The organism is Bacteroides sp. 41_26, assembly GCF_949740115.1.
Taxonomy (GTDB): Bacteria; Bacteroidota; Bacteroidia; order Bacteroidales; family Bacteroidaceae; genus Bacteroides; species Bacteroides nordii.
In genome coordinates this window covers 1-115,343 of record NZ_CATJGZ010000087.1, presented here as the reverse complement: position 1 = coordinate 115,343, position 115,343 = coordinate 1, and the positions used below count along the sequence as shown (strand labels likewise).

72 protein-coding genes and 1 tRNA gene (1 of these 73 running past the window's edge) are annotated in these 115,343 nt (G+C 39.7%); 31 read left to right on the top strand and 42 right to left on the bottom strand.

Features of this window, described 5'->3' with window-relative positions; genetic code table 11:
• From QX565_RS13375 to QX565_RS13350, 6 genes are all read right to left on the bottom strand, one after another.
• Nucleotides 1–1,623 carry the 5' portion of a hypothetical protein gene (locus QX565_RS13375; RefSeq protein ID WP_289293011.1) on the bottom strand. Its footprint begins 303 nt before the window's first position, so the window shows 1,623 of its 1,926 coding nt (coding positions 1–1,623); its start codon is at nucleotides 1,621–1,623; its stop codon lies beyond the left edge, outside the window.
• Nucleotides 1,624–1,639: 16 nt separating this feature from the next.
• Nucleotides 1,640–3,793: an alpha-glucuronidase family glycosyl hydrolase gene (locus QX565_RS13370; protein ID WP_289293009.1), complete on the bottom strand. Its 2,154-nt coding sequence runs from the start codon at nucleotides 3,791–3,793 to the stop codon at nucleotides 1,640–1,642.
• Nucleotides 3,794–3,804: 11 nt separating this feature from the next.
• A complete protein-coding gene (locus QX565_RS13365) occupies nucleotides 3,805–5,751 on the bottom strand; it encodes a glycoside hydrolase family 97 protein (RefSeq protein WP_289293008.1) in 1,947 nt (648 codons plus the stop codon).
• Nucleotides 5,752–5,769: 18 nt separating this feature from the next.
• On the bottom strand, nucleotides 5,770–6,912 hold the full coding sequence (locus QX565_RS13360) for a glycoside hydrolase family 88/105 protein (protein ID WP_289293006.1): 1,143 nt from the start codon (nucleotides 6,910–6,912) through the stop codon (nucleotides 5,770–5,772).
• A gap of 14 nt (nucleotides 6,913–6,926) precedes the next feature.
• Nucleotides 6,927–8,120, bottom strand: a complete 1,194-nt coding sequence (locus QX565_RS13355; RefSeq protein WP_002558357.1) for a glycoside hydrolase family 76 protein — start codon at nucleotides 8,118–8,120, stop codon at nucleotides 6,927–6,929.
• Nucleotides 8,121–8,748: 628 nt separating this feature from the next.
• Nucleotides 8,749–9,702, bottom strand: a complete 954-nt coding sequence (locus QX565_RS13350) for a calcium/sodium antiporter (protein ID WP_025866864.1) — start codon at nucleotides 9,700–9,702, stop codon at nucleotides 8,749–8,751.
• A 178-nt stretch (nucleotides 9,703–9,880) separates the two neighbouring features.
• Between QX565_RS13350 and QX565_RS13345 the strand changes: the two genes are divergently transcribed.
• Complete coding sequence (locus QX565_RS13345) at nucleotides 9,881–11,695, top strand: mechanosensitive ion channel family protein (protein ID WP_002558355.1); 1,815 nt, start codon at nucleotides 9,881–9,883, stop codon at nucleotides 11,693–11,695.
• A gap of 385 nt (nucleotides 11,696–12,080) precedes the next feature.
• Here the strand turns inward: QX565_RS13345 and QX565_RS13340 are convergent, their stop codons facing one another.
• The 10 genes from QX565_RS13340 to bamJ (QX565_RS13295) form a co-directional block, all read right to left on the bottom strand.
• Nucleotides 12,081–13,262: a THUMP-like domain-containing protein gene (locus tag QX565_RS13340; RefSeq protein WP_122201421.1), complete on the bottom strand. Its 1,182-nt coding sequence runs from the start codon at nucleotides 13,260–13,262 to the stop codon at nucleotides 12,081–12,083.
• Nucleotides 13,263–13,265: 3 nt separating this feature from the next.
• The gene (locus QX565_RS13335; protein ID WP_002558353.1) at nucleotides 13,266–13,754 is read right to left on the bottom strand and encodes a Riean_0653 family protein; all 489 of its coding nucleotides are present in this window, start codon (nucleotides 13,752–13,754) and stop codon (nucleotides 13,266–13,268) included.
• 17 nt (nucleotides 13,755–13,771) lie between these two features.
• Nucleotides 13,772–14,416 (bottom strand): outer membrane beta-barrel protein, encoded by a 645-nt coding sequence (locus QX565_RS13330; protein WP_007482910.1) that lies wholly within the window; start codon nucleotides 14,414–14,416, stop codon nucleotides 13,772–13,774.
• 11 nt (nucleotides 14,417–14,427) lie between these two features.
• Nucleotides 14,428–15,186, bottom strand: a complete 759-nt coding sequence (locus QX565_RS13325; protein ID WP_007482907.1) for a M15 family metallopeptidase — start codon at nucleotides 15,184–15,186, stop codon at nucleotides 14,428–14,430.
• Nucleotides 15,183–16,313, bottom strand: a complete 1,131-nt coding sequence (locus tag QX565_RS13320) for a M50 family metallopeptidase (RefSeq protein ID WP_025866866.1) — start codon at nucleotides 16,311–16,313, stop codon at nucleotides 15,183–15,185. The genes QX565_RS13325 and QX565_RS13320 overlap by 4 nt, the downstream gene beginning before the upstream one ends.
• Nucleotides 16,314–16,395: 82 nt before the next feature.
• Nucleotides 16,396–16,469, bottom strand: a tRNA-Ile gene (locus tag QX565_RS13315).
• A 106-nt stretch (nucleotides 16,470–16,575) separates the two neighbouring features.
• Nucleotides 16,576–16,887, bottom strand: a complete 312-nt coding sequence (locus tag QX565_RS13310; RefSeq protein WP_002558349.1) for a DUF4491 family protein — start codon at nucleotides 16,885–16,887, stop codon at nucleotides 16,576–16,578.
• 4 nt (nucleotides 16,888–16,891) lie between these two features.
• Nucleotides 16,892–17,356, bottom strand: coding sequence for an Lrp/AsnC family transcriptional regulator (locus QX565_RS13305; RefSeq protein ID WP_002558348.1), 465 nt, complete (start codon nucleotides 17,354–17,356; stop codon nucleotides 16,892–16,894).
• Nucleotides 17,357–17,509: 153 nt separating this feature from the next.
• The gene (gene bamJ / locus QX565_RS13300) at nucleotides 17,510–18,376 is read right to left on the bottom strand and encodes a BamJ family beta-barrel-assembly machinery protein (RefSeq protein ID WP_002558347.1); all 867 of its coding nucleotides are present in this window, start codon (nucleotides 18,374–18,376) and stop codon (nucleotides 17,510–17,512) included.
• Between the two features lie 15 nt (nucleotides 18,377–18,391).
• Nucleotides 18,392–18,982, bottom strand: a complete 591-nt coding sequence (gene bamJ / locus QX565_RS13295) for a BamJ family beta-barrel-assembly machinery protein (protein ID WP_002558346.1) — start codon at nucleotides 18,980–18,982, stop codon at nucleotides 18,392–18,394.
• 219 nt (nucleotides 18,983–19,201) lie between these two features.
• Between bamJ (QX565_RS13295) and QX565_RS13290 the strand changes: the two genes are divergently transcribed.
• Nucleotides 19,202–19,900: an SIR2 family NAD-dependent protein deacylase gene (locus tag QX565_RS13290; protein WP_002558345.1), complete on the top strand. Its 699-nt coding sequence runs from the start codon at nucleotides 19,202–19,204 to the stop codon at nucleotides 19,898–19,900.
• Nucleotides 19,897–20,958 carry a winged helix DNA-binding domain-containing protein gene (locus tag QX565_RS13285; RefSeq protein ID WP_195349125.1) on the top strand — a complete coding sequence of 354 codons (1,062 nt, stop codon included), beginning with the start codon at nucleotides 19,897–19,899 and terminating at the stop codon, nucleotides 20,956–20,958. Before QX565_RS13290 ends, QX565_RS13285 begins: the two co-directional genes overlap by 4 nt.
• A 38-nt stretch (nucleotides 20,959–20,996) precedes the next feature.
• Here QX565_RS13285 and QX565_RS13280 read toward each other — a convergent pair whose 3' ends face one another.
• Both QX565_RS13280 and QX565_RS13275 read right to left on the bottom strand, forming a co-directional pair.
• On the bottom strand, nucleotides 20,997–21,743 hold the full coding sequence (locus QX565_RS13280) for a glycosyltransferase family 2 protein (protein WP_002558343.1): 747 nt from the start codon (nucleotides 21,741–21,743) through the stop codon (nucleotides 20,997–20,999).
• Complete coding sequence (locus tag QX565_RS13275; RefSeq protein ID WP_025866867.1) at nucleotides 21,736–23,001, bottom strand: glycosyltransferase family 4 protein; 1,266 nt, start codon at nucleotides 22,999–23,001, stop codon at nucleotides 21,736–21,738. Before QX565_RS13275 ends, QX565_RS13280 begins: the two co-directional genes overlap by 8 nt.
• Nucleotides 23,002–23,104: 103 nt before the next feature.
• Here QX565_RS13275 and wecC point away from each other — a divergent pair, with 103 nt between their 5' ends.
• Together wecC and wecB are read left to right on the top strand one after the other, a co-directional pair.
• A complete protein-coding gene (gene wecC, locus QX565_RS13270; protein ID WP_002558341.1) occupies nucleotides 23,105–24,307 on the top strand; it encodes a UDP-N-acetyl-D-mannosamine dehydrogenase in 1,203 nt (400 codons plus the stop codon).
• On the top strand, nucleotides 24,307–25,434 hold the full coding sequence (wecB, locus tag QX565_RS13265; RefSeq protein ID WP_025866868.1) for a non-hydrolyzing UDP-N-acetylglucosamine 2-epimerase: 1,128 nt from the start codon (nucleotides 24,307–24,309) through the stop codon (nucleotides 25,432–25,434). Before wecC ends, wecB begins: the two co-directional genes overlap by 1 nt.
• Before the next feature lie 18 nt (nucleotides 25,435–25,452).
• On the opposite strand, the gene QX565_RS13260 is transcribed toward wecB, so the two are convergent.
• The 6 genes from QX565_RS13260 to metG are packed head-to-tail and all read right to left on the bottom strand — an operon-like array spanning nucleotide 25,453 to nucleotide 33,002.
• Nucleotides 25,453–26,652: a glycosyltransferase family 4 protein gene (locus tag QX565_RS13260; RefSeq protein WP_122201416.1), complete on the bottom strand. Its 1,200-nt coding sequence runs from the start codon at nucleotides 26,650–26,652 to the stop codon at nucleotides 25,453–25,455.
• Entirely contained in the window at nucleotides 26,649–27,545 is an 897-nt protein-coding gene (locus QX565_RS13255) for a glycosyltransferase family 2 protein (protein ID WP_122201415.1), read from the bottom strand. Before QX565_RS13255 ends, QX565_RS13260 begins: the two co-directional genes overlap by 4 nt.
• Nucleotides 27,546–27,575: 30 nt before the next feature.
• Nucleotides 27,576–28,556 carry a glycosyltransferase gene (locus tag QX565_RS13250; RefSeq protein ID WP_122201414.1) on the bottom strand — a complete coding sequence of 327 codons (981 nt, stop codon included), beginning with the start codon at nucleotides 28,554–28,556 and terminating at the stop codon, nucleotides 27,576–27,578.
• A complete protein-coding gene (locus tag QX565_RS13245; protein WP_289292995.1) occupies nucleotides 28,553–29,491 on the bottom strand; it encodes a glycosyltransferase family 2 protein in 939 nt (312 codons plus the stop codon). The genes QX565_RS13250 and QX565_RS13245 overlap by 4 nt, the downstream gene beginning before the upstream one ends.
• Before the next feature lie 12 nt (nucleotides 29,492–29,503).
• Nucleotides 29,504–30,940, bottom strand: a complete 1,437-nt coding sequence (gene wzx, locus QX565_RS13240; RefSeq protein WP_279209240.1) for an O-glycosylation flippase — start codon at nucleotides 30,938–30,940, stop codon at nucleotides 29,504–29,506.
• A 22-nt stretch (nucleotides 30,941–30,962) separates the two neighbouring features.
• A complete protein-coding gene (gene metG / locus QX565_RS13235; protein ID WP_025866873.1) occupies nucleotides 30,963–33,002 on the bottom strand; it encodes a methionine--tRNA ligase in 2,040 nt (679 codons plus the stop codon).
• A gap of 495 nt (nucleotides 33,003–33,497) precedes the next feature.
• Here metG and QX565_RS13230 point away from each other — a divergent pair, with 495 nt between their 5' ends.
• On the top strand, nucleotides 33,498–35,564 hold the full coding sequence (locus tag QX565_RS13230; protein WP_195570130.1) for an acetate--CoA ligase family protein: 2,067 nt from the start codon (nucleotides 33,498–33,500) through the stop codon (nucleotides 35,562–35,564).
• Nucleotides 35,565–35,943: 379 nt separating this feature from the next.
• On the top strand, nucleotides 35,944–39,687 hold the full coding sequence (locus tag QX565_RS13225; RefSeq protein ID WP_007482877.1) for an nSTAND3 domain-containing NTPase: 3,744 nt from the start codon (nucleotides 35,944–35,946) through the stop codon (nucleotides 39,685–39,687).
• Nucleotides 39,688–39,795: 108 nt separating this feature from the next.
• On the opposite strand, the gene QX565_RS13220 is transcribed toward QX565_RS13225, so the two are convergent.
• Entirely contained in the window at nucleotides 39,796–41,334 is a 1,539-nt protein-coding gene (locus tag QX565_RS13220) for a YifB family Mg chelatase-like AAA ATPase (RefSeq protein ID WP_007482875.1), read from the bottom strand.
• Nucleotides 41,335–41,451: 117 nt separating this feature from the next.
• On the bottom strand, nucleotides 41,452–45,402 hold the full coding sequence (locus QX565_RS13215; protein ID WP_229091525.1) for a two-component regulator propeller domain-containing protein: 3,951 nt from the start codon (nucleotides 45,400–45,402) through the stop codon (nucleotides 41,452–41,454).
• A gap of 612 nt (nucleotides 45,403–46,014) precedes the next feature.
• On the opposite strand from QX565_RS13215, the gene QX565_RS13210 reads away from it, so the two are divergent.
• The 14 genes from QX565_RS13210 (at nucleotide 46,015) to QX565_RS13145 (ending at nucleotide 69,923) form a co-directional block, all read left to right on the top strand.
• Nucleotides 46,015–48,897: a cellulase family glycosylhydrolase gene (locus QX565_RS13210; RefSeq protein ID WP_122201410.1), complete on the top strand. Its 2,883-nt coding sequence runs from the start codon at nucleotides 46,015–46,017 to the stop codon at nucleotides 48,895–48,897.
• A gap of 3 nt (nucleotides 48,898–48,900) precedes the next feature.
• Complete coding sequence (locus QX565_RS13205) at nucleotides 48,901–49,911, top strand: glycoside hydrolase family 5 protein (protein WP_007482869.1); 1,011 nt, start codon at nucleotides 48,901–48,903, stop codon at nucleotides 49,909–49,911.
• Nucleotides 49,912–49,941: 30 nt separating this feature from the next.
• On the top strand, nucleotides 49,942–50,940 hold the full coding sequence (locus QX565_RS13200; protein WP_147351260.1) for a sugar-binding protein: 999 nt from the start codon (nucleotides 49,942–49,944) through the stop codon (nucleotides 50,938–50,940).
• A gap of 16 nt (nucleotides 50,941–50,956) precedes the next feature.
• A complete protein-coding gene (locus tag QX565_RS13195) occupies nucleotides 50,957–54,115 on the top strand; it encodes a SusC/RagA family TonB-linked outer membrane protein (protein WP_122201409.1) in 3,159 nt (1,052 codons plus the stop codon).
• Nucleotides 54,116–54,125: 10 nt separating this feature from the next.
• Nucleotides 54,126–55,997 carry a RagB/SusD family nutrient uptake outer membrane protein gene (locus tag QX565_RS13190; RefSeq protein ID WP_195349543.1) on the top strand — a complete coding sequence of 624 codons (1,872 nt, stop codon included), beginning with the start codon at nucleotides 54,126–54,128 and terminating at the stop codon, nucleotides 55,995–55,997.
• A 50-nt stretch (nucleotides 55,998–56,047) separates the two neighbouring features.
• The gene (locus tag QX565_RS13185; RefSeq protein ID WP_025867525.1) at nucleotides 56,048–56,440 is read left to right on the top strand and encodes an SGBP N-terminal domain-containing protein; all 393 of its coding nucleotides are present in this window, start codon (nucleotides 56,048–56,050) and stop codon (nucleotides 56,438–56,440) included.
• A 10-nt stretch (nucleotides 56,441–56,450) separates the two neighbouring features.
• Nucleotides 56,451–57,431 carry a DUF4466 family protein gene (locus QX565_RS13180; protein ID WP_007482859.1) on the top strand — a complete coding sequence of 327 codons (981 nt, stop codon included), beginning with the start codon at nucleotides 56,451–56,453 and terminating at the stop codon, nucleotides 57,429–57,431.
• Nucleotides 57,432–57,558: 127 nt separating this feature from the next.
• Entirely contained in the window at nucleotides 57,559–61,011 is a 3,453-nt protein-coding gene (locus QX565_RS13175; RefSeq protein WP_195349545.1) for a cellulase family glycosylhydrolase, read from the top strand.
• A gap of 13 nt (nucleotides 61,012–61,024) precedes the next feature.
• Complete coding sequence (locus tag QX565_RS13170) at nucleotides 61,025–62,842, top strand: heparinase II/III domain-containing protein (RefSeq protein ID WP_237977340.1); 1,818 nt, start codon at nucleotides 61,025–61,027, stop codon at nucleotides 62,840–62,842.
• A gap of 29 nt (nucleotides 62,843–62,871) precedes the next feature.
• Entirely contained in the window at nucleotides 62,872–64,308 is a 1,437-nt protein-coding gene (locus QX565_RS13165; RefSeq protein WP_007482853.1) for a sialate O-acetylesterase, read from the top strand.
• A 29-nt stretch (nucleotides 64,309–64,337) separates the two neighbouring features.
• A complete protein-coding gene (locus QX565_RS13160; RefSeq protein WP_007482850.1) occupies nucleotides 64,338–64,487 on the top strand; it encodes a hypothetical protein in 150 nt (49 codons plus the stop codon).
• Between the two features lie 54 nt (nucleotides 64,488–64,541).
• Nucleotides 64,542–66,398, top strand: a complete 1,857-nt coding sequence (locus QX565_RS13155; protein ID WP_007482848.1) for a sodium:solute symporter family protein — start codon at nucleotides 64,542–64,544, stop codon at nucleotides 66,396–66,398.
• A gap of 24 nt (nucleotides 66,399–66,422) precedes the next feature.
• A complete protein-coding gene (locus tag QX565_RS13150; protein WP_007482846.1) occupies nucleotides 66,423–68,858 on the top strand; it encodes a glycoside hydrolase family 94 protein in 2,436 nt (811 codons plus the stop codon).
• Between the two features lie 231 nt (nucleotides 68,859–69,089).
• Nucleotides 69,090–69,923 (top strand): DUF4886 domain-containing protein, encoded by an 834-nt coding sequence (locus QX565_RS13145; protein WP_007482844.1) that lies wholly within the window; start codon nucleotides 69,090–69,092, stop codon nucleotides 69,921–69,923.
• Nucleotides 69,924–70,005: 82 nt separating this feature from the next.
• Here the strand turns inward: QX565_RS13145 and QX565_RS13140 are convergent, their stop codons facing one another.
• The 3 genes from QX565_RS13140 to xerD form a co-directional block, all read right to left on the bottom strand.
• Nucleotides 70,006–71,037: a TlpA disulfide reductase family protein gene (locus QX565_RS13140; RefSeq protein ID WP_007482842.1), complete on the bottom strand. Its 1,032-nt coding sequence runs from the start codon at nucleotides 71,035–71,037 to the stop codon at nucleotides 70,006–70,008.
• A 109-nt stretch (nucleotides 71,038–71,146) separates the two neighbouring features.
• Nucleotides 71,147–72,835, bottom strand: a complete 1,689-nt coding sequence (locus tag QX565_RS13135; protein ID WP_007482840.1) for a tetratricopeptide repeat protein — start codon at nucleotides 72,833–72,835, stop codon at nucleotides 71,147–71,149.
• A gap of 143 nt (nucleotides 72,836–72,978) precedes the next feature.
• Entirely contained in the window at nucleotides 72,979–73,926 is a 948-nt protein-coding gene (gene xerD / locus QX565_RS13130; RefSeq protein WP_007482838.1) for a site-specific tyrosine recombinase XerD, read from the bottom strand.
• 145 nt (nucleotides 73,927–74,071) lie between these two features.
• Between xerD and aroQ the strand changes: the two genes are divergently transcribed.
• The 5 genes from aroQ (at nucleotide 74,072) to QX565_RS13105 (ending at nucleotide 78,513) form a co-directional block, all read left to right on the top strand.
• A complete protein-coding gene (aroQ, locus tag QX565_RS13125) occupies nucleotides 74,072–74,485 on the top strand; it encodes a type II 3-dehydroquinate dehydratase (protein WP_007482836.1) in 414 nt (137 codons plus the stop codon).
• A gap of 98 nt (nucleotides 74,486–74,583) precedes the next feature.
• Entirely contained in the window at nucleotides 74,584–76,041 is a 1,458-nt protein-coding gene (pyk, locus tag QX565_RS13120) for a pyruvate kinase (RefSeq protein ID WP_007482835.1), read from the top strand.
• A 109-nt stretch (nucleotides 76,042–76,150) separates the two neighbouring features.
• Complete coding sequence (locus QX565_RS13115) at nucleotides 76,151–76,783, top strand: O-methyltransferase (protein ID WP_007482832.1); 633 nt, start codon at nucleotides 76,151–76,153, stop codon at nucleotides 76,781–76,783.
• 162 nt (nucleotides 76,784–76,945) lie between these two features.
• Nucleotides 76,946–77,278 carry a 30S ribosome-binding factor RbfA gene (gene rbfA / locus QX565_RS13110; RefSeq protein ID WP_002558310.1) on the top strand — a complete coding sequence of 111 codons (333 nt, stop codon included), beginning with the start codon at nucleotides 76,946–76,948 and terminating at the stop codon, nucleotides 77,276–77,278.
• Nucleotides 77,275–78,513, top strand: coding sequence for an FtsX-like permease family protein (locus QX565_RS13105; protein WP_007482830.1), 1,239 nt, complete (start codon nucleotides 77,275–77,277; stop codon nucleotides 78,511–78,513). The genes rbfA and QX565_RS13105 overlap by 4 nt, the downstream gene beginning before the upstream one ends.
• A 103-nt stretch (nucleotides 78,514–78,616) precedes the next feature.
• On the opposite strand, the gene QX565_RS13100 is transcribed toward QX565_RS13105, so the two are convergent.
• The 10 genes from QX565_RS13100 to QX565_RS13055 all read right to left on the bottom strand — a co-directional run bounded on the left by QX565_RS13100 (nucleotide 78,617) and on the right by QX565_RS13055 (nucleotide 96,023).
• On the bottom strand, nucleotides 78,617–82,576 hold the full coding sequence (locus QX565_RS13100) for a leucine-rich repeat protein (RefSeq protein ID WP_289292983.1): 3,960 nt from the start codon (nucleotides 82,574–82,576) through the stop codon (nucleotides 78,617–78,619).
• 99 nt (nucleotides 82,577–82,675) lie between these two features.
• Nucleotides 82,676–84,529, bottom strand: a complete 1,854-nt coding sequence (locus QX565_RS13095) for a T9SS-dependent choice-of-anchor J family protein (protein WP_289292981.1) — start codon at nucleotides 84,527–84,529, stop codon at nucleotides 82,676–82,678.
• 19 nt (nucleotides 84,530–84,548) lie between these two features.
• A complete protein-coding gene (locus QX565_RS13090) occupies nucleotides 84,549–85,832 on the bottom strand; it encodes a DUF4302 domain-containing protein (protein WP_221650118.1) in 1,284 nt (427 codons plus the stop codon).
• The gene (locus QX565_RS13085) at nucleotides 85,825–86,724 is read right to left on the bottom strand and encodes a zinc-binding metallopeptidase (protein WP_221650117.1); all 900 of its coding nucleotides are present in this window, start codon (nucleotides 86,722–86,724) and stop codon (nucleotides 85,825–85,827) included. The genes QX565_RS13090 and QX565_RS13085 overlap by 8 nt, the downstream gene beginning before the upstream one ends.
• A gap of 24 nt (nucleotides 86,725–86,748) precedes the next feature.
• Nucleotides 86,749–88,278: a RagB/SusD family nutrient uptake outer membrane protein gene (locus QX565_RS13080; protein ID WP_255585828.1), complete on the bottom strand. Its 1,530-nt coding sequence runs from the start codon at nucleotides 88,276–88,278 to the stop codon at nucleotides 86,749–86,751.
• Between the two features lie 16 nt (nucleotides 88,279–88,294).
• Complete coding sequence (locus tag QX565_RS13075) at nucleotides 88,295–91,906, bottom strand: SusC/RagA family TonB-linked outer membrane protein (RefSeq protein WP_221650115.1); 3,612 nt, start codon at nucleotides 91,904–91,906, stop codon at nucleotides 88,295–88,297.
• 23 nt (nucleotides 91,907–91,929) lie between these two features.
• A complete protein-coding gene (locus QX565_RS13070; RefSeq protein ID WP_221650114.1) occupies nucleotides 91,930–93,036 on the bottom strand; it encodes a FecR family protein in 1,107 nt (368 codons plus the stop codon).
• Nucleotides 93,037–93,160: 124 nt separating this feature from the next.
• A complete protein-coding gene (locus QX565_RS13065; RefSeq protein WP_223381569.1) occupies nucleotides 93,161–93,772 on the bottom strand; it encodes an RNA polymerase sigma-70 factor in 612 nt (203 codons plus the stop codon).
• A 170-nt stretch (nucleotides 93,773–93,942) separates the two neighbouring features.
• Entirely contained in the window at nucleotides 93,943–94,668 is a 726-nt protein-coding gene (locus QX565_RS13060) for a response regulator transcription factor (RefSeq protein ID WP_221650113.1), read from the bottom strand.
• Complete coding sequence (locus QX565_RS13055; protein ID WP_289292978.1) at nucleotides 94,665–96,023, bottom strand: sensor histidine kinase; 1,359 nt, start codon at nucleotides 96,021–96,023, stop codon at nucleotides 94,665–94,667. The genes QX565_RS13060 and QX565_RS13055 overlap by 4 nt, the downstream gene beginning before the upstream one ends.
• A 245-nt stretch (nucleotides 96,024–96,268) precedes the next feature.
• Between QX565_RS13055 and QX565_RS13050 the strand changes: the two genes are divergently transcribed.
• Nucleotides 96,269–96,718 (top strand): DUF3267 domain-containing protein, encoded by a 450-nt coding sequence (locus QX565_RS13050; protein ID WP_289292977.1) that lies wholly within the window; start codon nucleotides 96,269–96,271, stop codon nucleotides 96,716–96,718.
• Here the strand turns inward: QX565_RS13050 and QX565_RS13045 are convergent.
• The 3 genes from QX565_RS13045 to QX565_RS13035 form a co-directional block, all read right to left on the bottom strand.
• Nucleotides 96,715–98,940, bottom strand: coding sequence for a sensor histidine kinase (locus QX565_RS13045; protein ID WP_289292976.1), 2,226 nt, complete (start codon nucleotides 98,938–98,940; stop codon nucleotides 96,715–96,717). The genes QX565_RS13050 and QX565_RS13045 overlap by 4 nt on opposite strands.
• Before the next feature lie 472 nt (nucleotides 98,941–99,412).
• Nucleotides 99,413–101,386: an FG-GAP repeat domain-containing protein gene (locus tag QX565_RS13040; RefSeq protein ID WP_289292975.1), complete on the bottom strand. Its 1,974-nt coding sequence runs from the start codon at nucleotides 101,384–101,386 to the stop codon at nucleotides 99,413–99,415.
• Between the two features lie 66 nt (nucleotides 101,387–101,452).
• Entirely contained in the window at nucleotides 101,453–103,720 is a 2,268-nt protein-coding gene (locus QX565_RS13035; RefSeq protein WP_289292973.1) for a glycoside hydrolase family 97 protein, read from the bottom strand.
• A 321-nt stretch (nucleotides 103,721–104,041) separates the two neighbouring features.
• Here QX565_RS13035 and QX565_RS13030 point away from each other — a divergent pair, with 321 nt between their 5' ends.
• The 4 genes from QX565_RS13030 (at nucleotide 104,042) to QX565_RS13015 (ending at nucleotide 115,176) form a co-directional block, all read left to right on the top strand.
• Nucleotides 104,042–106,981 carry a galactose-binding domain-containing protein gene (locus QX565_RS13030; RefSeq protein WP_289293024.1) on the top strand — a complete coding sequence of 980 codons (2,940 nt, stop codon included), beginning with the start codon at nucleotides 104,042–104,044 and terminating at the stop codon, nucleotides 106,979–106,981.
• A gap of 327 nt (nucleotides 106,982–107,308) precedes the next feature.
• Nucleotides 107,309–110,701 carry an RHS repeat domain-containing protein gene (locus QX565_RS13025; protein ID WP_289292972.1) on the top strand — a complete coding sequence of 1,131 codons (3,393 nt, stop codon included), beginning with the start codon at nucleotides 107,309–107,311 and terminating at the stop codon, nucleotides 110,699–110,701.
• A 19-nt stretch (nucleotides 110,702–110,720) separates the two neighbouring features.
• Nucleotides 110,721–111,905 carry a T9SS type A sorting domain-containing protein gene (locus QX565_RS13020; RefSeq protein ID WP_289292971.1) on the top strand — a complete coding sequence of 395 codons (1,185 nt, stop codon included), beginning with the start codon at nucleotides 110,721–110,723 and terminating at the stop codon, nucleotides 111,903–111,905.
• A 1-nt stretch (nucleotide 111,906) separates the two neighbouring features.
• Nucleotides 111,907–115,176, top strand: coding sequence for a DUF6443 domain-containing protein (locus QX565_RS13015; protein ID WP_289292970.1), 3,270 nt, complete (start codon nucleotides 111,907–111,909; stop codon nucleotides 115,174–115,176).
• Nucleotides 115,177–115,343 lie beyond the last annotated feature (167 nt).

Genomic DNA, 115,343 nt, shown 5'->3' with positions numbered 1-115,343 from the left:
GCCCGATGCAAGTAAATCACATATATCTCCTCTTTCACCCGCCTGATATGTAGTGGCATTTTGTGAATAGAGCGCTACGTAGCCGTCTTTTTTGCGTCCGAAAGTCCAGTTACCTTTTGTCAGCACTTCATCAAAATCATTTTTGGGGAAGTAGGCATGTGTATAATCATTTTTCTGGTTTTCGGGGATGTTGTAGATACATACTACTACATTTTTGTGTTGTGCTGCCCGTGGTAGGATTTCATTACCAGCCCAGTAGTTTGGCGAATATTTCAGGTTTTTGCCTCCGGGATGATTGGTGTAAACGATAGCACGGTTGCCCAGAGTGGCCTGCCAGATGTGTTGTTGATAACCCGGAGCTCCCGGACGGTAATCCTGTACACTACTGAGCATATATTCCGGGGTACGATAAGTTTCTACGTTGGCTTCGGATAAAGCAAAACGGTCGAGGTGTGAATTTACCAGTTTACCGTAGGTTTTAATCTGTTCTTCGTACTTACAGATGTATTGGTCGTAGTTACGATAGGGCCAGGTGTCGTACTTTTCTGAGATCTGTTTGGACATTTTGATTGCCAATGGGTGAATAAATTCCTGCATACCCCAAAAGAGGTGACAGTCCAGTTCATTGTCATAAGAGAGTCCGTAAGAGGGTGCATCTTCCACATTGATACTTATACGCTGACGGTTGAGCATGGGGCGCTGATAATCGATAGCGATCTCCTGTATGACTTTGGGACATTGATATTTACTGGTGGACAGGGCAATGGGAGCCATTACTTCATCACGGTCGAAAGTACCGACTCCGAACATCAGTTTTGTCAGCGGAGAGGTGTTGTGCGAACCATTGATAAGAGAATGAGCATACATACGTCCGCTGGTAGAACCCATCATGCCTTCGAAATTATTCAGAGCCATGTCGAACATCAACAGGTCCAGCACCATACCTGCTTTTTTGCGTATAGCTTCGTCTTCGGCATAATCATACAGATTGGCGAGTAGCATTGCTTCTACCTCGTAATAGGTAGACAGCCATTCGCTGAATCCGAATCGGAACCGGAAATCCAGCCAGCGTTCCAGGCGTTCTTTGGCATGTTGCATGTGCTGTACACCATTCATGCCATTGGTGAATATCCTGTCTTTGTAGAGCTGTCCGGCAAGTAGTTCGGCTGTGTGGTAGAGTGCCTGATGGTTTTCCGTATGATAACACCGGTAGGTCGTGTCACGTCGTCCGTCGTCCCACCAGTATTTAAAATCGAGTACACAAGCCTCTATCTCTTTTCTAAGATGGGCAGGTATCACTGTTTTCTCCCGGTCCATATAGAGAAGCCGTAGCATGCCGTTGATTGAGAAGTCATTGCAGTCGCGGTTAGAACGTACCACAGCAATAGCTTTGTAGGTTGGTTCATCTTCCATTGGCTGGCCAATGGCAACACGGGCTATCTGGTTGAAGATTCCCGTTAGGAAATCTTTTCGCCCGTGTTCGGCATAATATTTCAGGAAGCTTTCTTTCCGTTCTTCCGGACTTGCTTTAGGTGTATACCAGTATTCATCTTTTCCCTTGGCTTGTATGGTTTGTAAAAGGGAGAGTATAAAAAGGATACTTACTGTGATTATGTGTTTCATGATTCTGTCTGATTATTTATTCATACTTTCCTTCCCAGTTGTAGGGGAAAGGGATTCTTTTGTAATATTCAAGTGTGTGTTGTGGGTGTTCGTATTGTGACGGTATCGGTCTTTTAGAAAATGTCTGGAAATAAAGAACGCAGCCGTCTCTCCACCAGATAGCTTCGTCCTCCTGTACTTTTAGTAGTTGTTTGACGTGATTAAATCGTTCGACATCGATTTTACCTTCCATAGAGTCCCAGAGTTTACGCATCCCGCGTACCTCATCTACTCCTTTATAATAGTATGCTATCAATTCGTCCCATAAGATTTTTCCGGACGGCATCTTGTAATCCCAGGGCAGGTGATGGAACCATAACAGATCTTTTTGCGGGCAGGTATTCAGGTTTTCAAGTATCTCTGCCAAAGGTTTGGCATATTGATTGACAACATTGCTGCCTTTGGAAGTACGATCTACGCCAATACCGGTTTCGTCCGCTTTATGATAATCTTTAGCATCCCAGTGAGGGTCTTTGTACCAAGGGCCGGGACCATAGTGAGTCGCAAAATTCATGATATGATTCAATCCCAGCGGATTGCGATAGTTTACTACCGTTTCGCGTGATTGCTGCATCATTTCTTTGATCGGATTCACAAAGCTTGTATTGTTATTGAACGTCATACGCAGCCATTCATCTGCCACTTCTTCTGACGAAAGTTCCGGATTCCACGCCATGCGCCCGAAAGCATACCAGTTGGACTGTCCGAACAGATGTCCGCACCAGTTGATATCCGTACCGATATTGGCAACTCCCGCAATGCCGGAGATGCCGTGTGAACGGTTGTAATCTTCCAATACATTGGCAACGGTTGTCCCTTTTCCTTTGGTGTATGTATCGGCATCCAGACACTCTTCGAATAACGGACCCAGATAGGCGAGGTTGGTAGCATACCCAAGGTACTCTTGCGTTATTTGGAATTCGAGCATCAGTGGTGTCTGAGGCATTGCTCCGAAGAGCGGATGGAAAGGTTCGCGTGGCTGGAAGTCAATCGGACCGTTTTTGGGTTGTACGAATACGTTCTTATTGAATTTTCCGTCCAATGGCTTGAACTCTTCATAGCCATTGCCCGCACGGTCTACGTTCCGGGAGTTTTCGTATACGAAGGCACGCCACATCACGATACCGCCATAGGGTTCCAGTGCTTCTGCCATCATGTTTGCTCCGTCGGCATGCGTGCGTTTATAGTCCTGAGGACCCGGTTGCCCTTCGGAATTGGCTTTTACGAGGAATCCTCCGAAATCAGGGATATACTTATAGATCTCTTTCACTTTATCTTTCCACCATTGGCGTACTTCCGGGTCCAGCGGATCGGCTGTATTCAAAGCTCGCAGTTCTTTCGGGGCACTGAAACGGGCTGTCAGATATACCCGGATGCCGTAAGGACGAAAAACATCTGCAAGGGCGGCTGCCTTTATCAGATATTCGGTGGTCAGGCTGCGTGCGTTGGCATTTACATTGTTCAGAACGGTGCCATTGATACCGATAGAAGCGTTGGCACGGGCATAATCGCGATAACGCGGATCGATGTATCCCGGTAAGCGCTGCCAGTCCCAAAGTGTGTAGCCTGCATAACCGTGTTCGATCGTTCCATTCAGGTTGTCCCAGTGGTTCAGCATACGCCTTTGCAGTTTGGGCATCTGCGTGATGTTTAACTCTTTGATATCCGATTGGGTCTGCAAAAGCCGGAGGAAATGAAAAACACCATACATTACGCCCATGTCCTTCCGGGCTGCAATAACGGTACAGGGCGTTCCGTTTACCTTCAGGGTTTTGATGAGGAATCCTTCATCGCCCAAGCCGGATATTTCGTTGGTTATCGCATGGATACCGGATAGTACTTTTGAGGAAGCCGGAGTACCTACCAGCAGTGTACCTTTGGAGATACCGTCTGTTTCCGGCAAATTAGTATCCAACAGGCCATCCAGTCCTTGTTGCAGTTCCTTTTTTGCTTCTGTCAGTGTGGCGGAGTTTACAGGGAAGTTCAGTTTAGCTAACGTTTTTGAATAACTGTTCAATAGTTGGCTGTTGTCTACTTTCTGATAACGGAGCCACAAGTCGTAGCCATTCTCTGCATGCAACATTGGCATACAGAGAATCAGGGCGGCTATATAGACGAGTTTTAGTTTCATATTCCGGGATGTTATTTGATGACACCGGCCCATCCGCCGTTGCGTACCATTTTGATGGTAAGCTGTGTCGCATTGTTTACTTTACTCTCCCTTTGCTTATAGTCCATGGCCTGGCGGTCGGCATTGATACCATCTTCAAACGAGGTGAGGGTGAATGATTGACCGGCAGGCAGGAAACTCAAGTCGAGATTGATTGTACGCCCTTCGTTGTTGGTAATACCACCAATGAACCATTTGTCACCTTTTCGTCTGGCTACCACTACGGCTTCACCTACTTTGGCATAAAGTACTTTTGTTTCGTCCCAGGTGACGGGAACGCTGGATATGAACTCTGTACACGGGCGTTCACGGTAGTAGTAAACCGGATTGTCTGCCAACATCTGCAAACCGCTTTCGAAGACTACGAACAATGCCATCTGGTAGGCACGTGTACCCGAACCCATGGCGTTGGCACGTGTGGAACGATTGTCTTCCGGTTGAGCGGAAAGCATTGAACCGGGCGTAAAGTCCATCGGGCCTACTGCATTGCGCATGAATGGCAGATAGATACTGTTGGCCGGGCGGCAGTTGCCTCCTTGTTCCATGCCCAATACCCCTTCGTATGAAAGTACATTTGGATATTTACGTTCCAGTCCGGCAGGTTTGAACGAGCCGTGAAAGTCAACGAATAATTTATGCTTGGCTGCTTCTTTGGCTACGCGTTCGTAGTAATTTACCATCCACTGGTCACTACGATCCATGAAGTCAATCTTTACTCCGGCTACTCCCCAGTCGGCAAATGTCTTGAAGAGGTCGAAGTTGTTCTCTACGGCCAGCCATGTCAGCCAAAGCACGATTTTCACATTGCGTTCTTTGCCGTATTGAATGAGTTCGGCTAAGTTGATGGTCGGGTTGGGAGTATACGGATCACGGGTACTTTTGGCCCATCCTTCATCCATAATGATATAAGGTATGCCGAATTTAGAGGCGAAGTCAATGTAATATTTGTAAGAGTCCATGTTATACCCCGAACGGAAATCTACTCCATACAGGCGGGCATCGTGCCACCATTCCCAACTTACCTGTCCGGGCTTGATCCAGCTGTAATCTTCGAGTACACAAGGAGTAGACAAGTTGTAAACCATTTCGTTCTCCAACAGTTGTTTGTCTTCTTTGGTAATCACCATGAATCTCCAGGGGAAACTACGTTTACCGGCTGTTTTGGCTATATAATCCGCTTCTTTCAGAATCTTGAGACTGCGGTCACCATCTTCTCCGAATTCCAATGGTACTTTTGGGAAAAGAGATTGCATTCCATTCCGTCCGGTGCTCTTCAGAAACATACAAGGATAGTCGTGCAGGTCTGCTTCAGAAATCAGAATCTTGTAAGGCTTGTCCGTTTCTAACAATATCGGCAGGTAGCTCATACGGTCGGTAGCTTTGTATTCTTCCGAATTTACGTGCGTATAAGGATATTCGTAGGAAGTTTTGAATCCGTTGGGTTGTGACAAATGGGCCTTATAGTTAGCCGGAAAGTTTAGTACGAAATCTTCTCCCATGACAATGTTGTCACCTTTCTTATCGGTGATGAAACGGTAGGCCACTCCATTATCGAATACGCGGAACTCTACAGCGTAGTTGCCGGCAAAGTTCATTCGTAGTGTGTTGCAATGGTTCTTTACAACAGCGTTCTTGAGTGGAATTTCACGTTTTACACTTTCGTCAATGACTCCTTTTTTGGTACTGCGGAGCTTGGGATTATTACCGAGTGTTTCATTCTCCAGTTGGAGGTTGAGATAACAGTCTTTCAATAAAAGATCATTCCCGTAAGATACGGAATAGTAGATTTTGTCTTTTACATCGACAGAGAGGTTCAGTTCTCCATTGGGCGATTTTACGTCTATCACCTTGGCAGAGAGGTGGCTGCCCCACGCAGTGGCGAAGGTTAGCAGCAGTGCAAAGAGTTTGTATACTTTCATGGCTATTGAGTTTTTGTTTTATTTTTCAAGGAAGGCATTTACGCACCACAGTACAGGTGCTTGTCCGTGCATATTGCCCGGAAGGGTTTTCCGGTTCAGGTAGAACTGGCGGTCGTTGGTTTTATTGGTACCTTCACATATGCCGTCGATGTCTCCGTTTTCATCAATGTGCCCAACCAGAGCAATCCATGCTTTGCGTACCAGTGGAGCGTAGGTTACTTCATCCAGCCAACCCTTCTTTACGCCTTTTACCATGGCATATACGAACATGGCCGAACCGGAGGTTTCCGTCCAGGTAGTTTTGTCGTCCACCAATTGTCCCCATAAGCCATCCTCCTTCTGATAATCGCGCAAGCTGTTCATCATCTTCCGATAAGATTCCAGTATTCTTTCCCGGTTCGGATTGTCTTCCGGAAGCATGCCTAAAAGTTCCGTCATTCCGGCAGCCATCCAGCCATTGCCACGTCCCCAGAAGAAGGGGACATCTTCAGCGTGGTAGAATAGACCATTCGGACGTTGTATCTTATCGAGGTACTTCACCATCTCGGCAGCAGCACGGTCTATGTATTTACGGTCTTTGGTAACGAAATAGGCTTGCGACTGAATGGCCGAAATCATAAACATATCGTCAATCCAGTAGCGGGTTTGCCAGGACAACCCCTGATCCAGCAAAGCCTGGTATGCTTCGCGATGTTTGGTGTTACGCGGCATTTTCCATTGTTCGTCTGCATACCACATTCCCATGTGGTAGTAAATTTCCTTACCGGTTTGTGCATATAGCTGGAGCGGGATAGTACCGAATACGGTATGATCTACATGATCCGGTAGGGGTTGTAGTCTGCGTTCCGGACCAAAGATCGGCAGGAAACGTTCTTCCAGTTGGCGGAGGAGTTTCTTGTTTTTGGTGATATGCGCGTAACGCAAAGCACCAAACCATGCACATGTTTCCGGATAGGTGATTTCATTAGGAGGTGCCGGATTACCGTTGAAATTGGGATGTGGGACGGCTACAAACCGTTGGCTTACTAACTCACCTACTTCTTCGGGCGAACAACCCTTGGGCCATTTCCTAAATTCTTTTTGTGCCATCAGTAGTGAAGGCAGACAGGCAACCATCAGCGCGAGCATTCCTGCCTTAACGAATTTTTTACGTGTTTCCATGTTCTATATTTGTTTTATTTCAGATTCATGTTTCCCAGATTTGCGTACATTTCCACCATTGCCGCCTGATTAAGCAGCCATTGCTGTTTTTCTTTCTTTTCTCCGCTCCAGTCACTGTTGATGAGTCCATTGTCATAGCGGGCACTTTCCCATGCCAGTTCCAGATTGTCGGCAAAGATTTGCAGATATTCCGGATTGTTATCTTGCAGATAGAGTTCTATATATCCTCTCATCATGATAGCCACGAACCATGTTCCCCGGTTGCGGAAGAACCTGATATCTGTACCGTCCTGTGTCTTGAATGGTACTGTGAAGTAGTTTATTCCTGCACGGGCCACGTTTTGTGCTTCTGTCAGAAATTGACGGTTGCCGGTTAGTTTGTATAGCAGACTGGCTGCTTGCAGCATTTGTCCCGTATTATATGCATATTTCTCTGTGCCGGTGCGTCCGTCTGTTTTGAGGTTGTCGAAGTAAATGTAATCCGAATCCTGTAAGTTTACTTTTGTCCATGTATATAGCTCCAGTCCTTTCTGATAATAGGCACTGTCTCGGGTGGTCTCAAAAAGTTGAAGTGCCAGTACGGATGCGGGTGCATTGGAGCAGGTATTCTTTGATTCCTTTTTTTGCTCACACCAATAGATACCTCCGTTTAGTACATCGTCATTACCACTCAAGAGGAATTTCCATATTTCTTCCGATTGTTTCAGGTATTTCTTATTTCCTGTCAGGCGGTAAGTTTCGAGGAAGTCAATGCCTAACCAGATATTATCATCATAGAAACGGTCGGAATGCCCGGCCTCACTGATGTAGGATTGAAAACAGGCAGGAGTACGGGTTGTGTCATAATAACATTCTAATCCGGGAATGATTTTCTCCTGTAGAAGTGCCTGATATTTGTTGTCTCTGGTTGTTTTGAGTAGTGCATTTACTCCTGAAAACAACCCGGAGGTAGGCCATAAATAGGCTACTTTGTCTTTGGTAACCGTATCTGTAGAAGCCAGGTAGGTTACTTTATCATTGGAACTTTTAGGATAATTCTCATTAAATAAATTGCCCCCTTCTGCCTGATAGTATTTGAAGATACTGTCGAGCAACATTTCAGAGCGGGCAATGGAAGTGTTGTTCTCCTGGGTTACGGACGTTTGGCATGCCAGCAAAGAGATTGCCAGAAAAAGTGCACTGATTGCTTTGGGTAAGAATGATTTCATACGTCTGCTATTCTATTGAAATTTACCTAAAGGGAAATTTGGTTTTTAGAAAAGAAGAGAGTCTGTGGCTCCCTCCTTTTTTTCCTGAACTAAATCCTACCTTCTTTTTACTTTAAAAAAACTATATTCGTTCTCAAAAATCACTTCACAAATATAGGCAGTTGTTTCTCAGTAAATATTCACAGTTTTGACAATAGTGTATAGGGGACAACTTTAGCAGAAATGGAGACAAAGGCGATATGGGGGTAACTGTATGCATTTATGCCATATTTGTATTCATATAGGCACATATGAGGGTTTTCCGTACAGGGAAGTACGGTGGACGATGGATTATCGTTAAAATGCAGATGAATACAGGTTTGTGCAGACAAATAGATAGATGAGAAAGAGTGTCCGTCTTTTCATCTGTGCTGATTCGCGATTATCTGCGTTTCGCCAGGTAACGAAACTCTGTGAAACTCCTGTGGAATTTCAAATTTAGTTCATACTATGACAGCGTTTTATTGAAACGCAAATGATCGCAGATTTTCGCAGATTAAATAGCTGCGCTATACTTGAGCGATGATATTCTTTGCGTGAATCTGCGAGTTTCTGCGTTTCAATAATAATATCATATAATTTAGAACGATTACTTATAGATAAGAATTGTAGTATATGCTATGTAGCAAAGTATCAGGATGCTTCCTTCTATCCGCGTAATAGTACGTTTGGCGAAAAAGAGCCCGAATAACCATAGCAGTACTCCTGAGCCTACCAATACCAGCAAATCGAAATTCGTAATGCCGCTTAGGCTGAGCGGAGTGATGGATGCACTACATCCAAGTACAAAGAAAATGTTGAACAGGTTGCTGCCGATAGCATTTCCGATAGCTATTTCCGGATTCTTTTTCAATGCGGCAACCACCGAAGTTGCTAATTCGGGTAGCGAAGTACCTCCTGCTACCAACGTCAGTCCGATGACTGATTCACTGACTCCCAAGCTGCGGGCAATATTACCGGCTCCTTCTACAAACCATTGTCCACCGAAAATGAGCCCCGCAAGTCCACCTATGATATAGAGCACCGAGCGCCATATGGGTAACTGGCGTATCTCCTCATCTGCTCCTTCACTCTTACCGTTGGATGCGATGGCAAAGGTATATCCTAAAAAAATAGCGAAGAAACACAGAAGCAGTAGCCCGTCGGTGATGCTGAGCACGTTTTGGGCAGCATGGTCCAATAGAACATCATTGGCGCATATCAGTAATACGATGGAAGAGAGAATACAGAGAGGGATCTCTTTCTTTAGTGTGTTCTGAGTGATGACGATAGGAGCAAACAATGCAGTGCAACCCACTATCATCAGTGTATTGAAAATATTGCTTCCCACTACATTTCCGATAGCAATATCTGCACTTCCTTTTAATGCGGAAGATACACTGACTGTCAGTTCCGGGGCTGAAGTGCCGAATGCAACGATTGTTAATCCGATGACAATGGATGGGATACGAAATCGTTTGGCAACAGATGCGGCTCCGTCCGTCAGGCCATTAGCGCCTATTAGAATGAGGAGAAGTCCTCCGATGAGAAGTAATATATCCATTTGGGTCCTGATTTTTGCTACAAAGATAACGGAATTAATTAAAACTGGAACCGTGTTGAGAATTATCGGACGTATCTTTTTGAGCAAATAATATATTCATTCCCACTGAAATATCAAAAACATTCCGTATGTTTGGCACGTTTATTTGTCTATAGCAAGGTTAATAAGTGTTTTTTGTATGAGGAAGAATCGTTTATTTTGTCTTTTCATCTCTTTGGTATTTACTATTGGAGCGTCTGCTCAGCTGGTCGAGAAAGTTCGTGAATTTCTTGGTGACGATACGTTGAAAACTCATTCTGTCATAAGGAGTGATTCTGATTCGGCGAACATTGCCGACATGAAAAGGGAACTTGAAACTGCCAGGCTGAACGAAGCCAATATGCGGATGGAGATGGAACAACTGAAATTGCAGGCATATGCTGCTGATTCTGTAAAATTGGTTCAGCAAAAGTTGCGTATAGACTCATTGCGTAAGTTCACTCAAGGTGTTCCCGTGGTTGTGGAAGGGGATACGCTTTTTTATATATATGCCAAACGGGGCGGACATACCCCCCAACAACGGGCGGTGATGAATGCCACTGCTATCACAGAGTTGGGCAAGCGATTCAATCTCAAGCCGGATTCCCTGTATTTGGAGAGTAGCGACATTGTGACCGATTTAATGTATGGCGATAAAGTATTGGCTTCATTTACTGATCAGGACGGGTTGTGGGAAGGTCGCACACGTGACCAGCTTGCTGCCGATAAACGACACATAGTGGTAGACAAGCTGAAGGATATGAAAAAAGAACACAGCTTGTGGCAGTTGGGTAAGAGGATTATATTTTTTGTGTTGGTATTGCTCGGGCAGTATCTGCTGTTTTGGGCTACTACTTGGCTATTTAAGAAACTAAAGATACGTATTCAACGATTGAAGGACACAAAGCTAAAGCCTATTTCGATTCAGGATTATGAATTACTGGATACTCAGAAACAGGTTAATCTGCTTATATTCCTGGCCAATATATTGCGTTATGCCTTCATGTTGCTTCAGTTAGTTCTTACGGTCCCCTTGCTATTTTCCATTTTCCCGCAGACCGAAAAGCTGGCCTATCAGATATTCTCATATATCTGGAATCCGGTGAAAAGTATATTTGGTGGGGTGATAGATTATATTCCGAACCTGTTCACTATTTTTGTAATATGCCTTGCTGTGAAATACTTGGTGCGGTTGGTTCATTACCTGGCTACAGAAGTACAGTCTGACAGATTGAAACTGAATGGCTTTTACCCGGATTGGGCGATGCCTACTTTCCATATTATACGTTTCCTGTTATACGCTTTCATGATTGCGATGATCTACCCCTATCTGCCGGGTTCCGATTCGGGAGTCTTTCAGGGAATTTCAGTCTTTGTCGGACTGATTGTTTCATTGGGGTCAAGTACGGTGATTGGGAATATTATTGCCGGGCTGGTTATTACCTATATGCGTCCGTTTAAGTTGGGAGATCGTATCAAGCTGAATGATACCACCGGGAATGTCATAGAGAAAACCCCGCTTGTGACACGTATTCGTACGCCAAAGAATGAGCTGGTCACTATTCCCAACTCCTTCATCATGTCTTCTCATACAGTGAATTATAGTGCATCGGCACGAACCTACGGATTGATTATTCATGCAGAAGTGAGCATCGGATATGATGTACCCTGGCGTAAAGTGCATTCGTTGCTCCTGAAAGCAGCACAAGCAACGCAGGGAGTCGCGGCGGATCCCGAACCGTTTGTACTTGAAACGGAATTGCAGGATTGGTATCCGGTGTATCAGATTAATGCGTATATAACAGAGGCGGACCAGTTAGCACAGATTTATTCCAATCTGTATCAGAGTATTCAGGATGTATTTGCTGAGGCGGATGTTGAGATTATGTCTCCGCATTATATGGCAGTACGCGATGGAAATGAGACGACTATTCCTAAAAGCGGATTGAAACCGGAGGAGACTAAAGAAGGGTAAAACCGAGATCATATCGTTTCTCATTCAGAAAGTTGGCAGCCTACTGTATATGGGCTTTATTAGGTAATGCTTGGAGCTATGTAAAGTAATATTGTCATTCATGCATATCCCGAAACGATAAAATGTGCTTCTGTAACCTCTTGATTATCAATGCCTGTTTGGCCTCTTTTTCTCCCCGGAGCCGAGCAGCCTCCTCCTCGGAGCCGAAGCACCTCTTCCCCGGAGCCGAGGAACGTCCTCCCCGGAGCCGAGCGGGGCGTGCAGCTCCGGAGAAACATCCTATGTAAAATAATAGAACTTTGTTTGGCAAGAACTTATTATTTATGCGAATCAGTAGTTATTTATAAAGAGTCAGTAAAATCCTGTATCGGATCTCTTATTCATTCTATACTTTACTGCATTTTATAAATACCTTCTGCTCGTTGGATAGAGTGGTTGCAAAAAGATAAACCTCCCCTCCATCCGACAACTTGGTTCGCTTCCGTATTTCTGCTACCGTAGCCGGGAAATTACGAACGGTGATATTGGCTTTCTTTAGCTCCCCGATGGTTTCTTTTATTTCTTTCTTATTGAAGGAACATTGTCCGGTTATCAGGAAAGATCTTCCCGGAAAGTTCTCTATCCACAGATCCGAAGTGTAGAGATGGCTGTTCGGATGCAACTTTTTTACTTTATACCGGGAGGCAATATTGCGAAATGCACCCGCTTTAAGGATGGAAGCATTCGGTTCATACAGATACTTACCAAGTTCTTTGGTATAGAGACATTCGGAAGTAAGTTCCCCTTCCCGGGTGAAAGTGAAGGTTTGTTTCTCTTTGGAGGTGAGATTGATGCAATGGATAGGAATCAACCGGGAGGGTTCGTTTCCTATTATCAGCAATAGCTCTTTGCACTCATTGTTTACGGAGATAACATGTACCTCCCTGACGTGCTTCATACTTTTTAGTGCAAGGGTAAGGTCCAGCATGGGCGATAACTTGATCATGATCTGTTTGCCTTTGCTCAACAATAACTCTTCCAGCTCTGCTACATCAGGTTCACAATCTGATATGGCGATTGTCTTCCCTCCATGTTCATTCCGGCGTGCCGGATCAATAAAAATACAATCCACCGGTTCCATCTTTTGTAAATGAGCTACTCCGTCTTCATTATATACCGTAATATGTTTCAGCCCGAGTAGGGGGAAGTTATGTTTTGCGATTTCACAGAGCTCTTCTTGCCGTTCCACATAGGACACTTTACGAAACCTGCTTGCCATAAAAGCACAGTCTATCCCGAAACCTCCGGTCAGGTCGGTTAATGTCTCTCCGTCTGCCAGCGTCGATTTGTATTGTGCTGTTATTTCAGAGGAGCATTGTTCCATCGATAGATGACGCGGATACCATAGCTCCTCAATAGATTGCCACGAAGGTATTTTATTGGCAGCAGCCTGTCTTCCGGCTATTTGTACAATAGCGGCAGGCATATCCACGTCCGGATATCTGGGAGCCTGTAATGCTAGTAGCCGGACGTCATCCCGACTATGGGCACGAATAAACTCGATAGTAGGTTGTGATAGTTGTTCCATAAATTACATGAGATCTTCTTCCTGATCTTTATAATGAACATCGAAGCGGCCGTTAGTGATCCGGCCTCCACTGAATGTTCCGCTGATGATATTTCGTTCCGTATCAAAACGGGTGATGGTAACTGTTCCGTTTTTTAATTTCTCTTCTCCAAAGCGTGCGTTAGTAAACTCCGATTCTTGTCCTTCCTGAGGAGATACTATGGTAAACCGGATGTATCTGTCTTGCTTTACCATGACAGATACGTCTACTTCTGCCTGCTTCTCATTGTATAAGAATTTGATTGACGGACTGTCTACGGAAGGGCCGAACCAATAACCGTAATCCCGGTATCTGCCTCCGACATATAACCAGCCGTCTATCAGGCAGCCAAACGTCTCTGCACCAATAGTAGTAGCAGGTGGCATCACTGTAATGTCTACTGTTTCATCTTCTCTGTCACAACCGATACAGCAAAGAACGGAAAGAAGAATGAGGATATATTTCTTCATCATATTGTATATATTTCAGGTTAAAAATTGAAAGAGACTCCTGCTGAAAGATTAAGTCGGCTTACCGATAACGGGTCGTTGCGGAATTTAACGGTAGTCGTTTCATTATGATAACGTGGGTATATTTTGTGAATATTGGAGGCTACGTATTGTATATCGGCTTCTATATTCCATTGCCGGGTTATTTTCAAGGTAGCGTTGAGCCCTGCATTAGTGGCAAAGGAAGTTGCAGTTACGCGTCTGCTTTTATCGAATACTTTACTGTAGTTCCTATATGACAATATACCTATACCTGCATCCAAGCGAATGAAAAAGCATTTTGTCCGAAGGCAATAGATCCCTGCCTGGGGAGCAAAATAGTGTGTGTATAGATGATCGCTTCCTTCTTCGTGGCTTCCCTGGGAAGAGAATCCTGAATACAGGAATCCTATTCCGACTATATCTGCCGGACGGTAATAATATTGCGCATCCCAGCTAACCCCTTCCGAAAGGCTACGCTCGTAACTTTTTGAACTGTTGGTTAGTCCGGCAGTTCCTTTCAGCATATTCCCGTATCCGGTATGGAAGGAGAATGTGTGCTGTTGCTTTGTGGTTTCTTGTGCCGGTAAGGCGATACACCACATTGTTAGAAAAACCAACAACAGGTTTTGTTTTCTTTTAAGCATAATAGATGGTATTATTCGATTCGTTTATATCTTTGTTTAGCTACTTCTCTGCTGCACAGGTTAAAGTGCCACCACTCACTGTTGAGTGCACGAAAACCTGCTTCTCTCATAATGAGTCGGAGTAGTTGCCGGTTTCTTACAGCTTCCTCGCTGATTTTTCTGCTTTTTACTAATTCAGCTTCGTGGGTGATATGAGCTTCGACACCCAAATGGTCTACTTCCGTTCCCATAGGAAGAGGAACTCCATTATTATCGAGAATGCTGATGTCTACTGCCAGTCCGTAGTTATGGAGTCCTCCACCGCGGGAAGGATTGGATACATAGATGCTTTTTGAAGTACCTTTCACTACATTCCACATCTTTTTCTGTACGGACATGGGACGGGCAGCATCGTAAACAATCAGGCTGTATCCGGGGTGTTTTTCTTTCAATAACTGTTGGGCACGAAGCAGTGATTTTAAAGCATCCGGATGCAGATAGGCGTCCTTTAAATCTTCGTAGAGTAGTTCTCCTGTAAAGTTTTCCGGGGTTGCATACAGTAACTTTACAGCAATACTACTGTCTGCGCTTTGGATATTTATAAGTCCGAGCGAGTCAAGATAAAGTGCTATACGGCTCTTCTCTATAACGGGCGATTGGGTTTCTTCTGTTGTAGCAATAGTTTCTACAGGAGAAATGACTGTTGTCTTTTCTCCCGTCGGTTTTCTTCCGGTATGACATGCTGTGAGTAGCAGACAGAATGCCAGGAGTCCCCATTTTCTGTATTTCATCGTTGGAGCGTCCATTCCATGAGTTCAATATCCATTTCTGTTTCTGCTTTCATGAGGTAATGATTCCGTTTCCGGCATACACTATTATATATTTCTTCCGCAGCTTTCCGATCTTTCTTCCATAAGAGTGCGAGTGCACATTGCAACCTCTGTTTGCCGGTTGAGGTTTCTCCGAACCGGCTGATATATTGTTGCAAGGAAGTACTGTATAATTCCTCTATTACTTCTGAACGACATTGTCCAATCAATTCCAGAAAAAGTAATTCACACTCGGCTTCCAATACGAAGATAGGAATAATCTCTTCCCGATGTGCAAGTATCTCTTGCAATAGTTTTTCAGCCTGTGCAAACTCTTTCTGATCTATAAGCCGGGATACACAAAATCCCTTAACACCGGTCAGCAACGGATTACTGTACTCTGTGTCTTCTCCTGTAAACCATTCGGCAGGCATATCCCTCAACCGGGTACCTTCCTGAAACAAAGCATTTACCTTAAGCTGAAGTATTAAGGCATGGCGGCTTTCCAACGACTTTTGCATCAGCCTGAGGTTATAGCCGTCATTGACAATACCACTTCTTTTCATTGGAATTCCGTTGAGTAGTGCGAATAGAATTCCGATAAGGGCGGTAAATAGAAGGAATAGTTTGAAGGGAGTAAAAATAGAAGGAATTGTAGTCAATAATAAGATTGCTACTATTGCCGAGAACAGATTCATTAATACACCTCCCAGATTGTAGAGAATGAACGGGAGTTGTTGCGGACTTACATCCGGTGGGAGAAGCAGACATTGGCCAGCCGTTCCGGGTATCTTAAAGTACTTTATCTTGAATCTTCCTTTTTCTTTGATTAATGTTAGTTTCCCGATACGGAAAGAGATAAATTTGTAACCGGTGGCTAATCCAAAAAGCAAATGTCCTGCTTCATGTAGGATAATTTGCAGGTAACCGGCAATAAAAAGACTTATGAGCGATATAAACATACTACTTAGTAGTGTCTCGATTTTCAGATGTTCGAGAAATGCAGTCAGTGAGGTCCCGGTAAACCAGCTGATTCCCAGTATTACACCGGCAGCACCCATACACATACCAATAATCAGGCTACCTGCGAACTTGAGGACTTTTTTCATAACAGTTTGTTTCTGATTAGTTTTTGTACCTGTTCTTATAAAAAAAAGACTATAAATCATCGATCTATAGTCTTCTTTTAAGTGGGCCATCTTGGGCTTGAACCAAGGACCTCCAGATTATGAGTCTGTTGCTCTAACCAACTGAGCTAAAAGCCCGTGTATCCTTTTATCTTGGATGCGGGGACAAAATTAGTATTTTCTCCCGAAATATGCAAACTTTTTAGAGCAAAATCAAAACAGTTTCTTATATTCTTTCAATGTTTCAGAATTTATAAGTACGCTTGGGGTTTTTCGGGAACCATCCTTTTCTAACCCGGTCTTCTTGTTCAAAGACCTCTTTGATAGTCCAGAACGAAGAAAAAGCAAAAACGCCTAACAGGGAAGAAACGAGAATATTGTCTACACTTAATGAAGCTAATACGCCGGCTATTCCCAATACCAGAAAAATCCACCAACATTTAGTACCCCAGTAATATTCGGCTTTTACCACGACCGGGTGAAAGAGTCCGATGATTAAAAAAGTACAGATACCAATTAGAAGTCCTGCCAGATGATATTCGTTCAAGAACTCCATTGGTTTACTTATCTATGCGAATAGGAATTTCTTTCTTGATACTTTGTTCCAGGGAGATCAAGGTCTCAGTAGCTACAACGCCTGGTATCTCCTGCATCTTATTATTCAACAAGTCCATCAGGTGTTCGTTGTCGCATGCATAGAGTTTAGTCAGCATGGTGTATGGACCGGTAGTGAAGTGGCACTCTACAATCTCCGGTATTTTTTGTAACTCGGCTACCACCGATTTGTACATAGAACCCTTTTCAAGCTTAATACCAACGTATGTACAAGTTCTGTATCCAAGTGATTTGGGGTTTACGTGATAACCCGATCCTACAATAACTCCCAGATCTATAAGGCGTTGCACACGCTGATGGATGGCTGCACGTGAGACACCACATTCTGCTGCTACATCTTTAAAAGGTATGCGGGCATTCTGAGAAATGATCTCAAGAATCTGCCTGTCAAGGTTGTCTATTTTTTCCATAATTAATGAGTATATTTTCCAATTGTTATCAAATAGTAAGCAAATATAGAGATTTATTTTAATTTCTCTCTATAAAACAGATAAAAAATAGGAAATAGCAAAAAAGAGGCGCAAATTTCTTTGCACCTCTTTTTATTTATAGGGATAATTTGCTTACTTTTCGATGCTAAGCAATTCAACTTCGAATACCAAAGTTGAGAACGGTTTGATCTGGCCCTGATCTCTTGAACCATAAGCCAAGTCTTGTGGGATGTAAAGTTCCCATTTAGAACCAACAGGCATCATAGTTAATGCTTCTGTCCAACCTTTGATAACCTGGTTAGCACGGAAAGTAGTTGGCTCGTTACGTTTGTATGAACTATCAAATTCAGTACCGTCAATCAAAGTACCTTTATAGTTTACTTTCACTTTGCAAGTATCAGCAGGAATTTCACCCTTACCTTCAGTGATTACTTTATACTGCAATCCGCTCGGAGTTGTTTTTACACCTTCTTTAGTCTTATTTTCAGCAAGGAATTTTTCACCGGCAGCTTTGTTGTCAGCGTATTTTTCTTCCATAGCTTTTGCTTTGATAGCTTCCATAGCTGTCTGAGTATATGACTGAGCTTTTTCCATAGTCATCAAGCCACCTTTTTCCAGTGTACCTGCGATGAAACCTGCAAGGAAGTTTTCTTTGCTGATAGTTTTTACTGAATCTTCACCAAACAGTTCGTGGTTAATACCCTTCATCATCTGGTTACTGATCTGCTGACCAATCTGAAGACCTGCCATGTAAGCGGCTTCTTTCTTTCCGGTTTTGTTGGCACCTTCGGTTACACCTTTGATGAACTCAGCCATGTAAGCTGTGTCAACATCCATACGTCCTACTAGATAGCCTTTCAGACCTTGAGTCTGAGCCATACCGATTGAATAAGACAGTGAATCGAGTTCTGTTTTCAGATTTGCTTTAGGAGCCTGGGCTGTACATGATGCAAGACCAGTTACGGCAGCGATTGCTGCCAGGATTGTAATCTTTTTCATTTTGCTTTTAAAAAATTATTTGTTTAAAACTTCAAGTAATTCTACTTCGAATACCAGTGTGCTGTGCGGTGGAATCATCTCTCCGGCACCTTGTGCGCCGTAAGCCAGATCTGACGGAATATACAGTTTCCATTTAGAACCTTCCGGCATCAGCTGCAATGCTTCTACCCATCCCGGGATCACTTGGTTTACACCGAATACAGCAGGCTGTCCGCGCTTGATAGAGCTGTCAAATAGTGTTCCGTCAAGAAGTGTACCTTCATAGTGACATTTCACTTGATCGGTGGCTTTGGCCAGTTTGCCTTTTCCTTCGGTGATTATTTCGTACTGCAGTCCGCTTGGAAGGGTTACAACACCCGCTTTTTTCTTGTTTTCTTCCAGGAATGCTTTTCCTTGTTCAATGCTGGCAGCACTCATCTTCTGTTCCAGTTCTTCGAAATATTTATTTACTATTTCGCGGGCTTCTTGGTGGCTGATAGCTGTCTGATTACCTTCCAGTACATCTTTAATTGCCTGAGCAAAGTCTTCTACCGAGATGCCTTTGGCACCCATACCTAACAAGTTCTGGCCGATTCCAAGGCCGATTGCATAACTAAATTTATCCATATATATTTTTGTTGGAGATTGGAGGAAGAAACTTGAATCTTTCACTCTCAATCAATTGCAAATTAACAATTGGCAAAAATACATGTTTTATTTGAATGATCGGGCTTTTTGGATTTAAAATTTCTTATCACTGTATAAGTTATCTGTTTTTATTCGCTTTATTATTCAATTATTCTGTTTACTTTTGCTATATATCTGAATCAATGTAAAAAAGGAAGCATGAAGAATTTAGTCATTTTGTCAGGTGCGGGGATGAGCGCGGAGAGTGGGATCAGTACATTTCGTGATGCTGGTGGGTTATGGGATAAGTATCCGGTGGAGCAGGTAGCAACTCCGGAGGGGTATGCACGTGATCCGGAACTGGTGATTCATTTTTATAATGAGCGGCGTAAACAACTGTTGGATGTGAAGCCTAATCGCGGGCATGAATTGTTGGCAGAGTTGGAGAAACACTTTAATGTGACTGTAATTACCCAAAATGTTGATAACCTGCACGAACGGGCAGGGAGTACACATGTGATTCATCTACACGGTGAATTGACAAAAGTATGTTCCAGCCGTGATCCGAATAATCCTCATTATATAAAGGAATTGAAACCGGAGGAATATGAAGTACGTATGGGGGATTGTGCCCGAGACGGTTCTCAGCTGCGTCCTTTCATAGTCTGGTTTGGTGAGGCTGTACCAATGATAGAGGCAGCCATTGATATTGTGGAGAAGGCGGATGTATTTGTTATTATCGGAACTTCCATGAATGTCTATCCGGCTGCCGGGTTGTTGAATTATGTGCCACGTACAGCAGAGGTTTATCTGATCGATCCTAAACCGGTGGATACTCATACTTCCCGTTCCATACATATTATTCAAAAAGGAGCTTCGGAAGGCGTTGTCGAACTTAAACATCTTCTTGGCCTATGATTGCAAATATTCGTCAGATAAGTCAGCAATTGCTGAATCCGTGTTTTAATTCTCCCAAAGAGGTTGTGTCATGGATGGGAGCTATCCAGGGACAGGATTATGCTATGGCTAAGTGGGCTGTAGGTATCCGCTTAAAATCACCCACTCTTAGAGCTGTGGAGGACGCCCTTGCACGGGGAGAGATAATACGTACACATGTGATGCGCCCTACTTGGCATTTAGTGGCAGCAGAAGATATACGCTGGATGCTGAAACTGTCTGCACAGCGTATAAAGTCGGCCAATGACTCCTTCGCGAAGGGACATGGAGTAGATATTTCAGAAGCACTTTTTTCTCGTTGTAACCGCTTAATAGAAAAACTGCTGGAAGGAAATAAAAGTCTGACTAAGCAAGAGATAGAAGCCGGACTGGCAAATGAAGGGATGACTGTTGATAATCGATTGATGACACGGTTTATGGCACGTGCTGAGGTGGAAGGTATTGTTTGCAGCGGTGTTGATAAAGGGAAGAAAGCAACGTATGCTTTGCTTGAAGAACGTGTTCCTCCGGTAAAAGAACTGACAAAGGATGAAGCTTTGGCTACATTGGCATTGCGTTATTTTCGTAGTCATTCTCCGGCAAGTCTGACAGATTTTGTATGGTGGTCGGGCTTATCAGTTACCGAAGCAAGAACTGCTATGGGGCTGATTGATTCACAATTGGTGAAGGAACGTTTTGACTCTTATGAATTGTTCGTGCACGAATCTTATCAGGGAGAGATTAACTCTGCTGATATACTTCACTTTCTGCCATCTTATGATGAATATCTTATTAGTTATAAAGAACGTAAAGCTGTGCTTGCCGAGGAATATCATCCTAAAGCGTTCAATACGTACGGGATATTTTATCCGGTGATCTTGTATAATGGTAAGGTAGTGGGTAACTGGAAAAAAACTGTTGGCAAAAACAAGAAGATTGAAATAGTAACTTCTTTTTTCGAAGGTTGTCCCCGTATTCATAAAGAAATGATAGAACAGGCAGAAAGCAGATTACGGGTATTTTATTCAGAGTCCGACTGAACTGATAAGGAAAACGCTTCCTTCCTCCGGGTAGCTTTTTATTTTTTGGAGATAGCCCGTATGATAAACCAGGCGTGATGTGCTACGGTGCTCATCACTCCATAATGCTGGCACATAATACGAAAACGCTCTTTGAGAGATGCTTTCTGATTCCGGGTAGTCATTCCTTCGTCCAGATAATCAATGACGGTGAGATGGGTATTGTGTAGGGTACGTGCCTTTTTCATAATCCGGATACACCAGTCAAAATCGGCAGAAAAACGATAATTCAGATCATATGGTTCTATAAGGGTATGTTTGGCAAAAAAAGCCTGATGGCATACCAGCATTCCTTGTTTGAAGCTTTTCCAGGTTAATACGTTAGGAGCCGAAAGGCGGCGCATACGTAAAAAATGTCCGTTTTTATCTACAATTGCCGTCTCACCGTACAGTACATCGGGAAGTTCGTTTCCACTGATCGAGTGTACCATTTGTTGCAGTGTATCATCTTCATGAAAACTGTCGCCGGCATTGAGAAAGCAGAGATAATCACCTGTCGCCAATGATATTCCCTTATTCATAGCATCATACAAACCTTTATCCGGTTCACTGACCACTTTATGAATCCGTTCGCGGTATTTGTTTATAATCGTCTGCGTGTTATCTTTTGAGGCTCCATCCACAATAATGTACTCTACATGTCGGTAGGTTTGTGAAATGACGCTTTGTATCGTGTCTTCCAACACCTGTCCGGCATTGTAAGTTACGGTGATAATTGAGAATTTAGGGGTAGGATGGTTATGCATGCTTTCCCGTGATTTTGTTATAAACTTCGATGTATTTCTTGGCAATGATACTTTCCGAATAGTTAGCTATGGCCTTTCGTGAGGCCTGTTCCGCCAATATAGGGTTTTCCGATTCTGTCAATGCCCAGTAAATTCCGTTGGCAAAGTCCTCAGACGATTTGTATTGTGCCACATAGCCATTATGCAGGTGGTCTATCATCTCCGGAATACCTCCGACATTGAATCCTACACAAGGTACTCCGCATGCCATTGCTTCCATGATAGTATTGGGAAGATTCTCTTCCAGTGAGGGAGTTACAAACAGATTGACAGCATTGTATATATTCACTAATTCATGCTCATTGCTGACGTAATCGAGTGCGTAGACCGGGAAAGGTAACAAATTAGTCAGTTGTTGTGATTGGTTGCCAAATACCACAACTCCGAGTGAGGATTTCAACTCAGGATGTTTCTCTGCCAATAGCTTACATGATTCTATCAGATAGTCGATTCCTTTACGTTTGTCTGTGATTTTGACAGAGCCGAACAGTAACAATTTTCCTTCCTGGGGTAACCGGAAATGTGTACGGGCCTCCTGTTTATTACGGGGTCTGAACAGATTGGTATTGATAGGATTCGGAATGCTTGTTACGGTGTGTCCGGTGAGCAATGCACTGCTTTTGGCTTTCTCTTCAAGCCAATGGCTACAGGTTACAAATGTGATAGGAGCAGCTTTATAAAGTTCTTTTTTCTTTCTGAATATGCGGGCGGACAAGTCTTTTTTATTGCCTCCGCCATAAAGGAAGGGACAATGGTGACATTCATGCTGGTAATTGGTACATTCGCGTGCATGGTGACAAATACCGGTAGAAGGCCACATATCATGCATAGTCCATACAATAGGTTTCCCCGATTCCAGTATTTTGCTGAGATTTTTGAGTGAGAGCATTCCCTGATTGATCCAATGCAGGTGGATAATGTCTGCTTGCCGGAATTCCGGGAGGGAGGTAACATCTGTACCTGTATTGGCTATGTCCACTGCAAAAAGATTGTTTTTCTTGAAATGGTTTGCTTTCCAAATGACAATGCGTTCCCAAACGAATTTCCATAAAGTCAGCCAGCTACGGTCGAGTCCGACAACACTTATCTGGTCGGTTTGTTTGTCACGTACCAGCATTTTGGCTTTGATTCCATTGTTTTTCAGTGCTTCCATCAGACGGCTGGCAGCTACGGCCGCACCACCTATTCGTTCGGATGTATTTATGATCAGTACTCTCATGCGCCAGAATGTTTTGGCAAAAATAGCGGTTTTCTGTGAGAATCCGTACAAAGTCATGGATTATTTGTACTTTTGCAGCACTATATATAAATAGGTTTAACATATGAAAAAGGTTCTGTTTTTGGGCTTGGGATATATTGGTCTTCCTACGGCGGCAGTTGCTGCAACTCATGGTTATCAGGTGATTGGAGTAGATGTGAATCCAGTGGTAGTGGACACTATCAATCAAGGGAAAATACATATTGTAGAGCCGGATTTGGATAAGATAGTAAAGGAAGCTGTTCAAAAAGGAAATCTTCGGGCTGTGTCGAAACCCGAAACAGCGGATGCTTTCTTTGTAGTGGTACCTACTCCGTTCAAACAGAACCATAGGGCAGACATTATGTATGTGGAATCTGCTACACGTTCGGTAATTCCTTACCTGAAGGCGGGAGATTTATTTGTTATTGAATCTACATCTCCTGTTTTTACCACCGAGCGGATGTCAGAAATTATATATAAAGAACGACCGGAGCTGAAAGGTAAATTGTACATTGCATACTGTCCGGAACGTGTATTACCGGGAAATACACTTTATGAACTGGTTCATAATGACCGTGTGATTGGTGGTATCAATCCGGAATCTACGGAGAAAGCGATTGAGTTTTATTCTGCTTTTGTAAAAGGTACTTTGCACCGTACCAATGCCCGTACGGCTGAAATGTGTAAACTTACTGAAAATTCGTCACGTGATTCTCAAATTGCTTTTGCCAATGAACTTTCGATGATTTGTGATAAGGCAGGAGTAAATGTATGGGAGTTGATAGAGTTGGCCAATAAACATCCGCGTGTTAACATTCTCCAACCGGGATGTGGTGTAGGAGGGCATTGTATTGCTGTAGACCCTTGGTTTATTGTCTCTGATTATCCGGAACAGGCACAGCTTATCAAGCGTGCCCGTGAGACGAACGATTATAAAGCCGACTGGTGTGCTAACAAAGTGATGGAAACTTGCCAGCGGTTTGTAGAGAAGAATGACCGGGAGCCGGTTGTTGCCTGTATGGGATTGGCCTTCAAACCCAATATTGATGATTTGCGGGAGTCTCCTGCCAAATATATTGCTTCCCGTATTATTTCAGAGTCAAGAGCGGATGTACTGATTGTGGAACCGAATATATGTTCACATCCCAGTTTTCATTTGACGGATTATAAAGAGGCTTATGCGAAGGCAGATATCGTAGTCTGGCTGGTCCGTCATACCCCTTTTGTAGAGATGGTGCGTGAGGAAGGCAAACTGGAACTGGATTTTTGCGGAGTGAGAAAGTAATGAAGAAGATATTACTGGTATTCGGAACACGACCGGAAGCCATCAAGATGGCTCCTTTGGTAAAAGCTTTGCAACGAGATACAGAACACTTTGAAACGAAGGTTTGTGTCACGGCACAGCATCGTCAGATGCTGGATCAGGTATTGGAAGTATTTGGTATCGTACCTGAGTATGATCTGAATATCATGGCCCCCGGGCAGGATTTATATGATATAACCTCCAAGGTATTGTTAGGTTTACGTGATGTATTCAAAGAGTTTGCTCCCGATGTGGTACTTGTACACGGTGATACAACCACCTCAATGGCTGCCGGCCTGGCTGCTTTTTATCAGCAGATCAAGGTAGGGCATGTAGAAGCCGGTTTACGTACTTATGATATGCTTTCTCCCTGGCCCGAAGAGATGAATCGTCAGGTAACCGATCGTCTCTGTCATTACTATTTTGCTCCTACCCATCAGTCTGAAGAGAACCTGCTTCGTGAGAATATTGATGGTAATCGTATTTTTGTAACGGGAAATACCGTGATTGATGCCCTGTTGATGGCGGTGGATATTATATCTGCCAGTCCGGAGAAACAGCAGGAGCTACATGAGATTCTGAAAGCCAAAGGTTATATCTTGACAGACCGTGAATATATTCTTGTCACCGGACATCGCCGTGAAAACTTTGGCGAAGGCTTTTTGCATATTTGCAAAGCCATTAAAGAGATAGCAGCAGAACATCCTGATATAGATATTGTCTATCCGGTGCATTTGAATCCGAATGTGCAGAAGCCTGTTTACGAGTTGCTTTCGGGTTTGAGTAATGTCTATCTGATTGATCCGTTGGATTATCTGCCATTTATTTATGCCATGCAGCACAGTCTTTTGTTGCTGACGGATAGTGGCGGTGTGCAGGAAGAGGCTCCGTCATTAGGGAAACCTGTTCTTGTGATGCGCGATACAACGGAACGTCCGGAAGCTGTAGCTGCCGGGACGGTAAAGCTTGTTGGTACAGATTACAATGCGATTGTCAGCAATGTAAACACATTATTGCGTGATAAAGCACTTTATCAGAAGATGTCAGAGACACACAATCCTTATGGAGACGGACATGCCTGTGAACGTATCATAGCAGCTTTGCGATAGAGTATACATCTCGGAAGTCTACCTCATGAATGCTTTGAAAGCGTCCAGATATCGTTGACTGACTGTATCGATATTGATCTCTTCAAGAATAATTCTTTGCGACTCTTTTCGCATCTTCTCACAAAGTTCGGGAGATGAGAAAAGAGTTGTAATTTTTTCGGCCAGGCTGTTGGCATCCCCTGCTTTAAAGAAAAAACCGTTCTTCCCATCGGTTACCAGATCCCGTTCGGTACTGTCACATACAGAGCAGATGACCGGCATACCATAAGTCATAGCATCGTTGATAGAAAGCCCTCCCATACCAGCAAGTACATATACAGCAGATTCATTCATATAAGCTCCCAGCACTTCTGGTTTATAAACACTACCTGCAAAACGGATGTAGCTGCTCAGGTTCAGTTGCTCTGCCTGTTGCTTTAGGTTCTCCAGCTCCGGTCCGTCACCCACTATCACCAATTCTGTGTCCGGGAACTGTGCTATTACTTTGGGTAAAGCTTCTATCAGCAGGTCCACCCGTTTCCATTTCACCAGCCGTCCGATGTGGAGAATACGTCTTGGATTGGGAGGAAGGATAGAAGGGGCTGTCTGTACGTTTTCCTTTTCACGAAGCAACGCTTCTGTGTCGGTAGAATTATAAGTAACATGTATTTTTTCTTTTTCTACTCCATAGGAAGGGAGGATGTCGTATGCAGCCGTTGAATAATTAAGCGTTCCCGCCACTTTTGAATAACAATATTTGCGGATATGTGCTGTAAGCCATTGTTTGATGTAAAATGACATTCCGGTACTCTGCAACCGCATGTTTTCGTCATACATAGGCTGAGCCTTGAAAAACGCTCTTATCTTTCCATAGGGTGGAGTCTGGAATGGTATCTCACGGATGACGATTTTTGTTCCACAGCTCTTTACCGCTTTTCTTAGTTCCGGCTGAAAGAACAGTTGCAGGAAGTAAGGCCATCCCATTACAAGAATATCCGGTTGTTCCTTCCGGATAATTTCCGGCAGTTGGGGATAAGCTGTTTTCCCGTAAAACATCTTTTTTTCCGGGCTGGTGAGATGCTTATAAGAGCCACTTTCTACCATTTTTACTCCTTTGCCGATGTTGGCATTTCCTTTTTGTGGAGTAACAACTATGATATCAACACCTTTCGCCTGTAGCTTATTGAGCATGGCATTCAGATAATGGGGCATTCCGCCAAAGGTATAGAGTACTTTCATAAATGTAAATAATTAGCTTTTCTTTGACAACTTTGTTTTCGGAACCGGTTCACTTTGGAACTCTGTTTCAACAACCGGCAGGAGATAGCCAGGTAGGACAGTGCATCTTTGGGTTTTCCTTGTACGAGCATTTGCAATGCTTTTTGGATGCCTGCCAATATGCCGTATCCGAAGGCTTGTACAGACGAGTAGTTGATGTTGGCATATTCAGTAAGCAGGTATATTTGTTCCGAACGCATCCATACTTCGTGGCTGACTTTCCGGTTTTCCCGGTCATGACAACCGAATACTATGGGAGAGTATCCTACGAGATATCCGTGGTGTTTGAGGCGGTTGACGTAATCTTTGTCTTCTCCGTAGTGATAAAAAAGAGGTGAGAATCCTCCCACTGTATGGAGTACGGTAACGGGGATCATCCAAAAAGCGGCGTTGATGAAACTTGTTTGCACTATGGGAACTTCCTTGTTCAGATCACTCAGTTGCCGGATACCGGTGTAAGTACTGAATCCTTGTTCGGGCTTATCTCCGTTACCGGTCAGATGTACCGGAGAGAGGATACCATAAGCCGGATATTCCTGGCAAAGGTCTGCAAGTGTACCAATGGTTTGTGGGTCTATCCATGCATCCTGATTGAGTAGAAATACAGCATCATATCCTTCGCTGATGGCTATTTTCATTCCAATATTGTTGGCACGCCCAAAGCCGAGGTTCTCTTTGTTTTTGATGAGGCGTACTTCGGGATAACGCTGTTCAATGAGTTGGGTAGTAGAATCAGACGAGCAGTTATCTATCACTACTGTGTCAACCGGATGTACCGATTCACGCAGGCTGCCAAGACAGCGATCTATCCAGCGCTCAAAGTTGTAACTCACAATGATAACAAGTATTCTCATGGCTTTTTCTTTAATAGTTCACACGCAGAGTTAATCATGAAACGCTCTGTCATTAAAGCATTTATTCTTGTATGCATAGAAGCAGGGATAGAAGAATGCTCTCAGGTGATTGATCTTTTTTCTCGCTGCAATTTTGTCTTTATGTATCGTGCAGAACAGGCATAGTTTCAGGAAAGAAAAGAAACTCTTCCCCAACATAGCGTCCACAATGCGGTGTGCAGTATTTAGTTCTTTCTGCCCATTGCTCTCTCTATAGATATGGCGGTAGAATTTCTGCCAACTCTCTTTTTTTCTTAATGCCCGGTACGATTGATAACCTTTCAGATAGGGAAGGTAAGGTTTCGCTTTTTTATAGTTTTTCTGGTAAAAAAGGCTCATGGCTGATTCCTGATGTACCCGGTGGTTGGTCAGTATCTTATTACACCGGGCTACTCCTCCATAGAGTTGGGCATTGATAGCCAGCCACCAGTCATAGAGCACATTGTCGTCCCAGAAAGGAATCTGCTCTATCATACTGCGACGTAGCAGCATGCTATGTCCCGGTACGCAGTTGGAGAACAGCAGTCGTTCCAGGCTTTCGTTATTGTTGAGGCGGCGCTCTATATCATCTATAGAGTGATCTTGTGGTGTAGCGGAAAAAGAAAAACACATAGCTTTGTCTCCGATACAAGCCATCATCTCTTTAAGTTTGTCGGGATGCCAGACATCGTCCTGATCGGAGATAGAGATGAAATCACCTGTTGCGCTACAGAGTGCAGTATGGAAATTAGCATTGAATCCCAGGTTCTTCTCATTGATATGCAATCGGATAAAAGGATAGCGGGCTTGATACTCCTTTATGATTTTTGTTGTCCGGTCTGTGCTCTGGTCATCCTGAATCAGCAACTCGTGGATAGGATAGGACTGTTGTACAATAGAGTCCAGTTGTTCGCGCAGGAATTTCTCTCCGTTATAAGTACACATTACAACGGATACAAGAGAGAAAGAGGGACTGGTAGGAGAGGCTGTCATGTTCTTTTCTTTTTGTTTAAAATCCGGTTGATGGAGTATAAATCTTTTCCCGTACACCGGGAGAAGAAACTGAGTAGCAGAGAGGTGTACAATTTCCTTTGCAAAGGGTAAAGGCGAAAAGCGATGAAGAATTCTCTGCACATCAACAGGTAATTACCTGCATAGATAGCACCTACCATTCTTCGCTTGTGCCATGATGAAACGAAACGGCGTACACCTTTGCGGTGTGATGCCTCTTTAAACAGTCTGTCGAACGCTTCGTCCAACGGATTATTCATGAGTACTGGACGGATGTTTTTGCCTTCGTATATCAGATAGTAGATTGAAGTCGGTAGTTTGGAATAGGCAATGTCACAAACGGCATGGAGTCTGGCAAGCGTGATAACATCTTCGCCCGATGGAATGCCCACAGGGAATCCGCCTATTTTTTGTATTTCTCTTTTACGGACTGCATATGAACTCATATGGATAGGGAAGTCGGTTCCCGAAGCCATTTCGTAATAGTTGTCTATGATTCCTTCTTCTCCGCTGAAGGTGAATGGTACGGGTAGAATCGGAGTGGCGGGAGAGGTGTTTTCCCGGGTATAATAATAGGAAGTGCCGAATACACCGCATTCCGGAAATTTTCTTATCAGTCCTGCTATTACTTCCAGATGATTTTCTTTCCATTCGTCATCGGCATCCAGAAATGCAATATACTCAAAACGTGCTTCTTCAATCCCCCGGTTTCTTGCAGCAGATACACCTCCGTTCTTTTGGTGGATGAGGCGGATGAGTGGATTGTTTATTCGTTCGATGACAGAAACACTCCCGTCGGTAGAACCATCGTTGACAATAACTATCTCAAACTGCTGAAACGTTTGGGAGAGAACCGAATAGACTGCTCTTTCTATGTATCGTTCTTTATTATATAAAGGTATAACTACGCTTATCATCTTTCCTTCTCCCTACTTCTTCCTTTTCAAAAACTGTATGCTTTCTTTGAAAACAACAGAATTGCTTCCCCACATCAGCAAGGTATACAGTATAGCGGCTACCACTACCTTAGCGGTGAACAGCAGATATATGTTGCCGATACTGCGCGTTGCATAATAGGTGACAACCATTGTGATTCCTGCCAGGGCGGCAAAGGGGATAACGTCTTTCAGTGCATTCCAGAGACTGAGGCGGATTTGTTGCCATACAAAATAGTGCCATACCAGCATCCAGACAATATTGACAGTCACAAAGGCAACGATCATGGTATGTATACCGTAAGGATAAGCCAGTAAAATGACTATAATCTGAAGAATCCCCAAGGCAATTGTATTCCACATATAAATGTCGGACTTTCCTTTACTGATGATAAGATTGGAGTAGAGAGACAATATCGGCAGGAAGGCTCCCCAGATACACAATAATTGCAGGATAGGCACACTGTCCAGCCATTTATCAGTTACCGAAATGACAATAAGTTCATGAGCGATAAGTGCCAGTCCGAACATAGCCGGGAAAGAGATAAAGGCAGTGAAACGCAACATTTTCCGAAATACATTTCGTTGGCGTCCCGCGTCATTGGCTACCTCAGTAAGTACAGGCTGTGCTACGCCGCTAACCATACCTGTGATGAGCGAGTGCCCCATTGTGTTCCATTTGTTGGCTTGCGTGTAATAGCCCACTTCTGCTTCTGAGAAGAATTTACCTAACAGAACTGAGAATATATTATTATTGATTTGCGTGAAGATATTCGTAACCAGTATCTTGCTGCTGAATCCGAACATACTTTTCAATGGTCTGAAATCTATATTGAGTGTGGGACGCCAGGGAGAAAAGTGCCAGAAGCAGATGGTTACCACCAGAATATAAACCACACTTTGTGTAGCTATTCCCCAGTATGTCATTCCATTGAACGCCATAATTACGCCTATAATCCCGGAGAGGGTTAAAGCTATAATTTGTGACATTGCCTTTTGCTTTACCATCAGATTCTTGAATAAGACGGCATTGTGTGCGGTAGCAGAACTCGAGATCAGAAATCCGATGAACAGATAGCGTGCCAGTGGAACAAGTTCCGGCTTGTCGTAGAAATCGGCAATCAGCGGAGCACTTAAGAAAAGTAAAATGTACATGGTTATCCCTGTCAGGGTACTAAACCAAAATACTGCGTTGTAATCCTTATGGGTTACTTCCCGTTTGTTGGTCAGCGCATTGGTGAAACCACTTTCCTGCAAGGTACCGGCTACGGCTATAAAAATGGTAAGCATTCCTACCATACCATAGTCATCGGCATTGAGCAACCGGGCCAGAAATATCCCAAAGAACAGATTCAACAATTGCTGTATGCCATTGCTGAATCCGCCCCAGAATAATCCTTTAGCTGTCTTTTCTTTAAGTGATTCGCTCATGAATTATTTGGAATTATGAGAGCTATTTCACCTCACTGCCCGGCTTCACTTCGCGGCCCGGCATTACTACAGCCAGACTACCGTCATTATTTTCGGCAGAGAGAATCATACCTTCGCTAACGATACCTTTCAGCTTGCGTGGAGCAAGGTTGGCAATGAAGCAAACTTGTTTGCCAACAAGCTCTTCCGGTTTGTAGTGCTGGGCAATGCCACTGACAATGGTACGTGTTTCCAGTCCGTCGTCTATTTTGAATTGCAGTAACTTGTCTGCCTTGGGCACCTTCTGGCATTCAAGAACAGTACCTACGCGAATATCCAGTTTCATAAAATCGTCGAACTCGATGTTTTCGCGGATTGGTTTGGCTTTATAGTTGGCTTCTTCGTTGGCTTTCTTGGTGTCGAGCAGTCTCTGTACCTGAGCTTCAATCACGCTGTCTTCAATCTTCTCAAACAACAATTCCGGTTTGTTGAGCTGGTGTCCGGCGGCGAGGAGGTCGTCACGTCCCAGTTCTGACCAGTCGAAACTGTTCATGTTCAGCATCTGGCGAAGGCGTTCGGAACTGAAAGGCAGGAACGGTTCAAAAGCAATAGCCAGGTTGGCTACCAGTTGCAGAGATATATTGAGTATCGTTGCTACACGTTCCATGTCTGTTTTAGCCAGCTTCCACGGTTCGGTGTCTGCCAGATATTTGTTTCCGATACGTGCCAGGTTCATAGCCTCTTTCTGCGCATCACGGAATTTGAATACGTTGAGCAGCTTTTCTACTTCGGCCTTTACGTCGGCGAATTCTTTCAGCGTCTCTTTATCGTAATCGGTCAAATTGCCCTGTGCGGGAACGCATCCATCAAAGTATTTCTGAGTGAGCACCATTGCGCGGTTTACGAAATTACCATAAACAGCTACCAACTCATTGTTATTGCGTGCCTGAAAATCTTTCCAGGTGAAGTCATTATCTTTGGTTTCCGGTGCATTGGCGGTCAGCACATAGCGCAGTACGTCTTGCTTGCCCGGGAAGTCTTCCAGATATTCGTGCAACCATACTGCCCAGTTGCGTGAAGTTGAAATTTTATCACCTTCCAGGTTCAGGAACTCATTGCTCGGTACATTATCCGGTAGGATATAGCTACCTTCGGCTTTCAGCATGGCCGGGAATACGATACAATGGAATACGATATTATCTTTTCCGATAAAGTGGATCAGGCGTGTTTCCGGATCTTTCCACCAGGTTTCCCAAGAGTCCGGAAGCAGCTCTTTTGTATTGGAAATATAGCCGATGGGGGCATCGAACCACACGTAGAGCACCTTTCCTTCGGCTCCTTCTACCGGAACGGGAATTCCCCAGTCCAGGTCACGGCTCACTGCACGAGGCTGCAAGCCCATGTCGAGCCAGCTTTTACATTGGCCGTATACATTGGGGCGCCATTCTTTGTGATCTTCCAAAATCCATTGACGCAGCCATGCTTCGTGTTTGTCCAGTGGGAGATACCAGTGTTTGGTTTCTTTCATCACCGGTTTGCTGCCACTGATAGCACTCTTGGGGTTGATGAGATCTGTTGGAGAAAGAGAAGTACCACACTTCTCGCACTGGTCGCCATAAGCACCTTCGGAGTGACAGTGAGGACATTCGCCTGTGATATAACGGTCGGCAAGAAACTGATGTGCCTCCTCGTCGTAGTATTGTTCGGATGTTTTTTCAATGAACTCCCCTTTGTTATATAATTCTTTGAAGAAGTCTGAGGCCAACTCATGATGTGTTTTCGATGACGTGCGGCTATATACATCAAATGAGATACCGAACTCCTCGAAGGATTTCTTAATAAGGAAATGATAACGGTCTACCACATCCTGCGGAGTGATTCCTTCTTTCTTGGCACGAATCGTGATGGGCACACCGTGTTCGTCTGACCCGCCAATAAAAAGTACATCTTCTTTTTTCAGTCTCAGGTAGCGGACATAGATGTCTGCCGGTACGTATACGCCGGCCAGGTGCCCGATGTGAACGGGGCCGTTGGCATAAGGCAAAGCCGAGGTCACTGTGGTTCTTTTGAAGTTCTTTTCCATATTGTTATAGTGTCTTTTTGTTATAATCGGTTCAGTGAGTGTGCAAAGATAGTGACTTTTCTGCTCAATCTGCATAAAATCCTCTTTCAACTTTATTTCATAACACTGTAGGGGAGTGAAATAGATTTTCTGCCTGAACTTACATCTATTTAAGTATATGCTTTAAGCGTTACTTAATGTACCTTTTAAGTAAATAACCAGATACGTTTAAAGCAAACATTATCCATGTTTAAAGAATGGAAAACATCCGGGTGTTTTTTCTTAAAACATCCCCATGTTGTTATAGATAACATCCGGATGTTTTGATCAACAACATCCGGGTGTTGTTTGTCCTTACTCCGTGTTTGCTATCACTAATATATTGATATACTGTATTCCTATAAGTATATATCTTACCTGTCTTAAAAGGTATAATGAAAAGAATCTCTTTTATGTACTTTTTGTTCTGAAGAAACATTATATTTGTGCATTAATAACCGAATAATATACAGCCGTATGATTACAACTCAGTTGCTCCGCCCAGAGAGTATTGTCGTAGTGGGCGCATCAAACAATGTACATAAGCCCGGAGGCGCTATTCTGAAAAATCTTATCAGCGGAGGATACCGTGGTGAACTTCGTGCTATAAATCCCAAAGAAGCAGAAGTGCAGGGAATTCCTTCTTTTGCCGATGCAAAAGATGTACCCGATACCGATCTTGCCATTCTTGCCATTCCGGCCGCCCTGTGTCCGGATGTGGTTGAGACTTTGGCACGTGAAAAACAGACCCGTGCATTTGTTATTCTTTCTGCAGGTTTTGGCGAAGAAACGCATGAAGGTGCCTTGCTTGAGGAGCGAATTCTTGAAACGGTAAATAAATATGGCGCATCGCTTATCGGTCCCAACTGTATCGGAGTGATGAATACCTGGCATCACAGTGTGTTCAGTCAGCCTATACCACAACTCAGTCCGAAGGGAGTGGATTTGATTTCCAGTTCCGGTGCTACGGCGGTATTTATTCTCGAGAGTGCGGTGACGAAAGGGTTGCAGTTCAATTCCGTATGGTCTGTAGGAAATGCCAAACAGATTGGCGTGGAAGATGTACTGGGATATATGGATGAAACATTTGATCCGGAGAAAGATTCCGGAATTAAACTGCTCTATATAGAGAGTATCAGTGATCCCGACCGACTGTTGTTCCATGCTTCATCGCTGATAAAAAAGGGATGTAAAATTGCAGCGATCAAGGCTGGAAGCTCCGAAAGTGGCAGTCGTGCAGCTTCCTCACATACAGGGGCTATTGCAAGTCCCGATTCTGCCGTAGAGGCATTGTTCCGTAAGGCAGGTATCGTGCGTTGCTATTCACGCGAGGAGCTTACTACGGTAGGCTGTGTCTTTACTTTGCCGGAGCTGAGAGGTAAGAACTTTGCTATTATCACCCATGCCGGTGGTCCGGGAGTGATGCTGACCGATGCCCTAAGTAAAGGCGGATTGAATGTCCCTCGGCTGGAAGGTGAGGCGGCAGATGAACTGAAAGCCGGATTATTTCCCGGTGCTGCTGTAGGAAATCCGATTGATATCCTTGCTACCGGTACACCGGAGCACCTCCGTCTCTGTATTGATTATTGTGAAGAGAAGTTTGAAAATATAGATGCCATGATGGCCATTTTCGGTACACCGGGATTAGTGACTATGTTTGAAATGTACGATGTATTGCACGAAAAGATGCAGACTTGCCGTAAGCCTATTTTCCCTATTCTTCCGTCTATTAATACGGCAGGGGCAGAAGTGGCAGCTTTTCTTGCCAAAGGGCATGTGAACTTTGCAGATGAAGTGACACTTGGTACGGCTTTGTCGCGCATTGTAAATGCACCGCGGCCGGCAACGAATGAGATTGAACTTTTTGGTGTGGATGTTCCCCGTATTCGTCGCATCATTGACTCTATTCCGGCAAATGGATATATCGAGCCGCATTATGTGCAGGCATTGCTCCACTCGGCAGGTATTCCGATTGTTGACGAGTTTGTTTCGGGAAATAAAGAAGAGGTGATTGCTTTTGCCCGTCGTTGTGGATTTCCTGTGGTGGCGAAGGTCGTAGGACCTGTGCATAAATCGGACGTAGGTGGTGTAGTGCTGAATATAAAAGGAGAGCAGCATCTGGCGTTAGAGTTCGATAGGATGATGCAGATACCGGAAGCGCATGCTATCATGGTACAGCCTATGCTGAAAGGTACAGAGTTGTTCATTGGTGCCAAATACGAAGAGAAGTTCGGGCATGTGGTGTTGTGTGGATTGGGAGGAATTTTTGTGGAGGTATTGAAAGATGTTTCTTCCGGCCTTGCCCCGTTGTCTTATGAGGAAGCCTATTCTATGATTCACTCGCTCCGGGCTTATAAAATAATTCAGGGTACCCGTGGACAAAAAGGAGTGAATGAAGATAAATTTGCTGAAATAATAGTTCGTCTCTCTACTCTGTTACGGTTTGCGACTGAGATAAAGGAGATGGATATCAATCCACTATTGGCCACAGAAAAAGAGGTGATAGCAGTGGATGCACGTATAAGAATTGAGAAGGGAGAATGATATAGAAGGGAGAGGGGAGAATTGAGAAGGGAGAAGTAAGCTGCGCTATCACGCTGCATAGTACTTCTCCCTTCTCAATTCTTATTCCATCAGATTTTTCCTACTCGGGTTGTAATAGCTAACAACTTCTGCTCGCTTTCTTCAAAACCAGTTATTATTGCCACTTGTATCTAATTTCATTGTAAATTCGTTTCATGAGGTAACATAGTATCAGTTTTTAATTTTCCTTTGGTAAATTCAATAAATTCCTGGGAGTGTTCTGCCACAAAATATTCTACTAACTTCAAAAATGCTCAATCATTATAAATTCTACCTATAAATTTCAATCAAATAAAGTATAAATTGTTAACTTTATCGTCATATTTATTTTTATTTATGTATGGCTATAATTAGTAGGATTGAGAATGCTTTATTGCAGATTGATGGTGCACTATTTCAAGAATTGTGTAATCGATATTTGTATTATATTTATAACCCTAATTCCATTAATCCCGTTGGATCAGTAATTGGTAAAGAAAAGACCCGTAAAGGAACTCCTGATACTTTTTTTGTGAATCCGGAAGGAAAATTTACTTTTATTGAATATACAACAAAAGAACGATTAGGAAACTCTAAATCATTTTTCAAGAAGATAAAAGATGATGTCTTAAAATGTTTTGATGAAGAAAAGACTAGAATAAAACCAGATGATATTTCTAAAGTTATTATATGCCATACCGATAAATTAACGGCAGCGGAAGTTAAAGAACTTATTAATATTTGTTATTCTTATAATTGGCAATGTGTCTTTGAACAATATGGAATAAGTGACCTTGCTTATGGATTACTAAATTATCCTGGTTTGATTGAAACATATCTTGATATCAAGATTGGTACCGGCCAATTAATGACTCCTTCTGAATTCATCGATTATTATGAAAATAGAGAATTGAAATTAACTACTCCTATCAGTAACCAATTTCTGGGAAGAGAAGAGGAACTGAAACAAGGGCTAAAAAAGCTTTGTGAAAATAATATCTTAATCATATCAGGGAAATCTGGAGTGGGAAAATCCAGATATGCACTGGAAATCTGCAATTTATTTTCTAATTCCGATCCATCTTATAAATTCTTGTGCATTGGGAATAAAGGAATATCCTTATATGAAGACATTCATGCTTTACTGCCTGATTCACAAAATTATTTATTTTTGGTTGATGATGCGAATAGGATAGCCTCTCATTTAGATATATTATTATATCTATTAAAAGAAAAGCGTAAACACCAGGTGAAAATCGTAATTACTGTAAGAGATTATGCTTTCAATAAGATAAACGATCGTCTTTTTGAATTTAAGTCGGAAAATATTTTATTACACAATTTGAAAGATGAAGTTATTACTGACATCATAAAATCGTTTGGTATTGGAAACACATTTTATATAGAAAAAATTATTAATATTTCCCGAGGAAATGCAAGGATTGCAGTTATGTGTGTAATTCTTGTAAAACATAAGCAAAGCCTTGATTCACTGGATAATATATCCCAATTATACGAGATTTATTTTAGTGACTCATACAATCAAATTAAAGAAACAGATTCAAAAAATGCGTTGAAGGTTCTCGGAGTAATTTCTTTTTTCAGAACAATTTCCAAAGATAATATCGACACCAATGCCAGAATATTCTCAGTTTTTAAAATTGAAGAAGAAATCTTTTGGGAAACATGCTACAGACTCAATGAGAAAGAGTTTGTAGATCTTTTCGATAATCAGGTAGTAAAAATCTCAGATCAGATATTATCAACCTATTTGTTTTATAAGGTATTTTTTGATAGCAAAATTCTTGATTTTGTAAATTTAGTTAGATATTTTATTGATTTCGAAGCTAATTTCTATGATTCAATTGAGCCTTTAATCAGTGCCTTTGATTATAATAATATTCAAAATGAACTAAAGGCTATTTTGATGGATTATTGGCCTAATTTAAAACAAAAGGCTAATCATGAAACTATGATGAAAGTTATCAGCATATTTTGGTTCTGTTGTGAGGTACAATCCCTATCTTATCTCAAGGAATATATTGATGGACTGCCAACTGTTGAAAGCGAAAGATACATACTGGATTATGACCAAAATAAGATGAGCTTGAAAATACATAGAAAAGATCCGTTGACAATTCTAAGTCAATTTAAGATAACTTCAGACAATCTATTTTTATCATCATTAGAATTGATGTTTTCCTATATTAAGAAAAAACCACATGAAGCAGGATATTTAGTCTATTTATTAAAGGAAAATTATAATTTTGAAAAAGAAAACTTTTTATATGGTGATTATATACAACATTCCTTATTTGATTTCTTAATCGATCATATAAGTAAAGAAGGTTTTCAATCTGTGTTTTCTCAATTTTTCTTAGCCATTGCTCCTACTTTTCTCAAAACCCATATTACCAGTATAAAAAGTAGTGGTACGAAATTCAAAATATATAATTTTTGTTTGCCGGCTTCACAATCAATAAAAGAATTGAGAGCAAAAATATGGAATACTATTCATCAATTATACCTTTATTATAAAGATCAAATTTATCATATACTAATGGTTGTGGAGTTTCCACGAGAAGATGAAGCAAAGAAAATATGGAAATTTGATTCATCTATCGTACTATCGCAAGTGATAACAGGTTTTGATTTTAATGATTTTAAAGCTTGTGAATCAGTTAATCGCTATCTTGATTCTCTTGATTATTCTAAAATTTCCTATGAAAAACAATTCAGACAGAAAGCAACCAATAGAATTTATAAACTTTCCAAACTATTCACCAGAGAATATAGCGAGAAAGATTGGGAGAAAGATGAAAAATTGCGAAGACAGAAATTATTTGATTATTGCAAGAACTTTGACTTTAATGCATATGTTGATCTTTTTAATGATATATCAACTATTGATTCCCAAAGTTTCATAAAACATGATTATTCTGCTTCTTTAAGTCTTATTATTGCTGACATAGCTATAAAAGATACAGAACTCTATTTAAAATTTCTGGGATATGCTATTCAAAATTATAATTTTAATTATTCTACTGTTCCAATTATAAATGCCTATTTTGAGAAAAATCCTGATGATTATAAACCACTACTTGTATGTTTAGAGGATAATATTCATTCAAATAATAAAAACTGGATAACCCATTTCTATAGATTATTGCCCGACCATTTTATTAAGAATGATTACAAATACCTTATAACTTATTTTTTTAATGAAATAGTATTATGCGAGAAGAATTTATGGTGTTTGGAACAAATTTTATCCAATTATGGAGAATATCTGTCTTTGAAGGAACTACATGTGACTGCTATACATATTTTATATAATCGAATAAATATAGATAATACTATAATAGATATTGGTATTGATTTTTTCGATCATTCATTTAATCACTCAGTAGATATATTCGAAAAGTACTGTCAATTATATTATCATTGTAGAATGAATTCACAGCATTATGATTATTCGAATGATATATTGAAAAAGATAATTGAATACAACCCCGAAGAGATAGTTAATTTCTTTAAAACGGTATACAAAAATATTCAGAGTGTTCGTGATCTTGATGGCGAGCATTTGGAATTTATATGGCAGCTCGATAATTATGAAGAGATATTGATTCTTTCAATTGATTATTTTTTATCTCTGGATTGTTGGAATAACGATGAGTTGGTCAAAGTGTTCTTTACAAACTTGGGTAAAAACGAAGATAAAGCATATCAATTTATGAAAAAACAAATAAAAAGACACTACGATAATCGGAATTATATGCATATGGTGTTTATTGTTGTATCAAGTTGCTTAGGTAAATATAAATGTGAGTATATAAAACAATATTTGAAATTAAATCCAGATATTGAATCTTTTAAATATCTCGAACTATTTCCCATGTCATGGTCTATTATTGGGAGTGCTATTCCACATTATCAGCATCGCGTCAATGAATGGAGAGACATTCTTGAAGCTGTTAAAACACTTGATCCTGCAATAAATTATTTGGAGCATATTGAGCATTTAGAACTCCAAATGAAATATAGCCAGAAAGAGTTAGACAAAGAAGCAAAAAAGGAGTTTTTGGATAGATATATTTCATAATGTAAAGTTAAAGGATAGGTGCTCTTTATCAAACTTGTTAAGAAGTTCATAAATGTCTGGATCTATAAAAAAAATGAAGCTTTTAGAAGGGAAAAACGATTTATGTTTTTACCCCGCCCAATTCTCCCTGTCCAGATTGCGGTAGCTGATAGCTTCCGCCAGATGGGCTGGGAGTATTTGTTCGCTTCCTTCCAGATCGGCAATGGTACGTGATACTTTCAATATACGGTCATAGGCACGGGCAGACAAGTTGAAGCGTTCCATGGCGGTTTTTAGTAAAGTAAGTCCTTTGTTGTCGGGTTGTGCATAGGTAGAGATTAGTTTGCTCGTCATTTGAGCATTACAGTAGATGCCGGGATGATTGGAGAAGCGTTGTTCCTGTATCTGTCGGGCTTTTATCACACGTTTGCGAATTTCGCTACTTGGTTCTGCCGGTCGTTTACTGGCCATTTCTTCAAAAGGAACGGGGACTATCTCTATCTGTATGTCAATTCGGTCAAGTAGGGGACCGGATATTTTATTCAGGTACTTCTGTACCTGTCCGGGAGAGCAGACACAAGCTTTCGTAGGGTGATTGTAATATCCGCAGGGACAGGGATTCATGGAGGCGATTAAGGTAAAGCTGGCAGGATAATCAATACTGCATTTTACCCGCGAAATGGTGATGCGGCGATCTTCCAATGGTTGGCGTAGTACTTCTAATACCCCTCTTTGAAACTCTGGTAACTCATCCAGAAAGAGTACACCATTATGTGCCAGGCTAATTTCGCCCGGCTGAGGGAAACTACCTCCTCCTACCATTGCTGTTTGTGAGATGGTATGATGTGGATCGCGGAAAGGACGTTTGGATATGAGTGAGGCATTACGTCCCAATTTTCCGGCAACAGAGTGTATCTTGGTGGTTTCCAGACTTTCGCCCAGGGAAAGAGGGGGGAGTATAGAAGGTAAGCGCTTAGCCATCATTGATTTACCGCAACCAGGGGCGCCAACGAGAATCAGATTGTGTCCGCCGGCTGCTGCTACTTCAAGAGCGCGTTTTACATTTTCCTGCCCTTTTACATCAGAGAAATCGCATTCAAAATTTTCCTGTTGGGCGTAGAATTCTTCCCGGGTATTGACTATGGTAGGCTGTAGTTCCTGCTTCCCATTGAAAAATTCAATTACTTCCCGGATATTGGTTACACCATACACGTTCAGGTTATTAACAACTGCTGCTTCGCGTGCATTTTGCTGCGGTACGATCAGCCCTTCAAATCCTTCTTCACGTGCTTTAATAGCGATGGGCAATGCACCGGTAATGGGTTGTATACTTCCATCAAGGCTTAGCTCACCCATCATCAGATAGTGAGGGAGTTTCTCGCAGGAAATGGTTTCATTGGCAGCAAGAATACCTATTGCGAGGGGAAGGTCGTAGGCTGATCCTTCCTTGCGAATGTCTGCCGGAGCCATATTGATAACAATATTGCTGGTAGGCATCTTGTATCCGGTCACTTGTAAGGCAGAAATGATGCGTTGATGACTTTCTTTCACAGCAGAGTCGGGCAAACCAACCAGGTAGAACATACAGCCTCTTGAGCTGTTTACTTCGATGGTAATGATCGTTGCGTCAATACCTTGTATGGCAGCGCCACAAACCTTTATTAACATATTCTTTGTTTATGTTTGTTGTACGAATTTGATAATATTCCGGTAAAGGTAATTAAATAAACCGGAAATAATAATGATATGTTGTTGAATAATTTCTTTTATTTGAAAAATAACACTTTATTGTGTGATATCTTGTGTGAAATCTTTTGGAAATTTACCAAATTGTTCATAAAAGCATTTAGCGAAATAAGATGCTGAATTAAATCCAACCAAAAAGCGAACTTCATTTATTCTATATTTGCCTGTGGCCAACAACTCTGCACTTTTATTTAAACGAATAAGTTTAATATAATTATTAGGAGTTACTCCAGTAATACTTTTAATTTTGTTATGTAAGCTAGTACGACTAATGGCAAAATCAGAAGCTATATTATCTATAGAAAATTCCTCTGATGACATATTTTCCAGGATGAGCTCATTTAACTTCTTGATAAATAGTGCATTCTCGCTATCTGTTTCATTGTTTAGTTTATAATACTCTAAAGGTGATTCGATGAACTTCTTATGTATATTATGTCTGTTTTCAAGAACACTATTGATTTGTGCCTTTAATTGTTCTATAGAAAATGGTTTCTCCATATATACATCTGCGCCTTTTTTTAAGCCGTTAATTTTGGTTCCTGTATCAGTCTTTGCCGACAGCAAAATAAGAGGAAGATGGGAGAATGAAATATTACTTTTTATTTGATTGCATAATTCCAATCCATCCATTTCAGGCATTAGTATGTCCGAAACTATGATATCGATCATATTGCCACTATTCAGAATACTCATTGCTTCTACTCCGTTTTTTGCTTCTAAAACAGTATAGTTATCGGATAAACAGTCGTTTATAAAGGTCCGAAGTTCTGCATTGTCTTCTACAATCAAAATGACCTGTTTTGATTTCTGGTGGACTGATTTGGGGGATTCTGTAGGAGGTATCTCTGTTTCGATAATCTCATGTTTCATTATTAGTTTTTCTTTTAACGGGTTGGCCGGCAGTACTAATGTGAAGATACTTCCTTTACCATATTCGGACTGAACTTGAATATCTCCTCCTAACTTACGTGCCAGTGCTTTTGAGAAAGAAAGACCAATTCCTGTCCCTCCAAGATTTTGAAAATGCTGTTTTGTTTCTTGTATTTGATAAAAAGGAAGAAATATTTTCTGTTGTTCGCTACTTCTGATACCATTTCCGTCATCAATGATGGAAATAAGAATTTTAGAATCATTCTCTTTTTGTAGTTTTATGTTGATTTGTGTTTTAGTGAATTTTACAGCATTAGAAACAAGGTTACTCACTATTTTATAGAGAGCCTCAGGGTCTACATCTTCAATAATTGGTTCATTTTCTGCTTCGAATGATATTTTTATTTGTTGCTGGTAAGAACTTTGCTTATACTGATTGTAAACTTGTTGTACGATTTGGGTTATATTTTGTTGACTGATGTTCAGAATAAACATATCGTTTTCTATTTTTCTGAAGTCAAGTAATTGATTAATAAGTATTAGTAGACGGTCCGTATTTCGTTTAATAACTGACAAATATTTTTGTGTTTGCATATTACCATCTTTGGTGGCAATAATCATTTCTAGTGGTCCGGTAATAAGTGAGAGTGGGGTTTTTATTTCGTGAGCTATATTAGTAAAGAAATTAATTTTTGCTTCATATGTTTCTTTCTCTTTAGCTACCTGATATCTGTATTGTTTCTTTTCGTTTTCAATTATTAAATGCTTTTTGTATCGATTGATAACATAGCTTACGATGATGGTACATAGGATGATATAGAGTATAATCATGTAATACTCTTGCCAAAAAGGAGGTCTGATTCGGAGCGCTATACTATAACCATTATTATTCCAGATTCCATTATTATTACTTCCTTTTACAGTAAATGTATATTTTCCTGGAGGTATATTCATGTAATATGCTGTATTATTTGATGTGTAATTCCAGTTTTTATCAAATCCTTTTAGCATGTATGCATATTTGTTAGTTTCCGGAAAAATATAACTTAATGCAATAAAATCAAAACTGAAGGTTGATTGTTTGGAAGAGAGCACAATTTCTTTTGTATTGCTTATCGATTTTTTTAAAGGGGAACTTTGACCTATAGGTAATTCTTCATTGAAAACTTTGAAACTGGTGATATGTATAGGAGGAGTGATGTTATTTTCTGTAAATTCTGATGGGTTAATTGAAATAAATCCATTCGTGCCTCCGAAATAGAGCAGGCCGGCAGATCCACGTAGGGCGCATCTAAAGTTGTATTGTATCTCTTGTCCAATATAGCCAAATGTTTTGATATACTCAGTTGTACTGTTTTGAACAATCTGTGCTAATCCTTTTGGAGTACTAATCCATATATTTCCATATTTATCATCTATGATTGAGTAGATGATGTCTGAAGGCATTCCATTCTCAAGATTGAATATGTTTTTGATTTTCTTCTGAGCTATATTAAAGACAATTACTCCTTTTTCTTTAGTTCCTATCCATAAATCATTTTTTTCTCTGTTATATAATAAACAGCTGAGGTTATTTATATCAATTTTATTGGAAATGTCGGAGAAATGTTGCCATTCTCCATTGGGATATAAGCAGTAAAGCCCATAAGCATGTGTAGCAAACCAAATTGTTCCTGATGCACTTTCTGTCATATCTGAAATAGGACGACCAGATAAAGCTTCTGGCCTTTTTAATTTTTGTCCGGGGCACATGATGGCACATCCGCCTTCTTCCAGGGCAAATATTAGAGTACCGTTTTGGGTTTTAAATATTGATTTTCCTTCAATCGTATTGAGTGGGATTGTTGCAATTACCTTACCATTTGTAGCAGAAATGATTCTCACTCCTCTTCCGTAAATACTTACGTACAATGTGTCATTGGATAAATAAAGGTTTTGTATATTGTGATAATCCAACATAAAGGTATTACCTAATTGTTTAGTTTGGGGATTGTAACGGTATACAATGTTATTATTATGGGTAGATAACAATATATTCTGTTTGTTATCTTCCACCATACTGCTGGTGATGGAATGTTTTTGAGCAGTTGCTTCTTCTATATCGTAGAAGGATATAAATTTATTGACGTTTGGAGCGAAATAAGTGACTCCGTTGAAATAGGTTCCAACCCAGAATGCCCCTTCTTTGTCACGAGAAATACAGAATGTAGAGTTATCGACTATGCTCCTATCGGAATATTCTTCTTTTACTATTTGAAACCTTTCTGTCGATTTATTCAGGAGTATGAGGCCTTTGTCTGATCCCATGATGAGTTCCTTGTCTGAGTAGGGGGTTATCGATTTTATATTACCAATATTGGAAAGATAATGGCTACATTCATTTTTTGTAGGATTATATTTAAAAAGACCGTTTGTGAAAGTACCTATCCACAAATTATTATCTTCATCACAATAGATGGAATATATTGATTGTTTGTTTACGTCGAGTTTAGGATGTTTTATTGGAGTAAATGTGTCATTTGATGAACTGAAAAGCACAAGACCATACCCTGCTGTTCCTAGCCAAATATTATTTTGTTGATCGTTTACTATTGTCCAAATAAAATTTGATGGAATACTTTGGGGCGTTTTTGAGGCTACAAAGTGTTTTTGAACACGAAGATTATTGTCTAATTGGAATAATCCTTCACCATGAGTTGCGATCAAAATGTTGCCATGGGAATCTTCCATTATGTCATTTACAGTGATATCATTTTGTTTTTCTTTCTTTAAAGCAATATGATGAAAGTGATCGTATTCCCGGTCATAATAATATAGTCCTCTGCGTGTTCCTATTAACATTCGATGCTTTGAATCTTCTTTTATACAATGTATAAAATTGTGCCCAATTGATAAGGAGTCTTGAAGACGATTTTTGTATACTTTGAAATTTTTCCCGTCAAAACGATTAAGCCCGTCATTCGTTCCAATCCAGATAAACCCTTGGCTATCTTGCATGATTGCCCACACACAGTTGTTAGATAAGCCATTTTCTTTTTGATAGTTTCGGAAGCAGGAACCTTGCACGTCGAATTGTATTAGACAACAAAGTATTGCCAGGACAAGCGTATGTTTCATAGTTTTATTTTGATTGAAAAACGTAAGCAAAATTAAACATTTTATTTAGAACCTGTTTAATTTTAAAAGTTTGAGATAAAAATAGTGTTTCTTTTTACCTTGAATTTAGTTACCGATTTGAAATAGCATTTATTCAATGGATTTAAAAAACACAGTGGCAAGTTATTAAGAAAATCCTGAATTTGCAAGAAGAAAACAAAAATATGATTTACGTATGAAATGGAATACCATATTTTATTAAAAAAAATGGAATGTGAAAAGCGCATATTTTTTTCACTGATATAGAATCTATTTTTTTATGGGGCTACCTTCTATTGGGTAGAGAAAATGATAAGATTGATTTATTTCTTTGTTACATTACTTTATTAGTTGTAATATATTTGTCTTTTCTTGTTATATTTTGTTCTTTTTGGTTACTCTTTAATTCCTTTTGTGGATGCTATCTCATTGATATATAGATTATTATATTGATATTGTACTTATGCAGTATATCTTGGGGAATATAAATCGTGAGTTTGTTATCAATTGTTTTTTTTCTGTCGGATATTGTCCTCTGATGAATAAAAAGCCTAATATATTTGTTGCCGGTATTAATCATTAAAAAGTAATATTATGAAAAAAGGAATATTTACTAAAATTCTTTATTTGGTAGCTATCTTATTGCTAGCTACGCAAGATATTTTCGCAGATGTTAGTAATCCACCCCAAACAATCCCTGTTCCCCCAACTCAGGAAGCAGCTTCTGTCAAATCGATTTTTTGTGATGAATATACTGATATTACATCTATTAAAGGCTTTAGTGGGCGAGGAAGCGCTACTGCAACTGTAAAGTCTGTGATGGGGAATGATATGATTTATTTTGATCAGGGTCTTGGCGGATGGTCTTTTGTCGAATTAGGCACTACGATAAATCTTGATGATTGCGAAGCACTTTGCTTTGACATTTATGTAGTTAAAACCGGATTTACTTTAAAAGTTTATTTTGGACAGGGTGCTTCTGTCACAATACCAACACCTTTAGTAGAAGGATGGAATAAAATCGAGATTAAACTGGATGATTACCGAAATTTGCCTGCTGGAAAAATACCTGATCTTACCCAGATAAGTAAAATAGGTTTTATAAATGGCGGTGGATATGATAGGACTGTCTATATTGATAACATTTACGCTTATGGGGATTTAGGCGGCGATAATCCCTCAGTGGATCCGAATGCACCTACGGTGGCTGCTCCTACACCTAAGCATAAAGATACGGATGTAAAATCGATTTTTAGTGATGCCTATGACAACATTACTAATTTAATTTTAAACAATCCCGGCAGCCCGGCAGCGGAAATGGCAGTAGTAACACCTTTTGAAGGTGATAATATGCTTAGGTTCAATTTATTAAACTGGGCCTTGGTTAAATTTGACCCGACTCTAAATCTTGATGGCATGGATTATCTCCATTTTGATGTTTGGGCAGAAAGTACACGTACTATTAAACTCGGTCTTGGTAATTGGTCGTCACAAGCAAACACAGATGCTCTAACCTTAAATGCCGGATGGACAAGTTTTGACATACCGATGAGTGTGTTTAAGAGTGCTGACTTAACTAACATTATTGTTTCTAAAATATTCAGCGGCAATGGCTTTGCTATTACAAGGTTGTATTTTGATAATATATATACGTATAAAGGTGATCCGGTTGGGACACCCATAATATATATAGAACCTGCGCCGGAGCCGATATTAGCCCCTAAAACTGTTAAGTCTGTTTTTACGGACAAATACAACAATATAGCCAATCTTGAAGAAGGTGGTACTGTTGGCCTCACGGATTTTGATCTTGTATACCGTCTTACGGAGGCTGATAAAGTCTTGAGAATATGCTCTCTTGAAGAGATGACACTCCATACAACTGCTACACTTGACTTTAGTGATATGGAGAATATACATTTCAGTATGTATTGTGATGGCGAAGGAGGGAGTGGTACACTTGAAATTGGATTCCAGGCCCAAGGATCGGAAACGGCTTATTATTCCTCGTTATTTCCTGTTCTCAAAACAGACGAATGGAATTATGTGAATATTCCGGTTCACGAGTTGAAAGAAGCCGGACTGGATTGTTCTAAGATAGATAAAATACTTTTCCGTGGCTCGGGTAATATCTATATTGATAATATTTTTGCTTTTAAAGGTGACTATGCTATGGGATTAGGAGAAGAAGGGACTATTTCTGTTGACTGGAATTTGGCATCGGCAGATGATGTTCTTCCTGATAAGGAGAAGGCTTATTTAGGTGTAAATCTGGCGCAAGGTTCAGGGGGAACAGTTCATGGTGTATTTAATACAAACTATTCTTATCCAACATTTAAGGATCTTCACTATTTTAAATCAAAAGGTGTACGGCTTATTCGTTTTCCTTTTCGTTGGGAACGTGTACAACATGAAGTAAATGGACCGTTGGATATGGAACTTGATATGAAAAAGATCAAGGAGGTAATTGCTGAGGCCGAACGTATCGGTATGTATGTGATGCTTGATATGCATGATTATTGTCGTAGGAATGTTGATGGTGTAACTTGTAAGATCAGTGATTCTGGAAAATTGACAAAAGAACATTTAGCTGATGTGTGGAAGAAAATAGCTGTTGAGTGTCAGATGTACAAGAATATTTGGGGATATGATATAATGAATGAACCTTATGGTTTAGATAAGGGCGTATGGTATTCGACAGCACAAGCTGTTATTGATGCTATTAGAACTGTAGATATGCAAACGCCTATAGTAATAGAGGGTGAAAGTTATGCGTCTTCATCTACGTGGCCTTCAACCGGTGGAGGATTAATTGGATTGAATGATCCGGCTAATAATTTGATTTTTCAGGCACATTGTTATTTTGATAAAGATAAAAGTGGGCATTATAATTTGGGAGATTTTGATAAGGAAGTTTCTGATCCACAACAACATATTAAACGTTTGCAACCATTTGTAGAATGGCTGAAAGAACATAATCAACGTGGAATTTTAGGTGAATTTGGGGTACCAGGAAATGATGTTCGCTGGTTGAATTTGCTGGATGAAGTTATTGCTTATCTCAAAGAAAATCGTGTTGCTGCTACATATTGGGTAGCAGGTGGATGGTCATCTAATGATAAGGTAAGTATTCATCCGCTGAAAAACTATACTGTGGAAAGAGCTCAAATGAGAATTTTTGAGAAATACACAAAAGATTATGATAACACTTCGTCAGGAACAGGATGCATTTTACATAATGAATCTGGAGATTTGGAAATTTATTCTGATGTAACAGCTGATCATGTGTACGTTAAAGCGGATAAGGCTATGAAAAGTATTGCCCTGTTTACTATGTCCGGGCAGTGTATAAAGAAGGAAAGTATTGGCTCATCTGAAGCAAGAATTGTAACTGACGGATTAGTTCCGGGTGTATATCTGATCCGGATTCTTATAGAAAACGGAAGTGTTAGGAATTTTAAATTTGTAAAATATTAAAAGATGAAAGTTTCTCATATAATAGGTATTGTTTTATTTTTTTTTATGGCAGGAATGGTTTCTTGTAAGGAAACAGTTAAGCAATCCTTTAAAGAACCATCTGCCTTAAAAGTAAAAAAGAATGTTTTTATTAATGATTCAGGAAAGATTGTTAGATTGTGTGGCGTGAGTTTCTCAGATCCGGATAAGTTGAAAAAAGAGAATCAATGGAATTTACGTTATTTTGAAGAAGCGCGGCGTTGGGGATGTAATGTGATACGTTTACCAATACATCCTTACACATGGCGCTATCGCGGAGTAGAAGATTATCTAAAAATACTGGATCAGGGAGTGGAATGGGCCAGGCAAACCAATATGTATGTTATTATTGATTGGCATGCTATCGGTAATCTGCCGGAAAATGTTTATCCTCATTTTAATTATGCTACCAATTGGGCAGAAACTATAAACTTTTGGAAAATTATAGCTGAACATTATAAGGGTAATTCTACTGTGGCTTTTTATGAGTTGTTTAATGAACCATGTGATCAAGGAAAACCATTGAGTTGGGATGCGTGGCAGCCCCTGATGGAACAGTTGATAGATAGTATCAATATGATTGATGATCAGAAAGTATATTTGGTGGCTGGAATGAATTGGGCTTATTTACTTGATGAAGTCGTGCAAAAACCGGTAGATCGTAATAATGTTGCTTATGTGACACATCCTTATCCTCAAAAGGTAGATGCACCTTGGGAGGATAAATGGGAAAGAAACTGGGGGCATGTCGCTGACCATTATCCGGTGGTGGCTACCGAAATGGGATATGTGGTGAAAGGACAACGTGGTGAACACATTCCATGTATAGGTGATGAAAAATATGGTGAAGCTATTATTAATTATCTTGATAAAAAGGGAATTTCATACACAGTGTGGTGTTTTGATCCTTCTTGGGCACCTGCGCTTTTGGACGATTTTGACTTCAATCTCACACGACAAGGAGAATTCTTTAAAAGAAAGTTACAAATGAAATAGTTGTTTTTACTTACATTAAAATTTATTATTATGAAAAAGTTTTTATTCGTGTTGTTGGCCGTATGGGTTGCTACCACTAATCTTACGGCGCAAGTGGCTTCAGATGTCGTGATTTATAAAGGAACAGATATTGATCCGAATGGAAAGGCGGATGATAATATTTGGAAGGATATTACACCGGTTGATATAACCAACGTTTTTAATTATGAGGAGCCTACGGTAACCTCTTTCTTTAAGATGTTTTACACCGATGAATATATTTATGTCTTGGTTGATGTCACTGATGATGTTCATTATCCGGCTTGGTTGGCCAACGATGTAAAAAATCAATGGAAATATGATAAAGTAGAAATTTATTTTGATATTAACGATAATCTGAAAGATGGGCAAGGGCCTGCTTACATTGATGGTGTAATGGCACCTGGACATTACCAAATAGCACCTGCATTGACAGAAGAAGGTTATGGAGAACCATTTGTAACAGAGGGAGTATTATATGGGACTATGAGTGATATGGCTACAGTTTGTTATGATATGAAGCCCGACGGAAAAGGATATGTTGTAGAGTGCCAGATCCCTATTTATGCATTTGTTAATGATAAAGGCGAAGAGCTGGATGTAGATAAACTTACTTCTTTACCTCAAGGTATGGGCTTCGATGTAATAATTGTTGATAATGACAATGATGGCAAAGGACGTAAAAGAGCTGTTTGGAAGAATATCGGACCTACTGAACCTTATAATAATATGGATGCCTGCGGTGTAATAACTTTTAGTACAGCTACTCCTTCCGGGTTATCTCAAACAGATACATCCTCTGTTTATGTTCACTATGATAAACGAGCGGAAACAGTTGCTGTTAAAGGTGATTGTAGTAGAGTTGTATTTATCGCTGCCTCTGGTTCAGAAGTGAAAACTGCTGAAACAAATATTTCGGAAATAGATGTGACTGATTTACAATCTGGTTTGTACCTTCTTAAATTATATTATGGTGACCATTTGCTGAAAGTGGTTAAGATCGTTAAATAATCTAATACTAAAGTTTATGAGAGAAAGTAGTTTAATACAGAAAGTTTGTTATAGTGCTTCTCGTAAAACATTTTTTTATTGTAAAATTACATTGTTGATATTATTGGGTGGGTTAATTCAATTGAATAATACATATGTGTATGCGCAAAAAAATGTAAGTGAGGAGAAGGATAAAGGCGGGACAATTACAGGTAATGTAAGGGATGTAAACGGTGAACCGATTATTGGTGCTTCAATATTAGTAAAGGGCACAACGGCAGGTACTACAACTAACTTAGATGGATATTATACATTAAGTAATGTTGCTTCAAATGCAGTATTGATTATAAGCTATATTGGCATGAATACTCAGGAGGTGCATATTAAAGGAAAAGATCTGATAAATGTGACATTGGAAGATGCCTCCATTGGTATAGATGAAGTAGTTGTTGTAGGATATGGTACGCAAAAGAAGGTAAATCTAACAGGCGCTGTGTCAGCTGTAAAAGTGGATGAACAATTGGCAAGTCGTTCATTAACAAGTACATCATTGGCTTTGCAAGGGAAAGTGCCAGGATTATCAATAACGCAGAATTCTGGTATGGCTGGTCGTAATGATGTTAAAATGCTTGTTCGAGGAATGGGAACGGTGAATAATGCTGATCCGTTAGTTGTCGTTGACGGTATGCCTGATGTTGATATCGATCGTATTAATATAGATGATATTGAAAGTGTTTCTGTGCTGAAAGATGCTTCATCCTCTGCTATTTATGGTTCGCGTGCGGCCAATGGTGTTATTTTGATTACTACTAAATCCGGGCATGAATCAGCCCCCAAAATAAATGCTTCGGCTTCTTATACTATAGGTACTCCTACCCATGCATGGGAGTTTATGGCAGATTATCCACGGTCACTGACTTTGTTGCAACGTGATGCTGCTGTTTCTACTTTACCTGGTAATATAAGGTTCAAGGATGGTACTATCGATCAGTGGATGGCATTAGGAATGATCGATCCAGTTCGTTATCCGAATACTGACTGGTATGATGTTATTTTAAGAAATTCACAAGTTCAGAAATATAATCTTTCTGCGTCAGGGGGAAATAAAGTTTCTAACTTTTATATTTCTCTCGGAGTTATTGACGAGAAAGGTCTTCTTATTAATAATGATTATACTCGTTATAATTTGCGTGTGAATTATGATGCTAAAATTCGTTCGAATATGCATGTAGGAGTAAAAATTGCAGGTAATTGGTCGGATCTGCAGTATGCATTAACCAGTAATTTTGATGGTACTATCGATGCCAATGAAATGAGATATGCTATTGCGGGAGTAACACCTTATGATCCTATTACAGGATATTACGGAGGAGTGATGGCTTATGGTGAAGACCCTCAGATTTTTAATCCTTATAGTGCTTATAATACGCAGCTTACACAGAAAGAGAGACAGGAATTGAATGGTAATGTCTATTGGGATTGGAGTCCGGTAAAAGGATTGACTGCACGTTTGGACTATTCTTTGAATTATGGTAATGATTTTAGGTATCAGGCAGATACTCCTAATCGTGCTTATAACTTTCAAACGAATGATTTTGGTGCTCGCTATTTCGTAGAAGATAATGCTCCGATTTATAATTATACCAATAATAGCTATAAAACTCAGTTTAGTGCACGGTTAAATTATGATATTACCTTTTGTAAACATCATACGCTGAATGCTATGTTTGCTTTTAGTGAAGAGTATTGGCATACTCGTTATCAGATGTCAGGACGCAATGATCGTTTGCATTCATCTCTTCATGAAATTGATGCAGCTCTTACAGAGAAACAGTACACGGGAGGGAATTCAAGTGCTGAAGGATTGGTTTCTTATATCGGGCGTATCAATTATGCGGCGTATCAACGCTATTTATTTGAATTCAACTTGCGTTGTGACGGTTCATCTAAATTTCTTGACGGTTCTAAATATGGATATTTCCCATCAGCTTCAGTGGGATGGATTTTTTCAGAAGAGCCATTCATTAATAAATATGTGAAAGGATGGCTAAATCATGCTAAGTTGCGTGTATCTTATGGTGTGTTAGGAAATAATAGTGGTGTGGGACGCTACGAACAACAGGAGACTTTGACTACCAATAATTATATGATTGATGGCAAGATATTGAAAGGGTATGTCAATAAGAAAATGGTAAATCGTGATTTGAGTTGGGAAGAAACATCAGTTACCAATATCGGGTTGGATATGAAGTTTTTTAATAATCGTTTATCGGTTGAACTTGATTACTATGACCGGCTAACTAGTGGTATGATTCGGCCTTCAGATATGTCTGTTCATCTGACAGGTGCATATTCTGCTCCTCGTAAAAATATTGGTGAGCTGCGAAATAAAGGAGTAGAGGCCAACATTGTCTGGCGTGGAAGGGTTAATGAGTTTAATTATACTGTGAATGCTAATGCTTCTTATAATGCTACAGTACTGGAAAAGTGGAATGAGTATTTAGGGCGTAATCAGAAAAACAGCAATGATTATGTATTTATCAACATGCCATATAACTATGTATATGCCTATGAAGCTATTGGTATTGCACAAAGTTGGAATGATGTGTATAATGCTACTCCACAAGGTGCTCAACCGGGAGATTTATTATATAAAGACTTGAATGGTGATGGGAAGATTGATGATAATGATATGAAGGCTTTTCCACGCATTCAACGTGATCGTCCCACTACAAACTTTGCATTAAGTGGTAATTTTGAGTGGAAGGGATTTGATCTTTCTATAATGTTCCAGGGAGCTGCTGGCCGTAAAACATTTTGGTTAACTGCCAATAATAATCCCGATTTGCAAGAAGCGCGGCAAGCTACTACTTGGGATCATTGGACTAAACCTTGGTCGTTGGAGAACAGAGGAGGGGAATGGACTCGTTTAGGGGGAGCAAATAATCGAAAAGAATCTACCTTTTGGTTGGATAATCTGGCTTATTTGCGTCTGAAAAATCTGCAATTAGGATATACTATTCCTCAAAACCGGTTAAAAAAAATCGGACTTAGTTCTATCAGAATGTATGTATCTGCAGATAATCTGGCTACAATTACTAAATTTCGTGGATTAGATCCTGAAAAAGAAGGTAATATAAATGATGGTTATCCTCTGGTGAAATCGTTCACTTTTGGTATTAATGTAGGTATTTAAATTTAATATCATGAAAAATAGAAGAAATTATATATTGGGTATATTACTGGGTGGAGCATCAATACTTTTAATGGGGTGTGTAAATAGTCTTTTGGACCAAATTCCTACAACTGAATTAGGTAATACGGAATTTTGGCAAACAGAAGAGGATGCAACGAATGGCTTAATGGGGGCGTATGCTGATGTACGTGGTCTTTTTAGTAGAGATTATTATTTTGATGGGCAAGGTGAATATGTCCGTGTCAGAGATGGTAGCGGTAGTTTGAGTAATACTACTACTAATATAACACAGGGGGCTGCTTATAAAGGAGGATGTTATTTTCCTGATCCGTCTTACCGTTTTGGAGCAAAGTTCGATACGTATTATAAGTTCTGTTATGGTGGCATACATCGGGTCAATTATGTGATAGAGAATACACTGAAAATGATTCCGAATGCCAAAACAGAAGAATCGAAGAAGAAGCTTGAAACCGTTATTGGTGAAGCCAGGTTGTTAAGAGGAATGATTTATTTTCGATTGATTTCTATGTGGGGTGATGTACCGTATATAGATCATGTGGTGTACAATCAAACGGAGATGGATAAAATAGTACGTACTTCCATTGCGAAAATCAAAGATTATATTATTGAAGATTTTAATTATGCTTTTGAGAAACTTCCAGTAAAATCAGAGCAGATAGGGCGGGCATCTAAGCCTGCAGCTTTAGCGTTTAAAGGTAAACTCGAACTTTATTGGGCTTGTTGGAATCATTTCGGATGGCCGGAACTTGATACTTTTACTCCAAGCGAAGAGGAGGCGAGAAAGGCGTATAAGGCTGCTGCTGATGATTTCCATGCAGTAATTAATGACTATGGATTAAATTTGTTTAGGAATGGTGAACCTGGTGAATGGGGAGAACTGGGTGATGCAAATGTACTACCTAATTACTTCTATTTGTTTCTTCCTACTACAGGTAACGTCAATACTGATGGTGAAATTATTTTTGCATTCACTCATGGAGGACCAGGAACTGGACAAGGGGAATCATTGATGCGTGATTTCGCAGGGCGTAACATTCAGAATTCTCAGTGTTGGGTGACACCTACATTTCGTTTAGCAGATCGTTATCAATCTACTGTAACAGGTGATTTCACAGATCCGTTGATTCCAATGAACCCGAATGCGCCAAATGCAAGAACTACTAAAAATTCAGCAGTGAATCCGGAAAGTTATTTGAATCGTGATTATCGTATGAAAGCATCAATGTTGTGGGATTATGAAATGATCCAAGGATTAGCATCTTTAAAGAAAACAGATTGGGTACCATTTATATATAAATCATGGAATGCAAAAGTTACAATTGACGGGAAACAGTATACATCGTATAATACCGATGGTACAAACTCTGGATACGTTTTCCGTAAATTTGTTCGTAACTACGAAGGTGCAGATCGTGGTGAAGGTGACTATAACTGGCCGGTAGTTCGTTTGGCTGATGTCTATCTGATGTATGCGGAAGCGACAAATGAATTGTACGGACCACAGCAGGATGCTATTGCTTTGGTTAACAGAATCCGGCATAGGGGGAATTTACCTCCTTTGGCCTCTGACAAGATTTCTGACAAAAAAGCCTTCTTCGACGCTATCGAGCAGGAACGTATTATAGAACTGATAGCTGAAGGACATCGCGCTTTTGACTTGCGTAGATGGAGAGCTATTGAAAGAGTGTGGGGGGAACCGGGATCAGAAGAGGTTTGGATGGGTGATACACACAGTGATAAAGTATATAGCTGGTATAAGAATTTGAATGAGAGATTGTATCAACAAGCTTATATTTTTCAGATTCCACCTAAAGAACGTGATCGTAATCCGAACTTAACTCAAAATACTCCTTGGCTATAATAGCCAGAAGGCCTATAAAGAATGTTGAATTCAAATTAATATTGAAAGTAATGAAAAAATATATAGCTATTTTTTTTATAGTATTAACCTGGATCGGATGTACAAATTTTCCGATTGATGAAGATGGATTGTTAATTACCGAACGTTCAGAATGTTATGTAAGTAGTTTCGAACTTTTGGGCGTTGATTATCAGACTGTGAGACATGGAGCAGCCGTTATTGATACGATGAAGCAAACCATTCATGTGGAAGTACTGTATGGTACTGATCTGAAGAATCTTTATCCTCAGTTTTCTTTGGTAACAGATGCTAAATTGGAACCTAAGATAGAAGGGAAAGTTGACTTTTCGGATTTGGCAAATCCTAAGCAATATACGGTTATTTCGGGTAATAGAAAAGTTCGGAAAATATATACAGTTTATGTTAGTGTACAACAGAAATAAAATGAATACGATGAAGTCTATTGAATATTATTTTTTAATGGTTATCGTTGGTTTATGTTTCGTTTTTACATCTTGTGAGAATGAATACGAGGTACCTGCGGCTGGAACAACTTTACAAAATGATTGTATAAAGCGTTCATTGGGACCTAATCTGGTGGGGGCGAAAATAGAATTTGCTTATGCTATGGCACTTCCTCCTTCTCAAGGAAAGCTGATTTCTGCAAAGGTCAAGGCTTCTATTGCCGGAGCAGACGGTACTTATCTGGAACACAGATCGTTTTATACGGATCAGGGAGGAGATGATAAAGGAGTTGAGATCGGTAGCCCGTCAGTAACAGAAGGAATGATGACGGAAGTTACATTTACGAAAGATACATGTGCAGCAACGTTACGTTACTATTATGTGATTCCTGAAGAAGCTCGTGGTAAGAATATCTCTTTTAGTTTTTATGCGACAGACAGTAATGGTAGAAGTGTCTCATACGACATGGGGACATATTTTATATCTAATATGGATATAAAACTTGATATGATAATTCCTACGGATAGTTATCTTTCTATCTCGGATATGGCAGTGTATACCAATGAGAATATGCCAACTAAAGCGGACAAGATTGATTTGGTATATCTATATCGTAGGATTTCCGGGATTGATTTTTTGCATGCATTAGTTTCACCAGGAGTCGGCTCGGATTATTTACCAGAGATTGTTTTGCCGGAAGGAGTGAATCGGATGACATCATTACAAAGAACTTTTGGAGCTATTGACCAACAACTTGCTCGTGATCAATATGGAACATTTATTGATGATTTGGATTTCTATCAGATGAATTTTAGTAATGCTTCCAATTTTATTGTTAACATAAAGAAAGATGCAGGAACATGGGTTGAAACTGCTGATGGAATATATCGTGCTTTTATTTATGTCAATAAAGTGGATAATGCAAAAAAAACAATGACAATTAGCGTTAAACGATTGCGAGTGAAATAATCGTTTTTTTCAAAATTTATATGTGAGACACTAAGGTGAAGTATACTTGCTATGGAACCTTAGTTGTCTCATGTAACCCCTTTTTCTATTCTCATTTTTAATAGGTTTGTAATTTAATATAAATAATATGGCATTGAAAAGTGTTCGTTTATTCTCTCTGTTTATTCTATTGGGTATTACTTTATATTCTAAAGCTCAGAATCTCCGGATCGATGGATATAAGGGGATTTGGTATACAATTGGCCAAAAGTCGGAGTATGGAGACAAATATTCTGGTGGATTGGCTACTTATACAGCTAATCATACTCCTGTGGCTATCTATGCCTCAAAAGTTGATAAAACCTTTTTTGTTTATGGAGGGACCACCAGTGAAAAAGATAAGCATTTACTGATTATGATTTCTTGTTATGATCATAAAAGTGGAACATTGGCCCGCCCAGTTGTTGTGTGTGATAAGATGGGAGTGGATGATCCTCATGATAATGCTTCTCTTACTATAGATAGCGATGGATTTATTTGGGTATTTGTAAGTGGGAGGAATGTTAGTCGTCTGGGACAAGTATACAAAAGTACAATGCCATATTGTATTGATCATTTTGAGAAAAAGTATCAATCGGTAATAACTTATCCTCAGCCTTGGTATATAGAAGGTAAGGGATTTATTCATCTTTTTACGAAGTATACTGCTGAACGTACGTTTGGTAGAGAACTTTATTGGTCGACGAGTCCTGATGGAATAAACTGGGCTCCGGATAAGAAATTAGCTGGTATGGGAGGACATTATCAGCTTAGTAATGTATGGAAGAACAAAGTTGTTACTGTTTTTAATTATCATCCTGACGGAGGAGCAGATTCTCGGACTAATGTTTATTTGGTTCAGACAGAAGATATGGGACAAACCTGGCAAACAGTGGATGGTGTGACATTAACTACTCCATTGACTTCTCCGCAAAGTGCAGCTTTGGTATATGATTATCAAAAAGAGAATAAATTAGTGTACTTGAATGATTTGAATTTTGATAAAGATGGTAATCCTATTATTCTGGCAGTTATAAGTAAACATTATCAACCGGGCCCCAAAGGAGATCCCCGAGAATGGGTTGTACTTCACAGAAAAAACGGACAGTGGTACTCACATGTGTTATGCTCTTCTTCTCATAATTATGATATGGGGTCTATTTATGTAGATAATGATGTCTGGACAGTGATTGGACCGACAGAGGATGGACCGCAAAAATTTGGTACCGGAGGAGAAATTGCTTTGTGGAAAAGTTGGGATGAAGGCCAACACTGGACTAAAGTAGCAAATGTTACTAAGAATAGCCCACGAAACCATTCGTATGTTCGTCGTCCTTTATATGCTCATAATGATTTTTATGCATTCTGGGCAGACGGGAATGCTGATAGTATGTCTGTGTCAAAACTTTATTTTACAGACAAAAATGGGAGTCAGGTATACGAAATGCCCTATCGGATGAAAACTGATTATGAAAAACCAATTGCAGTATATAATCAGAATTCGTATCAACCATTTGGTGTGAATTTGGCATGTGCAGAATTTGATGAAGCAAATTTACCAGGTAAATATGATAAGCATTATACTTATCCGAAAGTAGAAGAATTGGATTATTTTAAAGATAAAGGATTGAAACTGATTCGTTTTCCTTTTAAGTGGGAAAGGATACAGCATGAGTTGAATGGTGAACTTAATTCTGTAGAGCTGAAACGGATTAAAGATTTTGTAGGTGAGGCAGAGAAAAGAAGTATAAGCGTGATTCTTGATTTACATAATTATGCACGACGTTATCACCAAGGAGTGAAATGTATTATTGGTACTAATGGGGTAACCTTAGATCACTTTGCAGATTTTTGGCGGCGTTTTGCCATGGAAATGAGTTCATTCTCCAATATCTATGGCTACGGATTAATGAATGAGCCTCATGATTTAGGGAGTTCGGTTTCCTGGTTTCAAATGGCACAGAAAGGTATTGAGGCAATAAGAAAAAGTGATCAAGAACGACCAATAATTATTGGGGGGGACGATTGGAGTTCTGCGGAGAGATGGGTAGAGAAGAGTGATACATTGAAATATTTAAAGGATCCTGTGAATAATTTGATTTATGAGGCGCATGTTTATTTTGATGCGGATGCTTCGGGAAGTTATAATGGATCATATGATACGGAGAAAGGATCTCCTACACGAGGGATAGAAAGGGTTCGGCCATTTGTTAATTGGCTTAAAAATAATCAGTTAAAAGGGTTTGTTGGTGAATATGGTGTTCCGGATGACGATGAGCGTTGGTTGGTCACTATGGATAACTTTTTAAATTATCTACAGAGCGAAGGTGTGAATGCTACCTATTGGGCAGCAGGTCCATGGTGGGGTAAATATCCTCTTAGCCTTACACCAAAAGGTGGGAAAGATGCTCCGCAAATGAAGATAGTAGAAAAATATCTTACTACCAGTTATCGGCATTGGGTAGATGGAGCACTTGCTAAAGCCGAAAAACAGGCTTTATTGATGGCCAGACATCTGAAAGATAAAGAAGGTAAATTACCGCGCTCTTTGAACTCTAATGGAGAACTAGTGACCTCTTCTTCTGATTGGTGGTGTAGTGGCTTTTTCCCTGGTGTATTGTGGTATTTGTATGAAAATAATAAGGGTAGTGAAGAACTGTTTGATTATGCTAATTTATATACTAAACGTATTGAAAAGGAACAGTTCAACACGAGTACTCATGATTTGGGGTTTATGCTGTATTGTAGTTATGGGAATGGATTTAGATTGAATCCGACATCTGAATCAGAGGGAGTTCTTATTAACGGTGCACACGCTTTATCTGCAAGGTATAATCCGGTTGTGAAGTGTATCCGTTCCTGGAATAAATGGCGTGATTATTCTTATCCTGTAATTATAGATAATATGATGAATCTGGAGATGTTAATGTGGGCTTATAAGAGAACGGGAGACGATACTTTTAAGAATATAGCCATTTCTCATGCGAATACGACGAAATTGCATCATTTTCGAGAGGATTATAGCTCCTTTCATGTGGTTGCTTATGATTTGAAAAGTGGTAAAGTGTTGCAGCGAGGGACTGATCAGGGATATGGTGACGATAGTTCTTGGGCACGTGGACAAGCATGGGCACTTTATGGGTATACGATGATGTATCGTGAGACAGGAAATGAAGATTATTTGAATTTAGCATGGCATATCGCAGATTTTATACTGAATCACCCACATCTGCCGAAAGATAAAATTCCATATTGGGATTTTGATTCTCCTGGTATACCTGATGATTATAGAGATTCTTCGTCTGCTGCTATTATCGCTTCCGCTTTGTTGGAATTGAGTAAATATTCGGAGGGTCATCGTTGTGAAAGGTACTACACAGTAGCGGAACAGCAACTTCGTATGCTTGCTTCGGATGAGTATATGGCTGAAGTAGGAACAAATGGTTTTTTTATATTAAAACATGGAGTAGGAAATATTCCTCAGAATTCAGAATTGGATGCTCCTTTGAGTTATGGTGATTATTATTTCATAGAGGCTCTTTTGCGGTATCGAAATTATTAAAAACAGAGAACATATGAGAACTATTTTTCTTTTGATATTCTTTTTACTTTTTCAGGGGGAATTAAATATGTATGCACAAGTATTACCTTCACATCCCCGTATATTAATGTCTGGTGGAGAGGAAATAGAAATTAAAGAAGCTTTATCTATGGATACTCTTTGGACTGGTTTACATCGAAATTTCCTCAAAGAATGTAATAATCTGCTTAATCGGCCATTGTTGGAAAGGAAAAAGGTGGGTATGCGGTTATTAGCTACTTCTCGAGAAGCTCTTCGAAGAATATTATTTTTGTCTTATGCGTATCGTATTACTGGAGATGAAATATATTTTCAACGTGCAGAGGAAGAATTACTTACTGTTTGTCGTTTTTCTGATTGGAATCCATCTCATTTTCTGGATGTGGCTGAAATGGTCTTAGGAGTTGCCATTGGTTTTGATTGGTTGTATACTAAGTTATCGGCTGATTCACGCAGAATCATTAGTGAAGCTATCATGACGAAAGGGCTCTTACCTGCACAGGATGAGAGATATAATTGGTATTTGAAAGCAAATCATAATTGGAATCAAGTATGTAATGCAGGTATAGCAATTGCTGCTTTGGCGGTTTATGAACAAAATCCGGAAATGTGTAGATCTCTTATTCGGCAGGCAGTAGAATCTGTAAAGCTCCCTATGGCTGAATATGCACCTGACGGGGCATATCCTGAAGGGTATTCATATTGGAGGTATGGAACAACTTTTAATGTTCTTTTATTGGGAACCCTGGAGAAAGTTGGTGATTGGGATTTGTTGCCAGCTTTGTCGTCAGGTTTTATGAATACCCCTTATTATTATGAGCAGATGGTTGGTCCAACCGGGTATAGTTTTAATTATGCAGATTGTGGTGATGAGCATGGGTTAGCACCTGTTATGTTTTGGTTTGCAAAGAAAACTGGGGATCTTTCTTTATTATGGACAGAAAAAAGCTTCATGCAAAAAGATAAATGTTCTGGCTATTTGGCAAATAGACTGTTTCCGCTAATATTTTTATGGGGTAGAAATATAGAAATAGACAAAATTGTTCCTCCTGAAAAGATGATGTGGATAGGAGGGGGCATTACACCAGTTGCATTGATGCGTACTTCTTGGACTGATAAAAATGCTTTGTATGTGGGCATTAAAGGAGGAACTTCCAGTAGTAATCATTCACATATGGATGCTGGATCCTTTGTGATGGATGCTATGGGGATACGATGGGCTATGGATTTGGGAATGCAAGACTATGAATCTTTGGAATCGAAAAAAATGCAAATCTGGAGTAATGATCAACATTCAGAGCGTTGGAAGGTTTTTCGTTATAATAATTATGCTCATAATACCCTTACGATTAATAATAAATTACATGATGTAAAAGGGTATGCGTGTTGGAAATCATTTATCGATAGTGAGGGTTTGAAATCTGCAACGATTGACTTGACTACTATTTTTAAGGATGAACTGCTCTTTTGTCAAAGAGAAATTACAATGGTAAACGGCGCTTATGTAGTGGTGAAAGATAGTGTGAAAACAGATACTACAAAGCAAGCTCTTTTACGTTGGACAATGTTGACAAGAACTCAGATAAGAGGGATACAGAAGGATGGCTTTATACTGGAGCAAGATGGGAAAAGGATGAATGTGAAAATTAAAAGTCAGAATCAGGTTCAAATAAAAAAATGGTCTGCACAATCCGGTAATAGTTATGACGCTCCAAACCCTAATGTTGTTTTGATAGGATTTGAAACTATTATTCCGGCTGGAGAGGAAGCGGTTTTTGAAACAGTTCTATGCCCGGAACAATTGGTTAATTAGTATAGGTTTAAAAAATATCATAGAATAATATGAAAATACGATTTTTTTTCTTGTTAATATGTTTTCTATCTGTTGGCTATTCTTGGCGCCTGCATGCAAAAATTGTATTACCCGCTATGTTTACGGACAATATGGTATTACAACGACAAACTGAAGTAGCTTTTTGGGGAACGGCTACTCCGAGGTGTACTGTAACAATTAAAACTTCTTGGAACAATAAAGAGTATTCGGTTAATTCATCAGATAAAGGTGAGTGGCGGACAAGAATATCTACTCCTCAGGCAGGTGGTCCATATTATATTATTGTCTCAGATGAAACGAGCATTCGTTTGGATAATGTATTAATTGGTGAAGTTTGGCTTTGTGCTGGGCAGTCTAATATGGAGATGCCAATCGGAAGTTGGGGGAAAATAAATAATTATGAAGCAGAAATTCGTTTGGCTCAATGTCCCGAAATACGTGTTTTGCATGTTGAACGTGCTGCAAGTTTGTCACCACTCAGTGATTTGAAGAAGGTACGTAAGGGGACTTGGCAGGTTTGTTTGCCGGAGTTTGCAGCAAACTTTTCTGCCGTTGCGTATTTTTTCGCTAAGAATCTTCATCGCCATTTAAATGTTCCTATTGGAGTAATTACGGCCTCGTGGGGAGGGACTATTGCAGAATCGTGGATTAGTAAAGAAGCAATAACCCGGATAACTGATTTAGATAGTTGTGAAAAGGATACTCTCAAAGAATATTCCGTTGATAGAGATGGTCCTAATATCCATTCTGTACTTTTTAATGCAATGATTCATCCTATCATTCCTTATACTTTAAAGGGAATCATTTGGTATCAAGGTGAATATAATTGTGCTCGTGCAGAACAGTATAAAGATATATTTCCGCTCTTGATTACTGATTGGCGTAAACAATGGAAACAAACGCTGCCCTTTTATTTTGTACAGTTACCTAATTTTGGAGAAAGAAATGAGGAGCCGACTGGTGCACAATGGGCTGAATTAAGAGAAGCTCAATTTGAAACATTGTGTATGGCCAATACTGGGATGGCAGTAACCATAGAACTGGGAGAAGCCAAGAATGTACATCCCAAAAGAAAGAAAGAGGTCGGTGACAGGTTGGCATTAATAGCAAGGGCTAAGACTTATGGAGAAGATATTGTTTATTCCGGGCCTCTGTATAATTCATATATCATTGAAAATAATCAGGTGAGGATTAAGTTTGATCACGTTGGTGGCGGGCTAAAGATTAAAGGAGGGGATTTGATAAAAGGTTTCTCAATAGCTGGTCCGGATCACAAGTTTTATTGGGCAGAAGCTGAAATAGATGGAGAAGAAGTAGTGGTTAGTTCTCCTAATGTTCCTTATCCACTTGCAGTGAGGTATGCTTGGGCTGCTAATCCAGAATGTAATTTGTATAACGGGGCTGATTTACCAGCCTCACCGTTTAGGACAGATCATTGGAAATAAAGTATAGTGTTGTTTTAAATTTTAATAGTATGAAAAATGTATTATTAGGGTCTGATAATAAAGAAGTTGGTTATCAGTGTAATGATTCGTATGTACATCTTGAATTACCGTCGCTGAATATAAATAAGCTTCTGTGTTTAAATACCTGGGTATTGAGACTGAACAATGCTTTGAAATAAATGATAGAGGGTTTTGTACAACTATTATAAATATTGAAAGTAAAAATAAATTTAATGGATTATCATTCTTTTCTTTCTTGTATTGATTTTACTATTGTTGCCGTTTACTTGGGGGTATTGGTCTTTATAGGATTTCATTTGAAGCGTCGTGCATCTCAGAATCTGGAATCATATTTGTTGGGGGGTAAACATATCCCATGGTATTTGCTGGGATTATCTAATGCCTCTGGTATGTTTGATATTTCTGGTACTGTATGGCTGGTTGGTATAACTATTGTATATGGACTTAAGAGTATTTATATACCTTGGCTTTGGCCTGTTTTTAACCAAATATTTCTGATGGTTTATTTATCGGCTTGGTTACGTCGTTCCAATTGTACGACAGGAGCAGAGTGGATTCGCTTTCGTTTCGGAACGGATAATGGTGCTGTGACTTCTCATTGGATTATTGTTGTGTTTGCTATTTTGGTTGGACTGGGCATGTTGGCTTACGGTTTTATTGGTATGGGTAAATTTGTGGAGATATTTATGCCATTAAAAAGCGTCTTTCCTTTTTTGTCTTTTCTTCCTGATACATATATTCCTCATGTCTGGGGTGTTATTTTTACTCTGTTTGCAGTATTCTATGCTTTGATGGGTGGAATGATGAGTATTGTTTGGGCAGATGTGGCACAATACATCATTATGGGTTTAGCTTCCGTGGCTGTAGCTATTATTGCGATATTGCATTTAGATATCATTGAGTTTTCTTCTTGGTTACCAAATAGTTGGTTTTCTCCGTGGTTTGGGCAAGAGTTAAATATGACTTGGACAGGTAAGTTTGTTGAGTTTAACAATAAAATAGGTAGTGATGGTTACCAGCTTTTCAGCCTTTTCTTTGGATTAGTTCTTTTGAAAGGTGTGTTAGCTAGTGTTGCTGGCCCGGCTCCTACTTATGATATGCAAAAAATACTGTCAACTCGTTCTCCTCGTGAAGCAGCTTTGATGAGTGGCTCGGTCACATTGGTATTGATGCCGGTTCGTTATATAATGATTACAGGCTTTGCTATATTAGGGCTTATTTTGTTTAATCAGATACAGGGGCAAATTACTACTCCTGCCGGTGTGATTGATTTTGAGTTAGTTCTTCCGGCAGTAATTAATCACCCTTGGATTCCAGCTGGAATAACTGGGTTGATTCTTGCAGGATTACTGGCTGCATTTATGTCTACTTTTGCAGGAACTTTAAATGCAGTTCAGGCATATATTGTTAATGATATTTATATAAAGTATTTTAAGAAAGATGCGACACCCAGACAAGCCAATCGTGCAAATATTGTTGTGGGTTTAATTGTTGTTGTTGTCAGTATTTGTTTTGGAGTATTAGCACAAGATGTGAATAGTGTGTTACAATGGGTTACTAGTGCATTGTATGGTAGCTATATTGCGGCGAATATCTTAAAATGGCATTGGTGGAGATTTAATGGACGTGGTTTTGCCTTAGGTATGGCTGCAGGCATGATTCCGGCATTGATTCTTCCGATAGTTCCTTACTTTGACGGAGTGTTACCTTTATACTATTTTCCGATTATTTTTATTTGCTCTATTGTTGGATGTGTATGGGGAACTTATTCAGTACCTCCTACCGATTTAGAGGTTTTGAAGGAGTTTTATAAAACAACTCGTCCATGGGGAATTTGGAAGCCTATTGATGTACTTGTTAAAGCTGAAACTCCTGATTTTAAGGAAAATTCTGATTGCTGTAGAGATCTTATTAATGTTGGAGTTGGGATTATCTGGCAGACAGCTCTGGTGGCGGCGTCGATTTATCTCGTTTTACAGCAATTCATTTATTTTATTGTAGCAGTTATTATTGTTATAATTACTTCAGTAATATTAAAAAGGAATTGGTTTAATAAACTGGAAAATTGAATTTAATAAATAATATTACAGATTATGAAATTTGGATTTTTTGATGACGATAAGCGTGAATATGTGATTACAAACCCACGAACTCCATGGCCATGGATTAACTATTTAGGAACAGAAGATTTCTTTAGCTTGATTTCTAATACAGGAGGCGGATATACGTTTTGTAAGGATGCAAGATATAGGCGTATTACACGATATCGTTATAATAATGTACCAATAGACGACGGAGGGAAATATTTTTATATCAATGATGGGGAAAATATATGGAGTCCGGGTTGGAAACCTTGTAAAACAGAGTTGGATAAATATATTTGCAGGCATGGGTTGAATTATACGGTTATTACCGGGGCTAAAAATGGTCTCGAGGTAGAGATCTTGTATATGGTACCATTGCATACATGGGCAGAAGTTCAGAAAGTTACGTTGAAGAATACAACAAATCAAATAAAACGATTTAAAGTATTTTCGTTTGTTGAATGGTGTCTGTGGAATGCTCAAAGTGATATGGAAAATTTCCAGCGTAATCTTTCATTAGGTGAGGTGGAGGTAGAAAACTCAATTCTATTTCATAAAACAGAGTATAGAGAACGACGGAATCATTATTCTTATTATTCGGTGAATGTACCTATAAATGGTTTTGAAACGGATCGTGAATCATTTTTAGGAATGTACAATGGTTTTGATCAACCTCAGGCGGTAACTCAAGGAAGGGCATGTAACAGCATAGCACATGGTTGGTCGCCAATAGCGTCTCATTATATTGAAATTGAGTTGGGACCGGGAGAGTTAAAAGATTTGATCTTTGTTTTAGGATACGTTGAAAATGGTGAAAGTGAGAAGTGGGACGAGGAACAGAAACTAAATAAAAAGTGTGCATATGAAGTAATTGATAGATTTAATACTGTTGATTCTGTAGACCGAGCTTTTAATGAATTAAAAGAGTATTGGGACTATTTGTTGAGTGCATATGTACTGGAATCACTGGATCCGAAACTTAACCGAATGGTGAATATCTGGAATCAGTACCAGTGCATGATAACTTTCTGCTTTTCTCGTTCTGCCTCATATTTTGAGAGTGGTATAGGGCGTGGCATGGGGTTTAGAGATTCTAATCAAGACTTGATTGGCTTTGTTCATCAGATACCAGAACGAGCTCGTCAGCGTATTATTGATATTGCATCGACACAATTTTCTGATGGTGGTTGTTATCACCAGTATCAACCTCTGACGAAGAAAGGAAATAATGAGATAGGACAAGGGTTTAATGATGATCCTATGTGGCTGATTTTTGGCACTATACATTACTTAAAGGAAACGGGTGATTTTTCCATCTTACATGAACAGGTTCCTTTTGATAATCAGAAAGGATCGGAAGCTTCACTCTTCTTCCATCTTCAAGTTTCTTTTGAGCATATTGTGAATAATTTAGGGCCTCATGGTTTGCCTTTAATAGGGCGGGCGGACTGGAATGATTGTTTAAATTTGAATTGTTTCTCAAGTAATCCGGATGAGAGTTTTCAAACTACGGAAAATAAATCGGAGGGTACAAAAGCTGAGAGTTTAATGATAGCTGGATTGTTTGTAATGTATGGACGAGAATATGCAAGACTGTGTAAGATATTAAATAAGAATATTGAGGCAGAAAAGGCATACAAACATGTGGATGAGATGGTAAAGGCGGTGATGAAATATGGATGGGATGGCAATTGGTTTTTACGGGCCTATGATTATTGGGGGCGGAAGATCGGTTCGGAGGAGAATGAAGAAGGGAAAATCTTTATAGAATCGAATGGTTGGTGTGCAATGGCTCAGATCGGATTGGAAGAGGGAATGGTGGAAAAAGCTTTGGATGCGGTGAAAGAAAGATTGGATTGCCAGTATGGTATAGTATTGAACAACCCGGCTTTTTCAAAGTACTATAAAGAGTATGGGGAAATATCGACTTATCCTGAAGGATACAAGGAAAATGCTGGAATATTTTGTCATAACAATCCATGGATTATGATAGGTGAAACCATTCGTGGACGTGGAGATAACGCTTGGGAATATTATAAAAAAATATGCCCAGCTTATCTTGAGAGTATCAGTGAACTTCATAAAATGGAACCTTATGTTTACTCTCAAATGATAGCAGGAAAAGATGCTTATAAACCTGGTGAGGCGAAAAACTCATGGTTAACAGGAACAGCTTCTTGGAATTATTTTGCCATAACGCAATATATTTTAGGTATTCGGCCAGAGTATGACGGTCTGTTGATTGATCCGTGCATACCTTCTTCATGGCGTAAATTTAGGGTGAAACGCAGATTTAGGGGAGCTATTTATGATATCGTAATAAATAATCCAAAAGGAAAAATGAAAGGAGTTAAGCAAATTATAGTGGACGGTGAAAAACTTGAAGGTTCTTTCATTCCAGCGATGTTAGCCGGTAGTACTTATAAAGTTGAGGTAATAATGTAGTATTTATAAAATGAATAAACATGAGAAAGAAAATGGATGTTCGGAGAAGGGGGGATGAATTCGGGAGGAAAGGGAGGTAGTCATTGTTAATAGTATTGTGTCTGCTAGAATCTATGTTAGCGATGTAAAAAGAAGGGGATTTTTATTGTTATATGTATAGGTGTAGCATTCCCCTTTTTTATAAATTGTTGATGTTACTAATTTGATGTTGAATTAAAAAAAGTGAATCTGATGAAAATCTTGAAACTGCTATTTTGGGTTTCTCTGTTGCCCTTTGTATCTGTACAAGGTAGAATAATAAAGGTTTTGGCTATTGGGAATAGCTTTTCTGAAGATGCTGTTGAGCAGAATCTGTATGAATTGGCTGTTGGTGGTGGGGATACATTGATTATTGGAAATATTTATCGTCCTGGGCAAAGTCTACAGTCACATTGGAAAATGGCTATTTCAGAAGAAGCTTTCGAGTATAGAAAAATTGAGAATGGAAAGAAAACGAATGTTCATAAGAAAATGCATGAGTGTATTACAGATGAAAACTGGGATTATATTACATTCCAGCAAGCCAGTTATGATTCAGGATTACTGGAATCTTATGAACCCTGGTTATCTAATTTGTTGGAATATGTAAGGAGATATATTACTAATTCTACTGTAAAAATAGGGTTACATCAAACTTGGGCTTACGCTCAGAACTCGACTCATTCTGGATTCTCTGTATATGGTAACAGTCAAATAGACATGTACCAAGCTATCGTAACGGCTGTTTCCATAGTAGCTCAACGTCATGCTAATGAGATAGCGTTTGTGGTACCTTCAGGAACTGCTATTCAGAATTTGCGTAACACTTTTGTTGGAGATACTCTTTGTCGTGATGGTTATCATTTGAGTTTGGGATTAGGACGTTATACTGCGGCATGTACTTGGCTTGAGATAATAACCGGACAGAATCCCGAAACGAGCTCTTATAGTCCTTCTTCATTGACAGAGCAAGAGGTTTTGTTAGCAAGAAAAGCAGCGCATACAGCTGTCCTTTATCCCTATGCTTCTGTTAGGATTGATGAATAGGGATTTTAATATGGTACTGTTCACTATTTTGTGTAGATAGAAGGCACTCTCCATAATATTGTGGACAGTGCCTTGGAAAACGTTATTTCTTTTCCTTCTTTAGTGCTTTCTCAATTTCATGGCTCAGACTGTCTGTTGGGATATCTCTTGCAAGTATCCTGCCGCCCGGAGATACAAATATATTGGTTGGTAATTTCAGTATGGCATATTGTTTGGCAGTCTCCAGATTCCACCCAGTAAAGGTACATACCTGTTCCCAGGTTAGTGTATCCTGCTTTATCTTATTTTTCCAGTCTTCTTTATTTATGTCGAACGAAATACCTAATATGCCAAACTCTTTGTTCTTTTTATACTTATTGTTTATCTTGCGCAGTTCCACATTTGTAGAATCACACTCTTCGCACCAGGATGCCCAGAAATTGATGAGCATATATTTGTCTTTGAACTTATCTAAGCGTGTTACTTTTTCTCCTTTTTGATTGGGAAGGCTGAAGAAAGGAGCTGTCTTGCCTTCATTCACTTTTTCTATTTGGGTGATATTTTCGGTCAACTGTCCAATGGAAGGTTTATCTTGAAGTACTCCTGCCATCACATCAATCAGCTCTTTTATCTTTTTAAAGTCAGGAGTCTCCTTTTGTACAAAATACTTGTCCAGCAGATAAATGCTGACGAAAGAATTGTTGTGCTGGCGGATAAATTCTTCTGCTTTTGCTTCGAGCATTTTTTCGGAGGGTATGCCCGGCCCTTGCAGCGTTGCCTGGAAGGCAGAGAACTCTTCATTATAAATATTTCCCTCAATATTCAGGTGGTCCAGGTTGTTTGCATTCCCTTGTACCTTGATTTTCTCTTTTTTATCAAGAAAAATCGGATACTCTGTTTCCCCTTTCAAGAGTAGCATGGCTGTGGTGATGGTGTCTATTTTTAATGAATGAGAGAACTTGTCTCCTTTCACATATATAGTATCTATATGCTGGTAGAGCCCGTCGATGCCGTATAAATAGATTGTATCGTTTCCCAGTCCTTTTATTTCTCCGGTTATGCTTGTTGTATCTGCATTTTTCTTGCAGCCTGTCAGGCAGATTATCAGGATGAGCAGGATATTTATTTTCTTCATTTTTACATCTTTTCTGCGAAAGTACGGGTTTTATGGATAAAAAAAAAGAATTGCTCACCATAAATGGTGAGCAACTCCTTTTTTTTCAAATAAAAAACGAAGGATTCGTTTATTTGATAATATTCATAAAGTCTGAGTTAACGAAGTATTTTGCGAACTCAAGATCAGTTGCAGCTTTCTTAGCTAATGAAGAGTCTTTAGCAACTGCGCTTTTCAGACTGCTTGTTAACATAGAAAGATTGTTAGTTCTTGCACCTAATACAGCCATCAGATAGTCTGTGTAAGCATCCGGTTTTTCTACACCAGCCAATGTGTTTTTAGCTTTGTTGTAGTCCTTAGCCAGGATCTGAGCAAGAGCAGCACTATTTGTCTTAGCGTCACCGAATGAGTTTACAGCTCTTTCATACTGACCCTGTGCAATGTACAGGTTACCCATTGTTTCGCCCAGTTCTTTAGCACCAGAAGCCTTACCTAAGTAAGATTCAGCAGCGCTCTTATCACCTTTAGCCAAAGCTACAAGACCTAAGTTCATGTTAACTTCAGGAGCAGCCTGAATGTTAGCAGCTTTCTTCAGGTATGATTCAGCTTTGTCAATGTTACCAGCCTGATAAGCCAATTTACCAAGGTTGTTGAATGCACGGTAGTCATTCGGGAACAACTCAGTAGCTTTTGTGTAGATTACTTCTTTCTTACCATTGTCATTAGTCAGCGTTGCAGCATACAACAATTCTTCCAAAGTCAGTTCTTTAGGATTAGAAGAAGCCAAAGAAGCGATTTCGTCGTCAGACTTACCAATAATTTCATAATTCAAAGTCAAACGAGAACGACGCAATTGTGGCAGGATTTCGTCAGCCAAAGTTTTGTAAACAGAAGAGATGTTTTTGATTTCTTGTTCTCTTTGTTCAGGATCCTGATACATAGAGAGTACGCGAAGGATCAATTCTTTGTCCTGGATGTTTGATTTAGAAACCAGTTCCTGGAAACCTTCCCAGTCCTGAGCTGTGTATTTAGCATCGATAGCTGCATCGATCTTAGCTTTCTTAAGGTCTTTGCTCAACATCTTAGTAGTGTTGTCTTCACGGTTTTCGGCCAGCTTAGTGTTCAAACCTACACCACCATCAGGAGATGCATAAGCAGAAACTTCAATGTTGCTGATTTTTTTGTTAGCAGCATCGTTTACGTTAGCTACTTCCTTGTTGAATTCTTTAGCAGTCTTCAATTCGCTTGCACGAATGTTAGCCTGTTGGATAAGGAACATAATGTTAGCATTGTGTTTCTCTTTGATGATACGTTGGAAAGCGTCGTCACCGTTAGCAGGGTTAGCACTTTGCAGCGTGTTTTCAATCAATTCTGAAGTAGAAATCACACCATCAGCAATTTTCACAGCAGGGATAGCTACTGTCTTGTTGCCGATTTTAGCATTGAATTCAAGGTACAATTCAGACTTAGCCATTTCAGGAACATAGTCAAATGAAGTTTTCATCGTGTAGTTACCACCCATCTTGTAAGAGATAGTCTGGTCGTTACCTTCAACTTTTTCACCTTGGAATACTGCAGGTTGGCCTTTAACTTCGCCACCATTCCATCTTAAAACCGGAGTTACTTCTACAACGGCTTTCTTTTTGAAATACTTTTCAGGAAACTTTCCGTTGATAGTTACAGGAACTTTACCACCCACTGCTTCCAACACCTGCGGAGTTGTAGTAAAGTAGTCAGATGATAATTCACCCATTTTGCTGCAAGACGAAAATGCAACAATCAATGCCATAAGGAAAGGCAAATAAAGCTTCTTAATCATTTTAGGTATAAATTAAATGTTTGTAATTGAAATATTCGTCCATTCATGCCTTTTCCATTTAACCCGGAAAAAGTAACGCAAAGATATTAAATATTAAGATATATATATAGCTAAAGTATTGTTTTTATTATAATTTAATGAAATCAGCCTTTCTTTTCTTGACGATATTTAATATTACGCGGGTGATGCTCTATTATTTCACTCCGTAACATGTTCCGATCGATGTGAGTATATATCTCCGTAGTGGCAATGGATTCATGACCAAGCATACATTGAATAGCTCGTAAATTGGCTCCTCCTTCCAGCAAATGAGTGGCAAATGAATGACGAAATGTATGCGGACTGATATTCTTGGTGATACCGCTTATCTGTGCGAGTTCCTTGATGAGGTGGAAGACCATAATACGGGATATGTTTTTACCCCATCGGGCCAGAAAAACAAAATCCTCATATTCTTTTTTTATTTTTCCCCGGTTCCGGTCAATAAAATATAGTTGTATCTCTTTAATAGCTCGTGGAGAAATCGGTACCAGACGTTGTTTGCTGCCTTTACCTTCTACTTTGATAAAACCTTCATCAAAATAAAGATCGGAAAGCTTTAAATTGGTCAGCTCGGATACGCGTAAACCGCAGCTATACAAGGTTTCCAGCATGGCACGGTTGCGCTGGCCTTCGTTTTTACTAAGGTCTATGGCTGAGATGATGGTATCAATTTCTTCAACTGTTAGTACCTCTGGTATTTTAAAGCCAATTTTGGGGCCTTCAAGCAGTTCGCTGGGATCGGCTTCTATATAGTCGGCCATAATGAGAAAGTGGAAGAAAGATTTGATACCTGAAATAATTCGTGCCTGCGAACGTGGGTGAATACCAATATCATGCAGTCCGGCAGAGAAGCGTTCCAGATCGTTCAGACAAACATCCAGAACTCCGGTATTCTCTGCTTGCAGGAAGTTGAGTAGCTTACTCAGATCGGTCATGTAAGCATCCTGCGTATTTTTAGACAGAGACTTCTCCAACTTTAGATATTGTTGGTACTTTTTGATTATCTGCTCTTGTGTATCCTTCTTCTCGGTTTTTTCGTTTATTTTCATTTCTTTTTTCTACCTTTGCTCCGCGAAGATAGGTTGCACCTCAGCAAAATACAAATAAATTTGCTTCTACATTCGGTTTGCGCTATCTTTGCACCCTGAAATAATGTTCCCGAGACAAAGGTATTAAAATTAGTAGGATTGTGTTATGAGGATACAAATTATTAATGGCCCCAATATTAATCTGCTGGGCAAGCGTGAACCTTCCATATATGGTAGTGTTACATTCGAAGACTATCTGGCTGAACTCCGCAAAGCGTATAAGGATATAGAAATTAACTATTTTCAATCGAATATTGAGGGAGAAATGATTGACTGCATTCAGCAGGCGGGTTTTGAAGCAGATGGTATTATTTTGAATGCGGGGGCATATACACATACGTCTATTGCTTTACAAGATGCTATTCGTGCGGTGACTGCTCCGGTAATTGAAGTACATATTTCTAATGTACACAGTCGTGAAGATTTTCGTCATGTGTCTATGATTGCATGTGCCTGTAAAGGAGTCATTTGTGGTTTTGGGCTCAATTCATACCGTCTGGCCCTTGAGGCTTTAAGATAATAATGTGAGAATAAAATAGATTCATATAATTAATGTGTAAATAAGCCGGAGGACAATTGGCATATGGGCACATTATCAAAATTAAATAATTATTTAAGATGTTGCTGAAACAGACTAAAATCGTAGCTTCCATCTCAGACAGACGCTGCGACGTAGACTTTATAAAACAGTTGTTTGATGCCGGAATGAACGTTGTTCGTATGAATACCGCGCATGCCAGCCGTGAAGGTTTTGAAGCTTTGATAGCTAATGTACGTGCCGTTTCCAACCGTATTGCCATCCTGATGGATACCAAAGGGCCGGAAGTACGAACTACTGCTAATGCCGAACCTATTCCTTTTCAGATTGGAGAGAAAGTGAAGATTGTTGGTAACCCTGACTTGGAAACAACCCGCGAATGTATTGCTGTTTCATATCCCAATTTTGTACATGATCTGAATATCGGTGGAACGATTCTTATTGATGATGGTGATCTTGAACTTCGTGTGATTGATAAAACAACTGACTATTTGCTTTGTGAAGTGCAAAATGAGGCTGTCCTGGGTAGTCGTAAAAGTGTGAATGTTCCGGGGGTGCGAATCAACCTGCCTTCGTTGACAGAGAAAGACCGTAATAATATATTGTATGCTATAGAGAAGGATATCGATTTTATAGCACATTCGTTTGTACGTAACAAGCAGGATGTGCTTGATATTCGTACCATTCTTGATGAGCATAATAGTGATATTAAAATTATTGCCAAGATTGAAAATCAGGAAGGTGTTGATAATATCGATGAAATCCTTGAAGTGGCTGATGGTGTGATGGTAGCGCGTGGTGATCTGGGTATTGAAGTACCGCAGGAACGTATTCCGGGTATCCAGCGTACACTGATTCGTAAGTGCGTGTTGGCAAAGAAGCCGGTTATTGTAGCTACACAGATGCTTCACACTATGATTAATAATCCGCGTCCGACTCGTGCGGAGGTAACTGATATTGCTAATGCTATCTATTATCGTACTGATGCTTTGATGCTGAGCGGTGAAACGGCTTATGGTAAATATCCGGTAGAAGCCGTGAAAACGATGACTGCTATTGCCGCACAAGCTGAAAAAGATAAACTGGAAGAGAACGATATCCGCATTCCGTTGGATGAAAATAGTAATGATGTGACTGCATTCCTTGCCAAGCAAGCTGTGAAAGCTACAGCCAAGCTGAAGATGCGTGCTATTATTACTGATAGTTATAGTGGACGTACTGCCCGTAACCTTGCTGCTTTCCGTGGTAAATATCCTGTGCTGGCCATTTGTTACAAGGAGAAAACCATGCGTCATCTGGCTCTTTCTTATGGGGTGGAAGCGATCTATATGCCCGAATTGGCTAATGGACAGGAGTATTACTTTGCTGCACTACGCCGTCTGTTGAAAGAAGGACGTTTGTGTCCTTCGGATATGGTAGGTTATTTGAGTAGTGGTAAAGCGGGAACCCAAACTTCTTTCCTTGAAATCAACGTTGTGGAAGATGCTTTGAAACACGCTGAAGAAACGGTACTGCCTAATAAGAACAGATATTTATAATTTATAATTGGACGATTTACAATTTACGATTGAAATCACTTCTGATAAACAAGAGTTATTTCAATCGTAAATTGTAAATCGTCCAATCGTAAATCCTTTTTCTCTTTCTATGGATACTATAGACGATTACATCCTGAGCCATATAGATGATGAAGGCGATTATCTGAAAGCCTTGTATCGTGACACACATGTTAAACTACTTCGTCCTCGTATGGCTTCCGGCCATTTGCAGGGAAGAATGTTGAAGATGTTTGTCGAGATGATTCGCCCCCGGCAGATACTTGAAATAGGTACGTATAGTGGTTATTCTGCTCTTTGCCTGGCCGAGGGACTTCCGGAAGGAGGAATGCTTCATACATTTGAGATTAATGATGAACAAGAGGATTTTACACGTCCCTGGCTGGAAGGATCGGCTTATGCTGATAAAATAAAGTTCTATATCGGTGATGCCCTTGAACTTGTTCCCGGATTGGGTATTGTGTTTGATCTTGCCTTTATAGATGGGGATAAGCGTAAATATATCGAATATTACGAAATGACGCTTGCACATCTTTCCGCCGGAGGTTATATTATAGCTGATAATACTTTATGGGACGGTCATGTTCTGGAAGAGCATCCGCATAGTAACGATTATCAAACAATTGGTATTAAAGCGTTCAATGATCTTGTGGCAAAAGATACAAGGGTAGAGAAGGTGATACTTCCTTTGCGGGATGGGCTGACGATTATTCGCAAGAAATAGTGCTAACTTAGTGGGTATGCTATTTCGATAATGAAAACTAAAAATATCATATAAATAGCCTGTCAAGCGATATATTTCTGTAACTTTGTGTTTTATATGAGTAGGTGAAGGTCGCCTGCTCAATATGAATAATTACATTTAATAAACCTGATAAATAACTTTATGGAAACAACCAGACAGAATAAGATATCCCGTTTGTTGCAAAAAGAATTGAGTGAAATCTTCTTGTTACAAACTAAGGCGATGCCCGGTATACTGGTGTCGGTAAGTGCAGTTCGTATTAGTCCTGATATGAGTATAGCGCGTGTATACCTTAGTATTTTTCCTTCTGAAAAGGGAGAAGAGATGGTAAAAAATATCAATAACAACATGAAATCTATCCGGTATGAGCTCGGAACGCGGGTTCGTCACCAGTTGCGTATCATTCCCGAACTGAAATTCTTTGTGGATGATTCATTGGATTATATAGAAAAGATAGATTCTCTTTTGAAGTGAACCTGCCCTTTTATATAGCCCGGCGCTATCTCTTTTCAAAGAAGAAGCACAATGCCATCAATATTATTTCCGGCATATCAGTATGTGGGGTAGCACTTGCTACGCTGGCGCTTGTCTGTACACTTTCTGTATTTAACGGTTTCCAGGATATGGTGGCCAGCTTTTTTACAGCGTTCGATCCGGAACTGAAGATTAGTATTCGGGAAGGTAAGGTTTTCGATGGACAAGACGAACGCATACAAGCGATTCGTGCCTTGCCGGAAGTTGTTGTATTCACCGAAACGCTGGAAGAAAATGCGATGGTACAGTATAAAGACCGTCAGACAATGGCTGTAATAAAAGGGGTGGAAGATAACTTTGAGGATCTTACGTCTATTGACAGCATTCTTTATGGGGCAGGGGATTTTCTACTTCATGATTCCATAGTAGATTATGCTGTGATGGGTATCGAACTGGTTTCGACGCTGGGTACAGGTATACAGTTTGTTGATCCGTTGCAGATTTATACCCCTAAGCGGAATGCTAAGGTGAATATGGCAAATCCTTCTGCTTCTTTTAATATGGAGTATCTTTTTTCTCCGGGTACTGTCTTTGTGGTCAATCAGCAAAAGTATGATAGCCGTTATATTCTTACTTCCCTTGATTTTGTGCGTCGGATGCTTGATTATACAACCGAAGTCTCTGCTATTGAATTGAAATTAAGTCCTGGTGTAAGTGCCTCTTCCGCCAAATCAAAGATTGCATCGATATTGGGTGATGACTTTGTTGTGCAAGATCGCTATGAGCAACAAGAAGACGTATTTCGGATTATGGAGATAGAGAAATTGATTTCATATCTTTTTCTCACGTTTATTTTGATGATTGCCTGTTTTAATGTAATAGGTTCTCTTTCTATGTTGATTCTTGATAAGAAAGAGGATGTTGTGACTTTGCGCAATTTGGGAGCGGATGATCGTTTGATTTCCAGAATATTTCTTTTTGAAGGGCGTCTGATTTCTCTTTTTGGTGCTATATCCGGTATTGTATTGGGATTGATTCTCTGTTTGATACAACAAAAATTTGGTATTATCTCTTTAGGTGGTGGAGGAAACTTTCTGGTGGATGCCTATCCGGTCAGTGTACATTTTTGGGATGTAGTGTTGGTGTTTGTAACGGTATTTGCCGTTGGCTTTCTTTCGGTGTGGTATCCGGTGCGTTATCTTAGTAAACGATTGCTCTCTTCAGGAGGGAAATAATAAATAACGATGTCTGTCAAATGACTTCTACATAAAAAATAGCGCCCCATATAATTTAGTACTAAATTATATGGGGTGCCTAAAAAGGATTCTTTCTTTTCTGTTACTGAATAACTATCTTATAAGTACTAATTGTATTGTCTTTTGTTCGGATACATACAATGTATATACCTGTTGAGTCTACAGCTACTTCAATGCTCTGATTAGCTTCACCATTTGCTATGACTTGTCCGGTAGAAGTGAGTACGGAGTAAGTACAATCTTCTGTAGGGATAATTGTAATATTGGTATCAGTAGCATAAATTCGGGCTATATTCTCATTCGTTTTTTCCAGTCCTGTTCCTTGTGTTATTACACAGGAAGTTGTCTGATAGGGTTCATTGTAATCTGTATAATCAGGATATGCTTTGGAAGAGATAACACAGTAGATTGCACCATCTGGTATGGTATTGAAACGGAATTTACATCCTTCTGTTACCGTGTAGTCTTTTCCTGCACTAAGTTTTTCACCCGTACTGGCAAGATACCATTCAAAAGTAGGATAGACCCCATTTGGGAAGTATGAATCGGCCAATCCTTTCTTTTTCACATACCAGTCCGAAAAATCAATTGTTTCATCAGTCTTATAACTGCTTGCCAATTCATATTTCATCACTTTATCTTTCTGATATATATATGACATTTTTATCTTCTCACCTTCGGGAAAGTTTGGCATGATCATATAATTGTATGAGCAGTCGATTTCCAGAATCTGATTCAGACTTTCGGGAACCAGTATCTTTGTCAACTCGTTATATGAGCAATCCAGATACGTCAGGTTGATATAAGAACTTATATCCAGTGTTTTTAAGCCATTTTCTTTACATGTCAGAGAGGTCATGGTAGCTGCATTTTCCGGAAGAGTCGCTTCTTTTATTCCACTACAATTCAACATCTGTAGATTGGTGTATTCTTTCAGATTAATGCTGGCTAATGCTGTATATTCACAATTTAATTCTGTTAAAGCTGTTTTTACAGTCGGAAGAGTAAGAGTTGCGAGTTTGGTATTGCTCTTACAGATTAATTTACTCAGCTTACTACATGTATTAACATCCAATTCTTCTAATGAAGAATTATTGGTGGCTTCTAATGAAGTTAAATTGGTATACTTACTCAAATCTATTGTCTTTGAGGATAGTTTTTTCAGGATGACAGTTTCTAAATTCTCTGTTTCGTCTGGCAGAACAATTGTGGCGGCACCGGATGGAGCATAATTCAGATTTTTCAGTCCTGACCAATCATGTATGTCCAGATTTCTTATATTACTGTTTTCAATAGTCAGGCTGGTTATAGTTGCTATATTTTCAGGGTATGTTATTGTTGCGATTTTAGAACTTTCTTTTATAGAAAGTATTTCCAGTGCTGTACATCTGCTTAGATCAACTCCAGTGAGATAATCGCAGTAGGCTAAAGAGATTTCCTTTATTTTGGCTGCATCTGTATAAATCTTAATAATCTTTGTATCTGTAGGTGTACCTTGTATAGATGTTTTTGTTGAATTTATAACTTTATCAACCAGATTTCCATCTCCCCAGTCTATTTGAATGGTTGTATTATCTTCTGTTGCCCCAATAGAAAAGCCAATGCTCCTTTCATTGGATGTAGTGAGGCTGATAACCGGATCGGCTGCTTTCTCGATAATTACATCCGTAGTACGATAAGGAGAGTTATAATCCTGATAATCAGGATATGCCTTAGAAGCAATAACACAATAGGTATTACCTTCAGGGACTGTATTGAACCGGAATTTTGCAGGTTCTGTCACAGAGTAATCTTTTCCTTCTTCCAGTGGTTCTTTGCTTCCATTTACATACCAGGTGAAGGTAGGATAAACTCCTTCCGGGAAATAAGAGCCTTTGATACCTTGTTTAAGAACATAAAGTTCGGATAGGTCTATTATATCATTTGTGGTATATCTTTCACTTAGAGTGTATTGTGAAACTTTCTCTCTCTGGTCCATATAGGTCAAATCGATCTTCTCACCTTCCGGGAAGTTGGGTAAAAACAGATAGTTGTAAGAACAGTCGATATTGATATCCTGGTTCGGATTCCCGGGAACTTTTATCTCTGTCAGTTCGTTGTATGAACAATCCAGATACGTTAGGTTGGTACATGAACTTATATCCAGTACTTTCAGGCCATTTTCTTTGCAAGTCAATGAAGTCAAAGTAGACGGATCTTCGGGGAGGATTGTCTCTTTGGTCCCGCTACAATTTAATACCTGCAATTTGCTATATTCTTTTAAGTCTATGGCTGTTAGTGCAGTATATTCACAATCCAGTTCTGTTAAAGTTGTTTTGATTTCCGGTAGAGTAAGAGTCGTTAGTTTGGTATCTCTTTTACAAATTAGTTTTGTTAACTTGCTGCATTTACTCACATCCAGTGTTTCCAATGCAGAGTGAGAGGTTACTTCAAGAGAAGCCAGATTGACATATTTGTTTAAATCTATAGCTTTTAATGATAATTTACTGAGAACGATACTTTCCAGGTTTCCGGCTTCGTCGGGTAATACAATAGTACTGATACCGTAAGGACTATATTTTAGGTTTTTGAGGCCAGACCAATTATGTAAGTCTATATTTTTTATACTGCTATTGTCAATGGTGAGATTCTCCAGTGTGGTTATATCTTCCGGATAGACAATGGAAGTAATTTTAGAGCTTTCCTTTATTGATAAGGTTTGCAAAGCTGTACATTTACTTAAATCGACGCCTGTGAGGTAATCACAATAAGCTAAAGAAACTTCCTTTATCTTAGCTGCATCTGCATAAATTTTAATATTTTTTGTTCCTGCAGGAGTACCCTGTATAGAAGTCTTTGCGGAGTTTATAACTTTATCAACGAGGTTTCCATCTCCCCAGTCTATCTGTATAGAAGTATTATCTTCAGTAGCTCCTAAGGAGAAACCAATAACTCTTTCATTGGATGTAGTTAAAATGATAGCCGGCTCAGCTGCTTTTTCAATAGTAGTATCGGTAGTCCGGTACGGAGAATTGTAATCCTGATAAGCCGGATAGGCTTTGGAGGCAATGACACAATAAACACTATTTTCGGGAACTATATTGAATTTGAATTTTCCAGGCTCAGTTGTTATGTAGTCCTTTCCTTCTTCCAAGGGATCGCTGTTTCCGTTTGTATACCAGTTGAAGGTAGGATAAACTCCATCTGTAAAGTAGGAACCTCTAATTCCTTTTTTAGAAACGTAAAATTCAGACAGGTCAATAATGTCATTTGTTGTATAACTTTCATTTAAAGTGTATTGTGATACTTTTTCCCGCTGGTCCATATAGTATAAAGTGATGTTTTCACCTTCGGGAAAATGAGGCATGATCATGTAATTGTATGAACAGTCTACAGACAGATTTTTATCCGAACTGGGAGTTTGGATAGAGGTAAGAAAGTTATAAGTACAATCCAGATTTGTCAGATTGGTATATTTACTGATATCCAATGTCGTCAGACCACATTGTTGTAACGTTAAGTCATTCAGAATATCTGTATTTTCCGGAAGTATCAATGTTTCTAATGTTGCATCTGCATTGGATAAGGCAAGTGTCTTAAGCTTTGTACATTTACTTGCGTCAAAAGAAGCCAGATTGAGATATCTACAGTTGATCTTTGTCAATTGATTCTCTGTAGAGGAAGGGAGAATAATTTCAGTTACACCTTGGCAACTTGAACAGGACAGTTCTGTTAATGCCAGACATTTACTGAAATCAAGTACTTTTAGAAGTTTATTGGAAGAGATTTCAATCTTTTTCAGCTTATTGGCATCTCCGTATACGTTGACTGAAGTACCCGAAGCGGAACCATTGACTGCTGTTCCGGTTGTTTTAACCGTTTGTTCTATTGCTCCCTCACCAAAGTCTACCTGGAAAACTGTTTCTTCAGTTGCATACAGTTTAAAACTGATTTTACCGGCAGTACAAGTCATGTTGATAATAGGTTCATCTTCATTTTTCTCTGCCCATACGCCAATGACTATCAGTGACATAAGACAGGTAATAAGTAGTCGTTTTTTCATATCTTCCGATGTGTATTAGTGAATAAATATTGTCCGGGACGTCAAATACGGGATTTTACGCCCGGACAATTGTTAAGAATAAAGTAAAGAGAGAGAGTTTTATTTTTTGATGACTTTTATAGAAGCATTGATAGAGTCGCCTCCAACTCTTATCAGGTAAATGCCTTCGGCCCAGTTTGACCCCGTAACAGTTATATTAGCTTCATTTGTAGTCTTCTCATAAACGGTTTGTCCGTTAGCATTGAATACACGAATTAATTTCGATGTATTATCTCCGGTTTTTATGTTGAAGTCAGAGTGGAATACCGTTGGATAAACGCTGATCTTATTGTCTTCTACCTTGTTGATAGAAGTTCCTTTTACCTGATGGAAAGTCATTTCCGGTGATAAATAGAAAGAGAATCCGGTTTTATCAATCTCGTTAAATGGCCAGGGAAGATCAGGTACACAATACCATCCTCCGTTAAGATTTAACTCTGCGGCTCCTGCTGCATGAATCCGGACATAAGCAGAAGCAACTTTATCTGCTCTGTACACATCACAAACCAAAGCTAATTTGGTAGTTGCATCCGGTACGATAGATTCGTCCAGTTCTATAGATAAATAGAATGTTCCTTTGACTTTTATAGGAGTTGCAAATTTAATTTTTCTGATGACATCTTCGTAGTCTACAGAAGTGGTACCGAAAGCACCGCTCATTGTTGTAACATATTCTCCAAATACATTATCCGGATCCGGTGCTCCCCATTTCTCTCCATATAATCTGACTTTTACAGGTTTACCTTTGTTAGTGGTAGCTGCTTTGTATACATACAATCTGAAATGAACGGCACTGACGGTTGCTTCAGCGTCAGCAGGCAGTTCAAATCTTTCAGCAAAGGTGGTATAATATCTATTTATACCACTAACGTAGTCATTTGAACCAGGAACATCTGTTTCCGGCATGAACAGTCCATCGTACATATCAGAACTGTTAGCAACAATGTCTGTAACATCCTCTTTTCCTAAAATACCTACATTTACAATGTCTGAGAATGAATCAGTGGATTTAGAGTTTGTTACAGTCAACAGAGGTTTGTAATCTCCACTCTCCGAATAGGTTACAACCGGACTTTCTTCGGTAGTAGTAGCCGGATTCCCGAATGTGTTCCATTGGTAATCAGTTGCATATTTAGACTGATTAATAAATGAGATAGGTTGTTCCGGATATACATAACGCAAGCGTTCTTTTATATGATTGGCATGAGTTGACCAAAGACCACCGTACGCAACGTATTTAGCTACAGCCGGAAAAGGATTTTCATTATCATAGACTTCAAAATTGTCTATTCCTACACCGTTTGCAGCAGTCGTGGTGAAACCAATTCCGAAGTAATAGATGCCATCGGTTTCAGGTATGAAATCAGCTTCTACTTTCTTCCATTCCTTGTACTTGATATTTTTTAAATCTACCAATGTGATACAATCAGCTTCCTTTGATTGTCCTTTACCAACAGTAAAACGTAAGCTTTCGCTCTTATTGGCAGACTCGGAGAGTCCCGGAGCCAATAACCAGAAACTGGCATGGTAAATTTTTCCGGCTTTCATCTCAAATCCGGGAGTATATGCCCAGTTATTTTCTGTTGCAGAAGAATAGGTACCGAGGCAATTAGGTTCGGAATATATATTTTTCCAACCATTGAATGTAGTGATGGCAAAAGCATCTTTGTCACCTGTACAAACCCATCCTTCGGGAACAGTCCGAATCTCATAACTATCAAAATCATTAGAATAGGGTAAAGTACCTAATGTAGTGGCCCGCGTTGTTACTGTCCGGGAGTTTGTTACTTCCGGTGTACCTACTTTCTCCGTTTTATTTCTTTGTGGCTTGATTTGTTGGGCATTCACCTGTGAACAAGCTAAAAAGACGAATAAAACCATCTGAATAAAAATGTAAAAACTCTTTCTTTTCATATTCGTAATTTTTATGTGGTTATTTAATGTATCTGATTGTTTTGAACCAAACGACGTCCGGGTTATCGTTTCTTCTGAATGTGATTTCACTCGGACTTTTCAGGTTGTTATAAGTCATGTTGTATGGTTCGTCATCACTCATGTATCCCAGAATCATTTTGAAATATTCCATATAGAAGTATCTGGCAAAATCATCTCCTCCTCCGGCGAAAATTATTTTCACCTGGTCGGCATCTTTTATCGGAACGAAGTCCATATAAAAATTAGCACTATACAATTTTCTGTCATTAATCGAATAACTGTATATAGTAAATACTTGATAAGGACTTTGTAAAGAGGCCTGTTGTAACTCTTCCGGACCTTGTCCATAAAGGTCTTTTTTCATGTTTTCGGCAGCAGTATTCCACATGGTAGTAAATCGGGGACCCATCTGTTTCGTGTCAAAGAACCAGTTACCTTTTTTTGTTACAAATGCTTCTCCTAAAGGCATTTGTGTGATTTGTACATTCTCTGCCCCTTCATCTGTACAAGTCAGGTGAGTTCTATCTTCCGAAGCAGTGAAATTCTGTATTGTTTTTCCTGCAATGGTTACGGGCTCTTTGAATTTGATGCCATCTGTAGTATAGATATAGGCCATTCCTTCGGCTGATGAACTGACTCCTTCCGGCAGATTGAAAGTCTGGTAACGTCCTATTTCCTCGGATTCTTCCATTTCTATAGTAGTACCATTTACATTCAAACGCATGGTGAATCCAGGGAAAGCTTCTATCATCTTATCCAACTTATTGCTGTAACTTTCCCATGTCATGTCATTGGGCAGAGGGATCATTTGCATTTTAGTCCCATTCTTTTTCCCCTTTAATTCGATTTTGTCTTTGGCTACATTAAGAATGATGAATTCATAGTCGCCCTCGTAACCAAGTCCATCCGGATTGGGATCGGAGAATTGGTGCAGTATGTGATTGTATGTATCAAAACTTAATATAGGGCCCATATCTCCCTTTATCTGATACATACTTGTAACCTGGTCGCCCGGTGATTCCAGTATGGGCGATTCTGCGGTAATACTTACTTCTCCCTGTTCGGAGAAGACCATGTAGAAACGGAAGCCTCCGTATTTGTTATCTTCGGGATAGTATTCAAAAATCCATCCGTTTTCCGAATCAGTCAGTATTTCCTTACACTGTTGCAACATTGCATTCATCCTGTTGGCAGAAGAACTGTCGAATATGTTTTTTTCATCTGAGCATGAAGTAATGCACAATGTAAACAAAGCAATGATAGTATAAGCTAATTTATTCATTGTATGTTGTTTTTTCATTTAAAATTGAATCAATATCTCCGGAACGTCTGATGATAATGGTTCTTAACTCATCAATGTCAATATTCCATGCAGTCATTAGCCATTCTTTTGCCATATCGAACTTGGTCTGTATTTTGGCAGCTCCCTCCGTTCCTGCATTTGCCAGCATGTTTTCCCAGAAACCATCCGGTTTAACAAGATAGTTGGCTATTATTTCTACAAAGTCTTCTTGTGGTTCCATACCTGCATAAGGAGTAACGAAACCAAGTTTCCAGGCTTGTTGCTCGGTTCTGTTTTGCCAGCCGGTAGACGAATAATCGGCTGCGGATATCTGATTATATTCGGTAGGATAGTTCTTTTTCTGATGCAGGATATGAGCAAATTCATGATGCATTGTTTCAAAATAGTATTCATTCAGCATCTCTACATCTGTAGGATCTATGGCATTCACCTTATATAATATGACTTTGATACCAGCTTCTGCCGAACCTAATACTTCTGTAGAAGAAGAGGCATTGATGGCTGATGAACCAACCAGCAGAATGACTTTGGGCGCATAGGTTCTCATGAAGTCTTTATTTTTTCCGGTTTTGTCAAATATTTCATCATAAGATTCAAGCCACAGATACTTGATAATTTTTGCCAGCTTTTTTGACTTCTCCACTTCGGCCGGAATAAGATTGTATGACATGTCTGCTTCTATGTCTTCCATCCGGTATTTGAAATCAATATTATATTCTTTCACATAGTTTTGAAGCAACCAATTGTCAAATTCTGTGCGCTCACGAGGAGTTGTATCAAAAATACTTTCTCCGAACTTATCATCAGAGCAGGAAGATATCATCACTCCGGTTAAAAAGATTACTAATGTGTATAATAAAACCTTCTTCATATGTTTCTGTACATTTATTTATTATTATCTGGGATTAGGTTGCATACCGGCTCCGATTGCATCTGCAGGTAATTGTAACACTCTTCTGGGGTCGTTTTTAGTCAGGATATCATCGGCTTGTCCGGATATATTGTGTTTGATTTCGATACCGAACCGTTTAATATCAAACCACCTAAGACCTTCGTGTACAGTTTCTATACGTCGGAAGTGCAAAAGACAGTACATAAAGTTTAGTTGCTTGTCACCGTCAATCTCAAACATTGGGTTTAATTCCGGACGCAATGCTTTATCTGCTGTTTTATAATAAGCATTGATGTAATCTTCAGTCAGCGGTTTTACCCCTTTCATCGTGTGTGAATCATACCAGGAAATCAAATCCTTTGCTGCATTGGAATAATCTTTCATATGAATATATGCTTCTGCGCGGCAAAGTAGTGTTTCATCAGTAGTGAAAACCGTATTTACGATATTCAGATACCCTATACCTGATATGACATCCGTATACTCAATAAATCCATAGAGTTTAGGATAGTAGGATGCCTGATCACCTCCATATATTTTATTTGCATGATAAAGATATTCCGGAGTTACCCAGGGTCCTAAGCTCCAGTAGGTTTCCTGCAGTTTGGCTGTATTCATTGCATATCTGCAATATTTAGAGCTCCAGTGGTTGTAATTCCACATAGATGTAGCGGGCATTAACAGGAGATTACATGGTAATTCAGCTTTTACATAGGCAATACCACAATCTTTTGCAGCGGCAATGCTCTGGTATTGCGTAAGGTTACGGAGCACTTTTGCCGGATTGTCTCCAATGGCCTTTGTGGCGTATTTAGCAGCTTTATCATAATTGCCGTAATATAGGTTGAATCGTGCGGCAAAAGCATAAGCTGCTTTCTGATTAAAATGGTATTTGATAACAGTACTTTTGTACTTTGTGTCGTCAATAAGTGGCAGACCTTCTTCTATATCACGATTTATCTTTTCATATACTTCCGCAACAGTACCTCTTTCATATTTTCCGGATACTATTTTTTCCGGTTTTTCTACATAAGGTATTCCCAGGTCTGCACTGCTTGTTTGTGGATTATATGCTTTACAAAAGACATTGGCCAGAATGAAGTGCGAGTAAGCGCGACAGATGAGAGCTTCTCCTTTGGCAGCCACTTCTGTTTCATCGTCTCCTTCGGAGGTGCTGAGGTATTCCATTGCATGATTGGCGGCGGCTATTGCCTTATAGTACTCATTCCAGATAAATTGTGGAGTATCCTGCTGGTTATCTGTAAAATCCTGCCATTTGTAGCTTTCTTCCACACTTTTATTAAAAGAGATATAGAGTGGTCCGTTGTCTGCAACATTGTCAGACATTAATTCTGTAACTTGTACGTAAGTTCCGGTAGGATAGGCCGAGACGAGTAGTTGCAGTACTTTCTCGTTATTGTCGAGCTCGGTTCTGTTATCCGGCATTTTGTCCAGAAAACCGTCACAAGAGGATATCATCAGGAGCATTGCTGTGACTCCAAACCAGGTTGAGTATTTATTTCTATGTTTCATATTCATTGCAGTCTTTTTATAATCCAAGTCTTAAAGTTAAAGTGAACTGTTTGGGTACAGGAGAAGCAACTCCTCCCGAGCGGAAGAATTCCGGATCCTGTCCGTTTAATTTGGAATCCGAATAAATCAGAAATAGGTTTGTAGCTTGTAATTTAAGTTGTAGATTGTTCAGCTTGAACTGTTTGATCCAGGCTGGATTGAAGTCATATGACAAAGAGATTTCTTTCATTCGGATAAAATCACCTTTTGCTACACGAACATCCGAATAGTTGTATGCATTATAGGCATATTTCAGGTTTGGAATATCTTTCACCTGGCGGGTATGAGCTATAACCGGTATGTTGGTATAGGCTTCATCTCCCGGTACGGTCCATCTGTTCCTGAATTCTTTGGGCATGGCGTCCAGATCGGAGTACTCGCTTTTGAATACAGGGTCAAGACGAACTACATTTCCAAAAGAATAAGTCATGAAAACATTCAATTTAAAACTCTTATACGAAAAGATATTGCCGAAACTTCCTGTAATAGTCGGGTCGGTGGGACCTTCATATTTCAGAAAATCTTTCTTTAGGGCTTCCTGGAAGTTGATATCTGTAATTGTGACCTCTCCGTCTTCGTTGATAAAAGTAGGGAGTCCATCTTCATTCAGACCCTGGAAAGGAATGGAAAATAATGCACGTACAGGATACCCTTTTTCTGCAAATCCCATACCGGAGATAAGGCTCATTACACGTGCTTTTGAATCCAGTTCGGTTATTTCATTCTTTGATTTTGAGAAGATGAAATCCGTGGTCCACTGAAAATCTTTAGTACGTATATTTTTTGTTGATAAGGTAAATTCCACTCCGCTTGATTTCATGGAAGCTACATTGGCATACTTAGTACCCTGTCCGCCACCGCCTTGAGTGTTGATAAGCCCTATTAAGTCGTAGTTATTACGGGTATAATAATCCAGGCTCAGATTAATTCTGTTGTCAATGAAGCCAAAGTCGGCACCCACATTAAACTCATGTTTCTTCTCGTAAGTCAATTCACTGTTTTCCAGATCTTCTATTTGCAAACCTGATTCTTTCACACCTGCAAAAGGACGAAAGGGGGAGTAGTTACGATATACAACACGGGAATTGGTGACAAAAGCGGGTCCTCTGTCGGCTGTAAGACTATAGGATGCTTTCAATGTAAAATGAGACAGAGCCGGAGTTAGCTTCTCAAAGAATTCTTCTTCGTGCATATTCCACGCAGCAGCTACATTCCATGTGGGTAGCCAGCGGGCTGAACGGGCTTTACCCAGTCTGTTGGAACCCTCATAGCGGATTGTTCCGGTAGCTGTATATTTTCCCATATATGAATAGGTACCCATCCCGAAAAAAGCGAGGTTACGTGAATAGGTCAAATCGTTGTAGTAATACTGGTTATTCTGTTCTATTCCTTGTTTAAATATAAGATAATCATAAAAGGGTATACCTCCCTTTTCGTATTGATATCCCCATCCTCTTGACCAGTATTGGGTCCGGTCGGCTGAATTGGCCTCTGTTCCGGCAAACAGATTCATGATATGTTTGTCTTTGAAACTTGTGTTGTAGCTTAAACTGGCTCTGAAATCATAGCCCAATAATTTATATTCGTTTTTATCAAATATACCTCCTTCCGGCAAAACGACAACTGGCAAAGAATTGGGGACATCCGGATTTTTATATAATAGGGGATTCCTGTCGCGTATAGTAGCGTCCCCTGCTGCTCGGTATGCTTCCGGTTGGTTTGAATTCTCTTTTATCAGATGGTCTTGTGAAGTCATCTGATATTTTACGGCTCCTACTACATTGGCCTCGAGTCCTTTGATGATTTTCCAGTTTAGTTCACCCTGAAATTTAAGGTCTACTACATCCAGGTCAATATAGTTTTTATCTAATTCATTCAGGATGTTGAAAGGGGCATAATTTCTTGTATAATATACAAGTCCTTCGGCATCTTTCAATGCCAATGTTCTTGAAGTGTTCAATGCGTAGCTATACGGGTTGATGTCAAAATCCCGTCTGACTTCTCCGCTTACCACGTCTATCTCCTGGCTTAAAGTTCCGGGAGCTTTCTGTTTTCTGTATGAACCATTGGATAATAATGTTAGTGTCAAGTTATTAGAAAGATTGAAAGAAGCATTTGCGTTGGCTGTATATCTCTTGACCGAGCTGGCTTTTGTCCATCCCGGGTCATTGTAGATACTGATTGAACCATAGTATTTAGCTTTCTCCGTACCAGAACTGATACTTATTGAGTGGTTCATGGTAATGTTATTGTTGAACAATTCATCAAACCAGTTTGTATTTCTCATTTCGGCCATTTGAAGGTAGGCGGCCTGTGCTTCCGGAGTATTCACTAATCCCCATGACTGATCCTTTGGGTTGTAGGAATTAATGAGCTGGTACATTTTTCCGTATACTCCACTGTTGGAAGCTCTGTAGGTATCAGAAAAAATCAACCAGCCTTTTTCTGCCATTTCATTATAAACACCCATTTGTTCTTGGGACCCCATTATGTTGAAATTGTCATAATTGGGCTTTAATCGGGAGGTAAATTCTCCCGTATAATTAATGCGGCTGACACCGGCTTGTCCTCTTTTGGTAGTAATAACCACAACACCAGCCATCGCTCTGGCACCATATATTGAAGTAGCCGATCCGTCTTTCAAAATTTGAAAGCTTTCAATATCATCGGCACTTAGTCCGGCTATTGCCGAACTTATAAGGGTTACAGCATCACCGGAAGATAAGTCGTCGGCATCAATTTCTACCGCATCTTCCATAACCACTCCGTCAACGACCCATAAAGGTTTCGAACTACCATAAATAGAAGTGGCACCACGGACACGTATTTTCGGGGCTGTACCAAATGTTCCGGATACATTTTGTACAGATACTCCGGCGGAACGTCCTTCCAAAGCACGGCTTACGTCCGGTATACCATCCAAACGTGCATCTTCTGCCTTAAGTCTGTCGGTTGCACCGGTAAACAAACGTTTATCCACCTTAGTCATACCTGTTACAACAACCTCTTCCAGCATTTGGGAATCTGAACTAAGCGTAATTTTTATGTTGCCCTCTTTTATAGGTAACTCTTTGGTTTCCATTCCAATGTAAGAAACAATCAGAGTCTTTGCTTTTTCGGGAATACTTATCTGAAAATGTCCGTCGAGGTCGGTTACCGTACCTACTGTCGCATCTTCTTTGAACCTGACACTTACCCCCGGCAGACTCTCTCCCATATCATCTACTACTGTACCTGATATTTGTTTGTTTTTTCCCTTTTCTGAATTTTGGCGGGGCTTGAATATCTGAATGTATTTATCTTTTATTTCATAATTCAAAGCTTGCCCTTTCAGGATAATGTCTAACGCTTCGTTAATGGACTTGTCTTGGAAGTTGATCGTTATTTTTCGTCCCAGATCCACTTCACTCACATTAAACCATAACGAATAAGTAGTTTTTGCTTTTAGCTGTTCTAAAGCTTCTTTGACTGTTACATTTTTCAATTCAAGAGATATATTTTTCTCTTGAGCAGAAACGATTTGTGCACAGACCAGAAAACAGGTGATTAAAGCCATCTTCATGAGGGCTTTCCATTCTTTTACATACATCGGCGCTATTGTTAAAGTTGTAATTAATTATTTCTTGATATGATTATTTCATCTCCATTGATTGTGTAGTGCAGGTTATTGTTAGCTGCCATAATATCGAGTATCTTCGTTATTGTTTCATCGTTCCGGAAATCACCATAGAAGCGCTCCGTACATAGTTGTTTGTCTTTTATTTCTATTTTGACATTGAATGCACGTTCAAGGTCGCGTACAATCTGGCTTAAAGGTTCTTCATTAAAGAATAGTGTGTTTCTTAATGTCACACTGGGAACCCGGATTGCCGCAGTAGGTTGTCCGGTTACATTGCTCGAAATGGCATCCAGTATTTCCTGTTTGGGCTGTGTCCACATTGCGTAACTTTGAGCATCTACGCTTTTTACAGTTACACGATTTTCTTTTTTATTAATAACAGCCTGTTGGTTGGGGATAAGTAATATGTTTTTTGCTTGTCCTTCTATACTGCCTACATTCAAGCTTCCTTCAACCAAAGTAACCCGGGCACTTTCATCTTCGGCATATGATTTGAAGTTGAATTTGGTGCCAAGTACTTTTATTTTCACTTTCCCGGAAAGAACACTGAATGGGAGAAGTTTATTTTTAGTAACTTCAAAATAGGCTTCGCCATCCAAAGAAACATTTCTATCAGATTGTCCAAAGCTCTCCTGATATGAGAGGCGGCTACCCGAATTTAACCAGACAGAAGTCCCGTCCGGCAAAGTTACTTTAGACTTGGAACCATAAGGTATTTCGATGGTTTGTGCCAGATGGGAAGAAGAGGGTGATGTAGAAAGTGCATAATAAGAGCCGACTCCTAATCCGAATGCGATAACAAATACAGCGGCATATTTCATCCATGGATGAAGAGTGATAGAGTGTAGTTTGCTTTTCCGGGGCTTTTTCAATCCGGTCTTCTTTACAAAATGCGTATATGCAGATTCTATATCCGATTTGAAGAAAAATCTGTTTCTGGATATACGCATGCTTTTTATTAAGAAATAGTATTCTTTGTATAGCTGCCTGTTTTCGGCACTACTTTCGTACCATGCTCTCAAAACTGCTTCTTCTTCTTTTGAAATCCGTTTGGAGAATTGTTTGTCTATAAGATTAAAAACATCAATATTACTATTCATACTTGTCGTCTTTTATAAGTAGGACGACCGAAGAATTCAATAGGGTAGTGAGAAACTATATATTTTCGATAAAAAGTTTATTTTTTATCGAAAAAGATATCACGAAGTCTGCCCGAATCGGATTTTATTGATTAAAGAGATAGAAATATAGAGCTGTAATAGCAAGAATGTAATCTTTCAATTCTTCTCTAAGCAAGCTGAGTGCTTTTTTTATGTGGTATTTTACGGTATTGACAGAAATATTTAGTTCGTCGGCAATCTCAGCATAACTTTTGTCACCGTACCGGCTGAGTAAAAACACTTTTCTACATTCTTCCGGCATTTCCCGGATGATGTCTTCTATTTTATCTTCCAGCTCTGATAAAATAATTTGTTCAAACATCTCTTGATCCGGAATATAGCAACTCGATGAACCAATTTCGCTTTCAAAGCTGACTACTTCTGCTTCCCGGGAGTAACTGCGTAAATAGTCAATACTCTTATTGTGTACAGAAGTTAGCAGATATGACTTTACAGATGTTGAAATGTTCAGTAGTTCTCTTTTTTCCCAAATAGAGAGCATGACATCTTCCGCTATATTTTGGCTTAGGTGATAATCTTCCACATATTCATATGCAATAGAACACATCAAGGCATAGTAATGGTCAAAGATGAATCTGAATGTATCATGATCTCCTTTTCTGATTCCATTAATGAGCTGTGCATCGTGCATGAAAATGTCTTTTTTATTATTCATCCGATCCGATATTCGTGTTATTCTATGAAATGTACGATTACTTTACTGATACTATGTCAGTTGTGTATTCTAATTTTTGTTTTTTTTAAAGTATTTATTATAGCAAATCAATAAGTATGAGTAGTTAATACAAGAAATAAAGAATGAAAATAATGACAAATGTATTGTTCCTACTCTTCCAACAGGGTCAAACCCACTCCCTTTACTGTTTTGATACTCACTGTTTCATCCTCTGCGAATAGTTTTCTTAATTTAGTGACAAATACGTCCAGGCTGCGTGAAGCAAAGTAATCACCTTCTGTACCCCATAGTTTTTCAAGAATAGTTTCCCGTTTTACCACTTCACCTTTCTTTTCACAAAGCATCTGTAAGAGTGCAGCTTCGCGTACTGTCAGCGTTCTGCTACTTCCTGATGCGTACTTTAGCGTAGCATGTTCCGCATCCAGTGTATAATTCTTACCTATCCGGTAGATAGCTTCATCTACTGTTGCTGTATTTGTGGGTGCTACAGGCTTTTCCGGTGCTTTTTGGCTCATCTTCATCAATGCCTGTACATGTGCATTCAGTTCTTCCGGGAGAAATGGTTTTTTCAGATAGTTGTTTACTCCCAACTCATAGCCTTTTACTACGTCTTTGGGCGATACCCGTCCCGAACTGAATAGAATAGGGGTGTCTGTATCCGTTTCACGAATGCGCTTCACCATTTCATATCCATCCATTACAGGCATTTCAATGTCCGAAACGATCACGTCCGGTTTCCATTCCTGCCATATTTTTAATCCTTCCACACCGTTCGCGGCATCTTTTATTTCATATCCGCCAATCATGTCTTCAAGCCCGCCCTGAATAATATACCTTAAGTTGGCATCATCTTCAACTAACAATAACCTTATCATACTATCTCTTTATTTTGTTGTGGAATATTTATAGTAAATTCGCTATATTCTCCTTCTATACTTTCAAGCTTTACGCTTCCGTGATGTGCCCGTACAACATGGAATACATAGTTTAATCCAAGTCCAAAACCCGGAGCTCCTCCTTTTCGATTTCGTTGTACGGCTGAGGCACGTTCAAATTTCTCGAATATCTTTCCTTGCTCTTTCAGTGGGATTCCCATACCGTTATCTTTCACACTGATGTGTGTATATCCATTGGATGAGGCCGAAGAGGATATTTTTATTTGTACACTCTCTTCCGAGTATTTGATGGCATTATCAATCAGATTGCTGATAGCCTCTTTCAGAAACTCCTCATCTGCATATACTTTTTCTTCCTGCAGATCAAGGATAAACTCAACATTTTTTTCTGCTTTGGCAGTAAACTTCTCGGTGAGATCTTCCATAATGGGACGCAGATTTACTTCCTTTTTCTCAAGCAGCAGTTTGCCCTCTTCCAGTTTTGACAAAGTCAGTACTTTATTGACCAATGCCAGCAAATGTTCTTCTTCGTCCTCCATGATATCGAAATACTTTTCCTTCCGTTCCGGTTTATCATCCAGTTTTCCGCTACGCAGGATACGTGTACCCATGAGGATAGAACTGAGTGGGGTTTTCATATCATGTATCATGGCATAAGAAAAGTCTTCGCGTATTTTGGCTATTTTATTTTGTTTCACAATCACTTTGATTTGTTGTACAAGGCAATAGATAACGATGAACAGAAGTAATACCGTTCCGATGAGGAACATTCGCATCTGGAGGATAATCAATTTATAAGGATTGTCGATGGTGGCCTGTATACCTTTGGAGAAATCTTCCCGAATAGGGAATATCTGTGTTTGCATTTCATTGTGAAGCCGGACAATACTACTGTCTTCTGCAAAGTCCTCTACATATTTATAGCGTGTAGAATCAATGTCAACGGAATCTATACGGAAATGGAGTTTTCCGAGATTTACTTTGTCCAGCTCTTCCCTGTAACAAGAGTCAAGAGATTGATAGTTGAGAGGGATGTTATATTCGTGATGAATACTGTGCAGGGCAGTTATCAAAATCAATCTGTCGGCCATATCATTTTTCGCACGTATTTTGGTAGAATCCAGTTGGAGTACGGTACCATTGGGAATATTCCCTTTAAATTGCTTACTTGATTTTGAGGATTCCTGTAATTGTGCTTCCAGAAAAGCATTATTGATTTTTTCGTACAATTCATTCTCCAACAAATGATAGGAGTTGGAAAACCACATTCCTTGCAGTGCTACTACCGCCAGGATAGCAATGACAGTAATATATCGAAATAGCGGTTTATTCATGCTTTTTTCTTTTAATTCGTTGGCAAAGATAGAAAAATAGTTTGTGATTATTCACTTTTTTAAGTATTTGGTAACGTCGAATGTTTTGTACGTATGGAAATCTCCCCGCACAGGAAGTGCTTAACGTAGCGTTAACGTAATGATAACATTGTAATAACATACTTTTAATTTACTCCGTTTTATCTTTGCAATGCCGGGAGTAGAGAAAAATAGAAATCTTTCTTCCTTTATTTATATGGAATGAGATGACGACTGATACAGAAAATAAAAAGCCTCTGTTGGCCATTAGCTGTGGAGCAGGTGGGACGCAGATTATCTTGAGGACGGTTCCGTGTGCTTATTCGTTTATTGCATACGAACTTATTCGTGCATTTTTCTTTCTGTTTTTTGTGAAGCGGGGGTTCCGGTCTGTTTCCTTGACAATGAAGGGGAGGTTATTGTTTGCCAATTGTTCGTGTAGTGAACCTTTATATGTATGGCAATTTGTCATAGTATCTTTAATGCCTACTCTTCTTTTGGGAGTTCTTCCTCTGTGTTACACTCTGTTTTCCGGACGGTTCGTTTTTCTTTTAATCAGCATTCCGTTTCTGCTGATGGGTATCAATGATTATAAAACAATTTGGCTACTCAGATATTTCGAGGAGAATAATCTGGTAATTAATTATTTAGAACGAAAGGAGAGGAGGATACATTAAACCGGAAAAGATAATGTGAACTCGCTGAACTTATTTTCTACACTTTCTACCCTGACCCTGCCATTATGGGCAACCATTACCTGCTGAACATAATTTAGTCCAAGTCCGAAGCCATTGGCTTCGCTTCGTCTGTTGGCTGAAACACGCTCGAACTTATTGAATATTTTACTTTGTTCTTTCAGTGGGATGCCCAACCCGTTGTCGTGTACTTTAATTTTAATGAAGCCATTTTCTTCTTCACACACAATACTGATTTTTACTTCTTCGTGAGAGTATTTGATAGCATTGTCTATCAGGTTGCTGAGAATCTCACGCGGACAGAATGCATCGGCATAAACAGAATGACAACGGTGGAATACTTTCGAAAAATCTACCGGCTTATGAGCTTTTAAACGGAATTTTTCTATAAGATCATCTATCAAAGGTTCTAAATTCACATTCTCTTTATGTAACTGTAACTTGTCTTTTTCTATTTGTGTGAGTAGTATTACCCGGTTTGACAAGGTAAGCAGATGCTCGCATTCGTCGGACATAGTACGAAGATATCTTTCTTTTTTTACCGGATTGTCATTAATTCTCCCTGTCCCTAATATATGTGCTCCCATAAGAATAGAGTTCAGAGGTGATTTCATATCATGAATCATGGCATAAGTAAGATCTTTCTGGAACTGTGCAAGGCGGCGTTGCAGGAAGGTAATTTTCACCTGGTAGAATATGCAACCAACAATAAGGATAAACATTAATCCCAGTGAAAGCAGTAATGGCCACAACGGTTTTAGTATTAATAGTTGTGGAGAAGATATTGCTGCCTGTACTACTTTGCTGCTATCATTGTTCAGAGGGATGAACCGGGTTATGAGATCCGGTGCCCCGGTTGTATATCCGGAGCGTGTGCTTTCTTCTGTTTCTAAGGTGGGATATTTCAGTATATTGATACAGACCGGGTTTGTGATTCCTGCTTCCTGTAGATAGGTGATAAATACAGAGTCCATATGATGCAAAGAAAATGGAGCAGGGGTGGAGCAGGAGTTTATTGCTTCAAGCATTTTAAGAGCCGAACGTAGCGTATAATTTGCATCAATTGAGTTGTAGACGTGATAAACATATACTCTTGTTACAGGCGTTTTCGTTCGCATGGCCTCCTCTTTTTGCTTTTGTGCAAAAGGAGTAAGACCGGTTTCCGGGAAGTTGAGTATTACTTTTTTTTCTTTACTGGCCATATAATGAGGAAACTGATGATAACTTACTTCATTGAAGAATGCTTCTTCAAAGTATGTATTTATTTTGTGTGCAAATGCTTCTTGTCCGGTATTGTATAAAAAAACAATCCAGATTATTAGTAATAGAAATGTACCTGCCAGACTGAGTATAGAAAGTGCTTTGGAAGAACGTTGTTTTTTTCCCTGATTCTGTTGTGTTGCCTCCCGGGCGGCTGTCAGAGTTTCTTCGGTCATCGTAAGCAGTGTATTGCTTTCATTCTCAATTTCCTGCCATTGTTCTTGTGCTATTTTAGCAGGAATATCAGAAACCGGAGCAGCCATGTTTCCGGCTAATACATAAAAAGAGCTTTCCTGTACCTTTATGGTTTGCTGTTGGCGAATGATGAGTTTTATCTGTGAAATGATACTGCATATTACTACGGTCATCAGGCCGAAAGTAAACAGATAGAGTAATGATACTTTCTTTAAAATCAAGACGTAGGGAGAAACAATAACGGCTTGTACGGCTATATCGTTTTCACGGTCTATAAAGAAAGGTTCGGAGGCTAATACACCTACGCTTCGGTTGAATGCCGGGTTTGTGCTGGCCAATGTCCGGTGAGTTTTCGTATCTATTTTGTTGATTACAACTTCGCTGTCAATATGATCTTGTTTCAGCTTCTTTTTCAGTACGGCTGCCAATTCATCAATAGGAAATTCTACACCGTATTCAGTTTTTAATATCCGGGCCAGATACTCATTACCTCGCAGATTTTGCTCGTCTGTCGGGAGGTCTGCATATGGTTCAATAGGTATATAGGTGACGGTTGTTCCGTCAGGATAGGGAAGCTGGTTGACCAGATTGTCGATGGTTTCGTAAAAGGCAATGAAAAAACTCTTTTTTACTGTGAGTTTCATCATTTCTATATTACTGCGATAGGCATAAAATAGCCCTCCGACTTGGAGTATCAGAGTTAATGTAAGTCCTACAAGGGTGATAATCGTTACTTTACGCGTACGCATCTCTTACAATTTTGTCGTAAAGATAGTACATTTTGGGAGAAGCGTTGTGCGGCTTATCGGTTTTTAGGTAGTTATTAGCTGCTATGGAAGTATTACTTTGAGAAGATTGTAAGGTAACTGAAGATAAAAACAAATGTATAAGATCTGCTTTGTATATAATTATAAACTATATATAGTCAACGTTGGCAAATAAAAGATGAATTATGAAAGTAAATTGATATAACAATTTCGGGTTTTCGTAAACTGCTGTTTACCAATGTGTTATATAGTCTTCTTTTTTCTCTACGAGGAACGCATCGAAACTCTACGAGAAACGACTCGTTAGTCGTAGAGAAACAGGGCTTTTCTCTACGACCAACGAATTGAATATTTATAAGATTTGACAGAAACAACTGGAAAAGAAAAGACCACTTTTTATCAATGTAATAAAATATGATTTCTTTTTCGGGCTATTTCCATACATGGCTAATTTTTATTGTAGTACACAAACTTTGTGAGTGGTATTGGCTACTTTTACCAGATAGATACCCTGGTTTACTTTTTCGGTTGCTTTATTGTCACATATACCGTTAACGATCTGTTTGCCATCAATCGTGTTAATGACATAAGCCGTACTGCTGTCGCTTTCAATAATAATAGTACCATTGTTTACATATACGTTGGCAGTAACGACTTGAGTATTTCCGATACCACTGCCACCCGCTACATTCGCTACGATAAATTTACCACCGAGGTTACCATTATCCACAGGTTGTACGGCGAATTCATAATCAGTCGTATTGAACCCTTTCATACGAATCTGATGGCTATTAATCAGACGAGCTGCAACTTTAGAATCATAAGTTGTAGTCCCGAATATTTTATTCGCCTGGAGGCTTGCCGGGGCATAGGTATAGGTGTAAGTTACTCCGAAGTCATCTGCTTTTTTAGCTTTAATGTATATATTGTAACGGATGGCTTCTGCCGGAGTTGTACCGTCTGTCGCGTTTCCCCAGAAAATAATTACATCTGAACCGTCTTGTTTAACCTGTACATCTGAATTGCTTACAAATTCGGGAGCTTCATTCATAGCAAGATCACTGGTTAAATTATTGGGTACTGCCCGGTTGAACCAGTTAGGCTCCTTAGGTCCCCATCCACTGATAGAATAGTCGAGCGCACCGTCATGGTTGAAATCAATAAAGTTCACATCAGACTCGTGAGAGTTGGTGTTATCATTCAGGAATTCACGGGTGAAGCTGTTGTCTCCATTGTTGTAATATAAGTTAGTGAGGGAGTAGTCAGTTTCCGTCTGCCCGTCTGTTGATGACCATCCACATTGAATCATAATATCAATCTTACCATCATTGTTGATGTCACCTATGGCGGGCATTGCTCTGGCTGTAAGTAGATTGGTTACTTCTGTTTTCAAAGGATCGGCAAAAGTTCCGTCGCCATTATTGATGTATAAGTTTCCTACGGTATTATTGGTTTCTGTGTCACTATTCTTAAAGTCTCCAAACTCCAGAATATCGGGATAACCGTCATTGTTCACATCTGCAGTAAAGGTCGTACCGCTCTTTTGACCTTCGAAAAAGCCCTGCTGGGTTGTTTCGCGGAAAGTGCCGTCACCATTGTTAAAGTAAATAGTGGTAGTGGCAACCCAGCCGTTAGTCTGGTCATTACCGGATACGATGAGATCCAGATATCCGTCTTTATTTAAATCACTCAGATAAACGGAACCGGTTGTGATTGTTTTGAAGGGGTCAATTCCTTCTCCGTCTTCTCCCACGGGATTTTGTACTTCTTCGAAAACACCTTGGTTATTTCTGTATAGAATCACGTGCCAACTCTCATCTTTACGTGCCCAGCCTGTCATAAACAGATCGGTCCATCCGTCATTATCATAATCGCCGGCTGCACAGAAGTAACCCCGGTGTTGTCCTTCGGATTCTCCGATGCCCAGTTCGTCTATCTCTTGCTGAACAGCATGCTCAAAAGGGTTATCGGGATCTCCTGTCCCTCTCCAGATAGCAGTATAATTTTCTCTGTTTTGTCCGCCCTCTCCGTTGTCAGTCACTTTTTTTCCCTGTACATAAAGATCCATGATACCGTCGTTGTCGAAATCCAATACAACTGCACCGGCAATCTCGAGCTTAGGAATATTAACGGGTATGTTGGTAAATTCGCTTCCTTCTTCATTTCTGAACAGATATGCATGACCCATATCCTGGTGTTTACCACCAATAAGGAAACGGTCCGGATAACCATCGTTGTTGTAGTCGAACCATAAGTCCTGTCCCCATTGAAACCAGGAACAGACATTGGCACCTTCAGGATCGCTGGGATCTCCCCACGGTTGTCTGATCACATCTCCCCATTCTACTTTTACAGGTTCGGTAGCGAATGCATTCGAAGCTACTAAAGCACTTAATGCCATTGTTGAAAGTAATTTTCTAATTTTCATAATGTAACTATTTAATGGTTAATACTAAAGTCGTTTATCGGAGCTGAAATCCATTCTCTCCATAATTTAGTTTTTGTAAATGAGTTTGCTCTGACTGAGGCCTGGAGTAGTACACTTCACACAGTAATAGCCTCTCGACAGTTGCGCTATTGATATGCAGAGCGGATTATCTTTCTTTGTATAATCCGGATAGAACGGGCGTCCTGCAATATCGTAGAGATGAATGTCGGCTGTAAGTTCGCGTTCCGGGAGTTGTACATAGATACTTTCATTATTTTGTTCGTACCATATCTGCACCTTTTCCCGAAGTGCTGTGTTTTTGACGCTTGTATAGTTGGGATCGGGATAAATGCGCATAACAAAACCACCTCCTTCTGCCAGTTTGAAGCTCATCCGGGTTTGGCTGGTAACATCAATCGTATGGCATTTGCAAGCTGTTGCATCTCCTGTTGTACTTGATGTATCATTATTTTTTTCCGGTACGTCTTCTATAATGTAAGCCTTATAAGGCATTCCGCGAGTAAGAAATGAAAAATCGACATCCAGTGTTCGTTCTGTCCAGTTGCTTAGTCCGCCTACATACCATTCCTTATCTGATCTGCGGGCCATGACAGCAAACTCACCTATTTTACCTTGCAGCGGTTTGGTTTCGTTCCAGATAGTAGGCACATGTTTTAGAAATTCCATTATTTCGGGGAACTTACGGTATTCTGTTGGCGCATCGCTTACGAATCCCAATGTCTGATGATATACTACATACTGGGCCATTTGATGTGCACGTGTGCCCAGACTCCAGGGAGCACCTGTCCCTTTCCAGGTCCATCCTTTCCGGGTCTTGTTACGCAAAGACCCCGGAGTCATATCCATTGCTCCTCCAAGCATGCGTAAGAAAGGAACGACGGTGTGATACAATGGATTACAGTTGTCGTTCCATTTGTTACTTTCTTCGCCTGTCACAGCTTCGTAACTGATGATATTCGGGTAAGTACGGTGCCAGGCTACCGGTTTCGGGCAACCGTGAAGTAATAACATCAACTGGTGTTTGGCGCAGCGTTCCGCCATTGTAGGTATCCAGCCTGACGCCACCTGGTCATCTCTTGACATAAAATCGGCTTTCACCCCCGATATACCCCATTCTTTGAAACGGGCAAGCATCGGTTCATCAACCAGCAGGAAGTTAAAATAGCTCCATACCATGATTTTGATACTCTTTGATTTGGCATATGCACACAGCTCTTTGATGTATTCTTCTCCCCAGCCGGCGTCACAAGTCATCCATTCAAATCCCATTTCCGCAGCAAAGTCTACATAATACTTATAAAATTCAAGTGTATGCGGACGTCCGTCTCCAAAAGGACCGTAGATAAAGCCAAGATCTCCTTCAAGTTCTCCGTCGTGCAACCATTCAAAAGCTGTCCGGCCGGCCGATATCCAGGAGAAATCCCCTTCTGCCTGAGGCTTTGCCAGTTTGTAAACCAGGTCATTGTTCATTAATTCCGAATCATCGCGGCTGATAATGAATCCACGCCAGGGATAAGTGCGTACGCCCGGTGTCAGGGCAATGTAATCATAACGCTCCAATACTGCCTGTGAATCATATTTACTGTCGTTCTTTATTTTTTTAGGATATTCGGCCCATTTGCCTACCAATTTATTACCGGCTTCTTTTTTGAGCAGATACATGCCCGGGTAATTTTCTAAATCGGACTCAATAACGGTGATGCCTATATTTTTCTTATTATTTCGGAAGAAACAGGGGTTGATGCCATAATCTCCTGTTTTAACAGATTTGACACTCAACTCACGTTTGTAAGGAAGTTCCCATTGACTCATCGTACGCTTGTCTTCATCGTAAGCAATCCATACTTGCGGGTTATCCTTAAAGTTGAATTCTGCTATTTCATTCCGGATGGTGATACTTCCGTTTATTTTACTTTCTATCCGGTATGCCACCCCTTCATCATAGGCACGGCAGTGCAAGGAATAGAGAGAACCCAGATCAAGGATCATTTCATTATAGGTATCATCAATCTGGTCATTTTCGCCTAAATGCATGGGAATTTTCTGACTGATGGAATTCCGGGAACACTTTTCTACTGCCGGATTCTCTCCCAGTGTGATCCGACGTCCGTTTCTCTCTACTACCATTGCTATCGGAGAGATTTCCGAAAGGGCTTCGCCGTCAGCGAATATCTGATAAGAGAGGGTGTCCCGCATGCTGATTTTGAGTTCCAGACTTCTGTTTGGGGAACTGACTGTATATTCTTCTTGCGCTTTTATTGGCAAGGTCGCGGTGAGGCATAAAGCGATGGTTAAAATAAGGTGTTTTTTCATATTCAGTATTGTTATTACAAATTCTATTAGCCTCTTTTATTGGCTGCTACAAAGAAACGGCACATTTGGCACATTTGAAATGGAGAATTCTATTCTGGATATGGATAATTTTACCTTTGCAGAAATAACGATATTGGAAAGTAAGATTATCCATATCGATGGTAAGATTATCTATTTCTTTTTTGCTATCTATCTGCTTATTTTGCACTCAGCTAATAGAATGCAAAAAGGGATAGCTTTTATATATGAAGGTAATTTTGTTTTCAGGATTTTTTGGAGGATATTATTTATAAATACGATAAAATGGAAATGAAAAGAAAGATGAGTAACACATTGGGAGCCGGACTTTTGCTGCTGGCATCCGCTTTTAGTTTTTCTGTTCAGGCACAACAGGTTTTTCTGCATAGTGGCGAGCCCGTTGTTGACTGGAAACTGAAGCCGCAGGCTGAAGTAAAAGGGGATGCAAACACTTTGTGCAATGCAGGCTATAATGTATCTTCATGGGTAGATGCAGTAGTTCCCGGTACGGCTTTTACGGCTTATGTAAATGCAGGGCTGGAAAAAGACCCTAATTTTGGTGATAATATTCATAAGGTGGACCGGGTTAAGTATGATCGTAGCTTTTGGTATCGTACCGAATTTAAAGTCCCTGCTGATTTTGACAAGGAACTGATCTGGCTTAACTTTAATGGCGTGAACCGTAAAGCCGAAGTTTATCTGAACGGACACAACTTGGGCATTTTGGATGGTTTTATGCATCGGGGACGTTTTAATGTAACCGACATTGTAAATAAAACCGGTGAGAATGTACTGGCTGTACTGGTACACATGCCTCAAACTCCGTTGGCCAACTGTGGTAGTCCTACTTATCTGTCGAGTGGAGGTTGGGACTGGATGCCATATGTTCCGGGATTGAATATGGGTATTACCGATAAAGTCTTTCTGAGTAATACCGGCGGCGTAACCCTGATTGATCCGTGGATACGTACAGATCTTCCAACTCGTGCCCGTGCAGATTTATCTGTTCAGCTGGAAGTGAAAAACAATGAAAGCAAACCGGTTAAAGCTGTTGTTACAGGAACCATCAATCCGGGTAACGTTACCTTTACGAAAGAGGTAGATCTGTCTGCAAATACTACTTCTACTGTTAGCTTCGATAAGCGTTATTATCCGCAGTTGATGATTAATAGTCCGAAATTGTGGTGGCCTAACGGATACGGAGAGCCTAATTTGTATACTTGTACTTTTGAAGTGAAAGTAGACGGAAAAGTATCTGAAGTAAAAGATGTCACTTTCGGTATTAAAAAATATACATATGATAAGGAGAATAACACTTTTCATGTTTATATAAATGACGTTCCTGTATTTGTAAAAGGGGCCAACTGGGGTATGTCGGAGTATATGCTTCGCTGTCGTGGTGCAGAGTATGATACAAAGATTCGTTTGCACAAAGAGATGAACTTTAATATGATTCGCAACTGGCTCGGCTCTGTAACCGATGATGAATTCTATGAAGCCTGTGACAAATATGGAATTATGTTGTGGGATGATTTTTGGATTAATTCGAATCCGAACCTGCCTTATGATCTCAATGTGTTCAATAATAATATGATGGAGAAGATTAAGCGTGTACGCAATCACCCGAGTATTGCCGTATGGTGTGGTGACAACGAATCTAATCCGCAACCGCCGTTAGAAGGTTGGATGGCCGAGAATATTAAGACTTTCGATGGTGGTGACCGTTACTTCCAGGCAAATTCTCACGCACAGGGTTTGACGGGTAGTGGCCCGTGGGGAGCTTTTGAACCACGTTTCTACTTTACCAAGTATCCCGATGGCCTGGAAGGCGATCCGGCACGTGGCTGGGGATTCCGTACAGAGATCGGTACTGCTGCCATGACCACTTTTGAAAGCTTTAAGAAGTTTATGCCGGAAGAAAACTGGTGGCCACGTGATGAGATGTGGAACAAGCACTATTTTGGTCAGAATGCTTTCAATGCAGCTCCCGAACGTTATGATGCTTCTATCGAGAAAGGTTTTGGTAAACCCGATGGCATTGAGGATTACTGCCGTAAAGCACAGCTTATAAACCTTGAATCCAATAAAGCTATGTATGAGGGCTGGCTCGATCGTATGTGGGAAGATGCATCAGGTATCATGACCTGGATGGGACAGTCGGCTTATCCTTCGATGGTGTGGCAGACGTATGATTACTATTATGATCCGACAGGTGTTTATTGGGGTACAAAATCTGCTTGCGAACCGATACATATTCTTTGGAATCCTGTAACGGATGGTGTAAAGGTTGCCAATACTACGGCCCGTGATCTGGAAGGACTGACTGCCGAAGTGAAAGTATACAATCTGGACGGTAAACCTGTGGCAGCATATACAAAGTCGGCTACGGTGAATTCGCCAAGCAATACCACTGTACAGTGCTTTACGATTGATTTCAATAAAGAACGGAAGAACCTTTCTTTAGGTAAACCGACCTATGCATCAAGCGTGACTCACGGACAGCCTTCGGATGCTACGGATGGTAAGAAAGATACCCGTTGGGCAGCAGCTAAAGCCGATAATGAATGGATTTATGTGGATCTGGGCAGTATACAACCCGTAGGCGGTGTACGTCTGGATTGGGAAGCTTCCTTTGGAAAAGCTTATAAGATACAGGTTTCCAGTGACGCGCAAAATTGGAAAGAAGTGTATAAAACGGATGAAGGCCGTGGTGGTGTAGATGAAATTACATTCCCTGAGGTAGATGCCCGCTATGTACGTATGTTTGGTATCGAATTGGGCTGGTGGTTCGGTTATTCGTTATGGAGCTTTGATGTATTGAGTGGTACACAGCCAAGTGAAGGTCTGAGTGATGTTCATTTTATCCGCTTGACCTTGAAAGATAAATCCGGGAATGTACTCTCCGAAAATAATTATTGGCGTGGCAATGACCGTTTAGATTTCACCGCTGTGAATTCTTTGCCCAAAGCCGACCTGAAAGTTTCTTCCAAAATGGTGAAAAAAGACGGAGTTGCCGAGATACAGGCTACAATTACAAATCCGGCTTCAGCCAAGGGTGTGGCTTTTGCCGTACATGTACAGGCATATCGCACTTCGGATGGTGAACGTATTTTGCCCGCTATTATGAATGATAACTATTTTACATTAATGGCAGGTGAGAAAAAGAATGTAACAATCTCATTTGATGAGAAACTATTACAAGGTGGTTCTTATAAATTGGTGGTAACTCCTTATAATAAATAAGGATAAGGTAATTCACCACAGAGTATACACAGGGCACAGAGTTTTAATTATTTAAAATCAATTATATAATAACTCTGTGCCCTTAGTGTATTAATTATAATATTACGTGCTTTAAATAACCATATTGTAGGCTATGATCGTTTTATTGGTATGCCAACGGAGTGGGTGCAGTCACTGCTGGAGTAGTAATAATAACCCTATTTGTACTTTTAAATTACCAATACAAATAAGTCTTTTTGCATATTTCGCTTATTATCTATGATATCATGAATTGTATATTAAGAATAATAGTCATTAATTTACTTTACAATATTGTATAAATAAACAATGAGGCACAAAATCTTTATCTTATTACTTACCTTATCGACTGCTTTATATAGTCAAGATATAAATATTCCGGTTTCTCCCAATGTTGCCTCCATGGGCGAATTTGGTAACTTTCCTATAGGATATCATACCGGGACTCCTGTAATCGAAATTCCTTTCTATGAAATAGATTTGGATGGTTTAATCATACCCATAAAATTGAAATACAATTCATCCGGTATTCGGGTTGATCAGGAATCCGGATGGGTAGGGTTAGGTTGGTCTTTAGAAACGGGAGGGTGCATAACTAAGGAAGTGAGAGGCTTTAATGATTTTAGTTATGACGATTCTACTACTTCTGGAGGAGTGTCTTTCGGGTATTATTATACATGGCAGTCTAACTATGAACAATATCTCTATAAAATTAATTATAATCCGTTGACTGAAGTGATTGAGCAAATAGCGGGAAATGAATTATTGACTACTGAAGCATCCTACTTGACAGGTCAGGACAATGAACCGGATTTATATCATTTTAATTTCTGCGGTTATTCCGGCACTTTTTATTTTCAACCGCGGAAGAATGGCGATCCTATCTCTGATTATATAAAACCTGTAATTAAGTCTTCAAACCAATACCTGGACATTACATACAATACGAGAGAGAATAAATGGCTTGTTGTTGATCAACAAGGATTTAAATTTATTTTTAAAGAGAGTGAATACACACATGTTTATGCAGAACAAACAGAACACGAAACTCCAGCTCTCAGTACAGATAAAAGTAGATTGGATCTCAGAAAAAAAGGTGCCTGTACGGATACGAACTGCCAGTTGGAATCTATCGAATCCCCCAAAGGCCGAAAGGTTAGTTTTACATATAATCATGAGAATTCGAGTACACCCATAAGTACTTCTTATCAATCTGATATTCCGATATTTGATAAGAGTTTTGGCGATATAGTTATTGGAGGCGGAACAAATAAGTATTATAGCTATACCTACTCCGGCATAGAGCAGTTACTACCCTCTACTATCAGCTTTGATGGAGGTAGTATCTCTTTTATAACTTCGGCAAGGAAAGATATGGAGCGTTACGCTGATTTATATCGTGTCCGGCCCGGGATTTCATCTTTGCCTCCTCAGAAACTGGATAAGGTTATAATTAAAAATCGATCAGATAATCATGTCAAAAACATAAAATTTTCCTATAGTTATATGAATGATACGACGGATGTTAAATTGAGTCGTTTAATGCTCAATTCGTTTGAAATAACTGATGCACAAGAACAGATACATCAGCAATACAAGTTTACGTACAAAGAGGGAGTATTACCTGCCAAAAACTCTTATAATTCAGATTTGTGGGGATATTACAACGGGGCTGTGAATCAAGTCCAGCTTCCTACTTATACAGAATTAAAAACTCAGGGAAATATAGAGAATACTTGTAACTATCCTGAATCTTACATAAAAATAGGTGCTGATAAACTTACGAATGAAAAGTATATGCAGTATGGAACTTTGGATATGATTGAATATCCTACCGGAGGTAAAACACGATTTATATATGAATCACATGATTTCCGAAATGGGAGTAATGGTGGATTTATTAGAAGGTTTCCCTTAAGTTCAGGTGTTTCATACAGCCCGGATGCCAGTTTCCAACAAGGCAGTGAATACACTTATGGAAAAGATTTTGTTTTAGAAGATGATTCGTATCTAAGATTGTCTTTTCACTATCACGTACACGATTCATACAAACCGGCTTTGTCAAGAGCAAGTCGTATCTTCCTTCAGGAAAAGCATGGTAACGGCTATATAGATGTTTATAGTAAATTGATTAATCTGGAAAAAGAAGCTGAAACAATTAATTTAGATGCGGATGCCGTTTATCTCAAAAAAGGAACATATAGAATTTATTTATGGAGAGAGGCAAAGGATCAAAATGGACAAAATAAATCTTTCAATTATCATCTATCAGCAAGTACCATGGCTCTTTCCTGGCAGAATGAGAGTAAAGGAGGTGGGCTTAGAATTAAAGAAATACAGAATATAGATAAGGGTGGCATAGTAAGTACAAAGCGATATTCCTATTCGGAAAATGGACAATCATCGGGTTGCTTATTATCAATACCCGACTATGCTTTTTTGCAGATTTTAGACCGGACAATAACGAACAGCACTTATTATGAAAGTATACGAATGAGGATGCTGAAATTTATGGCTTACAATAAACAATTTAGTCCCAACTTTGGCACCCCTTTTATTCCCAACAATGGTGCTGCTGCTCAGGTTGTTTGTAAATACGTTGAAGAGAGCTGTGTGGATGCGAACAACCAAACGACAGGAAAAACTACCTACAGATACATGGCAGAGCCCTTCAAAACAAAGATCCCATTTCCAATACCTAAAGAGTATCATATAGGCAATGGTTCATTGCTGGAGGAGGCTCATTATGACAGTGACGGAATTCTACAGAAGAAAAAGATATTTAATTATTCTTTTAAACAGATACCGGGAGCTTTTACACAATATATACCTAAATTTTATGAACCTTTTGATGCCAGTAGGATAGGAATACAGTTCTATGAAGTCAAACCTGAATATTGGAGTTTGGATTCTATTTCGGAGAGTGATTATTTTGACTTTGGCAAGAAAGCTGTTCATAAGCAGACAAGGTATAAATATGATATGGGCAACCGGCTCGTTTCAGAGCAAATGGAGTCTTTAGGGGAAAATGACTTTGTAACCTTAACAAAGTATGCAAAAGATTTTTCAGACCAAATAGCTCTAAAAATGAAAGATAAAAGTATGATTGGAGTTCCTCTTGAAACTGTTACACTCAAAGATGGTAAAATCATATCCGGAAATAAATCTCAATATATTTTTGATGCAAGTTTGGATGCTGTATTAAAGAAAAGTTCTTACTCATTGAAAAAAGTACCTTCTCTGTCTCTGACAGATAATTATTCGCAATACTATGAAGCCGATTATACGGTTGTTAGTTATGATAATTACGGTAATCCTGTTGAGATAGAAAAAAAGGATGGTATTCGTGTTATATATCTTTGGTCGTATAATGGGCAATATCTGGTTGCTGAGATAAAAAATGCTACTTCCTCCACTGTAAATACTGCTTTGGTATCTGTTGGTCTGATATCTATTGATTCTTTGTCAACAAATGTCAATCCTGATAAATCGAAACTGGATAAGTTAAGAACCTTATCTGCCTTAAGTGACGCTCATATTACGACCTTTCAATATAAGCCATTGATTGGTGTAACTCAAATAACTGATCCCTCAGGTGTGACGGCCTATTATGAATATGATTCATTAGGTCGTCTGATACATGTAATGGATACGAATCACAATACTGTTGAAGAGTACGATTACCATTATAGGAATCAATAAAAAATAATACTTTGAACTTATGATTACGGACAATAAAAAGAGAGTCGCTCTGCTACTTCTACTTCTTGTAAGTACGAGCTTATGTTACTCACAATATACCTTACAAAAGGATTATATCCATATACGTGCTAACGACACAGTAGTGAAGCAAGAAGTGAATTATAAGGATCCGGGGCGTAGTGGGACTAATGTTTTCTGGAATTACAGTAATCTCCAACCGGTGAAGTTCCCTTATTGCATTTGCTATGGTGGCAACGATACGGTGGTCTTTGTAAAAGAGCACCTGACAGAGTATAAATACCGGTTGAACTGTGGTGATTCTTTGATGTTGGAGGGATACCGTAATCGTACCACCTATTTCAATGCTCTTGTACCCGGCCTTGAATTTCGATATCCGTTTCATTATATGGACTCTCTGGAAAGTAATTTTTATGGAGAGGGGAAATATAGTGATAAGTTGGCATTCATTTCACAAGGTCGTGAAAAAGTGAAGGTAGATGCCTGGGGAACCATGTTGCTTCCGGGCAACGATACCTTGAAGAATGTGGTTCGGATGTGTCTACAAAAAGATATTTGTGAACATATCTCTTGGACGGACTCCATCTTACTTAGAGTACATGGTGATTCTACTGTCCTTCGTAAAGCCCGTATTGAAGAGCATCTGAGAAGCGATACTGTATTACTGCGTCAGACAAATTATCGTTGGTATGCCGAAGGATACCGTTATCCGGTATTTGAAACCATCCGTTGTGAAACTTTTAAGTCCGGTAGCCCGATAGCATATTATGCGACTGCGTTTTATTATCCTCCGGAAGAGCATATCTATCTTGAAAATGATTCGCTCAACAAGCAATTACAAGAGTTACTGAAGGAGAATAGTCTCTTAGCTGGCCAGCATACTTCCAGGCCAGGAGAAGATGAATCTCTCCCTCCGTTGCAATCAGAATTGTTGGTCTTTTACAATATTTACCCCAATCCGGTAAAAACAGATGTTACTTTGGAGTATTACTTATCGGATGACGCACAGGTATGTATCAGTCTTTTTGATCTTAGCGGACGGTTGCTGAAGCAAACAGACAGCGGGAGGAAGCCTGGAGGAACCTATAATGAAACCATCTCAATGGATGCTTGTCCAAGAGGAAGCTACGTATTACGGTTAACGGTGGCTGATAAAACATTTGTTGAAAAACTAATAAAGGAATAGAATGATGAGACGTACATTATTATCCATGTTTATAAATGGCTTATGTTTTTCTCTGCTGAACGGACAATCTGCTGATCAAAACTATATTCGCATTATTACTCCCAGCATTACCACTTCGGATGCTTCTTCATTGGTACCTTCTCAGTGTATCACTCGTGTTCAGTATTATGATGGGCTTGGACGTTCTGCAGAGACTGTGATGAAGAGTATTACTCCACAAATGAATGATCTTGTTTCAATGGTGGAATACGATACTTTTGGGCGTATGTCACACGAATGGCAACCTGTTGCAATGGGTGGTACTTCGGGTGAATACCGTCCTACATCGGATGTGAAAGCACGGTCTTCTTCTTTTTATGGAGATGAATATGCCTATACGAGTACTTATTATGACTCTTCTCCTTTGAACCGTGTCGTGAAGCAAATTGGTCCCGGAGCGGATTGGCATGTCAATGATAAAGCCCAACGGACCGAGTATCAGGTGAATACGGCAACCGGAGAGTTATCCGTTCCTTGTTTCGTTGTTGAAAACAATCGCCTGAAGCGAAGTGGCTTTTATCCGGCTTCGAGCTTGATCATCACATTGACGAAGGACGAAGATGATGTCACCTTTTATGATTTTACCGATTTGGAAGGTAAGCGCATTAAGTATAAAAATGTAGTTTATGTGTACGATAATCTGGGGCAACTTCGTTATGTTTTACCTCCTTTCTTTTTTAATACTTATGGATCTTCTGTATCGGCTGATGGCTTCTATGATGTCACTCCGGAAACGGGCTTGTATAAAATGTGTTATGTCTATAATTACGATGACAGGGGTAATTGTATCAGCAAGAAACTGCCTGGCATAGAACCTATTTATTACGTTTATGATAAAGCCGATCGACCGGTTCTTTCCCAATCTCCCAACCAACGTGCTCATGATGAATGGAGTTTTACAAAATACGATGCTTTGTCCCGTCCTATTTTGTCCGGTACAACAAAAATAAGTGGGAAAAGTCATGGACAGCTATGTGAAGAATATCGCAATCAACTCTCGAAAGAGACCTTTACAGGTAGTATCGTATCTGATTGTTATGGCTACAGTAATGTGAGCTTACCTATCCGGAATCTGACTATTCTAAAAGTGGACTTTTATGATAACTATACGTTTATAGGCAACCTTGGATTGCCTTCTCCGTTTAATTATCAGATGCAAAGTGGTTTTTCCACCTCTTATCTTACTACTCCTAAGGGGATACATACCGGTAGTATAGTCAAAGTCTTTGATTCTACTGTGGCGAACAAGTTTTATTCGGTTTTTTATTACGATACTAAGGGGCGTGTTATTCAAAGCTGCAATAATAATTCCTTGGCAGGTTTTGATACTTATTTCACCTCTTATAATTTCTCCGGTTCTCCGGTTGATGTGCTGCATATCCATTCCAGTAGTACGATTTCCTCTTTGAATGAACGCTATCATTATACGTATGATCATGGCGGTCGGCTGACGCAAACTACTCACTCTTTGAATAGTGGGGCAGAGCGAATTCTTGCACAAAATGAATATGATGAACTGGGACATCTTCGGAAGAAGAGTTATCCGGGAAATCTTGATTCCGCCACGTATGGTTATAACGTTCGTGGATGGATAGATCAAATCAATTCTACTCATTACAGGCAGGCTATTTATTACGGTTTTTGGCAGAATAAATCGAAAAGTTGTTATAATGGCAATCCAGCCGGTGCATCCTATTCTACTACTTATCGTGATCCGGTTACAGGGGCATTGGCACAAACCGGCGAACTGTTGGTTGAATATGAATATGATGGTGAAATATTGAAAATGATGTCGTCCGGAAGTATAGAAGATGGCCAGTTCGAATATGATAGTGATATGGGGGAGAGCTGTCCTTCTATTTATGACGCTATCCTTCGTTTTTACAAAGGACAATCTGAAGATTTAATGTTACTAAGTTCGCAGGGATACGGAATTGATAATATTTGTGAATATGGTGCAAACAATGTTGCATCTCTTCCTATACAATTTATGTCGAAATACCCTGATGCTACTCCTACCTTTTTCTATGATGCTAACGGAAACTTATATAAAGATTTAAACCGTGGTATTACAGGTATTGATTACAACTTGCTGAACCTGCCCGAAAAGATAACTTTTGAAAATAGCAGTAATATCCGTTACCGTTACGATGCCGACGGTACTAAGCTCCGGGCTGATTATAAAACCGTTTTTAATGAACTGTATACTCCCATCGGCTTACCCGTGCAAACAAGTTCCGGTACTTTAACGGTCGAGCACCATATCGATTATTGCGACAACCTAATCTATGAAGATAATGTATTGAAAAAGATCCGAGTTGATGGTGGCTATATCAACTATAATCCCTCTACAAATAATGGTGAATACTGTTATTACATCACAGATCAAATTGGTAGTAATCGCGTTATATTAAGTGAGACCCGCGGTGTGATTCAGTATGCCGATTATTATCCTTATGGCATTCCTTTTTCAGAGATACTTATGGAAGAAGATAATTTCCTCCATGCAGGTAAAGAACTTGAAAAGATGCACGGGCTTTATTGGTATGATAACGGCAAGCGTTGGTACGATCCGATCCTTGCCCGTTTTACTACGATGGATCCTTTGTGTGAGAAGTATTATGATAAGAATCCGTATTCGTATTGTGGGGATAATCCAATGAGGTATGGGGATGTAAGAGGGGATAGTATTACTGTGCTTAATCTGGGTAGTGGAACCGATCAACACATGGGGCTTCTGATTCAGGATAAATCTGGTAAATGGAATTATTTTTCATTCAATGGTGTTCCTGCGTATAATAAAACATTGGGCGTTTTGGGAGGAAGACCTTTTGATGATATAGAGGTTGGCTCTTTTGATTCGCCTGAAAAATTTATGAATAGTCCTTACAATAAAAAATATGAAAAGATAGAAGAGAAGGCAGATCCCTCGATTAATTCATACGGATATCCGGAAGGATATGTAATACCTGCAACTCAGGATCAGGATGAAACAATTAAAAAAACATATATTGATGCAGTTAATGAAGGTTATACTTTAAGTGATAATCAATGTGCAAAAGTTGTTCAGAGGGCTTTGTCAAAAGCAGGTATAAGTGTATATGAATCTACAGTTACCCATTATCCGTATGCGAGTAGTGTGACAAGAACTCTTCCATATTTACCCAGTAATGCTTATTCTGTTATCAAATCAAATAATCCGCAAGGATATTCAGTGTATAAACGCAAATAATATAGTCTATGAAGAAGTTTACTAAAAAAAGATTTTTCAAATGGCTGTTTGTTACGATATTGATACTACTTGGATTGTATAAATGTACGATACCTGTGTTTCTTTTACGGCCGTACGATATCCATTGTGATTCAATCTCTCAGATAATTAGTACCGAAAGAGATATT

Coding starts and splice junctions, on each gene's coding strand:
- QX565_RS13285 (WP_195349125.1), top strand. CDS start 19,897: ATGATTGCAAATATTCGTCAGATAAGTCAGCAATTGCTGAATCCGTGT.
- QX565_RS13050 (WP_289292977.1), top strand. CDS start 96,269: ATGACGACTGATACAGAAAATAAAAAGCCTCTGTTGGCCATTAGCTGT.
- QX565_RS13090 (WP_221650118.1), bottom strand. CDS start 85,832: ATGAATAAATTAGCTTATACTATCATTGCTTTGTTTACATTGTGCATT.
- QX565_RS13370 (WP_289293009.1), bottom strand. CDS start 3,793: ATGAAACTAAAACTCGTCTATATAGCCGCCCTGATTCTCTGTATGCCA.
- pyk (WP_007482835.1), top strand. CDS start 74,584: ATGTTGCTGAAACAGACTAAAATCGTAGCTTCCATCTCAGACAGACGC.
- QX565_RS13230 (WP_195570130.1), top strand. CDS start 33,498: ATGATTACAACTCAGTTGCTCCGCCCAGAGAGTATTGTCGTAGTGGGC.
- QX565_RS13320 (WP_025866866.1), bottom strand. CDS start 16,313: ATGAAAAAAGTCCTCAAGTTCGCAGGTAGCCTGATTATTGGTATGTGT.
- QX565_RS13160 (WP_007482850.1), top strand. CDS start 64,338: ATGAAAAATGTATTATTAGGGTCTGATAATAAAGAAGTTGGTTATCAG.
- QX565_RS13195 (WP_122201409.1), top strand. CDS start 50,957: ATGAGAGAAAGTAGTTTAATACAGAAAGTTTGTTATAGTGCTTCTCGT.
- QX565_RS13310 (WP_002558349.1), bottom strand. CDS start 16,887: ATGGAGTTCTTGAACGAATATCATCTGGCAGGACTTCTAATTGGTATC.
- QX565_RS13115 (WP_007482832.1), top strand. CDS start 76,151: ATGGATACTATAGACGATTACATCCTGAGCCATATAGATGATGAAGGC.
- QX565_RS13250 (WP_122201414.1), bottom strand. CDS start 28,556: ATGACAGCCTCTCCTACCAGTCCCTCTTTCTCTCTTGTATCCGTTGTA.
- QX565_RS13275 (WP_025866867.1), bottom strand. CDS start 23,001: ATGAGAGTACTGATCATAAATACATCCGAACGAATAGGTGGTGCGGCC.
- wzx (WP_279209240.1), bottom strand. CDS start 30,940: ATGAGCGAATCACTTAAAGAAAAGACAGCTAAAGGATTATTCTGGGGC.
- QX565_RS13355 (WP_002558357.1), bottom strand. CDS start 8,120: ATGAAATCATTCTTACCCAAAGCAATCAGTGCACTTTTTCTGGCAATC.
- QX565_RS13015 (WP_289292970.1), top strand. CDS start 111,907: ATGATGAGACGTACATTATTATCCATGTTTATAAATGGCTTATGTTTT.
- QX565_RS13180 (WP_007482859.1), top strand. CDS start 56,451: ATGAAGTCTATTGAATATTATTTTTTAATGGTTATCGTTGGTTTATGT.
- QX565_RS13245 (WP_289292995.1), bottom strand. CDS start 29,491: ATGATAAGCGTAGTTATACCTTTATATAATAAAGAACGATACATAGAA.
- QX565_RS13150 (WP_007482846.1), top strand. CDS start 66,423: ATGAAATTTGGATTTTTTGATGACGATAAGCGTGAATATGTGATTACA.
- QX565_RS13255 (WP_122201415.1), bottom strand. CDS start 27,545: ATGAGAATACTTGTTATCATTGTGAGTTACAACTTTGAGCGCTGGATA.
- QX565_RS13345 (WP_002558355.1), top strand. CDS start 9,881: ATGAGGAAGAATCGTTTATTTTGTCTTTTCATCTCTTTGGTATTTACT.
- QX565_RS13045 (WP_289292976.1), bottom strand. CDS start 98,940: ATGCGTACGCGTAAAGTAACGATTATCACCCTTGTAGGACTTACATTA.
- QX565_RS13145 (WP_007482844.1), top strand. CDS start 69,090: ATGAAAATCTTGAAACTGCTATTTTGGGTTTCTCTGTTGCCCTTTGTA.
- QX565_RS13365 (WP_289293008.1), bottom strand. CDS start 5,751: ATGAAAGTATACAAACTCTTTGCACTGCTGCTAACCTTCGCCACTGCG.
- QX565_RS13140 (WP_007482842.1), bottom strand. CDS start 71,037: ATGAAGAAAATAAATATCCTGCTCATCCTGATAATCTGCCTGACAGGC.
- QX565_RS13060 (WP_221650113.1), bottom strand. CDS start 94,668: ATGATAAGGTTATTGTTAGTTGAAGATGATGCCAACTTAAGGTATATT.
- QX565_RS13040 (WP_289292975.1), bottom strand. CDS start 101,386: ATGAAAATTAGAAAATTACTTTCAACAATGGCATTAAGTGCTTTAGTA.
- QX565_RS13340 (WP_122201421.1), bottom strand. CDS start 13,262: ATGGAACAACTATCACAACCTACTATCGAGTTTATTCGTGCCCATAGT.
- QX565_RS13215 (WP_229091525.1), bottom strand. CDS start 45,402: ATGAAACATACGCTTGTCCTGGCAATACTTTGTTGTCTAATACAATTC.
- QX565_RS13305 (WP_002558348.1), bottom strand. CDS start 17,356: ATGGAAAAAATAGACAACCTTGACAGGCAGATTCTTGAGATCATTTCT.
- QX565_RS13025 (WP_289292972.1), top strand. CDS start 107,309: ATGAGGCACAAAATCTTTATCTTATTACTTACCTTATCGACTGCTTTA.
- QX565_RS13200 (WP_147351260.1), top strand. CDS start 49,942: ATGAAAAAGTTTTTATTCGTGTTGTTGGCCGTATGGGTTGCTACCACT.
- metG (WP_025866873.1), bottom strand. CDS start 33,002: ATGGAAAAGAACTTCAAAAGAACCACAGTGACCTCGGCTTTGCCTTAT.
- xerD (WP_007482838.1), bottom strand. CDS start 73,926: ATGAAAATAAACGAAAAAACCGAGAAGAAGGATACACAAGAGCAGATA.
- QX565_RS13135 (WP_007482840.1), bottom strand. CDS start 72,835: ATGATTAAGAAGCTTTATTTGCCTTTCCTTATGGCATTGATTGTTGCA.
- QX565_RS13030 (WP_289293024.1), top strand. CDS start 104,042: ATGAGTAACACATTGGGAGCCGGACTTTTGCTGCTGGCATCCGCTTTT.
- bamJ (WP_002558346.1), bottom strand. CDS start 18,982: ATGGATAAATTTAGTTATGCAATCGGCCTTGGAATCGGCCAGAACTTG.
- wecC (WP_002558341.1), top strand. CDS start 23,105: ATGAAAAAGGTTCTGTTTTTGGGCTTGGGATATATTGGTCTTCCTACG.
- QX565_RS13100 (WP_289292983.1), bottom strand. CDS start 82,576: ATGAAAAAACGACTACTTATTACCTGTCTTATGTCACTGATAGTCATT.
- QX565_RS13065 (WP_223381569.1), bottom strand. CDS start 93,772: ATGAATAATAAAAAAGACATTTTCATGCACGATGCACAGCTCATTAAT.
- QX565_RS13190 (WP_195349543.1), top strand. CDS start 54,126: ATGAAAAATAGAAGAAATTATATATTGGGTATATTACTGGGTGGAGCA.
- QX565_RS13335 (WP_002558353.1), bottom strand. CDS start 13,754: ATGATGAAGAAATATATCCTCATTCTTCTTTCCGTTCTTTGCTGTATC.
- QX565_RS13205 (WP_007482869.1), top strand. CDS start 48,901: ATGAAAGTTTCTCATATAATAGGTATTGTTTTATTTTTTTTTATGGCA.
- QX565_RS13220 (WP_007482875.1), bottom strand. CDS start 41,334: ATGTTAATAAAGGTTTGTGGCGCTGCCATACAAGGTATTGACGCAACG.
- QX565_RS13070 (WP_221650114.1), bottom strand. CDS start 93,036: ATGAATAGTAATATTGATGTTTTTAATCTTATAGACAAACAATTCTCC.
- QX565_RS13080 (WP_255585828.1), bottom strand. CDS start 88,278: ATGAAACATAGAAATAAATACTCAACCTGGTTTGGAGTCACAGCAATG.
- QX565_RS13280 (WP_002558343.1), bottom strand. CDS start 21,743: ATGCATAACCATCCTACCCCTAAATTCTCAATTATCACCGTAACTTAC.
- QX565_RS13085 (WP_221650117.1), bottom strand. CDS start 86,724: ATGAAGAAGGTTTTATTATACACATTAGTAATCTTTTTAACCGGAGTG.
- QX565_RS13325 (WP_007482907.1), bottom strand. CDS start 15,186: ATGAAATACAGAAAATGGGGACTCCTGGCATTCTGTCTGCTACTCACA.
- QX565_RS13165 (WP_007482853.1), top strand. CDS start 62,872: ATGAAAATACGATTTTTTTTCTTGTTAATATGTTTTCTATCTGTTGGC.
- QX565_RS13350 (WP_025866864.1), bottom strand. CDS start 9,702: ATGGATATATTACTTCTCATCGGAGGACTTCTCCTCATTCTAATAGGC.
- QX565_RS13290 (WP_002558345.1), top strand. CDS start 19,202: ATGAAGAATTTAGTCATTTTGTCAGGTGCGGGGATGAGCGCGGAGAGT.
- rbfA (WP_002558310.1), top strand. CDS start 76,946: ATGGAAACAACCAGACAGAATAAGATATCCCGTTTGTTGCAAAAAGAA.
- QX565_RS13095 (WP_289292981.1), bottom strand. CDS start 84,529: ATGAAAAGAAAGAGTTTTTACATTTTTATTCAGATGGTTTTATTCGTC.
- QX565_RS13210 (WP_122201410.1), top strand. CDS start 46,015: ATGAAAAAAGGAATATTTACTAAAATTCTTTATTTGGTAGCTATCTTA.
- aroQ (WP_007482836.1), top strand. CDS start 74,072: ATGAGGATACAAATTATTAATGGCCCCAATATTAATCTGCTGGGCAAG.
- QX565_RS13260 (WP_122201416.1), bottom strand. CDS start 26,652: ATGAAAGTACTCTATACCTTTGGCGGAATGCCCCATTATCTGAATGCC.
- QX565_RS13330 (WP_007482910.1), bottom strand. CDS start 14,416: ATGCTTAAAAGAAAACAAAACCTGTTGTTGGTTTTTCTAACAATGTGG.
- QX565_RS13170 (WP_237977340.1), top strand. CDS start 61,025: ATGAGAACTATTTTTCTTTTGATATTCTTTTTACTTTTTCAGGGGGAA.
- QX565_RS13075 (WP_221650115.1), bottom strand. CDS start 91,906: ATGTATGTAAAAGAATGGAAAGCCCTCATGAAGATGGCTTTAATCACC.
- QX565_RS13055 (WP_289292978.1), bottom strand. CDS start 96,023: ATGAATAAACCGCTATTTCGATATATTACTGTCATTGCTATCCTGGCG.
- QX565_RS13175 (WP_195349545.1), top strand. CDS start 57,559: ATGGCATTGAAAAGTGTTCGTTTATTCTCTCTGTTTATTCTATTGGGT.
- QX565_RS13225 (WP_007482877.1), top strand. CDS start 35,944: ATGGCTATAATTAGTAGGATTGAGAATGCTTTATTGCAGATTGATGGT.
- QX565_RS13360 (WP_289293006.1), bottom strand. CDS start 6,912: ATGGAAACACGTAAAAAATTCGTTAAGGCAGGAATGCTCGCGCTGATG.
- QX565_RS13155 (WP_007482848.1), top strand. CDS start 64,542: ATGGATTATCATTCTTTTCTTTCTTGTATTGATTTTACTATTGTTGCC.
- bamJ (WP_002558347.1), bottom strand. CDS start 18,376: ATGAAAAAGATTACAATCCTGGCAGCAATCGCTGCCGTAACTGGTCTT.
- QX565_RS13035 (WP_289292973.1), bottom strand. CDS start 103,720: ATGAAAAAACACCTTATTTTAACCATCGCTTTATGCCTCACCGCGACC.
- wecB (WP_025866868.1), top strand. CDS start 24,307: ATGAAGAAGATATTACTGGTATTCGGAACACGACCGGAAGCCATCAAG.
- QX565_RS13020 (WP_289292971.1), top strand. CDS start 110,721: ATGATTACGGACAATAAAAAGAGAGTCGCTCTGCTACTTCTACTTCTT.
- QX565_RS13185 (WP_025867525.1), top strand. CDS start 56,048: ATGAAAAAATATATAGCTATTTTTTTTATAGTATTAACCTGGATCGGA.